This window comes from Xenorhabdus budapestensis (assembly GCF_017743015.1).
Taxonomy (GTDB): domain Bacteria; phylum Pseudomonadota; class Gammaproteobacteria; order Enterobacterales; family Enterobacteriaceae; genus Xenorhabdus; species Xenorhabdus budapestensis.
Genome location: NZ_CP072455.1, coordinates 758530 through 873872 on the forward strand (window position 1 = coordinate 758530; position 115343 = coordinate 873872).

Annotated in this window: 98 protein-coding genes, 4 pseudogenes and 1 other annotated feature (2 of these 103 only partly in view); of the genes and pseudogenes, 46 read left to right on the forward strand and 56 right to left on the reverse strand. The window is 41.7% G+C overall.

All coding sequences use genetic code 11. The annotated features are described in order from the left end of the window. Together carA and dapB are read right to left on the reverse strand one after the other, a co-directional pair. Positions 1-1044 carry the 5' portion of a glutamine-hydrolyzing carbamoyl-phosphate synthase small subunit gene (gene carA / locus HGO23_RS03285; protein ID WP_099135608.1) on the reverse strand. It extends 117 nt beyond the left edge of the window, so the window shows 1044 of its 1161 coding nt (coding positions 1-1044); the start codon lies at positions 1042-1044; the stop codon falls past the left edge of the window. A 438-nt stretch (positions 1045-1482) separates the two neighbouring features. Continuing rightward, positions 1483-2304: a 4-hydroxy-tetrahydrodipicolinate reductase gene (gene dapB, locus HGO23_RS03290; protein WP_209027960.1), complete on the reverse strand. Its 822-nt coding sequence runs from the start codon at positions 2302-2304 to the stop codon at positions 1483-1485. Positions 2305-2920: 616 nt separating this feature from the next. On the opposite strand from dapB, the gene HGO23_RS03295 reads away from it, so the two are divergent. The 4 genes from HGO23_RS03295 (at position 2921) to HGO23_RS03310 (ending at position 6273) form a co-directional block, all read left to right on the forward strand. Beyond that, the gene (locus HGO23_RS03295) at positions 2921-3763 is read left to right on the forward strand and encodes an AraC family transcriptional regulator (RefSeq protein WP_209027961.1); all 843 of its coding nucleotides are present in this window, start codon (positions 2921-2923) and stop codon (positions 3761-3763) included. 156 nt (positions 3764-3919) lie between these two features. Then, entirely contained in the window at positions 3920-4630 is a 711-nt protein-coding gene (locus HGO23_RS03300) for an AzlC family ABC transporter permease (protein ID WP_209027962.1), read from the forward strand. Continuing rightward, positions 4627-4938, forward strand: a complete 312-nt coding sequence (locus HGO23_RS03305) for an AzlD domain-containing protein (protein WP_038264588.1) — start codon at positions 4627-4629, stop codon at positions 4936-4938. The genes HGO23_RS03300 and HGO23_RS03305 overlap by 4 nt, the downstream gene beginning before the upstream one ends. 177 nt (positions 4939-5115) lie before the next feature. Beyond that, positions 5116-6273, forward strand: coding sequence for a hypothetical protein (locus HGO23_RS03310; protein WP_209027963.1), 1158 nt, complete (start codon positions 5116-5118; stop codon positions 6271-6273). Between the two features lie 180 nt (positions 6274-6453). On the opposite strand, the gene HGO23_RS03315 is transcribed toward HGO23_RS03310, so the two are convergent. Further along, a complete protein-coding gene (locus tag HGO23_RS03315) occupies positions 6454-7440 on the reverse strand; it encodes a LysR family transcriptional regulator (protein ID WP_209028685.1) in 987 nt (328 codons plus the stop codon). A 92-nt stretch (positions 7441-7532) separates the two neighbouring features. Here HGO23_RS03315 and HGO23_RS03320 point away from each other — a divergent pair, with 92 nt between their 5' ends. The 4 genes from HGO23_RS03320 to HGO23_RS03335 all read left to right on the forward strand — a co-directional run bounded on the left by HGO23_RS03320 (position 7533) and on the right by HGO23_RS03335 (position 10426). Continuing rightward, entirely contained in the window at positions 7533-8189 is a 657-nt protein-coding gene (locus HGO23_RS03320; protein ID WP_209027964.1) for an alanyl-tRNA editing protein, read from the forward strand. 66 nt (positions 8190-8255) lie between these two features. Continuing rightward, the gene (locus tag HGO23_RS03325; RefSeq protein WP_099135602.1) at positions 8256-8894 is read left to right on the forward strand and encodes a LysE family translocator; all 639 of its coding nucleotides are present in this window, start codon (positions 8256-8258) and stop codon (positions 8892-8894) included. Between the two features lie 150 nt (positions 8895-9044). Then, positions 9045-9650: a GNAT family N-acetyltransferase gene (locus HGO23_RS03330; RefSeq protein ID WP_099135601.1), complete on the forward strand. Its 606-nt coding sequence runs from the start codon at positions 9045-9047 to the stop codon at positions 9648-9650. Positions 9651-9757: 107 nt separating this feature from the next. Continuing rightward, positions 9758-10426 carry a GNAT family N-acetyltransferase gene (locus HGO23_RS03335; RefSeq protein WP_099135600.1) on the forward strand — a complete coding sequence of 223 codons (669 nt, stop codon included), beginning with the start codon at positions 9758-9760 and terminating at the stop codon, positions 10424-10426. A 122-nt stretch (positions 10427-10548) separates the two neighbouring features. Here HGO23_RS03335 and ispH read toward each other — a convergent pair whose 3' ends face one another. The 5 genes from ispH to ribF all read right to left on the reverse strand — a co-directional run bounded on the left by ispH (position 10549) and on the right by ribF (position 16432). Next, a complete protein-coding gene (ispH, locus tag HGO23_RS03340) occupies positions 10549-11502 on the reverse strand; it encodes a 4-hydroxy-3-methylbut-2-enyl diphosphate reductase (RefSeq protein ID WP_209027965.1) in 954 nt (317 codons plus the stop codon). Beyond that, the gene (fkpB, locus tag HGO23_RS03345) at positions 11483-11953 is read right to left on the reverse strand and encodes an FKBP-type peptidyl-prolyl cis-trans isomerase (protein WP_099135598.1); all 471 of its coding nucleotides are present in this window, start codon (positions 11951-11953) and stop codon (positions 11483-11485) included. Before fkpB ends, ispH begins: the two co-directional genes overlap by 20 nt. A gap of 126 nt (positions 11954-12079) precedes the next feature. Further along, complete coding sequence (lspA, locus tag HGO23_RS03350) at positions 12080-12619, reverse strand: signal peptidase II (RefSeq protein WP_099135597.1); 540 nt, start codon at positions 12617-12619, stop codon at positions 12080-12082. Beyond that, the gene (ileS, locus tag HGO23_RS03355) at positions 12619-15441 is read right to left on the reverse strand and encodes an isoleucine--tRNA ligase (protein ID WP_209027966.1); all 2823 of its coding nucleotides are present in this window, start codon (positions 15439-15441) and stop codon (positions 12619-12621) included. The genes lspA and ileS overlap by 1 nt, the downstream gene beginning before the upstream one ends. Positions 15442-15487: 46 nt before the next feature. Next, positions 15488-16432, reverse strand: coding sequence for a bifunctional riboflavin kinase/FAD synthetase (gene ribF, locus HGO23_RS03360; protein ID WP_209027967.1), 945 nt, complete (start codon positions 16430-16432; stop codon positions 15488-15490). A gap of 348 nt (positions 16433-16780) precedes the next feature. Between ribF and rpsT the strand changes: the two genes are divergently transcribed. Next, positions 16781-17041, forward strand: coding sequence for a 30S ribosomal protein S20 (gene rpsT / locus HGO23_RS03365; protein WP_038269713.1), 261 nt, complete (start codon positions 16781-16783; stop codon positions 17039-17041). Positions 17042-17156: 115 nt separating this feature from the next. On the opposite strand, the gene nhaR is transcribed toward rpsT, so the two are convergent. The 6 genes and pseudogenes from nhaR to HGO23_RS03395 all read right to left on the reverse strand — a co-directional run bounded on the left by nhaR (position 17157) and on the right by HGO23_RS03395 (position 22403). Further along, positions 17157-18077, reverse strand: a complete 921-nt coding sequence (gene nhaR / locus HGO23_RS03370) for a transcriptional activator NhaR (protein ID WP_099135594.1) — start codon at positions 18075-18077, stop codon at positions 17157-17159. Positions 18078-18277: 200 nt separating this feature from the next. Further along, positions 18278-19471 (reverse strand): Na+/H+ antiporter NhaA, encoded by a 1194-nt coding sequence (nhaA, locus tag HGO23_RS03375; RefSeq protein WP_209027968.1) that lies wholly within the window; start codon positions 19469-19471, stop codon positions 18278-18280. Between the two features lie 391 nt (positions 19472-19862). Beyond that, positions 19863-20417: pseudogene (locus HGO23_RS03380) on the reverse strand (LysE family translocator). 168 nt (positions 20418-20585) lie between these two features. After that, positions 20586-20987 (reverse strand): hypothetical protein, encoded by a 402-nt coding sequence (locus HGO23_RS03385; RefSeq protein WP_209027969.1) that lies wholly within the window; start codon positions 20985-20987, stop codon positions 20586-20588. Positions 20988-21047: 60 nt separating this feature from the next. Beyond that, positions 21048-22088, reverse strand: a pseudogene (locus HGO23_RS03390) (NAD(P)-binding domain-containing protein); the annotation flags it as partial. A gap of 15 nt (positions 22089-22103) precedes the next feature. Further along, a complete protein-coding gene (locus HGO23_RS03395; RefSeq protein ID WP_209027970.1) occupies positions 22104-22403 on the reverse strand; it encodes an NAD(P)-binding protein in 300 nt (99 codons plus the stop codon). Positions 22404-22713: 310 nt separating this feature from the next. On the opposite strand from HGO23_RS03395, the gene HGO23_RS03400 reads away from it, so the two are divergent. Beyond that, complete coding sequence (locus tag HGO23_RS03400) at positions 22714-22917, forward strand: EamA family transporter (RefSeq protein ID WP_280529527.1); 204 nt, start codon at positions 22714-22716, stop codon at positions 22915-22917. 55 nt (positions 22918-22972) lie between these two features. On the opposite strand, the gene HGO23_RS03405 is transcribed toward HGO23_RS03400, so the two are convergent. The 3 genes from HGO23_RS03405 to dnaK form a co-directional block, all read right to left on the reverse strand. Then, the gene (locus HGO23_RS03405; protein ID WP_099135591.1) at positions 22973-23791 is read right to left on the reverse strand and encodes a hypothetical protein; all 819 of its coding nucleotides are present in this window, start codon (positions 23789-23791) and stop codon (positions 22973-22975) included. Positions 23792-24033: 242 nt separating this feature from the next. Next, positions 24034-25167 carry a molecular chaperone DnaJ gene (gene dnaJ / locus HGO23_RS03410; protein ID WP_099135590.1) on the reverse strand — a complete coding sequence of 378 codons (1134 nt, stop codon included), beginning with the start codon at positions 25165-25167 and terminating at the stop codon, positions 24034-24036. 101 nt (positions 25168-25268) lie between these two features. Next, positions 25269-27182 (reverse strand): molecular chaperone DnaK, encoded by a 1914-nt coding sequence (dnaK, locus tag HGO23_RS03415; RefSeq protein WP_209027971.1) that lies wholly within the window; start codon positions 27180-27182, stop codon positions 25269-25271. A 343-nt stretch (positions 27183-27525) separates the two neighbouring features. Here dnaK and satP point away from each other — a divergent pair, with 343 nt between their 5' ends. From satP to HGO23_RS03430, 3 genes are read left to right on the forward strand one after another with little or no spacing between them, the layout of a single operon-like run. Further along, the gene (gene satP / locus HGO23_RS03420) at positions 27526-28095 is read left to right on the forward strand and encodes an acetate uptake transporter (protein WP_099135588.1); all 570 of its coding nucleotides are present in this window, start codon (positions 27526-27528) and stop codon (positions 28093-28095) included. Next, positions 28079-28270, forward strand: a complete 192-nt coding sequence (locus HGO23_RS03425; protein WP_209027972.1) for a hypothetical protein — start codon at positions 28079-28081, stop codon at positions 28268-28270. The genes satP and HGO23_RS03425 overlap by 17 nt, the downstream gene beginning before the upstream one ends. Continuing rightward, complete coding sequence (locus tag HGO23_RS03430) at positions 28267-28629, forward strand: hypothetical protein (RefSeq protein WP_099135587.1); 363 nt, start codon at positions 28267-28269, stop codon at positions 28627-28629. Before HGO23_RS03425 ends, HGO23_RS03430 begins: the two co-directional genes overlap by 4 nt. Before the next feature lie 182 nt (positions 28630-28811). On the opposite strand, the pseudogene HGO23_RS03435 reads toward HGO23_RS03430, so the two are convergent. Together HGO23_RS03435 and HGO23_RS03440 are read right to left on the reverse strand one after the other, a co-directional pair. Further along, positions 28812-29260 (reverse strand): annotated as a pseudogene (locus HGO23_RS03435) (DDE-type integrase/transposase/recombinase); the annotation flags it as partial. Between the two features lie 603 nt (positions 29261-29863). After that, positions 29864-31156 carry an MFS transporter gene (locus HGO23_RS03440; protein ID WP_209027973.1) on the reverse strand — a complete coding sequence of 431 codons (1293 nt, stop codon included), beginning with the start codon at positions 31154-31156 and terminating at the stop codon, positions 29864-29866. Positions 31157-31690: 534 nt separating this feature from the next. Here HGO23_RS03440 and HGO23_RS03445 point away from each other — a divergent pair. The 3 genes and pseudogenes from HGO23_RS03445 (at position 31691) to HGO23_RS03455 (ending at position 35345) form a co-directional block, all read left to right on the forward strand. Beyond that, entirely contained in the window at positions 31691-32164 is a 474-nt protein-coding gene (locus HGO23_RS03445) for an ArsR family transcriptional regulator (RefSeq protein WP_244967872.1), read from the forward strand. A 327-nt stretch (positions 32165-32491) separates the two neighbouring features. Continuing rightward, positions 32492-33886: pseudogene (locus tag HGO23_RS03450) on the forward strand (PTS transporter subunit EIIC); the annotation flags it as partial. 58 nt (positions 33887-33944) lie between these two features. Then, positions 33945-35345, forward strand: a complete 1401-nt coding sequence (locus tag HGO23_RS03455; RefSeq protein ID WP_209027975.1) for a glycoside hydrolase family 1 protein — start codon at positions 33945-33947, stop codon at positions 35343-35345. A gap of 131 nt (positions 35346-35476) precedes the next feature. On the opposite strand, the gene mog is transcribed toward HGO23_RS03455, so the two are convergent. Then, positions 35477-36052 (reverse strand): molybdopterin adenylyltransferase, encoded by a 576-nt coding sequence (gene mog, locus HGO23_RS03460; RefSeq protein WP_099135582.1) that lies wholly within the window; start codon positions 36050-36052, stop codon positions 35477-35479. Between the two features lie 104 nt (positions 36053-36156). Beyond that, positions 36157-37110: a transaldolase gene (gene tal, locus HGO23_RS03465; RefSeq protein WP_209027976.1), complete on the reverse strand. Its 954-nt coding sequence runs from the start codon at positions 37108-37110 to the stop codon at positions 36157-36159. A gap of 197 nt (positions 37111-37307) precedes the next feature. Here tal and yaaA point away from each other — a divergent pair, with 197 nt between their 5' ends. Further along, positions 37308-38084, forward strand: a complete 777-nt coding sequence (yaaA, locus tag HGO23_RS03470; RefSeq protein ID WP_209027977.1) for a peroxide stress protein YaaA — start codon at positions 37308-37310, stop codon at positions 38082-38084. Between the two features lie 43 nt (positions 38085-38127). On the opposite strand, the gene thrC is transcribed toward yaaA, so the two are convergent. Genes thrC through thrA form a run of 3 tightly spaced genes read right to left on the reverse strand, consistent with a single transcriptional unit; the run spans position 38128 to position 42814 of the window. Further along, positions 38128-39420, reverse strand: a complete 1293-nt coding sequence (gene thrC, locus HGO23_RS03475) for a threonine synthase (protein WP_099135579.1) — start codon at positions 39418-39420, stop codon at positions 38128-38130. 2 nt (positions 39421-39422) lie between these two features. Further along, positions 39423-40352 carry a homoserine kinase gene (gene thrB, locus HGO23_RS03480; protein ID WP_483409873.1) on the reverse strand — a complete coding sequence of 310 codons (930 nt, stop codon included), beginning with the start codon at positions 40350-40352 and terminating at the stop codon, positions 39423-39425. A 2-nt stretch (positions 40353-40354) separates the two neighbouring features. Next, the gene (gene thrA, locus HGO23_RS03485; RefSeq protein ID WP_209027979.1) at positions 40355-42814 is read right to left on the reverse strand and encodes a bifunctional aspartate kinase/homoserine dehydrogenase I; all 2460 of its coding nucleotides are present in this window, start codon (positions 42812-42814) and stop codon (positions 40355-40357) included. Between the two features lie 37 nt (positions 42815-42851). Beyond that, positions 42852-42968 (reverse strand) — a sequence feature (Thr leader region). A 717-nt stretch (positions 42969-43685) separates the two neighbouring features. Between thrA and arcA the strand changes: the two genes are divergently transcribed. Then, positions 43686-44402 (forward strand): two-component system response regulator ArcA, encoded by a 717-nt coding sequence (gene arcA, locus HGO23_RS03490; protein WP_099135576.1) that lies wholly within the window; start codon positions 43686-43688, stop codon positions 44400-44402. Between the two features lie 158 nt (positions 44403-44560). Here arcA and creA read toward each other — a convergent pair whose 3' ends face one another. Then, entirely contained in the window at positions 44561-45037 is a 477-nt protein-coding gene (gene creA / locus HGO23_RS03495; RefSeq protein WP_099135575.1) for a protein CreA, read from the reverse strand. 597 nt (positions 45038-45634) lie between these two features. Between creA and robA the strand changes: the two genes are divergently transcribed. Then, a complete protein-coding gene (robA, locus tag HGO23_RS03500; protein WP_209027980.1) occupies positions 45635-46516 on the forward strand; it encodes an MDR efflux pump AcrAB transcriptional activator RobA in 882 nt (293 codons plus the stop codon). On the opposite strand, the gene gpmB is transcribed toward robA, so the two are convergent. Beyond that, the gene (gene gpmB, locus HGO23_RS03505) at positions 46513-47160 is read right to left on the reverse strand and encodes a 2,3-diphosphoglycerate-dependent phosphoglycerate mutase GpmB (RefSeq protein ID WP_099135573.1); all 648 of its coding nucleotides are present in this window, start codon (positions 47158-47160) and stop codon (positions 46513-46515) included. The two genes, robA and gpmB, sit on opposite strands and share 4 nt — an antisense overlap. Positions 47161-47215: 55 nt before the next feature. Here gpmB and yjjX point away from each other — a divergent pair, with 55 nt between their 5' ends. Next, positions 47216-47749, forward strand: a complete 534-nt coding sequence (gene yjjX / locus HGO23_RS03510) for an inosine/xanthosine triphosphatase (RefSeq protein WP_209027981.1) — start codon at positions 47216-47218, stop codon at positions 47747-47749. 109 nt (positions 47750-47858) lie between these two features. Here the strand turns inward: yjjX and trpR are convergent, their stop codons facing one another. Both trpR and sltY read right to left on the reverse strand, forming a co-directional pair. Further along, a complete protein-coding gene (gene trpR / locus HGO23_RS03515; protein ID WP_086954245.1) occupies positions 47859-48179 on the reverse strand; it encodes a trp operon repressor in 321 nt (106 codons plus the stop codon). Positions 48180-48235: 56 nt separating this feature from the next. Next, positions 48236-50152: a murein transglycosylase gene (sltY, locus tag HGO23_RS03520; protein ID WP_209028688.1), complete on the reverse strand. Its 1917-nt coding sequence runs from the start codon at positions 50150-50152 to the stop codon at positions 48236-48238. 223 nt (positions 50153-50375) lie between these two features. Here sltY and ettA point away from each other — a divergent pair, with 223 nt between their 5' ends. Further along, complete coding sequence (gene ettA, locus HGO23_RS03525) at positions 50376-52043, forward strand: energy-dependent translational throttle protein EttA (RefSeq protein ID WP_099135571.1); 1668 nt, start codon at positions 50376-50378, stop codon at positions 52041-52043. 69 nt (positions 52044-52112) lie between these two features. On the opposite strand, the gene HGO23_RS03530 is transcribed toward ettA, so the two are convergent. The 4 genes from HGO23_RS03530 to serB form a co-directional block, all read right to left on the reverse strand. Further along, entirely contained in the window at positions 52113-52841 is a 729-nt protein-coding gene (locus HGO23_RS03530) for an ATP-binding cassette domain-containing protein (RefSeq protein ID WP_099135570.1), read from the reverse strand. Between the two features lie 751 nt (positions 52842-53592). Then, on the reverse strand, positions 53593-54819 hold the full coding sequence (nadR, locus tag HGO23_RS03535) for a multifunctional transcriptional regulator/nicotinamide-nucleotide adenylyltransferase/ribosylnicotinamide kinase NadR (protein ID WP_099135569.1): 1227 nt from the start codon (positions 54817-54819) through the stop codon (positions 53593-53595). A gap of 382 nt (positions 54820-55201) precedes the next feature. Beyond that, positions 55202-56590, reverse strand: a complete 1389-nt coding sequence (radA, locus tag HGO23_RS03540) for a DNA repair protein RadA (protein WP_209027982.1) — start codon at positions 56588-56590, stop codon at positions 55202-55204. Positions 56591-56635: 45 nt separating this feature from the next. After that, on the reverse strand, positions 56636-57613 hold the full coding sequence (gene serB, locus HGO23_RS03545) for a phosphoserine phosphatase (protein ID WP_209027983.1): 978 nt from the start codon (positions 57611-57613) through the stop codon (positions 56636-56638). Positions 57614-57730: 117 nt separating this feature from the next. On the opposite strand from serB, the gene HGO23_RS03550 reads away from it, so the two are divergent. Continuing rightward, positions 57731-58387, forward strand: coding sequence for a YtjB family periplasmic protein (locus tag HGO23_RS03550; RefSeq protein WP_209027984.1), 657 nt, complete (start codon positions 57731-57733; stop codon positions 58385-58387). A 635-nt stretch (positions 58388-59022) separates the two neighbouring features. Here the strand turns inward: HGO23_RS03550 and HGO23_RS03555 are convergent. The 4 genes from HGO23_RS03555 to metC form a co-directional block, all read right to left on the reverse strand. Beyond that, positions 59023-59382, reverse strand: a complete 360-nt coding sequence (locus tag HGO23_RS03555; RefSeq protein WP_244967873.1) for a putative signal transducing protein — start codon at positions 59380-59382, stop codon at positions 59023-59025. A 299-nt stretch (positions 59383-59681) separates the two neighbouring features. Further along, on the reverse strand, positions 59682-60527 hold the full coding sequence (gene dkgA, locus HGO23_RS03560) for a 2,5-didehydrogluconate reductase DkgA (RefSeq protein WP_099135563.1): 846 nt from the start codon (positions 60525-60527) through the stop codon (positions 59682-59684). A gap of 301 nt (positions 60528-60828) precedes the next feature. Next, on the reverse strand, positions 60829-61500 hold the full coding sequence (locus HGO23_RS03565; RefSeq protein WP_099135562.1) for a DedA family protein: 672 nt from the start codon (positions 61498-61500) through the stop codon (positions 60829-60831). 249 nt (positions 61501-61749) lie between these two features. Next, the gene (metC, locus tag HGO23_RS03570; protein ID WP_209027986.1) at positions 61750-62964 is read right to left on the reverse strand and encodes a cystathionine beta-lyase; all 1215 of its coding nucleotides are present in this window, start codon (positions 62962-62964) and stop codon (positions 61750-61752) included. 390 nt (positions 62965-63354) lie between these two features. On the opposite strand from metC, the gene exbB reads away from it, so the two are divergent. After that, entirely contained in the window at positions 63355-64386 is a 1032-nt protein-coding gene (gene exbB / locus HGO23_RS03575; protein WP_209027987.1) for a tonB-system energizer ExbB, read from the forward strand. Positions 64387-64392: 6 nt separating this feature from the next. Next, positions 64393-64818 carry a TonB system transport protein ExbD gene (exbD, locus tag HGO23_RS03580; protein WP_099135559.1) on the forward strand — a complete coding sequence of 142 codons (426 nt, stop codon included), beginning with the start codon at positions 64393-64395 and terminating at the stop codon, positions 64816-64818. A 93-nt stretch (positions 64819-64911) separates the two neighbouring features. Here exbD and HGO23_RS03585 read toward each other — a convergent pair whose 3' ends face one another. From HGO23_RS03585 to HGO23_RS03610, 6 genes are all read right to left on the reverse strand, one after another. Beyond that, the gene (locus HGO23_RS03585) at positions 64912-65298 is read right to left on the reverse strand and encodes a cytidine deaminase family protein (RefSeq protein ID WP_209027988.1); all 387 of its coding nucleotides are present in this window, start codon (positions 65296-65298) and stop codon (positions 64912-64914) included. Positions 65299-65335: 37 nt separating this feature from the next. Continuing rightward, positions 65336-65596, reverse strand: coding sequence for an HPr family phosphocarrier protein (locus tag HGO23_RS03590; RefSeq protein ID WP_099135558.1), 261 nt, complete (start codon positions 65594-65596; stop codon positions 65336-65338). A gap of 20 nt (positions 65597-65616) precedes the next feature. Beyond that, positions 65617-67056 carry a glycoside hydrolase family 1 protein gene (locus HGO23_RS03595; protein ID WP_209027989.1) on the reverse strand — a complete coding sequence of 480 codons (1440 nt, stop codon included), beginning with the start codon at positions 67054-67056 and terminating at the stop codon, positions 65617-65619. Further along, positions 67043-67405: a PTS lactose/cellobiose transporter subunit IIA gene (locus HGO23_RS03600; RefSeq protein WP_209027990.1), complete on the reverse strand. Its 363-nt coding sequence runs from the start codon at positions 67403-67405 to the stop codon at positions 67043-67045. The genes HGO23_RS03595 and HGO23_RS03600 overlap by 14 nt, the downstream gene beginning before the upstream one ends. Positions 67406-67440: 35 nt before the next feature. Further along, complete coding sequence (locus tag HGO23_RS03605; protein WP_209027991.1) at positions 67441-68676, reverse strand: PTS transporter subunit EIIC; 1236 nt, start codon at positions 68674-68676, stop codon at positions 67441-67443. Between the two features lie 72 nt (positions 68677-68748). Beyond that, on the reverse strand, positions 68749-69063 hold the full coding sequence (locus HGO23_RS03610; RefSeq protein ID WP_209027992.1) for a PTS sugar transporter subunit IIB: 315 nt from the start codon (positions 69061-69063) through the stop codon (positions 68749-68751). 182 nt (positions 69064-69245) lie between these two features. Between HGO23_RS03610 and HGO23_RS03615 the strand changes: the two genes are divergently transcribed. Then, entirely contained in the window at positions 69246-71147 is a 1902-nt protein-coding gene (locus HGO23_RS03615) for a BglG family transcription antiterminator (RefSeq protein ID WP_209027993.1), read from the forward strand. Between the two features lie 153 nt (positions 71148-71300). Here the strand turns inward: HGO23_RS03615 and HGO23_RS03620 are convergent, their stop codons facing one another. Then, entirely contained in the window at positions 71301-71939 is a 639-nt protein-coding gene (locus HGO23_RS03620) for a TetR/AcrR family transcriptional regulator (protein ID WP_209027994.1), read from the reverse strand. Between the two features lie 543 nt (positions 71940-72482). Here HGO23_RS03620 and HGO23_RS03625 point away from each other — a divergent pair. Continuing rightward, a complete protein-coding gene (locus tag HGO23_RS03625; protein ID WP_099135551.1) occupies positions 72483-73634 on the forward strand; it encodes a porin in 1152 nt (383 codons plus the stop codon). 153 nt (positions 73635-73787) lie between these two features. Here the strand turns inward: HGO23_RS03625 and rdgC are convergent, their stop codons facing one another. Further along, a complete protein-coding gene (gene rdgC, locus HGO23_RS03630; protein ID WP_209027995.1) occupies positions 73788-74699 on the reverse strand; it encodes a recombination-associated protein RdgC in 912 nt (303 codons plus the stop codon). A 278-nt stretch (positions 74700-74977) separates the two neighbouring features. On the opposite strand from rdgC, the gene mak reads away from it, so the two are divergent. The 6 genes from mak to HGO23_RS03660 all read left to right on the forward strand — a co-directional run bounded on the left by mak (position 74978) and on the right by HGO23_RS03660 (position 81755). Next, the gene (gene mak, locus HGO23_RS03635) at positions 74978-75886 is read left to right on the forward strand and encodes a fructokinase (protein WP_209027996.1); all 909 of its coding nucleotides are present in this window, start codon (positions 74978-74980) and stop codon (positions 75884-75886) included. A gap of 251 nt (positions 75887-76137) precedes the next feature. After that, the gene (locus HGO23_RS03640) at positions 76138-78093 is read left to right on the forward strand and encodes a bifunctional 2',3'-cyclic-nucleotide 2'-phosphodiesterase/3'-nucleotidase (protein WP_209028689.1); all 1956 of its coding nucleotides are present in this window, start codon (positions 76138-76140) and stop codon (positions 78091-78093) included. 355 nt (positions 78094-78448) lie between these two features. Then, on the forward strand, positions 78449-80083 hold the full coding sequence (locus HGO23_RS03645) for an ABC transporter substrate-binding protein (protein WP_244967874.1): 1635 nt from the start codon (positions 78449-78451) through the stop codon (positions 80081-80083). A gap of 125 nt (positions 80084-80208) precedes the next feature. Then, positions 80209-80523, forward strand: a complete 315-nt coding sequence (locus tag HGO23_RS03650) for a hypothetical protein (RefSeq protein WP_209027998.1) — start codon at positions 80209-80211, stop codon at positions 80521-80523. Positions 80524-80578: 55 nt separating this feature from the next. After that, positions 80579-80827: a peptide ABC transporter substrate-binding protein gene (locus HGO23_RS03655; protein WP_209027999.1), complete on the forward strand. Its 249-nt coding sequence runs from the start codon at positions 80579-80581 to the stop codon at positions 80825-80827. 181 nt (positions 80828-81008) lie between these two features. After that, positions 81009-81755 (forward strand): SDR family oxidoreductase, encoded by a 747-nt coding sequence (locus HGO23_RS03660; RefSeq protein ID WP_099135544.1) that lies wholly within the window; start codon positions 81009-81011, stop codon positions 81753-81755. Between the two features lie 104 nt (positions 81756-81859). Here HGO23_RS03660 and HGO23_RS03665 read toward each other — a convergent pair whose 3' ends face one another. The 6 genes from HGO23_RS03665 to HGO23_RS03690 form a co-directional block, all read right to left on the reverse strand. Beyond that, the gene (locus HGO23_RS03665) at positions 81860-82204 is read right to left on the reverse strand and encodes a SymE family type I addiction module toxin (RefSeq protein ID WP_099135543.1); all 345 of its coding nucleotides are present in this window, start codon (positions 82202-82204) and stop codon (positions 81860-81862) included. A 240-nt stretch (positions 82205-82444) separates the two neighbouring features. After that, positions 82445-83023: a TerD family protein gene (locus tag HGO23_RS03670; RefSeq protein WP_099135542.1), complete on the reverse strand. Its 579-nt coding sequence runs from the start codon at positions 83021-83023 to the stop codon at positions 82445-82447. Between the two features lie 97 nt (positions 83024-83120). Beyond that, complete coding sequence (locus HGO23_RS03675; protein WP_099135541.1) at positions 83121-84164, reverse strand: TerC/Alx family metal homeostasis membrane protein; 1044 nt, start codon at positions 84162-84164, stop codon at positions 83121-83123. Between the two features lie 27 nt (positions 84165-84191). Then, positions 84192-84647, reverse strand: coding sequence for a tellurite resistance TerB family protein (locus HGO23_RS03680; protein ID WP_099135540.1), 456 nt, complete (start codon positions 84645-84647; stop codon positions 84192-84194). A 61-nt stretch (positions 84648-84708) separates the two neighbouring features. Continuing rightward, on the reverse strand, positions 84709-85857 hold the full coding sequence (locus HGO23_RS03685) for a TerD family protein (protein ID WP_209028000.1): 1149 nt from the start codon (positions 85855-85857) through the stop codon (positions 84709-84711). Beyond that, positions 85857-86444, reverse strand: a complete 588-nt coding sequence (locus HGO23_RS03690; RefSeq protein ID WP_099135538.1) for a TerD family protein — start codon at positions 86442-86444, stop codon at positions 85857-85859. Before HGO23_RS03690 ends, HGO23_RS03685 begins: the two co-directional genes overlap by 1 nt. Positions 86445-86933: 489 nt before the next feature. On the opposite strand from HGO23_RS03690, the gene HGO23_RS03695 reads away from it, so the two are divergent. The 4 genes from HGO23_RS03695 to HGO23_RS03710 all read left to right on the forward strand — a co-directional run bounded on the left by HGO23_RS03695 (position 86934) and on the right by HGO23_RS03710 (position 90780). Then, positions 86934-88103, forward strand: a complete 1170-nt coding sequence (locus tag HGO23_RS03695) for a phosphoribosyltransferase domain-containing protein (RefSeq protein ID WP_209028001.1) — start codon at positions 86934-86936, stop codon at positions 88101-88103. Between the two features lie 36 nt (positions 88104-88139). Further along, the gene (locus tag HGO23_RS03700) at positions 88140-89219 is read left to right on the forward strand and encodes a cysteine protease StiP family protein (protein WP_099135536.1); all 1080 of its coding nucleotides are present in this window, start codon (positions 88140-88142) and stop codon (positions 89217-89219) included. 13 nt (positions 89220-89232) lie between these two features. Next, positions 89233-90186, forward strand: a complete 954-nt coding sequence (locus tag HGO23_RS03705) for an HpcH/HpaI aldolase/citrate lyase family protein (protein WP_099135535.1) — start codon at positions 89233-89235, stop codon at positions 90184-90186. Between the two features lie 90 nt (positions 90187-90276). Continuing rightward, positions 90277-90780: a hypothetical protein gene (locus HGO23_RS03710; protein WP_038268072.1), complete on the forward strand. Its 504-nt coding sequence runs from the start codon at positions 90277-90279 to the stop codon at positions 90778-90780. 46 nt (positions 90781-90826) lie between these two features. Here the strand turns inward: HGO23_RS03710 and HGO23_RS03715 are convergent, their stop codons facing one another. Beyond that, on the reverse strand, positions 90827-91321 hold the full coding sequence (locus tag HGO23_RS03715) for a TIGR00645 family protein (protein ID WP_099135534.1): 495 nt from the start codon (positions 91319-91321) through the stop codon (positions 90827-90829). A 381-nt stretch (positions 91322-91702) separates the two neighbouring features. Here HGO23_RS03715 and HGO23_RS03720 point away from each other — a divergent pair, with 381 nt between their 5' ends. Beyond that, positions 91703-94900: an autotransporter domain-containing protein gene (locus HGO23_RS03720; RefSeq protein WP_209028002.1), complete on the forward strand. Its 3198-nt coding sequence runs from the start codon at positions 91703-91705 to the stop codon at positions 94898-94900. Positions 94901-95007: 107 nt separating this feature from the next. Here the strand turns inward: HGO23_RS03720 and HGO23_RS03725 are convergent, their stop codons facing one another. Together HGO23_RS03725 and sbcD are read right to left on the reverse strand one after the other, a co-directional pair. Then, positions 95008-98733, reverse strand: coding sequence for an AAA family ATPase (locus tag HGO23_RS03725; protein WP_209028003.1), 3726 nt, complete (start codon positions 98731-98733; stop codon positions 95008-95010). 28 nt (positions 98734-98761) lie between these two features. Then, a complete protein-coding gene (gene sbcD / locus HGO23_RS03730; protein ID WP_209028004.1) occupies positions 98762-100033 on the reverse strand; it encodes an exonuclease subunit SbcD in 1272 nt (423 codons plus the stop codon). A 302-nt stretch (positions 100034-100335) separates the two neighbouring features. On the opposite strand from sbcD, the gene phoB reads away from it, so the two are divergent. The 4 genes from phoB to brnQ (HGO23_RS03750) all read left to right on the forward strand — a co-directional run bounded on the left by phoB (position 100336) and on the right by brnQ (HGO23_RS03750) (position 106328). Next, complete coding sequence (phoB, locus tag HGO23_RS03735; RefSeq protein ID WP_209028005.1) at positions 100336-101025, forward strand: phosphate regulon transcriptional regulator PhoB; 690 nt, start codon at positions 100336-100338, stop codon at positions 101023-101025. A 149-nt stretch (positions 101026-101174) separates the two neighbouring features. Continuing rightward, positions 101175-102596: a phosphate regulon sensor histidine kinase PhoR gene (phoR, locus tag HGO23_RS03740; protein ID WP_099135530.1), complete on the forward strand. Its 1422-nt coding sequence runs from the start codon at positions 101175-101177 to the stop codon at positions 102594-102596. Positions 102597-103076: 480 nt separating this feature from the next. After that, positions 103077-104411, forward strand: coding sequence for a branched-chain amino acid transport system II carrier protein (gene brnQ, locus HGO23_RS03745; RefSeq protein WP_099135651.1), 1335 nt, complete (start codon positions 103077-103079; stop codon positions 104409-104411). 576 nt (positions 104412-104987) lie between these two features. Then, positions 104988-106328 carry a branched-chain amino acid transport system II carrier protein gene (gene brnQ, locus HGO23_RS03750; protein WP_099135650.1) on the forward strand — a complete coding sequence of 447 codons (1341 nt, stop codon included), beginning with the start codon at positions 104988-104990 and terminating at the stop codon, positions 106326-106328. Between the two features lie 376 nt (positions 106329-106704). Here the strand turns inward: brnQ (HGO23_RS03750) and ggt are convergent, their stop codons facing one another. From ggt to HGO23_RS03765, 3 genes are all read right to left on the reverse strand, one after another. Continuing rightward, on the reverse strand, positions 106705-108468 hold the full coding sequence (gene ggt / locus HGO23_RS03755; protein WP_209028006.1) for a gamma-glutamyltransferase: 1764 nt from the start codon (positions 108466-108468) through the stop codon (positions 106705-106707). 322 nt (positions 108469-108790) lie between these two features. Further along, a complete protein-coding gene (locus tag HGO23_RS03760) occupies positions 108791-109393 on the reverse strand; it encodes a peroxiredoxin C (protein ID WP_038262893.1) in 603 nt (200 codons plus the stop codon). Positions 109394-109560: 167 nt separating this feature from the next. Further along, entirely contained in the window at positions 109561-110184 is a 624-nt protein-coding gene (locus HGO23_RS03765; protein ID WP_099135526.1) for an acyl carrier protein phosphodiesterase, read from the reverse strand. Positions 110185-110290: 106 nt separating this feature from the next. Between HGO23_RS03765 and queA the strand changes: the two genes are divergently transcribed. The 5 genes from queA to secF form a co-directional block, all read left to right on the forward strand. Further along, a complete protein-coding gene (gene queA / locus HGO23_RS03770; RefSeq protein ID WP_209028007.1) occupies positions 110291-111403 on the forward strand; it encodes a tRNA preQ1(34) S-adenosylmethionine ribosyltransferase-isomerase QueA in 1113 nt (370 codons plus the stop codon). Between the two features lie 90 nt (positions 111404-111493). Further along, on the forward strand, positions 111494-112618 hold the full coding sequence (gene tgt / locus HGO23_RS03775; protein WP_209028008.1) for a tRNA guanosine(34) transglycosylase Tgt: 1125 nt from the start codon (positions 111494-111496) through the stop codon (positions 112616-112618). A gap of 208 nt (positions 112619-112826) precedes the next feature. Beyond that, on the forward strand, positions 112827-113165 hold the full coding sequence (yajC, locus tag HGO23_RS03780) for a preprotein translocase subunit YajC (protein ID WP_047678376.1): 339 nt from the start codon (positions 112827-112829) through the stop codon (positions 113163-113165). A 28-nt stretch (positions 113166-113193) separates the two neighbouring features. Then, the gene (secD, locus tag HGO23_RS03785) at positions 113194-115041 is read left to right on the forward strand and encodes a protein translocase subunit SecD (protein ID WP_099135523.1); all 1848 of its coding nucleotides are present in this window, start codon (positions 113194-113196) and stop codon (positions 115039-115041) included. A 10-nt stretch (positions 115042-115051) separates the two neighbouring features. Then, positions 115052-115343: the 5' end (the start) of a protein translocase subunit SecF gene (secF, locus tag HGO23_RS03790; protein WP_209028009.1), read on the forward strand. 677 nt of this gene lie beyond the right edge of the window; only the first 292 of its 969 coding nucleotides appear in the window; its start codon is at positions 115052-115054; the stop codon falls past the right edge of the window.

A 115343-nucleotide genomic window follows, 5' to 3' on the forward strand; every position in this document is an offset into this window, starting at 1 on the left:
AAATGCAGGTTTGTCAGTACGGTGGATACCTTGCAGAGTACCATCAAAGAGTGATTTATGAGTCACACGCAGATTTGCAGGTAATGAGTTTTCATCAACGGCGAATCCGTGGTTTTGTGCGGTGATCATGACGACATTACGATCCAAATCCTTAACAGGGTGGTTGCCGCCGTGGTGACCAAACTTCATTTTTACGGTTTTTGCACCACTCGCCAATGCCAATAACTGATGGCCCAGGCAAATACCAAATACAGGGATCTCGGTGTTCAGGAAAGTTTTGATTGCTTCGATAGCATAATCACAAGGCTCTGGATCGCCGGGACCGTTGGACAGGAAAATGCCATCCGGTGCCATTTTCAGTACTTCGTCTGCTGAGGTTTTTGCTGGCACGACAGTAACGCGGCAGCCACGATCTACCAGCATACGCAGAATATTACGCTTAACGCCAAAATCATAAGCAACAATATGGTATGGCAGTTCTTGCTCTTTACGAGCTTTTGGTAATCCATCTGCCAGTGTCCAGCTTCCCTGTAACCACTGATAAGATTGTGTGGTAGTCACTTCTTGCGCCAAATCCATACCTTTTAAGCCAGGAAATGCTTTTGCTTTTTCAAGGGCAATTTGAGCATTTACCTCATCACCTGCAATGATACAACCGTTCTGTGCGCCTTTTTCCCGTAACAAGCGAGTCAGTTTACGAGTATCAATATCAGCAATGGCAACAATGTCATGACGTTTTAAGTAGTTAGACAGATTGTCTTCACTGCGATAGTTGCTGGTTATCAGAGGTAAGTCACGGATTATTAAGCCTTGGGCTTGAATAGCGGGAGATTCTTCATCAGCGGCATTGATGCCGACATTACCAATATGGGGATAGGTGAGAGTAACAATTTGACGGGAATAGGAAGGGTCGGTAAGTATTTCTTGATATCCGGTCATTGAGGTATTGAAGACCACTTCTCCAACAGCCACACCCTCAGCACCTATGGCGCGACCGTGAAATTGGGTTCCATCTTCCAGAACCAATATAGCTGACTTAATCAAAACGCCCTCCAGAATGAATAACAAATCGCACTCAATGCATATTAATTCAGAATTAATGCTTTAAATCAATGCCAATTATGATGTTTGTCAAAATTTTGGCAAATTGCGCGCATTCTAATGATGAGGGGGGGGCTTGTCTACAAAAAATGCCCTTTTTATTGTTTTTTTTGCGATACTCACTGCTATATCTTCGAAATTTACCTGAAAAACATAAGAAAAGTGCGAGCATATTCACGATTAATGTGAAATTAAATTTTAAAACAGAAAAAACAGTGTGATTTTTCGTATCTATGGGATAAAAGGTAGTAAAAAAGTGAGTTTAATGTAGAAAGTAAGGGTAAAAACAGTAATATATATATTTTTTTGTTTATTTGATCAAAATTACGCAATTAATAAATAATAATTGCGTAATTACAACTAGTTATATTATTAAAAATATCATAATTTATCTAGATTAAGGACATCTTTCATGTCATAAAGTCCACTGTTTTTATTGGTTATCCAGACAGATGCCTTAACAGCGCCATTTGCAAAAGTCATACGGCTTGAAGCCTTATGGCTGATTTCTATTCGTTCACCAATATCGGCAAAAATAGCGGTATGCTCTCCAACAATATCGCCAGCTCTTACCGTAGCAAAACCAATACTTTTGGGGTTCCGCTCACCTGTGTGGCCTTCCCGGGCATATACAGCACAAGTTTTCAGGTCACGACCCAGCGTATGTGCAATAGATTCTCCCATTGCCAGTGCTGTTCCTGATGGCGCGTCCACTTTATGGCGATGGTGGGCTTCAATGATTTCAATATCCGTGTACTCTCCCATCACTGTTGCTGCTTTTTCCAACAGCTTAAGGACAAGATTAACACCGACACTGAAATTTGCTGCAAAAACAATAGGAATTTCATTTGCAGCATCTTTGATTGCTTGCTTACCTGCATCATCAAATCCAGTTGTACCAATCACCATGGCTTTACGGTATTGGCGGCAAATTGGCAGATATGTCAGCGTTCCTTCTGGTTGGGTGAAATCGATCAGAACATCAAAGTCTTCAATGACAGCCTGGAGATCATCACGGATCGTAATACCGTTATGACCAATACTGGCCAATTCACCGGCATCTGCTCCCACTAATGAAGAGTCTGGGTGTTCTAATGCTGCACCAAGTGTAACGCCATCCAACTGCTGAATGGCCTGAATAAGATTGCGTCCCATGCGGCCACTGGCCCCTACGATAGCAATGCGAATATCTATGTCAGCCATAAGGCCCTCACTATAGTTGATATTGGTTTTAATTGAGGTGATAAAGCAAATTGTCTACAGCTTAACTGTCAATGGTTGGTTGCACCAGACTCAAAGGGAGATCATTAGGAAAACAGCGATCAGGAGAACAGTTATAACAAAATCTAAATCATAGATATAACATGATAGGGTATATGGGAATAACATATAGAAAGTAAATTAATACAACATTAATTATAACTGTTATTAAATATATTTATTCAAATTATTTTCGATAAAAAAATAAATATTCTGGTTACCTTAGTAACATTGCTATAGCAATTTTATACAAAAAAGAAAAAGGCTCGCTAAATCTGACCTGATTTGTTTTTTACAAAAAAGATTTATTGGCATAAGAACAATGAGTGGTCGGTGATACTTGAAAATGTCCATATTCTTTATACTCTATAGGTGAGATCTTAATTTTCTTCAGATTGGAAACAGAACATAGATAATTAAACAAGCAAATAGGAAAATAGTGATATACCCGTTGTCTTTCAAGTTGTAGTCTGAAATCTATGGGATATATAACTTAAAGATAAAAGAGTTCAATACCATAAAAAGATCAATTTTCATCAGAAACTTGGGTAACTATTTTATGTGGCAACAAGAAAATGTAAAAGAGAAAATTCAGTTCTTTCGTCTGGAAGAATTTAATGGCCTGGAGATGCTCAAAGCCAGTTACCGTAAGCAAGTATTTTCTCGTCATGTGCACGAGACCTTTTGTATAGGAGTAATAGAGGAGGGGGCTCAGCGCTTCTATCGTACTGGTGCGGAACATATTGCGCCTAAAGGTGATATTATTTTAGTCAATTCAGATGAAATTCATACCGGATCTGCTGCTGTTGCAACAGGTTGGTCATACCAAGCTATTTATCCTTCACCTGATTTATTACGTTCACTTTCACGCGACTTAAAATATGCAGATGGCAGTATACCGTGGTTTCCTTCTGCTGTGGTTCATGATCCTGGGTTATCTGAACAATTACGTCTGATGTTTAATTTATTGTCACAAAAAAGTAATACTTTATTCAAAGAAACTATGCTGCTTTCTTCGCTCTCTTGGTTAATGATGAATTACGGCAAAACACGCATTACTGCACAGAAACTTCCTTCTGCTGAAAAGCAGATCTTATTGGCTAAAGAATATATTGATGCACATGCAGAAACTGATATTTCTCTCAATCGGTTAGCAGAAATGGTACAGCTAAGTCCATGGCATTTTTTGCGGCAATTTAAGGAAATTTTCGGAGTAACTCCTCATGTATATTTAATTTTTGCCCGCTTACGTATGGCACGAAAATTGTTATTGGATGGACATTCTATACTAAATGTTGCTATTCGCTGTGGTTTTGCCGACCAAAGCCATTTTAACCGCCATTTTAAAAATGCATTAGGGATCACTCCCGGAATGTTTGTTCGTTCTCTACAAACAGCTTAAAAATGCTCTATTGCCTTATTGGGAAGGCTTCTAATACAGATTAGCAAGAAATTATTTCACCACAATTTTATTCAATACACTTGTATTACCCGCACGTAAGCTACCCATCAATGGCTCTTTTCTTGTATTGACGTAGATCTGTTTATGGAAAAAACAATGACTGAATTGCAACCAAAAACATCCTCCTGGCAAGGGTTTTGGTCTGGAATATATAACATGTTACCGCTCTGCCTTTCGGTTATCCCCTGGGGAATACTTGCTGGCTCCGTCGCCGTTCAATCAGGGTTAACTCTGGGGCAAAGTATAGGGATGTCTGCAATCTTATTCGCTGGCGCTGCACAATTAGTGACACTTGGTTTATTAGCATCGGGTGCCAGTATCTTTACTATTATTATTTCAGTGTTTTTTATCACAGCTCAGCATTTTCTCTATGGCTTAACTTTACGTGAATATGTTTCTTTATTAAAAGTTCGTTATCGACTACCAATCGGTTTCTTACTAACAGATGAATTGTTTGCTTTAAGTTGTGCTCAGAGAGATAAACAGATTTTAACTCCGGGCTATTTGATTGGTGCTGGATTATGTTTTTATGTATGCTGGAATCTTTTCAGTCTCCTGGGAATATTAATGGCTTCTTCTATTCCAGATTTAGATAAGTATCATCTGGATTTCTCAATTGTTGCTACCTTCATTACTATTGTTGTACCAATGATTAAAAAACTCAGTGTGTTCTTGGGCGTGATTTTTTCATTGTTTTTATCAATGATACTATCTTACCTTCGCGTTGAAGGTGCTATTATCATTGCTGGTGTTAGTGGTATGTTCTTTTCTGTCTTTATAGCCAGGTTAAATAAGGAGTCAATATGAGTTGGGCCTTGCTTTTTATTTTGGCTGGCATTGTATTATTTAATAGATATGTTTTTCTGGAACCTAAAGTCCCGGTAAAGCTTCCTAAAATAATAAATGAATCATTAAAATATTCTGCACCTTGTTTATTGATTGCAATATGTGGGCCAATTATTTTAATGGAGCATGGAGAGTTAAGAGAAGTTTCTAATAATCCTTATTTATGGGGGGCATTATTAACTACCGTTTTTGCTTTTTTTATCAGAAATATTGTAGTATGTGTTGTTATCAGTCTGGCTGCTTTTTATGTGTTATCTGCTATTTTATAGATACAAAGCGGGATTCTTTTTATATAATGTTAACTAATAGACAGATATAGATAACTTTGCACATTTATTGCGAATTTATTTATAGATTGTAATAGTTAAAATTTATGTTTTGATATTTCACTCTCTGTAATAAAAATAATTATATTAAAATTACTCTGTTAATCAATAGGAGGAATTATGAAAACAGGAATTGATCTTTATAAGGAATCTACCGCTATTCGAAATACATATAGGATATTACCTTTTCAAGGTGTATGGAGTTGGCTAACAGGAAAGGATATTCCCGGCAGGAAAGCATTATGGAAATCCAACTCAATTGAAATGATATGTTGGTCGATTAGTTGGGTTGTGGTTGGTACGCTACTTATCTATTTGTCACTAAATAGTAATATGTCATCAATTATCAAGTTTATTACCTATTTAGTCGGCGTACTATTTTCCACTTCCGGAGCCAGGTATATTGTTGCTACTATTATTCATCAAGGGGTACATGGAAATTTACTCTCAACAAAATCACGTAATAGAGTTATATGTGAAATTTTATCCACAATATTCATTACTCAACCTTACGATTCATACCGTCAGTTTCATATCTATGAGCATCATGGAAAGGATTTTTCAACAACAGAAGATAAAGACTTATCAGCAGTATACAAATTAGGGTTTACACCCGGAAAAACAAAGAAACAGCTCTATATTAACTTGTTTTTAACCCTATTTAGCCCTTATTTTCATCTTTCATACCTCTATGGTCGAATTAAATCAAATTTAATAGGTGTTCCTGTTTATCGATTTATCATGACCATTGTTTATTTTTTATTTTTTGGCTACTTTGCTTGGTGGATGGGAATGATGAATTTTGTATTTTCCATCATTATCCCTTATGTAATTGTGTACCAGATAGCATCGTTATTACAATTAATGACTGAGCATGTGTGGTTATTACGTCGTGAAAATGAGACTATTCTTCATAGCCATATCAAAAACTCTTTAGGACGCTTTTGTGGCTCACCTTGTCCTGAAAGTTTTTCTCTGAAATATTCTCTACAATGGATTATATGGGCTTTTAAACACTTGTTCTACCATTTACCTGTTCGAATGTTGGTAGTGCAGGGATCACTGATTTGTCACGATTGGCATCATCGGGTAAGTAATGTTAAAGAATGGTATGATTATACAAGATTGAGAGAAATTAATGCAGAAAAATTAGCTAAAGAGGGTAATTATGATTATACCGAATTTTGGGGATTTTATAATTGCTTGGATCATGTGTTAACTATACTCAGTAATGCCGAATCTATCAATGTTAATAATCTAAAATATAGACTTAATTAAAAATATTACTGAAAATAATATGAAACGATATTTTTATAGGGAATTACAATTCATAGTTTAACATGGAACTATTGATTTGTTATCAATGGCAATTAACTTATTCATTATTATAAACCCCTTGAATGTTACAGGAATGAGGTGAATTAAAATAATTAATTCACCTCTTTTACATTAACAAACTTATTCTCCTATCTCAGGCAATTCGTAATGAGTAGTATCATAAATCTTCTCTGCTCTTTTATTATCTGAGATATTTTCCTGACGGAGTCGTTCGGCCAGAAATTCTATAAATACACTAAGTTTTGGCGGTAAATGCCGTGTCGGTGGATAAAGTATCCATAATTCGCCAGTATAGTTGGCTTTAAAGTTCCAATCAGGCAGAACCTGAACCAGTCGTCCCTGTTGTAAAGCATGTTTAGCGGTAAAATAAGGTAAGCTGCCAATTCCGATATGTCTCAACACTGCATCAAGCCGAACTCCCGTATGATTGGCAGCGTAACGACCATGAATATTGACGGTAATAATTTTACTTCCCTGGTTGAATTTCCAACGCGAGTCTCCGGGTTCTTCCCCAAGATAGATGCAACTGTGATTTTTCAGATCGTGCGGATGTTGTGGTGTGCCATGTTCTGCAAGGTATTCAGGTGTTGCACATAACATATGCCAAATATTCAATAACCGTCTTCCCATCAGGCCCGGAGGAGGTTGATCTGTGATCCGTATTGCAAGATCAACCTCTTCATCTATCAAATCTACATAACGATCATCAAGTCGTAAATTCACATTGACTTTAGGATAGCGGGCAAGAAAAGCAGGTATATGGGGATGAACAACAAAACGGCCGACCGCTTTAGGGACACTGACCCGGACTATTCCCTGCGGTTCACGGTTAAAGTTTCCTGATACAGACATGATTGCCTGAGCAGAATTCATTATATCCAGACAATGTTCATAAACAGTTTGTCCGCTTTCACTTAAACGAAGTTTGCGTGTTGTTCTTTGCAATAGGCGGGTTCCGAGCGCTTTTTCCAGTCTGGCTACAGAACGACTAATAGCAGAAGGTGTTGCAGCAAGCTGACGTGCAGTTTCAGAGAAACTACCGGTTTCAACCACTTTGGCGAAAATAGCCATTTCCCGCATTAAATTTATCATGCTATTTATGCTTATAGGTCAAAAGTTATTTGAGTTTAGGATGGATTATCGCAATTGTATTTATTTAATACAATCAGGGAAATTTGTTTATATGAAGAATATCGAGTATGACTAAACGTCTTTATTTATCCAATTCTATCCTGAGTGGGGAAGTTGAAGTTTTAGATTGCTCTTTTTGTGGCAGCTCTTCCTGTAATGATGAACGTTATGCAATCCGATTAAACGTAACACCATTTCATCCTCAGGGAGGAGGGCAACCCAGTGATGTTGGCTGGTTGAATGATGTGGAAGTTGTTCACGTCGCATTTGAGAATGATGACATCATTCATTACACAAAACATCCTATCAATGCGGGAGTAGCTTTTGCGCGCGTTGACGAAAATTATCGTCAATTACACTCACAGTTACATTCAGCAGGTCATCTTATTGGTCATATTGTTGAAGGCTTGGGTTGGTATCCTGTCAGTGCACACCATTGGCCCGGAGAAAGTCGGGTTATTTTTAAACCCGGAATGCATGCCCAAGCTGTTTTTGTTGAAGCACTTCAAGAAAGTTGCGATCAACTTATCGCTGAAAATCTGTTTTGCCAGATTACTCTGCGTGATGATGGATTTCGGCAAGTCAGTTTTGGTGAACTTCCCCCTTACCCTTGTGGTGGAACACATGTGACATCATTAAAGCATATTCACAAAATTCAGATACAAGCCATTAAGGAAAAGAAAGGCAAGTTATCAGTGCAATATGACATAGTCATGTTAACGTAATGTATTGCGTCATAATAGATTCAACCCGTGATACTACTATAAATATAAACGCTTTTCGGAGTAAATATGCTTTCTGACTACTTGCATGAGTTTTGGGGACTTGCACTTATTCATTTTCTGGCTGTTGTCGCACCGGGGCCAGATTTTGCAGTAACATTACGACAGAGCATACGCTTTGGTCGTTGGATGGGAATTTGTACCGCTATTGGTATTGGTGCGGGAATATCAGTCCATGTTATTTATACATTGATTGGTATCGGAGCTTTAATACATTCAACACCTTGGCTGATGACAATAGCAAAAATGATTGGTGGTATATATATTTGTTACCTGGGGGTTCAATTTATTAGGAGTAAGCCGGAAAAAACGGATTTTATCCTCCCGAATGAGGCATTACCGCAACAACGAAACCTGCGACGGGCTTTTTCTACTGGTTTTATGACAAATGCTACCAATCCCAAAGCAACTCTATTTTTTCTGGCTGTCTTCACAACGATTGTGAGTGCAACTACGCCGTTATCTGTCCAGATTTTTTATGGTGTGTGGATGTGTATAGTAAATGCAGCGTGGTTTATTCTGGTTAGTTGTCTTTTTTCCAGCCCTACCGTTCGCTTACAGTTTGTCCGATTAGGGCATTGGTTCGAACGTGCAGTAGGCGTGGTTTTGATTGGTTTTGCTGTTCGTCTTTTATTTATTTCTGTGTAACAGAAATTGACTCAGTACAGTAACGGTGTATTATTACTTAATTCAAAGGTTTTTTTATTTTTGATATAGATGAGTTTTTATATCAGTCAGCATTGAAAACTATAAAATTATTTAATTATCCCAATTCTTTTATATCATAAGGAGGGTAATATGATATTCAGATCAAAATCTTTTTCAGGAATATGGCCAAGATCAGTTGATATCAGATGTTCTATAGTTATCAAGGAGGCTAGTCTATCAGAAGTATTTCACGCAACGGAAAAAATAAAGAAAGAAACTATGAATAATGAGTGGTTGTGCCCTAATTCTTCTGGTCAGCTTGATGAGGAGGAAATAAAATGGAATTCTAGATATAACCAAGCATTGGGAATATTTAAATTTTTCTATATTGATATTGGTATTCGCCTTAAATTAGAAGAAACTGATAAAAGAGTGTTGTTTTTTGTTGCTTATTTCAGAGGTGTTCCTGTCGGAGTTTTACAATTATTAATTACTGATGGGTTACCTAAAGTCGTTTTTTTGGCAACTCATTGTGGCATCCGAGGTTGTGGTGCTTTACTCATTGAATATGCAGTGAATAAATCACAACAATTAGGAATGGGAGGAAAGTTACAACTTTCTCCATATGAGGGAGCGAGAGCGGCATATATGGCAATGGGATTTACCGGGGCTGGGGAACACCTGGAATTATATCCTGCTGATAGAAATGATAAATGGAAATGGAATGAGGCAACGGGTCGTTATAGATTCTACTAAATATCAGTCTGGACACCTAATATATTGTAATATATTAGGATTTTTGTTAGAGAAAAGTCAGGTGAATTATTTACATCTTCCAAAATATAATGAGGGGAATTAATGTAATGTTCAGATCAAAATCTTTTAATATTAACAACCGTTCTGTAGGATTTGGTCCTTTAACCCGGTCTAAATCCTGTTCGGATATGTACACAACATTGGTTAATATGAAAACATTTATCACAATAAAGGAAGTCAGCCCAGAAGAAGCATTCTACGCAACGGAAAAGATGCTAACAGAAACTATGGCTGAGGATTGGTTTTATTTTGATTTTCTTAAGCTTGATAAGGAACAAGAAAGGTGGAAAATGAGGTATAATCAGGCGTTTAGTATACTTAATTGTCTCTCGACTAATGCAAAGCTTCAATCTATGAGAGATAAAACTGACGGTTCAAAAAAGTTTTTTGCTGTTGCTTATTTCAGAGGTATTCCTGTCGGTGCCTTACAATTATTAGTGCAAGATAATCATGAAAATGAGTTATCTGAAGTTTCTTTTTTGGCCACTCATTGCGGTATTCGAGGTTGTGGTGTTTTACTCATTGAATATGCAGTAAATAAATCACAACAATTAGGGATGGAAGGAAAGTTAAAACTTTCTCCATATGATGAGGCGAGGCAAGCATATATAAATATGGGGTTTATGAACATAAATGGGGGCATGGAATTACATCCCGCGGCAAGAAATGATAAATGGAAATGGAATAAGATAACAAGCCGTTATGAATGTTGTTAAATTTTTGGGGCAATACACTCATATTCGGCTTTTTGTTAGAAAGATGCCGAATAAATTAATTACATCTTCCAACAGAAAAGCCGAATTTAAGTTGAAGCAACCCTGAAATAGTTACTCCTAAGTCAGTGAACTTCTTTCACTTCAACTCGTAGCTCTTTTGGTACTTCGAACACAATGTTTTCTTCGCGACCATGTAGTTCATTAACCGTTTCTGCGCCAAGCATTTTCAAACGTCCAATAACTTGTTGCACTAAAATATCCGGTGCGGATGCACCCGCTGTCAGGCCAATAGAACTCACACCATCAACCCATTCCTCTTTGATATCATCGGCAGAATCAATCAAATAAGCAGATTTGCCCATACGTTGTGCCAGTTCAGCCAGACGGTTTGAGTTTGATGAGTTTTTGGAGCCAACGACTAAGACAATATCGGCATCCGCTGCCAAATCACGAACTGCTTCCTGACGATTGGTGGTGGCATAACAGATATCATCTTTACGTGGGCCGATAATATTCGGGAACCGGGCATTAAGTGCATCAATCACTTCTGAGGTATCATCCACAGAAAGCGTGGTTTGTGTCATAAAGCGGAGGTTATTTTCGTCTTTAACCTGCAATTTCCACACATCTTCCGGTGATTCCACCAGATACATACCGCCTTCAGGGTTATTGTACTGCCCCATCGTGCCTTCAACTTCCGGATGACCAGCATGCCCGATCAAAATCGCTTCATTGCCTTTACGACTTGCACGGGCGACTTCCATATGGACTTTTGTTACCAGTGGGCAGGTAGCATCAAACAGCATGGTTAAATTACGGGAACGAGCTTCGTTACGGATGGCCTGAGAAACACCATGTGCGGAGAAAATCAGAATTGCACCATCAGGGACTTCTGAAATTTCTTCAATGAAGATCGCACCCCGATTTCTGAGATCATCAACCACATAGCGGTTGTGTACTACTTCATGGCGAACGTAAATCGGTGCACCATATAATTCTAATGCGCGCTCTACAATGCTAATAGCGCGATCAACACCAGCACAAAAACCACGAGGGTTAGCCAGCAATATTTGCATGGTTTTCCTCCAACTGAGGGTCTATTTCCAACACTTCAATCTCAAAAATGACGTTTTGGTCAGCTAGTGGATGATTAAAATCAACAGTGATGGAACCTTTTGCAACTTCTTTGATAAATCCCGGCATTTCGCTACCATTCATAGCAGTAAATAGCATGATAGTGCCTACTTCGGGAATATCCGAATTGGAAAAATCACGTGGTGTGAAGTATTGCACTAGATCAGGATTATATTTGCCGAAAACAGTTTCTCCCGCCAGCGTGAATTGGTGTTTATCGCCAGCTTTCAAACCAATCAGTTGTTGTTCCAGTGGCTCAGAGAGGCTGCCATCACTTAAGCGGAATAATGCGGGCTTGCCCTGACTATAAGTCGAGTCTGCTGTTGAACCATCATCCAATTTTAATGTGAAGTGTAACAAAACTGCACTGTGCGCTTGCACCTGCATTGACATGTTGCTCAAACCTTTTAGTAAAAAAACGATTTAGTAAAAAACGATTTAATAAAAAACGCGTTAGTAATAAACAATTGCAAGTGGGGGAAACTATCAGCCCCGGTTATATTGACCGGGGCTGGTTTCTTATTGTTTTTTCGATGATTGCTGTTTAGATTCTGTTTGTTTTGGTGCAGTTTTTTTATCATCTGGACTGATAAAGCTCTCGATGATAATGAGTGCTGCCCCGATGCAAATGGCAGTGTCTGCAATATTAAAGGTAGGCCAGTGCCATGCTCCGACATAAAAATCGATAAAATCGACAACAAAGCCATGTACCAGCCGATCAAACAGATTTCCCAATGCTCCACCAATCACTAAAGCATAAGCAATGTTGCTTAGTTTCTGTTTGGCACTGGAGCGATACATCATTACCAGTAGTGTGATAGAGATGACAATCGCAATCAAGGCAAAAAACCAACGCTGCCAGCCACCTTTGTCAGCCAGAAAACTAAACGCAGCCCCAAGATTCTGGGCATAAGTCAGATTGAAGTATGGTATTAATGGTATGGATTCGTACAGTCTGAAGTTTTGCAATACTAACTGTTTACTGCCCAGATCCAAAATCAATACCACAGCAACTAACCAAAGCCAGCGAAGGCCAGTGGAACAAATGGGTTTCTTCATCAGGCAAATTTACGCTCTTCACCGTTACCGGCAACGTTAGTCACACAGCGGCCACAGAGTTCTGCATGTTCCGCTACCAATCCCAAGTCTTTAGCATAGTGCCAGCAACGTGGGCATTTTTCACCATCTGCTTTACGGAAGGCAATTTTCAGCCCCTTAAGTTCGCTCTGTTGTGCATCATCACACGCAGATGAGAAAGCAGCAACTTCGGTTTGTGAAGTTAGTAATACAAAACGTAACTCATCAGACAGTTTGTTGAGTTTTTCTGCCAGTACTTCATCAGCATAAAGTGTGACAGCCGCTTCCAGCGAACTACGGATATGTTTATCGGCACGAGCTTGTTCCAGTACTTTGTTCACTTCACTGCGAACTTGCAGCAATTCAGCCCAGAAAGTATCGTTCATATTTTCACTATCTGCCAGACCGAACAGACCATCGTACCACTCTTCGGTCAAGACGAACTGTGCACGCTTGCCAGGTAATTCCTTCCACACTTCATCAGCAGTGAAGGAAAGGATTGGCGCCATCCAGCGAACCAGTGCTTCTGCAATATGGAATAAGGCGCTCTGGCAGCTACGGCGGGCAATACTGTCGCGTTTTGCGGTGTACTGACGATCTTTAATGATGTCCAGATAGAATGAACCCATTTCTACGGAGCAGAACTGCATCAAGCGCTGAACAACGGAGTGGAAGTCGTATTCGTCGTAGTGCTTGAGGATATCAGCCTGTGCTGCCTGTGCACGACCTACCGCCCAGCGATCCAGCGTTACCATGTCTTCCGCTTTTACCATGTGCTGTTCAGGATCGAAACCGTTCAGGTTTGCCAGCAGGAAACGAGCAGTATTACGGATACGGCGGTAAGCATCAGCCGAGCGTTTCAGGATTTCATCAGAAACTGCAATTTCGCCGGAGTAATCTGTTGATGCCACCCAAAGACGTAGGATATCTGCCCCCAGTTTGTTCATCACATCTTGCGGGCTAATGGTGTTACCGATGGATTTGGACATTTTACGTCCTTGTTCATCAACGGTGAAACCGTGAGTCAGAACCTGACGGTAAGGTGCTTTACCTTTGATCGCTGTTGACAGCATCAGTGAGGACATAAACCAGCCCCGGTGCTGGTCAGAGCCTTCCAGATAAATGTTTGCGGAATGACCATTGAATTCTGGGCGAACATCGACAACAGAGGAGTGGGTGCTTCCTGAATCAAACCAGACATCCAGTGTATCCTGTGTCTTGATGTAATCTGCTGCTTCATCACCCAGCAGTTCTGATGCGTCAAGATCCCACCATGCCTGAATGCCATCTATTTCAACACGCTTGGCGACCTCTTCAATGAGTTCTGGTGTGCGAGGGTGCAGTTCTTGTGTCTCTTTGTGCAGGAACAGAGACATTGGTACGCCCCATGTGCGCTGGCGGGAAATACACCAGTCCGGACGGTTTTCTACCATGGATTCGATGCGCGCTTGTCCCCAACCCGGGATCCACTCAACGCCTTTGATCTCTTTCAGTGATTGTTCACGCAGGCCGTTCTGATCCATGCTGATAAACCATTGTGGTGTTGCACGGAAGATGATTGGATTTTTGTGACGCCAGCAGCAAGGATAGCTGTGCTGAATTTTTGACAGACTCAGTAACGCGCCTTTCTCTTTCAGTAACTCAACGATGACATCGTTCGCTTTGAAAACAAACAGGCCATCCAGAGAAGGATAGGTGCCGGAGATGTAACAGCCATTCGGCCCAACTGGGTTCGCGATTTCAAGGCCATATTTTAGGCTGATAGAGTAGTCGTCCGGGCCATGACCACCCGCAGTATGTACTGCACCAGTACCCGCATCAAGTGTAACGTGATCGCCCAGAATGGCAGGAGTATCAAAACCCATGAATGGATGGTTGAAACGCATCAGTTCCAGATCTGCACCTTTGCAGTCACCGATGACTTCCCATGCAGTGATGCCTGCACGCTGCATAACAGATTCAACCAATTCCGCTGCCAGAATCAGACATTTATTATTAACTTTGACCAATTGGTAAGTGATTTCTGCACCCAATGAGATCGCTCGGTTTGCTGGTAATGTCCACGGTGTGGTTGTCCAGATCACCAGAGAAACCGGCAGACCCTGTGGCTCCATACCAGATTTGGCAAACTTGGCATACACTGCATCTGTATCAACCGCTGTGAAACAGACGTCAATGGAAGGGGAGGTTTTGTCGTAATACTCAACTTCCGCCTCGGCAAGAGAAGAGCCACAATCAGTACACCAGTGAACAGGTTTAACACCTTTCAACAAATGGCCGTTGCTGATGATACGACCCAGTGCGCGAATGATGTCTGCTTCCGTTTTGAAGTCCATCGTCAGGTAAGGTTTATCCCAGTCACCCAGAACACCCAGACGTTTGAAACCCGCTTTTTGTGTTTCGACCTGGCTCATTGCATATTTGCGGCACTCAGCACGGAACTCAGCGGCGGAAAATTTTTCACCCGGCTTACCAATAAGCTGCTCAACCTTGAGCTCAATTGGCAAACCGTGGCAGTCCCAACCTGGAATATAAGGCGAATCGTAGCCTGATAACCCTTTGGATTTAACAACAATGTCTTTGAGAATTTTGTTGACTGAGTGACCAATATGAATATCGCCGTTTGCATACGGAGGGCCATCATGCAAAATGAAGGTTTTTTTACCTGATTTTGCTTTTCTGATAGCCTGATACAAACCTTCTTTATACCAACGTTTCAACATATCTGGTTCGCGCTTGGCTAAATCCCCGCGCATAGGGAACCCTGTTTCCGGTAAATTCAGGGTGTCTTTATAGTCACTCATTCTCGATTCTCAGTTCCAATTTTCCGCTATACCCTTTATATGGGTATCAGATATATGACTCGGATCGCTGCAAAAAGTATTCCCTCGCAGCAACCACATCATTTGCGATTTGCTGTTTAAGCGCATCAAGCGAAGCAAACCGCTGCTCATCACGCAATTTTTTGCGTAATACCACATTGATATGACGCCCATACAGATCCATTTGGGTATCAATCAAATGCACTTCAAGCTGCAGGCCCTGACCAGCAACGGTGGGGCGATTTCCGATGTTAGCTACACCCGGTAAAGGGTTATCGTCTAATCCATAAACTTCAACAGCATAAACGCCTTTTACAGGGGCAACCAGACGTTTTAAAGGTAAGTTCGCTGTAGGAAAGCCAATCGTGCGCCCCAGGCGGTTACCATGAACAACTCTGCCACTTATGCTGTAAGGATGCCCCAATAATATTTCGGCCAATGTTAGATCATCATTTTGCAACGATTGACGAATAGCGGTACTGCTGATCCGCAATCCACTGTCACAAAAGCTGTCTGTACTGGCAACATCAAAACCGTATTGTTTACCTGCCTGTTGTAAATAGTGAAAATCACCGAAGCGGTTTTTACCGAAACGGAAATCATCACCTACAGCCAGAAACTTAACACCCAGTTTTTCAACGAGCAACCGAGAAACAAAGGCTTCTGGGGAATTGGCTGCAAAGTGTCTGTCAAATTTCACACACAACAAATAATCAACGTCATACTGAGATAAATATTTTATTTTATCTCGTAGCCGTGTCAGGCGGGCTGGCGCTTTATCTGCGACAAAGACTTCCAGTGGTTGTGGTTCGAAAATCATAACCATTGTCGGTAATCCGAGCCGCCGCCCTTCTTGCTTCAAATGTTTCAATAAAGCCTGATGCCCTCGGTGGACACCATCAAAATTACCAATCGTCAGCACGCAACCATGGTGACGCGCCCGGATATTGTGTATACCGCGAATTAGCTCCATAGCTGGCTCAATACCGTGAAAATTGCCGGATTATACCTTGTACAACGCACAAGGTTAACCCACGATCACAAAGGGTTTTAATTAATAACCTGATTCATACAATAAAAATAGGTTAGATGCCCGAAAAATATTTAATTTATCGCATTTATCAGTGATTCATTGAGTTTTTTATTGTGAAAGACTGTATTACCTCTCAGTAAGCTGATAAAATCCTACCCCATCACAACGTAACCAGCGTCGCCATACAACGACGCTTATTTGCACAAATCCATTGACAAAAGAAGGCTGAACAGGCATATTCCTCGGCCTTTGAATTGTCCTCGATAGAATATATTTGGGAGTTGGACCTTGGCTAATATCAAATCAGCTAAGAAACGCGCCGTACAGTCTGAGAAACGCCGTCAGCACAATGCAAGCCGTCGTTCTATGGTGCGTACTTTTATTAAGAAAGTATACGCGGCTATCGCTACTGGTGATAAAGAAGCTGCACAGAAAGCATTCAATGATATGCAACCAATTGTTGATCGTCACGCCTGCAAGGGTTTGATCCACAAAAATAAAGCAGCACGTCATAAATCTGCTCTGGCAGCGCAAATTAAAGCAATGTAATTCTTTGTTTTAATTATGTTGAAAAACCGGCTTTTGCCGGTTTTTTTGTATACCCGTTGTCTTTAAAGTTGCAGCATAAAATCCATAGGGTATATCTGTTGATACGGATTCAGCGTTATTTTTCCGATCTGTTTTTTAACGGAACGTTGAATAAGTCTGAAAAATCTTTATTACACACGCGCTGAACTGCCGGATGTTGGATCATTCTTTCAGCAAAGATGACGTAATACTCTTCCTGCACTGAATCCAGTCTGCCTATCTCAGTAATATCACTGTCAGCAAAAGTATCATTAGCATAAAACGAAGGCGCAATAAAGATAGCATTATGATACATGCCAAATGCTTTCATCAGTGCTGCATCGTCGAATTCGCCTAATACCTCAACTTGCAGATTTTTATTACGTATCCATGTCAGTAGTTTCCTGCCCAGCATTGAACGGCGGCCAGGGATTAACAAACGGCGTTCTTCCAGACATTCAGGGAATGGTTTTTCCGGGATTGGGGCACGGCAGTAAAAACTAATGCTACATTCCCCTAATTTGACGGAAAACAAACCTTCCTGCTGGGTGGAGTCAACCGGGCAATCTGACAGGATCATATCCAGTTTATGCTGGCTGAGTTGCTCAAGCAGCATTTCATGAGTTGATTCAAAACAACGCAGGTGGATTTTCTCCTGTTCCACAATTGTGGTTTCCAAGACTTTGCTGACTAAACGTTTAGACAAGGCATCAGCAACACCTACATCAAACAATAGATTTGACTCTCTGCTATAGGTGACAATATCCAGCATTTCCTGACTGAGCATAAACATTTTATCAGCATAGCGAAAAATAAGTTGCCCCAGTTCTGATGGAACTAATCCTCTTCCCTGACGCTTAAACAGCTTTCCACCAAGGCGTTCTTCCAGAGCTTTAATCTGGCCGGTAATAGTCTGGGGTGTCAGGTATAGCGCTTCAGCAGCCCCAACAACAGAACCCTCTTTACACACGTGCCAAAAATAATAAAGGTGGTTAAAGTTTAAATGTGAAACCCGCATATATTTATCCTTTATGTATCACCTTACATCTGCATAACAGCCATGACCTTATATTTCAGGCCGCCAGATTATGGTGCTCTCCTGTCTTTCTCTAATATGAATATTAACGGCACAGCAGATGAGATGTTATGCCGCGAATATTAAAAGGATGAATTAATTTGGAATTGTTTCTGATTATGCGCCTAAATTAGTCCATTCGACTACATTTGGCTATGTTTTTTTCTTTGACCAATTTTCTTTGGTAAGAGCGCATTCAGTAGCCCATAACCAATGATGGCTGCCATAGTTGAACCAATCAATATCCCCAGACGCGAGTAGGTACTGAATGTGTCACTCAGACCTTCAAATGCCAGACCGGAAATAAAGATAGACATAGTAAAACCAATTCCACAAAGTACAGATACGGCAAAAATTTGCGGCAAACCAATTCCTGTCGGTAATTTGGCAATCCCCAGTTTTACTGAGAGCCAGCTAAATAAGAAAATACCCAGTGGCTTGCCAATAAACAGGCCAAGTACAACCCCCATGGGTAACAGCCCTGTCAGGCCGCTCAGCGTAACTCCCTGCAATGAAACTCCGGCATTGGCAAAAGCAAAGAGTGGCAGAATTAAATAAGCTACCCATGGATGTAAGCCATGCTCAAGTGCTTCGGAAGGAGAATGGCCTTTTTTACAACGCAGAGGGATCAAGGATCCGACAATAACTCCTGCCAGTGTGGCATGAACGCCGGATTTGAGGATACATACCCATAAAATTACGCCTACAGCCAGATAAGCCGATGTTTTAGCGATTCCCCGCCAGTTCATCCAAGCTAGAAGCCCTGTCATGGCAGCGGCTAATCCCAGTGCAACCATAGAAATACTTTTAGTATAGAATAAGGCAATAATGATGATAACGCCCAAGTCATCAATAATCGCCAAAGCGAGCAAAAACACTTTTAATGCTGTAGGAACACGTTTTCCTAGCAGAGCCATAACTCCAAGCGCAAATGCAATATCGGTGGCAGCAGGAATAGCCCAGCCCTGACGGGTGATTTCATCATTGCCATTAAAGAGTAAATAAACCAAAGCAGGGGCGAGCATACCACCAACGGCGGCAATGGCTGGGAAAATGGCCTTATCACGGCTAGCTAAAGAGCCTTCCATCAATTCCCGCTTAACTTCCAGGCCAACAATCAGGAAAAAGATGGCCATTAATCCATCATTTATCCATAGCAGGAATGGTTTATTGATTTCCAGAGCAGCAAATTGAACCGCAACTGGCAGGTTAAGAAATTGGTGATAAATACTCTGAAATGGCGTATTTGCCATTACCAGCGCAATAATGGCAGCAACAATGAGAAGGATCCCTCCTGCTGCCTCTAATTTCAAAAATTGGCGAATAATTGTAGTCATAGATTAGTAACCTATAAGATGAATTAGGTTGTAGATACTATGTTTGTAAACACGATGTTTATAAAATCTACAGTAGTAAATGTTGTTGTTATAAATAATATGGTCATAAATAATGCAGTAATGAGTAAATGCAGTTATGAATACTATGCTATTCATGACTTCGGAAAAAATCGATTATTTATGTTATATGTATCGATATATGCGAATACTTTCAATGTGAAATTAAAAATTTTTCAAGGATGAATGGATTGAAATCAGTGTTGATTGACTTGAAGAGTTTATGGAAGTGTCTTTAATGGTTTCATTTCGGCAGACTGCATCAAAAGATCAAAACGGAGAGTAACTATATTGATTTTTGCACAATCTTTTAGTCTGCCCAGATACAAGCCTATTAACGTAAAGCTTCTACAGCTAATACAATAGCGATTAAGATTATGAGCCCGCCTCCCACAAGATTAACCAGCTTCATTCTTTTTTCAGTAAAAGACGGACGGGAACTCACCGCATGTGCAGCCGCAACCCAAGCCGTGTCGATTATTAAACCTAAAACAATCGGTATCAGTGAAAAACTGAACAGGGATGAAATAGGGCTGTCTGTGCCTGTTGTTAAAAAACTCGGAACTATCGTACCGAACATAATCAATGCTTTTGGATTTGTTGCTCCTACAATGATCCCAAGTATCAGTGTTTGCCTATGTTTATTGGCACTGATATTTTCCCCAGTTTATAATGGCTTGGAAAAAAACAGATATTGAAAACCGATAGCGAGTAGGGCGGCGGAGCCCAGTAACCGAATAACCATCAAAGCCATACTGGATTGAATGAGTAAAGAGCCAATCCCGAAAGCAACAATCACAGCAACAAAATAGGTTCCTATTGCATTACCAATCACACCTCGTAATGCATTAGTTCGACCGACAGACACAGCTTGCCCGACAATAAACATAATACTTGGGCCAGGAACAGCTATCAGCACTGCACTGCACTGGTTAGCAAGAGCCCTAACAGACCATTAAGTACAGGAAAATTTGTGAGCATAATAAGGTAACCCTCGCGTTTTAGTGCAGTGACATGAATGTTGTTATTCCTGTTAAACATATCCGGTATAATGCAATCATGACCTCTTGGCAAGCAATGCCAGAGTTGGTTGCATACGTAATGCTTCGGCAACTTCCTCTTCACTCATCAGCGGATAACATTTCTCCACAAATTCATCAAGTACCGGTAATATGCTTCTTCGTTCTTCAAGGCCCTGAGCGCTGGCACAGGCGTTAAAAGCCACATTTTTGTATTGGTCAACGTTAGTTTCTTCATCCACATAATCATCAATATCCCAACGGCTAATCAGACTTTCCTGCATATGGAAAGAATCCACTTCTACCCCTTCGCGGAAAACATGAAATACGGGATGAATATAGGCACTTTGCGAAGGATCGAAATGATTGGCCGGTAACGTAAAATAATGTGTCGGAAGATCGCCATTACCATACCGATGGAACCCATATTCAAATACCACTTCAATACGATTTTCTTTATCTTGCCAACGTTCGTAGTTATATTCTCGTGGAAATGGTGGTCATACGCCTGCATATACGCTGCCTTTATCATCATTCTTCGTTTCAAAAGTAATGGTACTGCCTAAATAGCCGAAAAGCTCAAATAAGGACATCGTCGTGCTGACAAATTCAACCAGAAATTCAGGGAGCGCGGTTAATCCATCTGAGGGATTAGTCAGTGATATTTTGCATTCAAATATCGGTTTGATAGCCCTGCCGTGATATTTTTCAGCAATGATATGACCAAGTGCCTGAATATTTCCCCGAAAACCATGTACAAATCCGGAAGCAGCATCAGGATCATTGACTCGCATAGGCGCACCAATGAAATAGAGTCCCAGTATGTTTACTGATTCCCAACTTGATGTAAACAGGCAGAATTTATCTTTTTTATCAACTTCTGGCCGCACAGTCTTCTGATCGAAAATATCTGATAAGGTGTAGTTGAATCCGCAGCATACAATCACACCATCAATAATCCCTTTTCGTTTCATCCACCTCGGTGGTTCCCAATGGGGACAAGGCGTTTCATAACTAACTAATAACCGCCTTTTGTGTTTGCCACTGGTAATTCGGTTAATTTCGACAATTCGGTCACTGACAATATTGTTGTTCGATTTCAGTTGCATTAAATCGAAGACATCTGAGACCTGAGCACGTACATCATGTACGTTGTGTGTCTGCCGGGCAAACTGTGGTAATGATCTGGTGACAACACCGGTTTCGGCTGTGATATCGATAAGATGATGTGTGATTTCAAAAGCGGAGTTACCACGTCCAAGAACGACAACAATTTTATTCTTATAGCGCTCAGCAGCAGTATTTGGGTCAAAGTATTCATAAAAAGTACAAGTTTCGGCATTGAGTCCTTTAATATCAGGCACAATTGGTTTTGATGCACCGATGGCACAAAATATTCTGTCTGCTGAGATACGCAGAGAATCAGAAATTTCGATAATAAATTGTTCATTTTCTTTCATTATGCACCTAACACGCATATTGGTACGGATGCATTCTGAAAGCCCCCTTTTATCAGCGACATATTTCAGATACTCTTTATAGAGTTTTGCTGATGGTCAATGAGCTGATGTCCATTCTGTAAAACGAAGTTTTGGGTCACTTGCCACATCTTCAGCGTCAATAGTGCTAAGAGTATGCCAGTCATAACGCATCCGGTAAGTATGATTATCACCGGGGACATATTTTTTGTTGAGGGAGATCAATTCTCCGCATACAGGTAATCGATCCCATTGACCACCAACCGTTTCGTTTGCCTCAAGTAAGAGATATTCAATACCGCGTTTACTAAACTCAAGGGCCATATTGAGTCCTGCGGACCCTCCGCCAATAATGACATTAGGGTAATGATCTCGCATTATATTTATCTCCATTAATAATTTTAGGTGATATTGCTATATTTATATCTAAATATTATGAATCTCAGGTGATGATTTTTTTTGATATTAATGGGTGTTATAGGGAAATTTAATTTTTAATAAATTAGAAGGTTAGATCGTTAAATATATTATTATCAGCAATGGTGGCATACTAATAAAATTCAGCGATTCATTATTTATTAATATGATGATTATGTTATTCATTTAAGATGAAAAATTACCATCTGATTATTTTCACTCATGTTCCATAATTACTGCATTTATAAATATGTAAGAAGTTAATTATGCTTTGGTGATTTATTATTTTTTCTATGGTATTGCTATTTGGGCAATGAGCCATATTCCCATCGTGCTGGTTGCTGCATTGCGTGAAACCAGCATACTATTTGCGATATTGTTATCGGTTTTCATCTTACGGGAGCCGTTTAGTAAGATGCGATTGTTGGCTTGTGTTGTGATTCTTATTGGGATTGTTAGTACTAAATTAGGGTGATGGAGCTCCAAGTAATAAATAGAAACTTGGAGACTCCAATTCGTTTCAGGTAACTTCATTGGGTGGCATATTCAAATTTTGAATTACTGATTACAACCGTACCATCAGGTCTTATAATAGCCTGATCTGACACTGTTTTTGGACTATTACTCATCATATAAAATGTATTTTCATATAAAGGATTACCCGGATCTCCCTGTAACGGAAATTTTGATTTATATATTGAGGGAGTAGGTGCTTGCCCTAAAGACAAATACTTGCCATCGATTGCCCAGTCAAGCATTTTTCTTTGCCAATTAGCATCATAATTTTCAGATAAACAAACTATATTTGCCCATGGATCGCATATCCACGCCCCATCTGGGATCTTATTGTACACTTTGTACAGTGGATTTGTTTCTTTATATTGAGATTCTATGTTATAGGTATGTAGAGGATAATAGAGCATGACAAAACAGTGATCATACCTTGATAAAGGCGACGGATAAAGAATCTCAATATAAATAGATTGTATTTCTCCTGATGTATTTGCAGTAAAAGAATTTTTATATAAATTATATATATCACTCACCCTTTCTCTTGCTAAATATATAAATACAGTGTTAGCTAATTCATTGCAATTGCCAACCAATGAATTATCACATTCTTTTTCTTTCATTATACATTCGTATTTTTTATCTGCGGTCCGCAAAAGGTGTAATTTATTTTTTAATCCTATGAGTTTTTGCTCTCTAGAAAAGCAACTTTTTCTAGAATATCTTTCTGGCCGATCTCCTGATTGAAGTTCAACATTAAAATAAGAGATATTTGTAGTTTTACCCCGGAAAATATGGTGGGAATGTGTAATTGCTTGTTTTAATATATACGAAATCATTTTAATATCCTCATTGTTGCTGTATTATTTGTGTATGGATATTTTAAAATGATACTTTCTACTCTTTTTAAATAAAGTGCAATATTAATAGAATAACAGCATCTTTAATAATAATTGAGAAATAAAATAATTTAATTGATTAAAAAAACAAAAAATTAATAAATAAAAATATCCCCTGAACATCAATGAATTACAAGGATGATCAGGGGGAATTATTATTAGATATTTTGCAAAATATTAAATTACTTTGTCAAATCATCAAAAAATTTTTTTACACCATCAAGGAAGCTTTTGGAACGCGGGCTATTGGTTTCCCCACCTTTTTCGCCAAAAGATTCTCCCAGTTTACGCATCAGCTCTTTCTGTTCTTCGTTCAGTTTAACCGGTGTTTCTACAACAACACGGCACAACAAATCCCCCTGAATTCCACCACGGACAGATTTAACACCTTTGCCTTTCATGCGGAACAGTTTGCCAGTCTGAGTTTCCGCAGGGATTTTCAGGCTGACGCGTCCATCAAGGGTTGGAACTTCAATTTCGCCACCCAATGCCGCAGTTGCGAAGTTGATTGGAACTTCACAATAGAGATTGCTGCCATCACGTTCGAAGATATGGTGCGTTTTGACCTGAACCTGAACGTACAAATCTCCTGCTGGTGCACCGTGTTCACCTGCTTCACCTTCACCACTCAGGCGAATACGGTCACCGGTATCAACACCTGCCGGGATTTTAACGGACAGTGTTTTGTATTTCTCAACACGTCCGTGACCGTGGCACTTGTTGCAAGGCTCTTTGATGATTTTTCCACGACCATGACACTGAGGGCAAGGTTGCTGAACAGTAAAAAAGCCCTGGCGCATATGCACCTGACCAGCGCCATGACAGGTAGAGCAAGTTTCTGGGCTGGTGCCTGCTTTTGCACCACTGCCATGACAGCTTTCACAGGATTCTAACGTTGGGATGCGGATTTCTTTGGTCACACCACGGACAGCTTCTTCCAGCGTCAATTCCATACTGTAACGCAAATCAGAACCACGGCTTGGACGCTGTTGACGGCGGCCGCCACCGAAAATATCTCCGAAAACGTCACCAAAGATATCGCTAAAGTCAGCTCCACCAAAACCACCAGCGCCACCACCCATGCCGCCGTGTTCAAAGGCAGCATGACCATACTGGTCATAAGCAGCGCGTTTCTGTGAGTCGGTCAGGATCTCATACGCTTCTTTAATTTCTTTGAACTTACCCTCAGCGTCTTTATCCCCCTGATTACGGTCAGGGTGATATTTCATTGCCAGCCGCTTATAGGCTTTTTTTATTTCTTTTTCATCTGCTGTTTTGGATATACCCAAAACTTCGTAATAATCTTTTTTTGCCATTGTATTGTTTACCCCTAACACGCACAAACGGGCGTAGAGTTACCTCAACGCCCGTGCTAGTTAACAAGTAACAGGCGTCCTGTTACTTTGCCCGCTAAGGGCTATTGTTTTTTGTCCTTAACTTCTTCGAATTCAGCGTCTACAGCATCGTCATCTTTTTTCTCGTTGCCTGCGCCGGCATCAGCTGCACCTGCCTGAGCTTGCTGCTGTGCGATTTCCAGAAGTTTCTTAGAAGCTTCAACCAGAGCTTGGATCTTAGCTTCAATCTCAGCTTTGTCTTCGCTTTTCACCGCTGTTTCCAACTCAGAAACGGCTTTTTCGATTGCAGTCTTGTCATCAGCAGGCAGTTTGTCGCCAGCTTCTTCAACTTGCTTGCGAGTACCGTGGATCAGCTGATCAGCCTGGTTACGGATCTGAACCAGTTCTTCGAACTTACGGTCAGCTTCTGCGTTTGCTTCTGCATCGCGTACCATCTGCTGGATTTCTTCCTCGTTCAGGCCAGAAGAAGCTTTGATGGTGATGTTCTGCTCACGGCCGGAGTTTTTGTCTTTCGCAGAAACGTGCAGGATACCATCAGCATCGATGTCGAAAGTAACTTCGATCTGAGGTATACCACGAGGTGCTGGCTGAATACCATCCAGATTGAACTGACCCAGAGATTTGTTGTCGCTGGCACGCTTACGCTCACCTTGCAGCACATGGATAGTTACCGCAGACTGATTGTCTTCCGCAGTAGAGAACACCTGGCTGTGCTTGGTTGGGATAGTGGTGTTCTTCGAAATCAGCGAAGTCATCACACCACCCATGGTTTCGATACCCAGAGACAGTGGAGTTACGTCCAGCAGCAGAACGTCTTTCACGTCGCCTGCCAATACGCCGCCCTGAACTGCTGCACCCATTGCAACAGCTTCGTCTGGGTTAACGTCTTTACGTGGTTCTTTGCCGAAGAAGTCTGCAACAGCTTTCTGAACCATTGGCATACGAGTTTGACCACCAACCAGAATGACATCTTGAACGTCAGATACAGACAGGCCAGCGTCATTCAGTGCGACTTTCAGCGGCTCAATAGACCGTTTCACCAGATCTTCAACCAGAGATTCCAGTTTCGCACGAGTCACTTTAACGTTCATGTGTTTAGGACCAGTTGCATCTGCAGTGATGTATGGCAGGTTTACGTCAGTCTGCTGAGCGGAAGACAGCTCGATTTTCGCTTTTTCTGCGGCTTCTTTCAGGCGCTGCATGGCCAGTGGGTCGTTACGCAGATCGATGCCCTGATCTTTCTTGAACTCATCAACCAAATAGTTGATCAGGCGGCTATCGAAGTCTTCACCCCCCAAGTGAGTGTCACCGTTAGTTGCCAGAACTTCATAAGTTTTTTCGCCATCTACTTCGTCGATTTCGATGATAGAGATATCGAAAGTACCGCCACCCAGGTCATAAACTGCGATAGTACGGTTACCAATTTCTTTATCCAGACCATAAGCCAGAGCAGCAGCGGTTGGTTCGTTAATGATACGTTTAACTTCCAGACCTGCGATACGGCCAGCATCTTTAGTTGCCTGACGTTGTGCATCGTTGAAATAAGCAGGAACAGTGATAACTGCTTCTGTTACTGGCTCACCCAGATAGTCTTCTGCGGTTTTCTTCATTTTCTTCAGAACTTCAGCAGAAACCTGAGGAGGTGCCATTTTCTGGCCTTTTACTTCCAGCCATGCATCACCGTTGTCTGCGTTGGTGATTTTGTATGGCATGATAGCAACATCACGCTGAACTTCTTCGTCCTGAAAACGGCGACCAATCAGGCGTTTGATAGCAAACAGAGTATTTTGCGGGTTAGTAACAGCCTGACGTTTAGCTGGTTGACCAACCAGAGTTTCACCATCCTGAGTATATGCGATGATTGAAGGAGTGGTACGATCACCTTCGCTGTTTTCAAGCACACGAGTTGTTGCGCCGTCCATAATTGCTACACAAGAGTTGGTAGTTCCCAAGTCGATACCAATGATTTTACCCATCTAAACGCCTCCACAAAGAATTCATATATTCGGTCAAGTTACTAAGCTATATGAGGACGAATGTTTTCTTTTCAATGGCACGGTCAGCCAGAAATTCCTCATTTTATGTTTTCAGTTGTTACTGAAATGTCAGTAGTAACTGTAGTTGAGACTTAAATGGGGTCATTCATCTCATCATCAAGGGGCTGATTGAAAAAAAATTGAAATTTAATAAAAAAATTTTTTTGGGGTCATTGTGTAGTTGATGTCATCACATTATGATTCGCCACCTTTTATGGTTTTCTGGCGTGGGAATATGTCATGAGAACTTTTTTAGTGTTTTATTAATTTTTTTAGGGGACTTATGAGTTCTAATCAGTTGGCTAATCCAGGCCCATTGGGTTTGATGGGTTTTGGCATGACAACCATTTTGTTGAATTTGCATAACGCAGGTTTTTTCCCATTAGCATCTGCCATTTTAAGTATGGGAATTTTTTATGGTGGTTTGGCTCAGGTGCTGGCTGGCATCATTGAGTACAAAAAAGGGAATACGTTTGGCGCAACCGCGTTTACCTCTTACGGTATGTTCTGGCTCAGCCTGATTGGCTTGCTGTTCCTGCCAACAATGGGGTTGGCGGAAGCAACTAGCCATGAATTCCTTGGTGTTTATCTCGCTTTGTGGGGTATTTTCACCCTGTTCATGTTCTTTGGAACATTCAAAGCTAACCGCACTTTGCAGTTTATCTTCGGTAGCCTGACATTGCTGTTTGCATTGCTGGCGATTGGTAACATTACCGGCAATGCCAGCATTCTGACTTTTGCTGGTTATGAGGGTGTCATTTGTGGTGTCAGTGCTTTCTATCTGGCTATGGCCGAAGTTCTGAATGAACAGTATGGTCGTACTATTTTGCCAATTGGTGAAAGAAATCTATGATCCCCCTCGTTTTTGCAATACTGATTTTGATGAATTTGGGGCTTGCTTAAATCTATTCGGCGTCAATATGGGCAAGGATGCCCTCGCCTCAATGAGTTCCGCCCCTGATGAACTTGAAAAACACTGCGGCTTTAAGTTTATGGAAGGGCTGGGAAGACGAGATGGTTTGAAATGAGAAAAAAACAAAAAACATTATTCCTTTACGCTTTTATTTTAGTTGTAGGTTGCTCCTCAAAAAATAATATTAAAGATTTAACGAAATTATCGAATGATGAGTTGTGTATATATATGGGGGAAAATAACAAGGACGGCCCGTTAAGCTTAAAAATAATAGATGAAATAAAATCAAGAGAAAATATTTCATCAGAGAGATGTTATATGCTTGAACATAAAGCAATAGAGGGTAATGTTGATGGCGTTAGTATTGAGCCCTACGCCACACCGGAAATAATGGAAAGTGTCTATGATAAGAATAAAGGTCGTTATATTATAAAAAATACAGGACCAACCGTAGGGGCTAAAATTAAATTTTAGTTGTAGGGATAGCGCCTTTCAGGGGCATGTGGGGGTTCTAAGATTGGGGGTAAACCCAAAGCTTGGAAAATTTTGTAATTCAAGCTAATTTGGAACGTACAATGAAGTACCTAATTTTTGATTCAATGCAAACCCTGTTATCAATAATCCTTTATTTTGATTAATGGTCAAAACTGTTGTGGTCAATAAAAATTGGTCACTCGCTTAGCGCTTTCCCAAAATAATCGTTCTGATTCGTTGGGCATCAATCCATTGTTGTACCAATGGGGGCGAAGTTGGCTATAATAACCTGTTATATAATTCGTGATTGAGCGAAAGGCTTCTCTAAAATCCGGATATCCTGCTTCAGGGATCCATTCACTTTTTAAGCTCCTGAAGAAACGTTCCATTGGTTATCCCAGCAATTACTCCGGCGGCTCAGGTTTTGTTTGATGCCATAACGCCACAATAACCGTTTAAATGCCTTGCTGGTATTGTGGCTACCTTGAGCATGGTGAAACAGAACACCTTGTGGCTTCCCCCTTGATTCAAAAGCCATTTCTAATGCTTTCTTTGTCAACTCCGAGTCCGCTGAGAAAGACATCGCCCAGCCAATGGGTTTACGCGCAAACAGGTCAAGCACGACGGCCATTTCGTCCATTTAGATATTCTTGGCGTTGTATAGTTTTTTCCTTCCCATATTCGTACCTTGATTCTATTAAACTGATCTATAAACACAGCCGTAATCATATTCTTATATAATACATTGAATTATTAAATAAATAATAAATGTTCTGTTTTAAAAAGTGGTATCTGTTATTTAAAAAAGAATTTTCTTTTATCATTCAATATGAAAATATATTACGCAAAGATAGGCTTGGTGATCTTATCTGTACCCAACCATTAATAAAATCTTTATAGAAAAAATATCCAAATGCAGGGATTAGTCTATTTTATAGAATAAGATAATTATGAGCTGTCTCAAAGGCGATATTGCGATAACTGAGACGCTGCTCAAATCTGAGCCGCAGGACTTCAAGACAGATATTCATGGAGGTTCTTGCCTTTTACTCGCCATATCCGGCCTCTGGTGGTGAATATTTATCAGGGGAGTATGTATGAAGGAATGAAAAGGGCGTGTTCGGACGGAACGTAATCGTTGCTTGGAAGTGATTGTTATCAGCATCACAACCGTGGCAGATGAACATTCGGCTAAAAACGCCATCAATTGAGTAAGCGTAAATTTATTATTTTTTTAGTGCTTTGTCTTGCTATCTAATACTGTTCTTTTATCCAAATAAAGAGCCAAGAATATCCCTATGACAGACAACATCAGCATATAGTACGCTGGGGCTAGTGACGTATATTTCATTAATAGAGTAATCACAATCGGAGTTAATCCGCCAAAAATGGCATAGGCCAGATTATATGAAAATGAAATGCCACTGAACCGGATTTCAGGTGGATAGCTCTGAACCATAACGAAAGGCACCGCCCCTGCTACACCAACAGAGAAACCTGCCATAGCATATGCACTGAAGAGTCTGATAGGTTCATCACTGATATTGTGGTAGAAAAACCATGTTGTGGCAGCCAACAGCAAGCTACCAGCCAGTAACACTTTGCTGGCACCCCATTTATCGCATAAATGCCCGGCTAATATACAGCCAATAAAAAGTACAATAATTGCCAGACTATTGGCTTTCAGCGTCATTGACGGTTCCAGATGGAAAACGGTCTGCATATAGCTTGGTGTCATCAAGATAACAACCACAATGCCTGCCGAAAGAAGCCATGTCAGCAACATGGAAACAGTGATTGCACGTTTATGATTTAGGATCACAGACTTTAGGGGCAGTTCTTCCGCTAATGCTTTACGTGCCTGCATTTCCTTAAATATCGGAGTTTCATGTAACCAACGGCGCAGGTACATAGCGAACAGGCCAAAAATTCCACCAAGAAAGAAAGGGATACGCCATGCCCAGTCTAAAACTTCTTGTTTGGTATAAACCGAAGTAATTGCTGTTGCTATCAAAGAACCAAGCAAAATGCCGAGGGTCAGCCCTGCGGTGAGCATCCCACAGGCAAAGCCGATATATTTGTGGGGAACATGTTCCGCTACAAATACCCATGCTCCGGGGACTTCACCTCCAATTGCTGCTCCCTGCATAATCCGCATCAGTAATAATAGTAATGGGGCAGTGATACCGATAGTGTCGTAAATTGGCAACAATCCGATACTTAGAGTCGGTAAGGCCATTAGCAGAATGCTGAGGGAGAACATTTTTTTGCGTCCAATTAGATCACCGAAATGTGCCATGATGATCCCACCTAAAGGCCGGGCCAGATATCCGGCAGCAAAAATACCAAATGTTTGCAGTTGCCGGAGCCATTCAGGGATGTCAGCTGGGAAAAAAAGCTCACCAAGCACGATGGCAAAAAAGACGAAGATAATGAAATCGTAAAACTCTAAAGCACCACCTAAGGAAGCTAAAAATAGAGTCTTATAATCCTGTTTGTTTAATGAACGATTTTGATGTTGTGACATAAAGTACCGACTTATAGTTATAAAATAGGATTTTCATGAAGTAAGAGTTATGACTCTATCAGATCTTAATAAATGAGAAATAAAAATTTATTCAATATTAAAAAATATCTACTCTGTAATTTTTGTAATGGAATTCAAGTATGAAAAACTGCGAGATACAATTCTACCGAAAGGCATGCCATATTTTTTGTGATGTATTTAAGAATTTTATCAGAAAAAATTCACCTGTAAATTTCCCTTTAGCCAAATGTATAAAGATAATATCTATTACTACGTTGAATTATTGTTATATTGATTAATCGAATAATTTATTAGGGTGATTTATGGTATTTTATACTTTGACAAGTAATAGGCGTAAAATCTGGTTTATAAATATTGATTCAATCCCTATAAATTATAATACTGTAGTGCAATTTATATATAAATGTTAATCCAGTAAAGATTAGTATATATTTTAGAGTTAATGTTTCATGGGTAATTCTATCGGAGCTTTCCGGTCTGTCCATTGCCAATACTTCCCAGCATCTTCAACATTTGAAACGTGCGGGTCTGCTTCGATCCCGTAAAGTCGGCAAAAATGTGTTTTATCGTCTGGGGGAAGGGCCGATCATGGATATTATCACAGCCATCCAGAGATATGCTGAATTTAATCGGGCAGAAATGCGCAGATTAATTGGTGATACGAATAATCAGGAAGCAATTTCATGGGATGAATTGTTAGAGAGAATCAAAGAAAAAAGCACATTCTTGCTGGATGTCAGACCCAAAGAGGAGTTTGAGCAAGGTCATTTACCCAATGCTATCAATATCCCTGTTGATGAACTGGAAAACAGGTTGGATGAGCTGCCTTCCCGTCAGGACATTATCGCCTATTGCCGTGGGCCTTATTGTGTTCTTTCTGCCAATGCCCTTGAACTATTGCGTGCTAAAGGTATTCATGCCAGCCGTTTTAAAAAAGGCTTTTCAGGCTGGACAGAGGCTGGGATGGGTATCGAAGTTGGATCTTAGCCTGATCAATATTATCGGTTAATAAGTCAATTATAATAGAGCTTCGCGATCACAGTCACACTTCTATTATTCGGAATTTGAGTGATAACTAAAAGCAACTAATATCAGAAAGTGAATTATTACTGCTTTTAATGGTAACAGGAAGTATACCTGTTGTCGTTCAAGTTGCAGTTTTTGTCGGCTGCGTAACTTGAAAATCTTTAGGATATGACACCTGACAATAATTCCCCGCATGGTATGCAAGGGAGGATTGTCAGTTTTTTTGCCTGAATAAAATTCACCGTTTTGCATTTTCCGGTCTATCTAAGGAAAAAATGGGGAAATAGTATGAAGTACCAACTACTGGCCCAGGAAATTATTGCGGGTGTCGGTGGGCAAGAGAATATTGTCAGTCTTGTCCATTGTGCAACCCGGCTACGATTTAAACTGCGGGATAGTGCAGTTACTGATATTGGTAGGTTAAAAGCTCAGTCAGATGTTATGACAGTTGTTGAAAGTGGGGGACAATTTCAGGTAGTCATCGGTAATGACGTGAGTGATGTTTATCAGGCAATTCAACAAGTGTTAGCTCCTCCTGATAAGATAGAAGCTGCATCAGATTTAGCTAATAAGAAAGACGGCCTTTTTAACCACTTCATTGATATAATTTCCAGTATTTTCACCCCATTTTTGGGTGTTATGGCGGCGGCTGGTATTTTAAAAGGATTGCTTGCGGTTACTGTTACTCTGGAATGGATGTCTCCCGACAGTGGGACTTATCATGTTTGGTATGCTGCCAGCGATTCTCTGTTTTACTTTTTCCCATTGGTGCTTGGTTATACAGCAGGTAAAAAGTTCGGTGGTAATCCCTTTATTTCGATGGGGATTGGTGGTGCATTAGTTCATCCCATGATCATCTCTGCCTTTAAAGCATCGACGGTAGCTGGTGGTACAACTGAGTATTTTATGGGAATTCCACTCTCCTTCCTGAACTATAGTTCTTCAGTGATCCCTATTATTCTGGCCTCTTGGGCAAGCAGCAAGGTTGAAAAAGCATTAGATGCTCATCTATCTGCTGCAATCAAGAATTTTACTACTCCCCTTGCCTGCTTCATGTTGATTGCTCCTCTTACATTTCTTGTTATTGGACCAACGGCGACTTGGTTAAGCCAGTTGCTGGCTCAAGGTTATCAGATTGCTTATGGATTCGCTCCGGTACTGGCGGGGATGATTACGGGGGGAGTATGGCAAATTTGTGTCATTTTTGGTCTCCATTGGGGATTGATTCCTATTATCATCAATAACTTAACTATTGTTGGCCACGATACGTTAATGCCTTTGATACTCCCCGCAGTGATAGGGCAAACAGGAGCGGCCTTTGGTGTGTTCCTGCGTACCCGCGATGCTAAATTGAAAATGTTATCTGGTTCGGCTGTAACCACCGGGATATTTGGTATTACTGAGCCTGCGGTTTATGGTGTGACCCTACCTTATCGACGCCCATTTATTTTTGGCTGTGTTGCTGGAGCAATTGGCGGTTCAGTGGTTGGTTATTACCAAAGTGCTGCCTATTCACTGGGGCTGGTTAATATTCTTACCTTTACTCAGCTTATTCCACCAACGGGTATCAATAATACGGTGTGGGGCGCGATTATTGGTACTGCGCTGGCTTTTGTCATTTCAACTTTATTGACATGGTTGTTTGGGCTTCCTGCCTCAACCAAGCTCTCCACAAAAGAAAATAAGGGTGAAAGGTGCCCCTGACATCATTATTCATCACGTGCCCAAAGAGGAGATCCGCATGAAACAGTTTCCAAAACATTTTCTATGGGGTGGTGCAGTTGCTGCCAATCAGGTTGAAGGGGCTTATTTAACCGATGGAAAAGGGCTTTCAACATCCGATGTTCAACCGCAGGGTATTATGGGACCTGTCACTGAGCGAGAGAGTGATAACACACAGTATCTTAAAGATATTGCTATCGATTTTTATCATTGTTATCCCGAAGATATCGCACTGTTTGCTGAAATGGGTTTTACCTGTTTGCGTACGTCCATTGCATGGAGCCGGATTTTTCCTCAAGGCGACGAAACGCAGCCTAACGAAGCAGGGCTGGCATTCTATGACAAATTATTCGATGAAATGGCGAAATATGGGATTACGCCATTGATCACGTTGTCCCACTATGAAATGCCGTGGGCACTGGTCAAAAAATACGGTGGATGGGGCAATCGCAGGCTGATCGATTTTTTTGAGTACTATGCCCGCACGGTTTTCACTCGTTATCGGAAAAAAGTGAAGTTGTGGCTGACGTTCAACGAAATCAATATGTCACTGCATGAACCACTAACAGGAGTCGGATTACCTAAAAGCAGCACACAATCAGAGATCTACCAGGCCATCCACCACCAATTAGTAGCCAGTGCCCGTGTGGTGAAACTGTGCCATCAGATTATACCTGATGCCAAAATTGGCAATATGTTATTGGGTGATCTGATGTATCCATTGACGTGTAAACCGGATGATGTACTAGCAACTCTCCAGCAAAATCAGAAATGGCTGTTTTTCGGTGACGTACAGTGTCGTGGTGCTTATCCCGGCTATATATTGCGCTATTTCCGCGAAAATGGCATTGAGGTGACGATAACTGAACAAGATAAGCAGGAAATGAAAAATACGGTTGATTTCATCTCATTCAGTTATTACATGAGTGGTTGTGCGTCAAGGGATGAATCTGAATACCAGAAAAAACAGGGTAATATCCTGAATATGATCCCGAACCCGCATCTATCCAGTTCAGAGTGGGGGTGGCAGATAGATCCGGTCGGTTTGCGTACCTTACTCAATTTATTGTGGGATCGTTATCAGAAGCCACTGTTTATTGTTGAGAATGGCTTGGGAGCCAAAGATACCGTGGAAGCTGATGGCAGTATTCAGGATGATTATCGCATTCATTATCTTAATGACCATCTTGTGCAGGTTAGGGAAGCAATTGAAGATGGGGTGGAGATTATGGGATATACCAGCTGGGGGCCGATTGATCTAGTCAGTGCCTCAAAAGGCGAGATTTCCAAGCGGTACGGGTACATCTATGTTGACCAGAATGAACAGGGAACAGGAACACTGGAACGACGCCGTAAGAAAAGCTTCTATTGGTACAAGCAGGTTATTGAAACTCATGGTGGCAGTCTGAATTTGAATTGAGTTAGTGCGTAAAGTTGGTTTCTTTTCTCAAAGGTTCTGGTTTTATTCAGAACCTTTTTAATATGTGCTTTCTGTCTAATCACTGAATACTGATAGCCGTAAATCAGCCACTGAACACAGGAAACCAGGGGTTAACGGCGGGCACTTTTAGGTCTGAAAGCGGCCACAACGGTTTCATCAGTTTCGATATAAGGGCCATCCAACAGTTGAATACAATAGGGCACACTAGCAAAAATCCCCGGAACTAAAACCTTGCCGCTGTCATCTTTCAACCCTTCCAGCGTTTCTGCAATGGCTTTTGGTTGTCCAGGCAGGTTAAGGATCAACGCTTGGTTGCGGATCACACCAACCTGACGAGACAAAATCGCGGTTGGCACAAATTGCAGACTGATTTGACGCATCTGCTCGCCAAATCCGGGCATTTCACGATCAGCAACAGCCAATGTTGCATCTGGTGTCACATCACGACGGGTAGGGCCGGTTCCCCCGGTAGTCAGTACCAGATGGCAGCCCAATTCATCGACTAGTTCACACAGGGTCTGCTCAATCAGGATTTGCTCATCGGGGATCAATCGGGCTTCGATACTGAAAGGCGTGGTTACCGCTTTCCCTAGCCATTCTTCCAATGCAGGCAGGCCCTTATCCTGATAAATACCGCTTGAAGCACGATCAGAAACAGATACGAGGCCAATGCGCAATACATCCATACGAACCTCAATTAACAGTAAAAAATAAAAACAGCAAAAAATAGTGAAAAAGGCGACACTATTATGTCGCCTTTATAGAAGAAAAAATAGCGTACTGTTCAGGATTACAGCAGGTCAGCGATCATGCTCTCAAGTTTAGTCTGATCAATAGCGAACTTACGGATACCTTCTGCCAGTTTCTCGGTTGCCATCGCATCCTGATGGTGTTCCCAGTAGAATTCAGCTTCAGTCATTGGCGCTGGACGAGGTTTAACTTCGCCCTCATAGCCCAGTTTACGTTCAACTTTGCCTTCTGTTTCAGATAGCTCTTTCAGCAAAGCAGGAGAAATAGTCAGGCGGTCACAACCAGCCAGTTCCAGAATTTCACCGGAATTACGGAAGCTTGCTCCCATAACAACCGTGTTGTAACCATGTTCTTTGTAGTACTGGTAAATTTCAGAAACAGAAATGACACCCGGATCTTCGTGTGGCGCGAACTCTTTCTTATCGCCATTCGCTTTGTACCAATCAAGGATACGGCCAACAAATGGGGAGATCAGGTAAACCCCTGCTTCTGCACAGGCGCGTGCTTGTGCAAAAGAGAACAGCAGAGTCAGGTTACAGTTGATACCTTCTTTTTCCAGTTGCTCCGCAGCACGGATACCCTGCCAGGTGGAAGCCAGTTTGATTAGGATGCGGTCATTGCTGATACCCGCTTCGTTGTACAGTTTGATCAGACGTTTTGCTTTCGCGACACTGGCTTCAGTGTCATAAGAGAGACGGGCATCAACTTCAGTGGAAATACGGCCAGGGATCAGTTTCAGAATTTCCAGACCGATGTTAACCGCCAATTTGTCGCCGGCATCAATAATTTGTTGCTCACGGGAGTCGCTCTGACGACGTGCCCATTCAATGGCTTCGTCAATCAGTTGGCGGTATTCAGGGATCTGTGCAGCATTCAAAATCAGGGAAGGGTTAGTTGTTGCATCTTGCGGCTGGTACAATTTCATTGCCGCGATATCCCCCGTATCTGCTACTACTGTTGTCAGCTTACGCAGGGAAGTCAGTTTATCGGTCATGGTTAATATCTCATCATTATACGTAAAATCTTTGGCACGGTTGCCTCACCATTTCGTGATAATAACATGGTCAAGTGCAGCTCGTCAGGTCAGAAAATTCTATCGCTGTTATCCCCCTTTTTCAGGTTAATTTTGCTAAATTGAAGTGGAAGAGCCTCGATTATTGAGAAAACCATTCAGAAACTCGGAACAGAATCATGCTTATTACTATTTCACCAGCCAAAACGCTCGATTATGAAAGCCTGCTTGCAACAGAAAAGTATAGTCAACCTGCCTTGTTGGAGGAGTCAAAACAGTTAATCGATATCTGCCGCACATTAACACCTGCACAAATCAGTAGCCTGATGGGGATCAGTGATAAACTGGCGGGATTAAACGCAGCCCGTTTTGGTGAGTGGAAACCCGATTTCACACCGGAAAATGCTCGTCAGGCTCTCCTTGCTTTCAAAGGGGATGTCTATACCGGTATGCAGGCAGAAACATTCTCAGATGCTGATTTTGATTTTGCCCAAACTCATTTGAGAATTTTATCTGGATTATATGGGGTTTTGCGCCCTCTCGATCTGATGCAGCCTTATCGTTTGGAAATGGGTATCAAACTGGAAAATCCCCGTGGTAAAGATTTGTATAAATTCTGGGGAGATCGTATTACGGAAAATCTGAATACTGCACTGGAGCAACAAGGTGATGATGTTCTGATTAATTTAGCTTCTGATGAGTATTTCAAATCAGTAAATACCAAAAAGCTGTCAGCCAACATTATCAAGCCGGTTTTTCTGGATGAAAAAAATGGTAAATACAAAGTTATTAGCTTCTATGCCAAGAAAGCCCGTGGATTGATGAGCCGCTTTATTATTCAAAACCAACTGACCAATCCAGCACGGTTGGTGGAGTTTAATCTGGAAGGATATGCTTTTGATGAATCTCTTTCCAAAAGCAATGAACTGGTGTTTAAACGCCCTGAACAGCATTGATAAAGGTCACTCCACAAATCATTGTGGAGTGACAAATGCCACGTTATTTCGGTGCTCTTTCCATCAGAAATTCACGTAAGGTGGCGAAATCAGCAGGCAGGACGTGAGATAACAATGCCATATCTGCACGTTCTGCTAGTTCTTGTGGTAACGGCAATGGCTGGCCGAGGATAGCTTCCACACTTTCTTTGAATTTGGCTGGATGAGCCGTTCCCAAAAACAGTCCGTACTCACCTTCCTGCAATTGATCCCGTAATACCCGGTAAGCAACGGCAGCGTGAGGTTCAGAAATATAGCCTTTGGCAGCTAATTCCTGAATTGTGCTTTGAGTGATATTGTCATCCACAACGCCATTGCCCAGTTCACTGAGTGACCAGCCTTTGCGACGGAAAAGTTCTTCAATACGCGGCCAGTTATTTGGCTGACTGACATCCATCGCATTGGAGAGAGTGGCAACGGTCTGGTTTGGTTGCCATGTGCCTTCTGCCAGATAACGGGGAACGGTGTCGTTAACATTGGTTGCTGCGATAAAACGTTTTACCGGCAATCCCATCGATTTTGCCAGTAAACCTGCGGTCAGGTTGCCGAAGTTGCCGCTAGGCACAGAAATTACCAACTGTTCGCGTTTTTTTGCTGGGATCTGTGCAACGGCTTCAAAGTAATAGCAAATTTGTGCCAGTAGGCGACTGATATTAATTGAGTTCGCAGAGTTGAGGTGCAAAGCTTTTTTCAGTTCTTCATCATCAAAAGATTGTTTAACCAGCGCCTGACAAACATCAAAATCGCCTTGAACAGCGACAGTGTGAATATTGCCACCCAATGTGCAGAACAGTTTTTCCTGTAATGGGCTGATTTTTCCTTCTGGATAGAGGATCACCACCTGTACGTTATCTAAGCCATAAAAGGCATGAGCAACAGCCGCTCCGGTATCGCCGGAAGTTGCAGTCAAAATAGTGACTGGTTGTTCTCCTGCAATTTGTGCAAGGATCTGAGCCATAAAACGGCCGCCAAAGTCTTTGAAAGCCAGTGTCGGGCCGTGATAAAGCTCCAGTGAAACGATGTCATCTTCGATAGTTGATACGGGAGCAGGAAAAGTAAAAGCATTTTTAACGCGTTCAGCTAGTTGTTCAGTGGGAATTTCATCACCAATAAACGCAGAAAGAATACGCTGGCTGCGGCTGACAAAATCCAGTTTTAATAATTCCTCAATTTCGGCACGACTGAATTCAGGTAAATCCTGCGGGAAGAACAATCCTTGCTGTTTCCCCAATCCTTGTTTAACTGCCTGTGAAAAACTGCCCTGCTCGTGATTGTCTTTTAAGTTATATAATTTCATTGTTACCCTACCTGTCGTGCGCCTGCGAGATCCAGACGGCAAATATGAACAAAACCTTCGTCATTCTGTACGTAATGTTGTTGCAGCCATTGGGCAACTTGTTTCGCTATCGCCATCTCATTACAAATCGCAAATAATGTCGGACCGGAGCCAGAGATGCTACATGCCAGGGCACCTAGTTTTTTTACTCCATCACGTGAGTTGGCAAAACCGGGTAAAAGCTGTGTGCGATAAGGTTCGGCAATAACATCTTTCATCAATTTTGCCGCTAAATCAGATTGTTGGGTGTAGCAGGCGTGAATAAATCCTGCAAAATAACGGCCATGGTTAATGATATCGTTGCGGGAATAGTGAACAGGCAAAATTGCGCGTGCTTCTGATGTCGAAACCTTGATGCCGGGGTATGCCATCACCCACAACCAATCATCAAAAGCGGGAATTGACTGACAAACGCTATCTTCCTGAGCCAGGATTAATTGCAGCCCACCTAAATAACACGGTGCAACATTGTCATAATGTACACCACCGGAAATTCGTCCTTCTAATTCCCCCATCATGTCCAGTAATTGGCAGCGCCCAAAAGGACGACTTGCATACTCATTTAATGCCACTAATGCGGCAACTACTGAGCAGGCACTGGAACCTAATCCAGAGCCAATCGGCATGTTTTTTTCCAGTGTCATGGCAACAGGGAGTTCTTTACCCAGTCGCTGGCAAAAGAGCTGCCAACATTGGTAGACAATATTATGTTTGGGATTTTCAGGTAGTTTGCCGATAAATTTCCCTTCATTACTTAAAGTAAAACTTTCTGCTGCACTGACAGAGACACAATCCCCGAGCAGTGAACCATCAACAGGAGAAACCGCTGCGCCAAGCACATCAAACCCAACTCCAACGTTACCGATAGAGGCAGGAGCATAAACCCTGACCACCATTAAACCCCCAATTTCCATGACAGAGTGCGTAATATATCAGCAAAAACGCCTGCTGCCGTTACATCATTCCCTGCACCGTAGCCACGTAGCACCAATGGGATTGGTTGATAATAACGGGTATAAAAAGCCAGGGCGTTTTCGCCATTTTTGACTTTATAAAGTGGATTATTGCCATCGACTGCGGCAATTTTCACCATACAACGGCCTTGTTCAATAATGCCAACATAGCGCAACACTTTTTCTTGCTCTGTGGCATCTGCAACCCGACGATTAAATTCCAGATCCAGTTGTGGTAAACGTTGCAGGAAATCGCTGATATTACCACCGGCATCAAATGATGCCGGTAAAACGGGCTCGACGTGAATATCTTCCAACTCCAGTTCATAGCCAGATTCACGGGCCAGAATTAATAGTTTACGCGCAACATCCATACCTGAGAGATCGTCTCGTGGATCGGGTTCCGTAAAGCCTTTTTCTTTTGCCAGCAACGTTGCTTGCGAAAGTGTCATACCTTCATCCAACATACCGAAAATATAAGACAGAGAGCCTGACAGGATACCGTTGAACTGAACTAACTCATCCCCGGCATTCAGCAGATTCTGTAAGTTTTCGATGACAGGCAATCCCGCGCCTACGTTGGTGTCATACAGGAACTTGCGCTTCGACTTTTCAGCAGCCTGACGGATTTCACGGTAGTAGGCCATTGAAAGTGTATTGGCTTTTTTATTCGGTGTGACAACGTTGAAGCCATCGCTCAGGAAGCTGGCATATTGTTCGGCGATGGATTGATTTGATGTACAGTCCACAATCACTGGGTTCAGGAGATGATACTCTTTTTCGAGGCGGATCAACCGGCTCAGGCTGAAAGGCTCACTGGCTTCTGATAGAGCCTGTTGCCAGTTATCTAAACTGATGCCCTGCATATCTGTTAGCATAGCCCGCGAGTTGGCAATACCGCATACGCGGAGATCAATATGTTTTTGTTTCAGCCATGATTGTTGGCGGCGGATTTGCTCAATCAATGCGCTGCCCACACCACCCACACCGACAACAAACACTTCAACCATTTGAGCAGTATTAAACAGCATTTGGTGACAGAGACGAACCGCTGTTGTCGCAGCATCATTGTCAATGACTGCGGAGATGGAGCGTTCCGATGAACCTTGAGCAAGGGCGATGATGTTAATATTGGCACGGGTCAATGCTGAGAAGAAACGGGCAGAGATGCCACGTTGTGTACGCATTCCATCACCAACCACAGAAATGATGGCGAGGTTATCTATCACATCAATGGGATCAAGCACTCCATCTTTCAATTCCAGATAAAATTCTTCTGTCAGTGCTTTTTGTGCTCTGTTCAACTCTTTTTGCGGTACACAGAAACTGATGCTGTATTCCGATGAAGACTGTGTAATCAGTACAACAGAAATGCCTGAGCGGGACATAACGGCAAATACTCTTGCTGCCATGCCGACCATACCTTTCATGCCGGGGCCTGAAACGTTGATCATTGCCATATGGTTCAGGTTAGTGATGCCCTTGATAAGCATACTTTCGTCTTTTTGCCCTTCACCAATGAATGTTCCTGCCGCATTAGGGTTGGCAGTATTTTTAATCAGGCAAGGGATTTGGAATTGAGCGATAGGCGCAATAGTACGGGGATGAAGAACTTTGGCTCCAAAATAGGAAAGTTCCATCGCTTCCTGATAGGACAGGCTTTTCAATAGACGGGCATCAGAGACAGACCGGGGGTCACAGGTATAAACACCATCTACGTCAGTCCAGATTTCACAGCAATCCGCACGTAAGCATGCTGCCAGCACTGCGGCCGAATAATCGGAACCATTACGCCCAAGAACAACCAATTCACCATTATCATTACCGGCAGTGAAGCCTGCCATCAGAATAATATGGTCAGCAGGAATGTTCAGTGCTGCAATACGCTTGGTGGATTCGTGGATATCAACAGTGGATTCGAGATAGTGCCCGTGAGCAAGAAGGCTTTTAACTGGATCGATAACAAATACTTGATGTCCGCGAGCCTGTAGTACAGCGGATATAACAGCAATGGATAATTTTTCACCACAGCAAATCAGGGCTGCATTAATGCTGTCTGGGCACTGCCTTAATAGAGAAATACCATGCAGGGTTTGTTTTAGATTAGCAAGCTCACGCTCCATAACACCTTTCAGATGTTCATAATCGAAATTTGGCTGATGTTCTTTTAATCCCGATAGCAAATCAGTAAAGATTTGGGTGGTATCGCTCATATTGGAAACAATGTCTTGTCCTGCAACCGTTTTGGTTATCATCGCTACCAAATGGTTTGTAATTTTTGCGGGTGCAGAAAGAACCAGGGCGACTTGCCCAAGGGATAGTTCACTTTCAGCGATATCAGCCACACTCAGTACGCGCTGGTAGTTTGCGACTGAAGTGCCCCCAAATTTTAGTACTCGCATTGGTATTTCTCTCCTGACTTTTTGTTAAAAAAAACGTCAAAAAAAAGCCCGTATCTTGTGGGATACGGGCTTTTTACTATTTTATTTGTACGCGTCAGCCCGCACCGTAATTTGTGGTTCCGGTGGTAATCGTAGCGATTGTTTTAGCAGTAACTGTGTTTGCAGTGATTGCAGTGATTGCAGTGATTGTATTTTTCGGGTTGATGTAGCGCATGGTTTCCTGTCTGTCTTTTTATTCTGTTCGCCCTCTATTGGTTAAAGGAAACTGTGGTTGAAGTCAAATGATTTTTAAAATCATCAAGGAAAAAGCATCATTTTCTGTGCTGTAATCATTCAAAATATGATTCGATAACTGAGCCATTATCTGGTTTTGAATATTTTTATTAGTATTTAATTTTATAAAAAAACATATTTTGTAATTATTTCGTCTTTATGATAAAACGCGTTAATTTTAACATTTAAGTGTTGGGTTGATCTCTCTAAGCATTAGAGGCAACATAGCAAGCTGTTAACATGAAATTTTCAAATAAATAACAAAATAGTTAATTTTAAATTAACAATTACAAATAATGTTGACGTGCTACAATTGATTTTGATATGTATCAACAAAAGTTGGTTTTTTTAGAGGGTAAATGCATTACTAGCTGTTATATTGCTGTTAATAGACTAATATAGCCCCTGCTGAGATGGGTTTTCCGGGTATGTACCCTCAGAGAGAAGCAACAAATGCTTTTAGCGTAAAACATATCAACAACATTTTTTAGACATGAGCTGCGTTTTCTGTGATCCAGAGCGAGAATAGTTTTTTCTATTAATAATAGTAGTTTATGTCATACAGGTTCTGTTTTTTTAGCGATTTTAGGTAGCAACCATGCAAACCCCGCATATTTTGATTGTTGAAGACGAAATTGTCACACGCAATACTCTGAAGAGTATTTTTGAAGCCGAAGGGTATGTTGTTTATGAAGCCAATGATGGCTCAGAAATGCACAATATTTTGTCAGACAACGATATCAACTTAGTGATTATGGATATCAATCTGCCAGGCAAAAATGGGCTGCTTCTTGCCCGTGAATTACGTGAGCAGGCAAATGTCGCCCTGATGTTCTTAACTGGGCGTGATAATGAGGTGGATAAGATACTTGGGCTTGAAATTGGTGCTGATGACTACATCACCAAGCCTTTCAACCCGCGGGAGTTAACTATTCGTGCGCGGAACCTGCTTTCCCGTACTATGAATCTGAGCCATTCTGGTGAAGAACGTCGTCAAGTTGAAAGTTATAAGTTCAATGGTTGGGAATTGGATATCAATAGCCGTTCTCTGGTAAACCCAATGGGAGATCACTATAAGCTGCCACGCAGTGAATTTCGTGCGATGCTCCACTTCTGCGAGAATCCGGGAAAAATTCAGACTCGTGCAGAGCTGTTGAAAAAAATGACCGGTCGTGAACTGAAGCCACATGATCGTACTGTTGATGTCACCATTCGTCGTATTCGTAAACATTTCGAATCGACACCGGATACCCCAGAAATTATTGCCACCATTCATGGTGAAGGCTATCGTTTCTGTGGCGACTTGGAAGATTAATCAATTCGTTCCCGTTATTTATTGTTTTTTGATTTATTATATTTTTAATTTATTTTTTTATAAAAATATAATATCAATAAAAAAGCCCTGAATACTTAAGGAAGTTCAGGGCTTTTTAATAACTATTCTTTTTTTAGGCTGCGGTTTCGTTGGTTGTTCTACTCTTTCCACGGCATAATCGGTACGGCGCTGATGGCATTTTTAGGTGAACCATCAATGACTTTGTCGGAATAGGTTAAGTAGATCAGTGTATTACGTTTTGGATCGTAGAAACGGACAACCTGAAGTTTTTTAAATACCAGAGATGTTCTTTTCTGGAAAACGACTTGTCCTTTCTTCGGTGATTTAAGGATCTTATCTGCCAGTTCGATAGGCCCAACCTGCTGGCAGGAGATCGCTGCATCAGAAGTATCTTCTGCTAATCCTAAACCGCCTTTAATTCCACCCGTTTTAGCTCTGCTTAAATAGCAAGTTACATTTTTAACGTCGGGATCATCAAAGGCCTCTATCACTATTTTGTTATCTGGCCCAAAAAATTTGAACACGGTATCAACAGATCCGATTTCTTCGGCGTGCAGGATCACCGGAAAACAGAGTAGGGCAACAGCAATCACTATTTTCTTAATTGTTACCATATTTAGTCCACTTTAATTAAATAAACACGGTGAAAATATCTATCATTGACATATAATGCGAATCAATGGCTTTTGCAAAGGCATTTTCAAAGTTAATGTATCTATAAAGAAAAACATGGCATTATAGCTGAATATACATTCAAAACGAGTAAAGAGTGGGTTTTAAATCTGCTTTTACGGATGCCCATACTTTCTCAAAGATGTGCAAAACAGCTTTCTTTATAGAAAATGTCATGGTGTATAACTGTTGTTTATCACCCATCAATATAAATTGATAGAGGCAAATTATTTAATAATTTTTCCAACCATCATTGGTAATGGGATCCTAAAGGTAAGCTTGACAAATGATCAGATTTACCATTAGCTTATTCCAAGATTTGTCTTGTTTAATTTGATGTTAGGTTTTATCTGTTGTGATCGTATCACAATATTCTGCTTTATTATGTCAGGAAGAATGTTTGTCAATTTAGGAATTGCAATGAAAATAACTGCTGAGGGTAGTTACTGTTTAACATTTTCATTCTGAAAATTTTTAAAACATTTAGTTATCTTAAGGTTGTACGGTTTTCTTTTTGTCTTGATGAATTAGGGAGATGTATGGATCAAACCAACATCATTCGAGATCTGCTGCATTGGTTGGATAATAATCTGGATCGTCCACTATCCCTTGATAATGTTGCAGCAAAATCAGGTTATTCCAAGTGGCACTTACAGCGCATGTTTAAAGATGTTACGGGACAGGCTATTGGTTCCTACATTCGTGCCAGGCGGTTGTCCAAGGCTGCCATTGCATTGCGCGTAACCGGTCGCCCCATTCTGGACATCGCTCTGCAATATCGTTTTGATTCTCAACAAACTTTTACCAGAGCTTTCAAAAAACAATTTAACCGGACACCGGCTTCTTATCGTCGAAGTGAAGAGTGGTGTGCTACCGGGATTTGTCCTCCGATTATGTTGGATAACAAACCGTTACCTGAACATAAGTTTGTGACGTTGGAAGATAAGTTACTTATCGGTACTGAGCATACCTGCTCCTATACACTGGAACAATGGTCGAAAGCCTGTACAGAGATGCGCAATAACTTTTGGGTTTTCTATCTGCAACATGCTGAAATTTTACCTCCTAAATTGTATGGATTATATCATTCCACTATCAGTACGGATCATGAAGATGAACAGACGGTTTTTTATACCACTGCAATAGATCCGGAATATGCGACTTTTGATACCAAAGATAGTCAGCCGGTTGTTTTGCCCGGAGGGGAGTACATTTCATTCAGTTATTTTGGTAAAGAAGATCAGCTCGATGAGTTTCTCTTCAATATCTATACTGTTTGTTTACCCCGACTGAATATCACTCGCAGGAAAGGATACGATGTTGAGCGATACTATCTTACTAATCTTGAAAGGAAGAAATTGGAGGATGAGTCTCAAAGCCATGTTGTGGAGTTTGAGTACCTCATCCCAATTCAGTGTTAGCCTTGTAGTTCATCTAATGCGGGCATATTGAGATGTGTGATATCGCCCGCAGTTTCAACAATCCAACCAGAAGCCAGCCATGGGCTATCTTGATAATCCACCCTTGAGATAGAGCAGTTCCTCAGCCGCAGGCGACGTTCAGAGTTGGCTGGTAATCCCAAAATAGAAAAAATCAGACTGACTAATGCCATGCCATGACTCACCAGCAGAGGGCGACTTCCAGTTGGCAGGTCAAGACAGCTTTCCAGTGCTGCACGCATACGACTGCATACCTCATTCATTGATTCACCTTCTGGTATCCGTCCGTTTGGTGTTCCATCAACAAGACTTTTGCGCCAGGACTCTTCTTCTTGTGTCAGGGAACTCAGCTCACGGTTTTCCAGAATGCCCATGTTTATTTCCCGCAAGCGCGGTTCTAATATCACCTCACAGCCACAGGCTTTTGCAATAATTTCTGCGGTTTCGCGTGTCCGACCAAGGTCACTAGTGATAACATGTGTAATGCTCTCTGACTGTACTCTTTGTGCTACCAAGAGTGCCTGACGCCGCCCAATTTCAGTCAATGGGCTGTCAGATTGCCCTTGAATACGATGAGCCACGTTCCATTCTGTTTCGCCATGACGAACAAGATATACCTGTAACATAGTTATTTTCCGTTATACTGCATCATGAAATAGTTCAAAGGATTACTTATTTATTATGTATCATGTTATTGCTGCAACAACTAACCCTGCGAAAATAAAAGCGATTAGCCTTGCATTTGATGATGTTTTTGGCCCGGGAACATTCCGTATAGAAGATGTCAATGTAGACAGTAGTGTCCCTCAACAGCCAATTGGTAATACCGAAACTCGTACTGGTGCTCGTCATCGGGTTATGGCTGCTCGTCAGGTTAGGCCGGAAGCTGATTTTTGGGTCGGTGTTGAAGCCGGAATCGAAGATGACATGACTTTTGCCTGGATGGTTATTGAGTATAAGCAAATCCGGGGTGAATCGCGTTCTGCCAGTCTGATGCTGCCTGAAAAGGTACTGGAAGGCATTCGTGAAGGACGTGAGCTTGGTCACGAAATGGCTTATCTGACCGGCGTTGATAACATCAAACAGAAAGGTGGAGCAATTGGTTTTTTCACCAATGGCATCTTGACTCGCACTAGTGTTTACCATCAGGCACTGATACTGGCTCTCGTTCCTATCCATCATGAAATTTATAAAGAGTTGAACAATCAATCTTAATGACAATAGCATAACTGCTGGAGGCCATAATGATATGGCCTCTGTTATTGATTATTTAACTGCCACGGCCAAAACAGATATTGTCAGAACAGCTATTATCACAACTGATTTACTTCAATAACTGCGTCTCCAACCACTCTTTGACGTGGGCTGGCGCCGATTTCAAGCTATTTGAGCCACGAGTGATTGTTGCAATCCCAACACTAAGTTCGTTTTTGAGTTCACGTTGACTCATTTGCCCACGCATCAACTCTTGAATAATTCGAACTCTGGTTGATAATGCCGTGCGTTCATCGGGTGTCAATAATAACTGTAAAATTTGATGTTGCAAATTTTGTTCAAATGCCGTTTGTAATAACTCGACAAAAGCAAGCCAGTCATCGCCATCTTCTGGGGAAAGTGCTGGGTCAATCAAATGATTTTGTGTCATAATCTATAGCCATACTATTTAACTAGTACAAAATCATATCACAATTGGATTTGAAATTAGTAACGTCTTTGCCATTCAGCATCAGTCAACACATTAGATAGTTTGCCCATAAAATTATGGTAGAACACATCATAAGCCAGCACATTTTTGACATAAGAGCGTGTTTCAGAAAAAGGGATGCTTTCAATAAAAGCGATAGCATCAATGTTTCCCGCACTATTGGTTAACCAACGTTCGACATTTCTGGGGCCTGCGTTATAGGCAGCACTGGCGAGAATACGGTTATTACCAAGACTTTGGTAAATCGATTCCAGATATGCGGTTCCAATTTTGATATTCATGGTCGGGTTCATTAATTGGTTGCTGCTGACATAGCCATCAATTTTTTGGCTCTTTGCTGTATGTTCTGCCGTTTTGGGCATCAGTTGCATTAATCCGCTCGCTCCTTTTGAAGATCGCGCTTGTGGGTCCCATGCGCTTTCCTGTCGCGCAATAGCCATTGCATAACTTTGTGAAATACTTTTATCTGAAGTGAAATGAGCAAATTCGTTTTGCCATGCTAAAGGAAAACGTTCTTCAAGATGATCCCACATCTTGCCGACGATCGTCGCCTGAACACTCAGCGCAGGCCAATTCTGTTCAAAAGCATAACGAGCCAGTTGTTCTTGCTTAGTGCTGTTTCGTGAAGAAACTAAATTGATCCATTCTGAGCGGGCCAGATCATCCATATGCCAATACATTAATTCACGGATCCGCTTAATCTGTGGTAACTTCGCAATGGAACTATCAGGTCTTTCTGACTTATTGATAACCAGAGGATAGGGCATATGTAATTTCTGCGCTGCTACCATGGGGTAGAAACCACGATGCTCCATCAACTTACGTAATATGGCGTCCCCTTCCTTTTTCTTATCTGTATTCAACAGGACAATCGCACGCCAATATTGCCATTCATCTTTTTGCAGGATATTTTTAGGTAACAAGCTTAACCATTCCGCCAGCCCTTTTTCATCGGCATTCTGTAGCGCCAAACGAGCACGGCGTTCAATCAGGGCGCTGGAGTGTGAGCCTCGTATTGTACTATCCCGCCATTTTGCTTGCTCTGGAGTAATATCACCCATTAATTGCCATGCCACGATGTCTTTTAATCTCTGTCTTTCCTGGTCATTCATTTTTTGTGCCCGTGCAATGGAGGAGAGACTGAGTCTGGCTTGCTCAGCATCTTTACGGGCAAAATGAGAAAAAGCATTGATGATCATAGAACGGGTGAAATCAGTCGGTCTTATTGTCCTGGCAAAGTGTTCAACAGACGTTGGATCACTTTGCAATTTCAGTAAATGAGTTCTCAAGCTGCGATAATTCAAGGGCAGGCGCTTGATAAGATAACTCGCGAGGGTTGTATTATTCCCCTCTACTGCTAACTTGATACGCTGCAATATTAAATTTACGGATAAATGCCCGGAGCGTTCCCAGACATTCAACAAATTATCGCAATCATCGGGTAATGAGTTGTCACGTAACCAAATTTCCTTAGCGCCTTTCCAGGCGGTTTTCTGATTTCCTACTACCCACTTAGCAAAGTAATAATTACAACGTGCTGCCATGGTATTGGGTGCATTAGGACTGAATGCCAGAATACCATACCAATCTCCGTCATTTGCCAGAGAGCTGATATATCGGGATGACAGGGAATGAGTGGGTGGCAGGGTCGGGTGAGCAGTAATGAAGTGACGAACTTGTTGGGGAGAAATAATTTTCAGGTTATGAACTAATTGACGATACTCAAGGTAAGGATACAGAGGGTAATCCTTTAATGTTGGCATCAACCGATCAACTTCTGCCATATTTTTCGCATCCCATGCGAATTTTATTGCCTGATAGCGCTCTCGTTGAGCTTCCAGAGAGTCAGCATGCGCCATTCCAACAATAGAAGCCAGACTAACAGTCATTATAAAATGCTGCCATTTACTTATAGTCACATACTCCTCCAGAAGATTGACCGATAGTGAACGAAATATAAATTGTTTTAATTATAATAATATTGATGTGATTTATCACAACGATGAACGTAATTGACCATAATGCTAAACAGGTAGCAACACGATCAGCTAAATTTAGGGTAAAATACCCTATCCAAGCCCCACAAGCGTAAACAAATATTAAATATTTCCTTAATTATCAAAAAGGTACATTACTTTGGCTCAATATGTTTATAGTATGCACCGGGTTGGAAAAATTGTTCCCCCGAAAAGGCATATTCTGAAAAATATTTCCTTGAGTTTTTTCCCTGGAGCAAAAATCGGTGTTCTTGGCCTGAATGGTGCTGGTAAATCGACCTTACTGCGTATCATGGCAGGGATCGATAAAGATATTGAGGGGGAAGCGCGTCCACAACCGGGCATCAAAATTGGCTATTTGCCGCAAGAGCCTAAACTCAATCCTGAACATACCGTTCGTGAAGCGGTGGAAGAAGCAGTCAGCGAAGTTAAAAATGCACTGACACGCCTTGATGAAGTTTATGCCGCTTATGCTGATCCAGATGCGGATTTTGACAAACTGGCTAAAGAACAAGGCGAACTGGAAGCGATTATCCAGTCTCATGACGGTCATAATCTGGATAACCAACTTGAACGAGCGGCTGACGCTCTGCGTTTGCCAGCATGGGATGCTAAAATTGAGCACCTGTCCGGGGGGGAACGTCGCCGCGTTGCGATTTGCCGCCTGTTGCTGGAAAAACCGGATATGCTGTTGCTTGACGAACCGACCAACCACCTTGATGCTGAATCTGTAGCATGGCTGGAGCGCTTCCTGCACGATTATGAAGGTACAGTCGTTGCTATTACCCACGACCGTTACTTCCTCGATAACGTTGCGGGCTGGATCTTGGAGCTTGACCGTGGCGAAGGTATTCCATGGGAAGGTAACTATTCTTCGTGGCTGGAGCAGAAAGATGCTCGTCTGGCACAAGAAGCCGCAACAGAAGCTGCCCGTCGTAAATCCATTGAGAAAGAATTGGAATGGGTTCGCCAGAATCCGAAAGGGCGTCAGGCCAAAGGTAAGGCTCGTCTGGCTCGCTTTGAAGAACTCAATAACGTTGAGTACCAAAAGCGTAACGAAACCAGTGAGTTGTTCATTCCGCCTGGGCCAAGGATGGGGGACAAGGTACTGGAAGTGAGTAACTTGACTAAATCTTATGGTGATCGAGTTCTGATTGATAACCTGAGTTTTTCTCTACCAAAAGGTGCTATTGTCGGGATTATCGGCCCGAACGGTGCGGGTAAATCAACCCTGTTCCGTATGTTGTCTGGTCAGGAACAACCGGATTCCGGCTCAATCACTTTGGGTGAGACTGTGAAATTGGCTTCCGTTGATCAGTTCCGCGATAACATGGATGACAAGAAGACGGTATGGGAAGAAGTGTCCGGCGGGCAGGATATTATGCGCATCGGTAGCTTTGAGATCCCAAGCCGTGCCTATGTAGGCCGCTTTAACTTTAAAGGCGTGGATCAAGGGAAGAGCGTTGGTGAATTGTCCGGTGGTGAGCGTGGCCGTTTGCATCTGGCGAAACTTCTGCAAGTGGGCGGTAATATGTTGTTGCTGGACGAACCAACCAATGACCTGGATATCGAAACTCTGCGCGCACTGGAAAATGCTCTGTTGGAATTCCCAGGTTGTGCGATGGTTATTTCTCATGATCGTTGGTTCCTTGACCGTATCGCAACACACATCATTGATTATCAAGATGAAGGTAAGGTGAGTTTCTTTGAAGGAAACTTCAGCGAATACGAAGACTACAAGAAGCGGACACTGGGCGCTGAAGCGTTGGAGCCTCATCGCATTAAGTATAAGAAAATCAGTAAATAAGATTTAATTAGTTAAGATAAGAAACGGCCTGATATCAGGCCGTTTTCGTTCTTTTAAGGAAACACACAGTTATGACACCATAACTCTTTGCTCTTGTAAGGATTCATAAGTCTTAATGACTTTACCTCTTTCTAGAGTAATCATACTATCAGCGTACTGAATCAGGCGTTTATCTTGAGAGGAGATCACTACTGTGCCTTTCTGCTCATGTGCGATAAATTTAAAGATATCAACAAACATCTTTAATTCCTGATGGTTTAAGTGACTAGTTGGTTCATCTGCAAATAGATACTCAGGTCTTCTTACGAGTGCTTTTGCCATAGCAGCTCGTTGTCTTTCGTTTTCAGAAAGCTCTCCTGGATAGTAACGGCTCTTGTCACTTAATTTCACAATATCTAACGACTTCTGTGCAATTCTTACTGCTTGCTCTTGGGAAAGAGATAATCCGTAAGAGTTGGATAATAACAAGTTATCTAACAGCGTAAGCTCACTGGATAAATTAAAACCCTGAAAAATAAACCCACTATTTTTCGAATGAAACTGACCTAATTCGGAATCACTCATTAGTTTTAGTTTGTTATTATTGATTAATACATCTCCTTGATCTGGTTGTAACATACCCGAAGCAATCGATAACAATATGCTGTTGGTTGATGTCTTCGGCCCTGTTATCAAAGTAATTTCACCTGGTATAATAGAAAATGTGATGTCTGAAATCATTTCATAATTAACTGTATTATCAGTTAGACCATATGAAATATTGATAACTTCAATCGATTTAAATTGATTTAAGTTCATATTCTCAACACAATTAGGTTAAAAAGTTAAAGCTTTTTCCTTAAATATGTTATCTAAATTTATTGGCGGCTTATTAATATCAATAAGACATTGTAAGAATTTAAATAGTTCACGCATGAAATATCTCGACAATACTAAACTTATGTCAATTATTATTTACAATTATTATATAATAAATGAGATATTTCTTAGTCTTAGAGTCAAATGTTAATGATATCCGCTATTACTGAGAAGAAGATAACATAAATAAAAAGGTATAAATTATTCTGTTTTTATTCCAATTTTATAATAAGGAAAAAAGTCATTTTACTCATGTCAAAAGGCTAATATTTTTTACATCACCTCCATCCTTAATAAAAATCACACGGAAATTATGTGGTTTTTGTTGATAATAAATGAATTTTATATAGATAAATCAATAGGTCCGTTAATTAAATGACTTATTTCTCGACAATTCAAGCCTAAACAGTAAAACCTAAGCATCAAAAAATATTATTATCACAATTTATTTTGTTACTGATGAAAAAATAACACAATGAAATATTTAATTATAGAGTGTTTTAGAATAAAACATGAAATAACAAAAATTACTATAGAAAATAAATCATCTTAATTAATCATTATAATAGTAACCATTCAGGCTATTAGTATATATACCCTAATCTTTCAAGTTGCCGCCTGGTTATTTGCGCTTATTTATCTGCTTTATTTACCATTGCGGCTACTTGAAATCTATTGATATAAAAATGCGTTATGCCATTAACATTTCCTGAACAAGTTCAACACAGCGAAGAAAACGCTGATCATAATCAGGTGAGTTAACACATACATAATCAATGTTATTTTTTTTCAATAAGCTTTTAAGCAATTGCTGAAACTCTTTACGCTCTTGTTCATTGCCCAGACTTCTCAGTCCATCCGCCACCCAGGGAGTGTTATTTTCTAAGAGAATGACCAGATCAAATCGATATTCATCAATCATTGCCTGAACAAAGGGATGTTCTTTCCCTTCGTAGCGTTTGCAAAATGCCTGTGTTGTGACAAAGTCAGTATCAATAAAGGCGACTTTGTTGGCATATTTTACTGAAAAGTCAATGTATTGTGCGTGACCTAAAGCTATTTTATCGTAATCGGAGTATTGTAGAGCCATCTCATCTCCCCCTAAATGGGAAAATACATACTCACGCCCATACTCCCACGCGCTCGTCGTGTTAAACATATTCGCCAGTTTGTTTACCAACGTAGATTTCCCACTTGATTCACCACCAAGGATAGCGACAGTACGCACAAAAAACGGCTTCACTTCTGTCGGAATATATTCCCAATAGTGGAAAGGAGCCTGTCGTATCTGACTTCCACTGATATTCATGAATGAGCGTTGTGGGTCGATAAGGATAGTTTCAATGCCAAAATGCGCTTTATAGCGTGAGACATCCTGTGCTTCGCTGGAATAGATATAGTCAGGATTGATGCCTTTTGTGACCATGAACCGTTTCGTACTTTGGCTCCAGGCTTCCCAACCGTGTGGATAGGGCTCCATACCTTGTTCATCAAAAGCATGGATGTGGATATTTTTTTGATATTTAAACGTTTGTAACAGCCATCTCAGACGGTCACTGACAGTAGGCTGTTGAGACATTGAACTATTGATAAACAGCTCCCGATCCCGTAATTCGTCATAACAGAGAATGACGTGCAATTCATCGACTTGGCTGGATGCTCGTTGGATCAAATAAATATGTCCAGTATGTAACGGGTAAAATTTACCAAACACGACACCGATAGTTTTCTTTTCCATAGGGTACGCCAATCCTAAATGTTGATGAAGAGATGCTAATTTCTGTGCGCTCGGACTTTTTATCTTGCCGTTAATAAGTTGGCTTAAGTAGCCTTTTGTCATACCACTTGCATCAGCGACTTGCTGTAGTGTGTGATTCGCCTGTTTGATTGCCTCTTTTAAATAGTCAAACTGTCCCATATACATCCCCTTTGTTTAGTATACTAAACAAAATAACATGCTCACTGTGAAAGGTAAAAACAAAATTTGTTGGTCATTGGGTTATTAGAAGTAAATACTACAATGTTAAATATTGATGGAAGTTAAAATTTAATAGTTACCATTATTGATAGAATAAAATTAGTAATAATTAAACTTTTAGCTAAATCGCGGAATTAAGTAAATAGACGGTTATTAAATTAAATGAAAATGATATCGCCTGTTTCCTCATATGAGTGAGAGCAGGCGATAACATAAAAAGTGATACTTCAGATAATTAAAGTGTATGAAATATATAATCGCCTTGCCGTTTGCTAATCAAGGTACTAACCACAATATAACATCCACGATGTATCATTCATGATTAATCGTCCAGTTCATCAAGAACAGATAAAGCATCTGTCAGTTTTTTGACCCCAAAGGTTTTCATTCCCGGTAATGCTTTTTTCGGCATATTAGCATAAGGCACAATTGCCCGTTTAAAACCGTGTTTGGCAGCTTCTGAAATACGCTCCTGACCGCTGGGCACAGGGCGAATTTCCCCGGCCAGCCCAACCTCACCGAATACCACTAAATCACGGGGCAAAGGACGATCACGAAAGCTGGAAACCAAAGAGAGCAGTAATGCAAGGTCAGCGCTGGTTTCAGTGACTTTTACCCCACCGACCACATTAACGAAGACATCCTGATCCGCCATTTGCAAACCACCATGCTTGTGTAATATCGCCAACAGAATTGCCAGACGATTTTGCTCAAGCCCCACGGCTACCCGACGAGGATTCGACATCATGGAGTGATCAACCAAAGCCTGAATTTCCACCAGTAAGGGACGAGTGCCTTCCCAGACAATCATAACGGAGCTGCCTGAGGTGATCTCATCACCACGGCTCAAGAAGATGGCGGAGGGATTATTCACTTCCCGCAATCCCTGTTCGGTCATAGCGAATACCCCCAATTCATTGACTGCACCGAAACGGTTTTTATGACTGCGGAGAGTACGGAAACGAGAATCGGCTTCACCATCCAACATCACTGAACAGTCTATACAGTGTTCCAACACTTTCGGGCCAGCCAGAGAACCATCTTTTGTCACATGGCCAACCATGATGATCACAACACCGCGGGTTTTAGCAAATCGAGTCAGGTAAGCCGCCGTTTCCCTGACTTGTGCCACACTGCCGGGTGAAGATTGGATATCTGCCATGTGCATAACTTGAATAGAATCAATAACCATTAGTTTAGGTTGTTCCTGTTCGGCAATCAGACAAATCTGTTCAATGCTTGTTTCAGACAACATGTTCAGTTTATCCGTCGGCAATCCTAGCCGATGGGCCCTCATTGCCACTTGCTGCAACGATTCTTCACCCGTTACATATAAGGTTTTCATCTGCTCAGATAGTTGACACATGGTTTGCAGTAATAGGGTACTTTTGCCTGCGCCCGGGTTACCACCTATCAAAATAGCACTCCCGGGTACGACTCCACCGCCGAGTACACGGTCAAACTCTTTAAACCCGGTGGAAAAACGAGGTAGCTCTTCCAAACTGATTTCGGAAAGTTTTTGTACTTTACTGACTCCGGCATCTCCCGCATAACCGCTGAAACGATCATTGCGAGAAGAAGATGAAGTTGCGGCCAAACGCACTTCTGTAATGGTATTCCATGCCTGACATGCAGTGCATTGCCCCTGCCAGCGGGGATAATCCGCCCCACATTCGTTACAGACGAACGCCCGTTTTGCTGCTTTTGCCACTGTATACTCCCTGATATGACTGCTCTGGACAGCTAGAAAATGACTTTAACGCTCTTCGTGTTTTAAGCCGCCGCTCAAAATACACAAAACACCCATCAAATCCGCATGACGAATACCCACCTTAGCGTGTGTATATACTTTCGGTTTCGCATGATAGGCAATTCCCAGCCCTGCCTTGCGGATCATTTTCAAATCGTTGGCACCATCCCCGATTGCCACAGTTTGGCTGAGTGGAATATTCAACTCTTTTGCCAGCCGTAGCAACGTGGTTGCTTTATATTTTGCGTCAACAATTGGCCCTTTGATTTTGCCTGTCAATTTGCCATTTTTTATTTCGAGCTGATTGGCAACTGCGGCAAAAAGGCGTAATTGTTGGCGAAGATTATCGGCAAAGAAGGTAAAGCCTCCAGATGCAATGGCGACATGCCAGTCCAGAGATTGTAGTTTGCGGACAAGGCTGGTCAAACCCGGCATGAGAGGAAGTGTATCCATGACTTGCTGTAATATAGCGGCATCAGCGCCAGCCAGTTGGGCAACTCGCTGGTGTAAGCTTTCTGAGAAATCTAATTCTCCCTGCATTGCCCGTTCTGTAATCTCAGCGACTTTGTCACCAACACCAGCCAGTCGTGCGATTTCATCAATACATTCAATCTGAATGGCGGTTGAGTCCATATCCATGACTAACAACCCTGGCGAACGTAAGCGAGGGATTTGTCCCAATGGAACAACATCCAGATGACATTCATCTGCTAATCGTTTTATGCGTGGAGAAAGACTTCCCGCGATGCGAACAACTTGATAGTCATCAATGCGCCATGAAGAAACGACAACAATGGCGGCTCCCAGACGATGCTGAAAATCACTGATGCGTTGTTTATCCAAATTGCGACCATATAGTAACCAACCACTGTCTCCAGCTCGGTAATCCAGTGGCATAACTTCATCCCCACTGAGGGATAACGGTAATCCCGGCCATTTATGGATTTCATCGGGTAAGTAACGATAGGCCAGATTGTTAGACATGAATATCGGCTCCTGTAATTCCATGTAATTTTGGCAGGTAAAAAATACTTTTCAAACTATCCTATCACTACTGTATCTGGCAACATGGAATGTTACGAGTTTGGGGGTGAGATAATTATGAGTAAAGCAAAACTGAAATTTCGACTGCACAAGACGGCAATTATTTTAATATGTATAGCACTGTTGGTATTGCTGATGCAGGGTGTTTCTTATTTTAGCCGTTCACAGCAACAAGCCCATATAGATCAGTTTGAAGATTTAGCCAAGACGCTGGCAAAACAGGTTGCATTCAGTCTGTCTGATTATATGGATAATGGCAGCAAAGATCTTAATAATAAGAAGATTATGGACAATCTGAATTATCTGACCAATAAAAGCCGCATCCTGGATGCCAGCGTTTATCTGGAAAATGGAACACAGGTTGCACGAAGTGGTGAACTTGTCTCTGTTCGTGAGCGGTTATCTTTGGATGGTAAAAAAGCAGGCAGCTATTTTAACCAACAAATTGTTGTGCCCATACCGGGTAAAAATAAACCCAAAGGTTTTCTCCGTTTGACGCTGGATACCCACAGATTAGCAACAGAAGCCAAGCAAGTAGATAACACGACTAATTTGCTCAGGGTTATGCTGCTGTTAGCGTTGGCGATTGGATTTATTCTTGCTCATAACTTACTACAGCTTGCTCCCAGCCGTTGGCAGCAATCACCTTATTTACTGACAGCTAATACCAAATCATCGGATGAAGAAGACAAAGTAGATAATTCCACCCGTTAAACCGGGTTGGTTACCAAAACAGAAAATAATTCGGGGTGAAGGGGATAGTGCTCCCTGATCAAAATGACCCAGGGTGGCACTGTTTTTAGTGATCATCATAAAAATCCTTATCATCATAATACAGCTTGAAGCAGATGGAATAGATCAGACAATGTAATAGTGCTGCTGCAATGGAGCCATAAAAAATGATGGAATGATGTGGAGGTTCCGAATGAACAAGCGGAGGATGCCCAAAACGGAAAACATACATATGAAAAGAGATAGCTAATATCGTTAGTATAATTCCGAAAACATTGTAGTGGACATGAGTTGATAAGAGGAACCGTCTTACTATAAAGAAAAAAGGGATCAACATTAATAGAGAAATTATTATGTAAGTCATTATCATTTACCCTGATGCTATTTTAAATTTCACCATGAAAATATTTATGACGATTATCACTATAAATAACATTTTCTCTGAACAGTTTATTTTTCTGTTATTTAAAGCAATAAAACAAGAGTAGATCGTAGTTTGTATATAAATAGTAAACATAGTTATTATTTATATTTCTTATAAGTTTGATTGGTTTTTTAATTATTGATGTAGCAGAGGGTTATACAGGGCTATTTTGTATTTAACTCTTTTTTGATAATTAGTAATTAAATTGTAATGGTAATGCAATACCAATTATCAAAAATAATAATATAACCAAAAAGGAATTTACTAATACAGAAAGTGGACGTTTTGATGATGTTAAAACAGGAGTTTCAAGGTCAGGTTTTTTTTCATCTAATAAATATTTGTTATCGTCAATCTTGGAAAGTATTTCTTCAGCACGTTTCCGGTCAGAACGATGTACCAGTAGCTTTACCCCTCCAAATGCATGGGAATACATATAATTATTCCATACTACGCCTTCATCGATTATTCTTGCACGGATACCCTCAGATAACATTCTGCCAAGGATAATATTAGCCTCTATAGGTGACATGAAATTAGCTAAGAACTGCATATGTCCTCTTTGCGGAGATATGTTCCACATAAGCACCTCTCAATCATATGGTTTATCAATTAGATACATTATCAATTAAATAACCAAATCTACTGAGTATAGTTAAAGTATAATTTAATATCTAAACACTAACTTATACAAATAGATTTTAAACCGTAGTTTAATAAACGAAAACCTATCACAGAAAGTCATTAATTAAAAACTTTTTATTTAAACTGCCTGAACTCTGTAGAGAGCAGAATTCAGGCATGATTTTTCAGTTTATTGAGATGGATTATCATTAAGATTTGATATGAGTACTATCCTAAATTGAGCACAGTCAGATTATAAGTATCGGGATTGGGGCCGAGACGTTTACCTATATCCAACCCAGCCATGGTAGCCAGATCTTCTTTCTCTAATTTGAAATCAAAAACGGCAAAATTTTCTTTAATACGGTGAGGTGTTACTGATTTGGGAATAGCAATCATGCCAGAGTCAAGATGCCAGCGAATAACAATTTGAGCCGGTGTTTTTTCATATTTAGCAGCCAGACTTTCAACTATTGGGTGATTAAAAACGCCTTTTCCACCACGAGACAATGGGCTCCAGGATTCAGTTGTAATATGGTGGGTGGCATTCCATGAATGAAGTTGTCGCTGTTGCATCAGTGGATGCAGTTCGATTTGATTGATTACAGGTGCGACACCTGTTTCTGATATTAATTTCTGTAAATGTTCAATGTGAAAATTACATACACCAATACTGCGCACCAGTCCCGATTCTTTCAATTCAATGAATTGTTTCCATGTTTCAACATACTTATCTTGCTGGGGCACGGGCCAGTGAATCAGGAACAGATCGACGTAATCCAGTTTTAGCTGATCCAGACTTTCTTGCAATGCAATTTGTGCATCCTGATGGCGATCGTTCCACAGTTTGGTTGTGATAAAAATCTCTTCCCGTGGAATATTGCTTTCTTGTAATGCTTTCCCTACGCCTTTTTCATTGTGATAAATTGCCGCAGTGTCAATAGAACGATAGCCTACTTCCAATGCGGTGTGGATAGCGTTAACAACTTGCTCATTACTCGCTTGCCAAACCCCAAGCCCTAATTGTGGCATGAGGTTCCCATCAACGAGTTTAATTATTGTCTGCTGACCCATTCTTACCTCCTTCAGATTTGGCATATCAGATGGACACTTCGTAAATTAGCTTACTGGCAGCAAGCATAATGTTCTGGTGTTCACCTAACATGCTATCGCTTGTCTATATCGGTTTATTGCAGTAACAGAGTCCACTCGATTCAAGGTTACTTAACTTTTCTGTCAAAATTTGGTCAGAATTCAAATCATTGACAATCATGATACCTGTCGGAGCGGACTCTAATGATTTAACTTTTGGATTGAGAAGTTAATAACCAGAGAAAAAAAAGGGTTTTGAAATAGCGGTGAATAACCAATATATTCATTTACGTTTTCTTGATGATGCTTTTTTGTGACGCCAATACATCAATAGAGATGCGGTAAGACCGCTGATCAACAGAATGACAGGCAAGATCATCAAAATATTCATGACCAAATCCTGATGTGCTTTGACAAAAGGGATTTGATTCAAGATATAGCCAAAACTCACGATTATGATGACCCATAAGAAGCCACTTAACCAATTAAAAAATTGAAAGCGTTTATTATTCAGTCCAGAAATACCTGCAAAAGTTGGCAGGAGAGTACGGACAAAGGCGAGAAAACGCCCGATGAGCAACGCCGCCAGGCCATGTTTGGTAAATAAAATATTGGCACGTTGGCGGTACTGTAGAGGAAGTTGAGCCAACCAGTTCTTGACGATCCGGGTATGGCCTAACCAACGTCCTTGCAAATAACCTAACCAACATCCGAGGCTTGCTGCAATAGTCAGTAAAATGATGGTTGGAAAGAACCCCATAACACCTTTAGCGATTAACGCACCAGCAAGAACCAGAAGAGTATCTCCGGGCAAAAATGCGGCGGGTAACAAACCGTTTTCTAACACCAGCGTGACGAAGATAACACCATAAATAATCCAGATGACATCGGGATTGGCGAGTTGGGTAAAATCATGCTGCCAAAGTGCATGCACGATCCCGCTTAACGTTTCCATTATTTATCCTGTAATTTCTGCACGATACCTTTACATAACCGTTTTTGAACAACAGCAAAAAGTATCAAATAAGTACATGTGTCCCAGTGTACCGCAAAATTGTGGTAGAGGAGTTGATTTGATCTGGCATGAAGAGAATCAATTGAAGATAAGGAGAGAAAACAGTGGCCATCTGTAGTGGAAAGATAGCCATTCAGGGGGACGATCGTTATGTATCAAGTTATTTATGCTAACGCCAAGTAATTTATGTTAACGCATAGCAATGCGGGTAAAAGCGGCATCCAAGTCAGCAATCAGATCCTGGAGATTTTCGAGTCCGATATGTACACGGATTAACGTTCTTTCTTTTTTGGGGAAATGGTAATGTTTGGGGAAATGATAGTGGCGTAAAGTCGCGAGTGATTCAGGTGAGATACCCAAAATTAACGATTCAAATCCTCCCCAAGAAAACGCCATTTTAAAATGTTGTAAATTATCAAAATAATCAGAAAATTGAGTGGAAGTCAGGTTAATATTCAGGAGGAAAGAGAACAGCCCGCTGGAGCCAGTGAAGTCACGTTGAAAGTAGTGATGTCCGGGACAAGAAGGTAGCGCGGGGTGATAAACCTCAGCGACTTCAGGCCGTTGGGATAGCCACTTAGCAATTTCAAGGCTGCTTTCTTCATGTTGTTTTAAGCGGACAGCCAGCGTATGTAATCCACGGGTTGCGAAATAAACCGTATCGGGGTCGGCAATTTGTCCCATCAAATAAGAATTTTCCCGCAATTGATCCCAACAGCGCTTATTGGCGACAGCCGTACCCAGCATGCCATCCGAATGGCCGATGATATATTTTGTGGCGGATTGAATAGAAATATCGACGCCAAAATCCAATGCTTTGAAGAGAATACCGGCAGCCCATGTATTATCGATCATAATGACAATTTCAGGATTAATCTGCCGGGCAGCCTGCACGATAGCAGGGACATCCTGAACCTCCATCGTGAGGGAGCCGGGGGATTCTAGAAAGATGACCTTTGTATTTGGTTGAATGAGTGTGGCAATCTCTTTTCCGATCATTGGGTCAAAGTAATCGGTGGAAATATTCAGCTTTTTGAGAACGTGATTACAAAACTCTTGCGTCGGCTCATAGGCTGTACCTGCTACTAAAATATGATCCCCTGTCTCTACAAATGACAGAATGCTGTTGGTAATAGCGGCTGTACCGGATGGATACAGTGCACACCCCACGCCACCTTCCAGTTCTGCCATTGCTTCCTGAAAAGCAAAATGCGTCAATGTGCCACGACGTCCATAGAATAGTTCACCGTTAGCACGATGTTTTATGGCATGCCTCAGATCTTCAACAGTTTCGAAAATGACGGATGAAGTTCGTTGGATAATGGGATTGACAGCATTAAGCGTGAATTTGTGCTTTCTTCCGATATCAACCAGTTTGGTCTCCAGTTTCTTTTCTTCTGCCATATGATTTCCCCCTCAATTAACGTTGATTACTCAAATAATCATTGCAAGTTAAAAGATCTGTCACGTTTTTTACAAAGGGATTCTTGCAACGTGACGAAAATTCAAGGTGATTGGTGATAGTGAAAAAAGATGGTTGTAGTGAAATCGCCCCTTTTCATTACCACTTTTTTATTAAATAGTAATGATAATTACTATCAAATCGCTCAATGTCTGATATCATTTGGAATGGACTTTTCCCTCACGTGATGAAAAGCATGAAATAGGGTTAAACGGAACCTTATCAGGTGGAAAAGCGAGCTATGGCTCAGGATATATTAGGATTAGCAAGATGAGTATACGCGATTCATTGCTAAGTAACAGAATCTATAAAAAAGAGAGTAAGGCTAACTGATGCGTAATTTGACAGCTTCTATTCTATTGGCCCTCGGGTTAACAGGTTCAGCTTGGGCTAATACCGTACCAGCTAATACCGTACCAACAACAGCGGCTGCTGCGCCAGAAAATCAGGCGGCCACTCAGGTAGCGGCTCCGGCAACATCGATATCTTCTGCGGCTCCGCAAGCAGGAGCGGCGAAAGCAGATACACAGCAAGTCGAAGCTCAGAAAATGGATGCGTCAGTGACAGCTGAACAGCAAACAGTAACTACCGAGGTCACTGAAATAACAGAAACAGGCGCAGCGGAATCAACGGCTGTGGAAGGATCTGAAAACTTGTCCAGTGGTTTTGCAACGGATCTTTCTGTTTGGGGTATGTATCAGAATGCGGATGTCGTGGTAAAAAGCGTCATGGTAGGTTTGGTGATTGCTTCTGTTATTACATGGGCACTTTTCTTCTCCAAAGGAAGCGAGTTATTAATGGCTCGTCGCCGTTTACGCAGAGAGCAACTGGCATTGGCTGACGCTGCTAATCTGGATGCAGCCGTGAAAATTGCCACTGATTTCGGTAAGAATAGTATCAGCCGCCTGTTATTGAACGAAGCACAGTCTGAACGCAACTTATCTGCTGAAAGCACTGACAAAGATGGAACCAAAGAGCGTATCTCATTCCGCATGGAGCGCGCTGTTGCGGCAATCAGCCGTTATATGGGGCGTGGAAACGGTTATCTGGCGACTATTGGTGCTATTTCACCGTTTGTCGGCCTGTTTGGTACTGTCTGGGGGATCATGAACAGCTTCATTGGTATCGCGCATTCACAAACCACTAACCTGGCGGTTGTTGCTCCGGGTATTGCAGAAGCACTCTTGGCGACAGCATTGGGTTTGGTAGCTGCAATTCCGGCGGTAGTTATCTATAACGTTTTTGCTCGTGTGATTTCATCATACCGTGGACAAGTAGGTGATATGGCGGCACAGGCAATGCTGTTGCTTGGTCGTGATCTTGATTTGGCTGACAGAAAAACTGAAAAAGCAGAAGCAAGGTAATCAATTATGGCAATACGTCTTAATGAGAATTTGGACGATAACGGTGAATTACACGAGATTAACGTCACTCCATTTATTGATGTGATGTTGGTACTGTTGATCATCTTCATGGTGGCAGCACCACTGGCAACAGTTGATATCAAAGTCGATTTACCGGCATCGTCAGCCAAACCACAACCCCGACCAGAGAAACCGGTCTTTCTGACGGTAAAAGCAAATCATCAGCTATATGTTGGTGATCAGCTGGTCGAGCGTGACACGCTGTCTTCGGTACTGGATCAAACAACCCAATCCAATAAAGAAACCACGATTTTCTTCCAGGCGGATAAAACCGTGGATTATGAAACATTAATGAGCGTGATGGATTCTCTGCGTAAGGCTGGCTATCTGAAAGTTGGTCTGGTCGGAATGGAAGCGGTAGAGGCTAAATAACGTTATCAGTGGTTAATTTATCTGAATAATAGAAACTGCCCGAATAATCAAATCGGACAGTTTCTATTGGACACAAAATAATAATAAAACACTCTACACGTTTTTCCAATCAAACGGCAGTAACTCACCAAGTGATAAAACCAACTCTTTGTTAACTTTCACTTCGGCATGGATATTTTCTCTATTGATCTGACTGATAAACTCCCGACATCGACCACAAGGAGGAATAATATCCCTATATTTATTAACCGCGATAACTTTCATTATCCGGTTTTCTCTATGTTTTATCATATCTGCAATGGCACCATGCTCTGCACAAAATCCCATTGAACAGGCGGTGTCAATATTAATACCGGTATAAATATGCCCTGATTTACACTGAATAACCGCAGCTACATGACCATATTTAATATATTTATTTAATTGTATCGGGGAAATAAGTTGATGTGCAATATTTTCCATTTCATCAAAAGAGATCATAAGATACTCCCAATAGGCAACCTATAAGATATAGAACTTACTCTTTAATATTACGAATAAGATCCACAACTGATTGTGCCATTTCCTCTTCATTTTCTCCTTCAACCCGAATAGTGACTTCCATGCCATTTTTTATTCCCATTGACATAATTTTGAACATGCTTTTTAAATTGGCACTTTTATCTCCCCTGATAATTTCTATCGTGCCATTGTAAGTTTTGGCTAAATTACAAAGTTGGGCAGAAGGCCGGGTATGCAGCCCCGAAGGGGCTGTGACTATTACGGAATATTCGATCATAAATTTACCTAAAAAGAAAATCAGGATTCAGTTAATGAACCACCACGTGTCTGAATAACTTTCTGATACCAATAAAACGAATCTTTCTTATAACGGTTGAGGTCTTTTAGATCGTCGTCAGTGCGATTGACATAAACGAAGCCATACCGTTTTTTGTAACCATTGCTGGTGGAAAGAAGGTCAATAAAACTCCACGGATTATAAGAGAGAACCACAACACCTGAATCCATCGCTTGTTTAATGGCCTGAAGGTGTTTTGCCAGATAATCAATGCGGTAACTGTCATGAATGGTGTCATCAGATTCCAGTACATCATCAGCACCGAAACCATTTTCCGTGATCATCAACGGCTTCTGATAACGGGTATATAAATCGCGTAATAAATATTCAAGCCCAAGCGGGTCAATCGCCCAATCCCAGTCTGTGGTATCAAGTTGGGGGTTTTTATGGATCTGATAGTAATCAGGTTGAATCTCATAGCCGTCAATTTGCCCTTTGATACCTGTTGGATTAAAACCATCCATTCGTCTCTGAGCATTTGTCGGCGCTGCTGCGGCAGCATGGCTGCAATAATAATTGAGTGCCAGAAAATCAGAATAGCCTTCTCTGATTAATTCCATATCACCGTCTTCGATATTGGGAGCCAGCCCATGATTTTTCAGGTAAATCAACGCGGATTGATTATATTGTCCTTTCAGATAAATATCGGTGAAATAGTAATTACGTAGATCATTAGCATTTTGGGCAGCCAAATTATCTTCCGGTTTGCTGGTTAACGGGTAAATAGCGGAATATCCCAATGCTGCACCGACTTGACCATCAGGCACCCATTGATGAACTAACTTACAGGCAATCGCATGAGCCAGATTCATATGGTGATTTATCTGATACTTAATCTGCTCATTGTGGAGATATTGCTCAGGGATAAAGCACTTTTTTGTCCAGAATTGCATAATAATGCTTTGCTCATTGATCGTCAGCCAATATTTGACTTTCCCGCCATATTCTCTGATGACAAATTCAGCATAATAGGCAAAATCATTCACACTTTGTCTATCGATCCAACCATGATATTTTTCCACCAATACCATAGGCATATCATAATGATAAAGTGTCGGGATTGGCATAATACCGTTTTCCAAGAGTTCATCGATAAGATTGTGGTAAAACTGCACACCTTTATCATTAGGCTTACCGATCCCATCAGGGAAAATGCGCGACCATGCGATGGAGAAACGATAGGCTTTCAACCCCATCTCTTTCATTAATACAACATCTTCTTTATAGCGATGATAATGGTCACTGGTAATATGAGTATCAGCTAATCCGGGTTTATTATTGAGAATATCTTGCTGTGATAATTTCTTGCCATATTCTTCCGCTGCTCCTTCAACCTGATAGGCACTGGTTGCAGCTCCCCAAAGAAAGTTTTCAGGAAACAGAGTATTATTTTTCGTCATGCTGTTTTTCCTCTTTACTATTACTCGTAATGTGAAGATGTTTATATAAACTAATAATTTCTTCTCTCAAAATTAACTCACTGCGTATTGTCATTAATGTATCCTGAGCATGAATAAATAGTAGGCTTAAATTAAAGTTATCTCCCTGAGTTTCTTTCTGAATAACTTCAGTCTGTGTCTGATGGGCAGATAACATCATTTTGCGTGCTTTTTCCATATATAAGCGGGCATTTTCAAAATCACCATCCCGGGCATATTTCATGGCTTTTTCACTTTTTTCTCTGGCATTACCTGCATCGAGAATTATTTCCATGGAAATAGGAACTAAAATATTTGCCTCACTGTTCATTGTTATTTTCCTTGTACTGGAGTTGGATATATAACTTATGCTGCATTGGTGCTCTCTTCCTCAATACGTTTTTTCTCATACACCTTAAGGAAGGGATACCAGGTAATCAGGAACACAGCCATTAGTACGACGTAACAGATGATAGCCCGCCAGTCTTCCGTAATCATGACGCTGGAGAACGGAGCTGGTATTTGACCGACTTGAATCATTTTGGCGGGAATATTCAGCCAGTCTGAGCGCATGAATACCCAGACGATAATGGGGCTGGTGATTGCGTTAATCCACATGGGAAGCATTAACAGTGGGTTGAGGACAATCGGTGTACCAAACACCAGCGGTTCGTTGATATTGAAGAAAGAAGGCCCGATGCAGATATAGCCCGTGGCTTTAAGCTCTCTGGATTTAGAAAACAGCATTAAAAGATTTAATGCGAGAGTGGCACCAGTTCCTCCCATCGTAATCAAAGCTGCTGTATACATGGTTTCATAGGTCACAATATTGGTAGGGGGCTGCCCTGCTGCCACCAGAGTTATATTGGCACTGATACCAAGCATAAAGATAGGCATTTGCAGGCCGGTAAATGTCCAGACTGAAATTCCCATCGACATTGCAATAGCCGGGATTAATGCCATAAGTATGAATCCCGGCAATGTTTGCCCGAATGCAGCAATAGGAGAAAAGAGAGAAAGTAGCCGGGAGAAGACATCAACTTCAAAGGTGAATACCAATAATGTTCCTGTCCCGATGGAAATCAGAATCGGGATAATGGCATGTATCCAGCCGACAACAAAATCAGGCAGGGAGCTTTCTTTCAGGAAACCTATTTTGGTATATAGGTGAAACAGATAGGAAACAAACAGGCCGGTGGCAATACCCAATAAAATTCCTGCGGGGCCGAATCGTTCAAAACTGACAATCATGTTGCCGTCAGAAAATTCTGGTTTGATGAACATCATATAGACGCAGATGGAAGTCAGCCCGGCAATTAGGGTATAGCGAAAATGATGAAGTTTCTCCATCATCTGATTAGCTATCATAAACGCGGTAATTAAACCGAGCATGCCAAAAGAGTATTCGGCGATCCGGCCAAGATTGGGTAAAAAAGGGAGGTAAGAACGAAATACGTTATAAAAAAATATAAGTGATCCTGCTAAAATAAAAGGAATATTTTTCTGCATAGAGCCAGAAATAGCGGCTACCCATGGCCGCTTAGTAAAATTTTGCATCGCCGGTGCAAATGAGTCAGATAACCACGACATAAATGCTTTCATTTCGCATCTCTCTTTATTATTGTCTTTATCTATTCTGAGTAAGTACAATCCCTGGTGTTGTAAAAAGTAAAATTAATGATTCAAAGTACTTATGGCTAATTCCAGTAATGCTTCTCCGTCTAATTTTCCATAAATATTTTGTGGTACAACAAGGACAGGAATATTGTAAATATCAGCATGTTTTTGGAACTCATCTTTTTGCGAAGCATAGTGAGGGCCAAGAAATAGGATATCGATAACTGAAAAATATTCTGCAACCTCGCTTTCACTTCTGGCTTCGACGGTAACTGATACACCTTTTTGTTTGGCGGCATTCCTGGTTTTTGTTGCTAACATTCCACTGGAAATACCTGCCCCACAACACAACATAATAAAAATATTTTTCATATTAATTCCTTATTATTTTGCTGCTAATTGATTTTTGTTTTTTGACCTATAAACTACTATCTTGAATTTTGATTTTATATTCAATTATGTGTTTTCACTTTAAAAGGGCAAATTTCTATTTTTTTAAATTGATTATCCCGGTAAGTTTAAGGTGTTATTTGTTCATTTAACAGGGGGTTGTAATGCTAAGGCCTAAGCAGAAAGAATTATTGGATTATTTACTGAATAAAAATACCCCGACTCTGGCAATAAAATTATCTCAGGTCTTAAACGTCTCCATTAGAACGATAAAAAATTATGTAGCAGAAATTAATGAATCCTATGGCGAGAAAATTATTCTCTCTGGTCGCTCAGGATATTATTTTTCACCTGATATAAATATAAAATTACTTCAACAACCCAGTGGTTTGCCAAAGACTTATCAGGAAAGGGTAAGTTTTTTGATTAAGTCCATCCTGTTATTTAAGAAAAGCAATAATATTTATGATCTCAGTGCTGATTTGTATATCAGTGACTCAACGTTAAAATCATTGATATATAAAATGAATAGTTCATTTGAACAATTTAATGTCAGATTTTTATGCAAGAATAACCATATTGAAATTTGGGGGGCAGAACAAAAATTAAGAGAGTTGGTTTATCATATAATTATCGAACAAACAGACTATTGTTTCAGTGAGTTAAAAACATTGGAAACAATATTTGGTACTCAACAGGTAGAAATGGTATCCGATCTTATTAAGGAGATATTTTATAAATGGGGCTATTCTGTTTATGATCTCTCTTATGCCAATCTTGTCTTACATTTTTTAATACTGATAAATCGGATAAAGCATGACAAATATTTAGATACTCCGCTAACTTTTGTTGGAAACAATAAATTACACACTATAACTGATGAGTTATGTGATAATTTGCAACATAAATTTGATGTTTCAATATCAGAGAATGAAAGAAATGCTTGTTATACTTTGTTGAAAATCAACGTCAATTCTAATCATACTAAAGGTAGTGAATCAATTGATTTGGTGGATGAGGGTTTATACCAATTTACAAAACAAGTTACTGAATTTGTAAAGGAACATTACCTGATTGATTTTGGAACAGATGATTTTATCTCATTATTTTCTCTGCATATATCAGGGCTGAAAATACGGTTGGAACATAATATTTATACCAAGAATCCCATGTTGGAAGTAATAAAAAAGGAATGTCGCACAATATTTGATATCGCTGTTTTTATCTCTTTACAATTAAATGAATTTTTAGGTAAAAAACTGAATGAAGATGAGATTTCTTTTATTGCCCTGCATGTTGGTGCTGAATTTGAACGGCAAAAAAGTCATGATAATAAAGTGCGGGCAGTGCTTTTATGCCCCGGCTACCGAGGAATTGAAAATAAAATCTATCATCAATTATTGTGTGATTTTGGTAATGAAATAAGTGTGATTAAGAGGATTTCGCAGCCTTCTGAATTGGAAAACCTGGAGTTCGAATTATTGATTACGACAATAAATCTTCCTGCCAGCCATAATTATGAAACAGTGTGTATTTCTCCTTTCCAATTACGGAATAAGCGCACGCAGTTGATTGGCAAAATTGATATTGCTAATGCCAATCGGAAGAAGAAGACGCTACAACGTAATTTTGATCTATTTTTTGAGCAAGGTCTTTTTTGGTTTGAACCCGGCTTTCAATACAGAGATGAACTTATTGATGATCTTTGTCAGACAATGTTTGCCAAAGGTTATGTTGAGTCTGATTTTTTCAGATATGTTTATCAGCGTGAAAGTGCTTCCTCAACGGCCTTTGGTATTCTGGCATTACCCCATTCAGTAAAAATGGATGCAATAAAAACGGGTGTTGCTGTTGTTATCAGCCCAAAAGGGATACGTTGGGGGAAAGATGAACGTGTGCATGTTATTTTTTTAATCGCGATAAACAGGATAGACAGGGTATGTTTTGCAGAGTGTTATGATGCGTTATTAGATGTCTTTAGCCATGATAAGATTATTAATCAACTGCATAAAATAACTTGTTTTGAACGCTTTCGGGAAATGTTGGTCAGAGCAAATAAATCTTAAGTTATATACCCAATAGATTTCAAGCTACAACTTGAAAAATGAAGGGTATAGATAATAATGTTTAAAATCTGGTTGTTGATTATAAAATAGAAATAAGGCGCTGAGTGGTTATCATGAACTCAACGCCTTCTTTATTGCTGTGAGAATAAATTCTTATTTCTCAATTAATCCAGATTTAAGTAAATTTATTATTGCAGTAATGCGATGGGAAATATCAGTTTCTGGTAAAGGTGGTGTTTGCCCCAGCACCATTTGTCTGAGCGGCTCTGCAATCACCATAGAGATAGCTAATTCACTGAATGTTTCATAATTAAATTCTTTTAATAATCCTTGTTTATATTGCTGTTCTAGCCAATTTGCTAAGATAATTTTGTTTTTTTCAATACCGCCTTGTTGATATTTTTCCAGGAAGGTATCCCGATGAGGAAAGTCAGACTGTAATAATTTAAATAATCCGACTGCATCTTTAGATAAGGATTTTTCAGCGATTTCCGCCAAATACTTACCTAATGAAATTATCACTTGTTGGTGATTGTTAGCATTCTTAGTCAGGGAAAGTACAGTATTATCTGTCCAGCTTAGTACAACTTGCTCAATCAAATCTTCTCTATTTTTAACGAAACGATAGAGTGTCTTTTTGGCGATTTTTGCTTTTTGGGCAATGACATCCATGGTAGTTGTGCTATAGCCCTGATTTAACAGAAGGCAAAGAGTAATATCATGGATTTTTTCACGTATTTCTTGTTCAGGAATTGACGGGCGACCTCGTGGGCGTGGGTGATTTTCTGCCATTTTAGCACCTTATAAGTTGTCGATATTTAATGTACCGCATTGGCTGTATTCCATATAAAAGCAAAAAAAGTTTACTTGAAATAAATGGAAATTTATCAATTTCCATCAGATACAGAACTTACAGTCAATTGTCAATATTTACAATAAATGATTGTCACGTGATCTACAGTAATTAGCAGTGAAAAATGCTGCTCAGAACACTTCGATTATTTTTCATCAAGCCCCTTATTACTTATAACTTACTGTTTTTAATAACTAATAATCATAATTGATGTTGTTCTATTATTGAAAATATGTTCACTATGTGATCTTCTTCACGGGATAGCACTTTTGGTTAAATTTTGTTAGAAAAATGTTAATTTTGATCTTAGTATCGCTATTGTTTGTTGCGGAATTAACCATAAAGTAACAAAGAGGCAAGGGTTGCTAAATGTTAATCCGCCTAACTATTTCTTAGGAAATTTTTTTGAATTAATTGTTTCTTAGAAAATGTATTTCCTGGCGGGGGCAAAGGTAATAACAACACTAGTGAGGACCATAATAATGACAAAACACAACGTAATAGCAATGGCAATTCCGGTTTTCCTTATTGCTGGGACTGCAAATGCAGCCGAAATTTATAATAAGGATGGTAATAAAATTGATTTATATGGAAAGGCTGAAGCCCAATACCACTTTGCTAAATCAAAAAGCAAAGAAGCGGGTGATAACTCCAGCGGCCGTATCGGTGTGAGAGGGATAACCCAACTTACAGACACAATTTCAGGATTCGGGCGCTGGGAATTCAATCTGGGTGCCAACAGAACTGAACTTGAAAGCAGTACATTCGCAAGAACACGTCTGGCTTATGTCGGCCTTAAACTGGGGAACTATGGCACCCTGGATTATGGTCGTAACTTCGGCGTGGTTTATGATGCTAATACGTTTACAGATATGCTTCCTGTATTTGGTGGCGATAGCATAGCGGCAACTGATAATTTCATGATGGGACGTTCGACAGGGTTATTAACTTATCGTAATACTGACTTTTTTGGTTTGGTGAATGGGTGGAATTTTGCCCTGCAATATCAGGCCAAAAATGATAGTAGTACCAAAAATACCCGTAATGATGTCATGCGACAAAATGGCGATGGTTTTGGTCTTTCCAGCTCTTATAATTTTGGCAATGGTGTGACTGTTGCAGCTTCTTATGGTAATTCTAATCGTACTCAAGCACAAAAACAGGGCATGGAATCAGCTAAAGTATTGGCGAAAGGGAATAAAGCTGAAGCCTGGTTGGTATCAGCCAAGTACGATAGAAATAATATCTATCTGGCAGCGATGTATGGTCAGGCTCGTAATTTGACCCGATTCGGCAGCTCTGTAGATAACCATGTGATGTTTGCCAATAAAACGGAAAACATTGAGTTAACTGCCCAATATCTGTTTGATTTTGGTTTGCGTCCGTCTATTGGTTATGTCTATTCCAGAGGTAAAGACTTAGGCAATGATTTGGGCGAGAACAATTTATTGAGAACCAAAGGGGCTGAAGATCTGGTGAAGTACATCTCTATCGGAGCATCTTATAATTTCAACAAAAATATGGGTACTTATGCTGAATACAAGATTAATTTGCTGAAAAATAATGACTTTACTAAAACAGCTAAGATTAAAACAGATAATATAATGGGTGTTGGTTTAGTATACCGTTTCTAATTGTGTGAAGTAATAGTTTGTATGAAGAGTAATAATTGTCACAGTAACAGCCTCAATGGAAATACTATTGAGGCTGTATCCTTTTTATATCCTGTCTATATCAAGCCATAGTGTTGTTAGTTGCTTTTTGAAATCTATTGGATGGATAAGAAATTATCTTTCTGCCTCACCACCCAGCGCATCAATGGTATGTTTTATCAGCGTACTTAATTCACCAGTCATCAGCGTGAAATCAGCATCGAAGCGTTGAGCAACATTTTCACGATCAATATCATCATTTTGCTCACGCAATGTTTCACTGAATTTAATGCGCTTGTAAGAACCATCATCTGACAACATGAATTGGATACGCTCTTCCCAGTCCAGTGCCAGTTTGGTGACATATTTCCCAGATTCAATGTGTGCCGCTATTTCGTCAGACACCAACTCCTGTTTCTTACAGCGAATAACCCCGCCTTCTTCCAGAATGGCTTTTAATTCAGCTTCATCCATCAGAGTATAACCGGCAGGTAAATTACCCGAACGTACCCACTCAGTTAATGTCAGCTCAATGGGATCTTTGAAAGTCAAGGGAACAACAGGCAATGAGCCAAGTGTTTTTCTTAATAAAGCCAGATTATCTTCGGCACGTTTGGCACTGGCTGAATCAACAATAATCAGATTGTTAACGGTATCTATCCAGATATAAGTCTGGCTGAAACGGCTGAATGCTCTCGGTAATAAAGTATGGATCACTTCATCTTTCAGTGAATCTTTCTCGGTTTTTTTCAGTTTCCGATGCTGCTCTCCTTCCAGACGGGCGATTTTGGTTTGTAGTTCCTGTTTAATGACCGGAGAAGGCAGCATTTTTTCTTCCTTGCGCGCACAAATCAGGATCTGATTACCGGTAGCATGAGTGAATGCTTCACCATGAGCACCCATTGGCGGAACCCAACCTGTTTTCATCATGTCCTGACTGCCGCATGGGGTGAATGCCAATGGGCTTAATTGTTTTTCCAGTTCATCCGCAGAAAGTGAAATTTCTCGGTTTAAACGGTAAATCATTAAATTTTTGAACCATAACATGTGGTTACCCCATATTTGTGCATTGTGATAAACGTCATATGAAACGTTATTTGAAAAACATAGCTGCGCATGATAACGAATCATGCGGCGAAGCCCTAGAACTTCATCTATTTCCTTCTTGGAATTTCATGCATTATCTAAAACGTCCATTTCCTAAAACAAAGTGACGTTATAATTCTTGATTGTTAATGCTGCTCAGGCAATGATCTTACGACAACACGATTCAGTTAGCCTGAAAAAATTCAGCTAACGGTAAACCACAGAGAAAAAGGTAAGCTATGCGTATAGGTATTGATCTTGGTGGAACCAAGATTGAAGTGATCGCATTGGGTGATCAGGGTGAAGAACTGTTTCGGAAACGGGTGGATACTCCCCGCAATGACTATCAACAAACACTGGCTGCCATTGCCGGTTTGATAGCGGATGCGGAACAGGCAACCGGGCAGAGAGGCACAATAGGAATTGGCATTCCGGGAGCGATTTCACCTTTTACCGGAAAAGTGAAAAATGCTAATTCGGTCTGGCTGAATGGTCAGGTTTTGGACAAAGACATTTCTGCTTTCCTGGGGCGTGAAGTACGGGTTGCCAATGACGCAAACTGTCTGGCTGTCTCGGAAGCGACTGATGGTGCAGCAGCAGGTATGCCAATGGTGTTTGCCGTTATTATCGGGACTGGCTGTGGCTCAGGTCTGGCATTTGATGGCAAGGTACATGCAGGTGGTAATGGTCTGGCTGGAGAATGGGGGCATAACCCATTACCGTGGATGGATGACGAAGATCGGGCATATCAGGAAGAGGTTCGTTGTTTCTGCGGTAAACCAGGCTGTACCGAAATGTTCGTATCGGGAACCGGTTTTATGAAGGATTATTTCCGCTTGAGTGGCGTGCACAAAAAAGGTCATGAAATTATGGAGGCTGTAGCTCAGGGAGATAAAATTGCGGAACTGGCCATCCAGCGCTACGAAAAGCGTCTGGCACGAGCGTTAGCTCAGGTCGTTAACTTACTTGATCCTGATGTCATTGTGCTGGGTGGTGGTATGAGTAATGTTGATCGCCTTTATCAGACCTTGCCGGGTTTAGTGAGTGAGTGGGTCTTTGGTGGCGAGTGTGCAACGCCAATTAGAAAAGCACTGCATGGTGATTCCAGCGGAGTGCGTGGGGCGGCGTGGTTGTGGCCTAATAAATAACTATACCCTTCATTTATACCCTTCATTTTTCGAGTAAAAATGAAGGGTATATCTATTTGACATAAAATTCCTGATTTTGTGAGCGAATCCTGTTTCTATGTTATGGGTAATACCATAAATAAAAGAACAATCAGTACAATAGCATACGTCTGTTGATTGAAGCGGCATATGATGATGTCCGCAGAGACAATCCGGTTTATAGAGATAAGAAACAAACCATTCTGGAAACTCTATCTATAGAAGGGGATAACATGTTGAAGCGTGGCTTGAAAATTTCAACGTTGGCGATGTTGGTGGCATTTAATGTCAATGCGGCAACCGTTGATTTACGGGTTATGGAAACATCAGATGTTCACAGCAACCTGATTGATTTCGATTACTTTAAGGATAAACCGACTGAGCAGTTTGGTCTGGTTCGTACTGCGAGTTTAATTAAAGCAGCCAAAGCTGAAGCTACCAACGCAATTCTGGTTGATAATGGTGACCTGATCCAGGGAAGCCCGATGGCAGATTACATAGTGGCAAAAGGACTCAAACAAGGTGAAGTTCATCCGGTCCACCAACTGATGAACACCATGGGTTATACCATAGGTAATTTCGGTAACCATGAATTTAACTTTGGTCTGGATTATCTGAAACAGGCGATAGCAGGGGCTAAATTCCCTTACATTAACGCCAATATTATGGATGCCAAGACCGACAAAAACTACTTCACACCTTATATTATTGTTGATACCCCCGTTAAAGATCGTGAAGGCAAAGAGCACACAATTAAGATCGGTTATATCGGTTTTGTTCCAACACAGATCAGTATTTGGGATAAGGCCAATCTGGATGGCAAAGTCGTTGTCAACGATATCACTGAGACAGCAAAAAAATTTGTACCTGAAATGAAGAAAGCGGGAGCTGACCTCATTATTGCTATTCCGCATTCTGGTTTCTCTCAAGAGCCTTATAAAGCGATGGCAGAAAACTCTGTTTATTATTTGAGTGAAGTTCCCGGCATTAATGCCATTATGTTCGGTCATGCGCACGGGGTTTTCCCAAGCGAGGAATACAACGGTATTAGAGGTGTTGATGTTGCTAATGGCACAGTCAATGGCATTCCTGCCGTGATGCCGGGCCAATGGGGAGACCATTTGGGGATTGTTGATATGGTTATCAACAACGACAGCGGTGAATGGAAAGTGGAATCTGCTAAAGCTGAAGCGCGTCCTATCTATGATAAAACGCATAAGAAAGCATTGGTTGAACGTGACAACAAACTGGCAGCGATTATTGAAGAAGCCAATCAGGGAACCCGTGATTTCGTTGGCAAGTTCATTGGGAAAGCCTCTGCCAATATGTACAGTTATCTTGCTCTGATCCAGAGTGATCCAACGGTTCAGATCGTTAACGATGCCCAGGTTGATTATACCAAGCGTTTTATTCAGGGTGATCCTGATCTGGCAGATCTGCCAGTTCTGGGGGCTGCTGCACCATTCAAGGTAGGTGGACGTAAAAATGCACCGGCTGATTTTGTGGAAGTAGAGAAAGGTGACCTGACATTCCGTAACGCGGCTGATTTGTATCTCTACCCGAACACGTTGGTTGTGGTGAAAGCGAGTGGTGCTGATGTTGTGGAGTGGCTGGAATGTTCAGCTGGCATGTATAACCAGATAGATCCTAACTCCACCAAACCACAAGAGTTATTGAACTGGAAGAGTTTCCGAACTTATAATTTCGATACCATCAGCGGTGTCAATTATAAGGTGGATCTGACTCAGCCAGCGAAATACGACACAGATTGCCAATTGATCAACAGAAGTGCGAACCGTATTAAGGACGTTACTTACCAGGGTAAACCTATCGATCCAACAGCGACATTCCTGATCGCCACTAATAACTACCGTGGTTATGGTGGTAAATTTGCAGGAACAGGTGAAGGCCATATTGCATTTGCTTCACCGGATGAAAATCGCTCCATTTTGGCTGCCTACATTTCCAGAATGACTAAAGAGAAAGGTGTGGTATCAACACAGGCGGAAAATAACTGGTCATTCCTGCCAATCAAGACAGATAAAAAACTGGATGTCCGCTTTGAAACCTCTCCATCAGAAAAGGCCGTGAAGTTTATTAAAGAACACGCGCAATATCCGGTGAAATACCTGAAAAATGATGAGGTTGGGTTTGCAATTTATCAAATTGATCTGACTGATAAAAAATAAACCTTAACTGTATTGATGCCTGCTCAACGGAGCAGGCATTATCATTGACTGCTGATACCTTGCAACGAATATCTGGCGACAGGGGGGAAGTAATTTCTCTGTATTTAGAGAGGGTACTGATCCGGTTTACAGTGTTCCTGATGTGGATGCGGTTGTGAAATATTTTGCAGAGAAGTCGCCAATCCCCGGGAGCATAGATAACTATGTGACCGGGGTGAACGAGCGCAGCCAACAAAGCTGCAACTTGAAAGACGATGGGTATAAGAGTAATGTTTTTAAGGCAATAATAGTAGAGGTAGTAATAATAAATGTAATAGTGAAATTAATAATAAAAATAAATATGGGGAGCACTGATATGCAAAAAATAATGGCAAAGCTAATAAAAAACAAAATTGCCAGAGTATTAACCTGTTCTGTAAGTCTTATATTAGGAAGTGCTACTTACTCTTACGCTGCTGTAGTCCCTGTTGGTACACAATTAGCTGAAAAGCAAGAAATCACCCGCAATAATTTTTCCGAGCCCGGCTCTTTAGATCCCCATAAGTCCGAAGGTAGTAGTGAATTTGATATTTTACAGGATTTTTTTGAACCATTGGTTACCATTGATAAAAATAGTAACACTATCCCTGCGTTGGCTGAGCATTGGGAAACTAAAGATAATAAAACGTGGGTTTTCCATTTAAGAAAAGGAATAAAGTGGTCAGATGGTTCGCCAGTGACTGCACATGATGTGGTTTTTACCTGGCGGCGGCTGGTAACTCCCGACACTCTTTCCCCTTATGGCAGCTATCTCGTTCAGGCCAAAGTTATCAATGCACACGATGTATTATCCGGTAAGAAAAAACCTGAAGAGCTCGGTATTAAAGCACTGGACGATGCCACAATAGAAGTTTCTCTGGAAAGACCAAAAGCGGGTTTTTTGCAAATGCTGGAGCATCCAGTTATGTCTACGCTCAGTGAAAAGGTTGTCAAAAAATATGGTAATAAATGGACGAAGCCGGAATTTTTTGTCAGTAATGGGCCTTTTAAGCTTTCTGAATGGATTGTAAATGAAAAAATTGTTGGTGTCAGAAACCCTCATTATTGGGATGACAAGAATACCGTAATTAATAAAGTCACTTATTTGCCGATATCAGACTATAAAGCCGATCTTAATCGTTACTTGGCAGGAGAAATTGATATTTCAAACGGAGGCCCAACAGATTTCTTTCCGACACTGAAAAAGCAATTGGGTGATCAATTTCATATTACTCCCATAATGAGTGTTTATTATTATCTTTTTAATATCCGAAAACCACCGTTTAACGATATCCGGGTCAGGCAAGCGCTGACTTTAGCGCTGGATAGGGATGTTATTGCTGACAGGGTAATGGGACAAGGCCAAAAGCCCGCTTATTATGTGGTGTTTCCGGGCAGCGGAGGAATTAATTTAAAACGCCCTGATTATGCGTCATGGACGCAAGAAAAACGTATTGCAAAAGCTAAAGCATTGCTGAATGAAGCGGGTTTCAATGAGAATAATCCGCTTAAATTTAAGCTGTTATACAACACGTCAGATGGACATAAAAGAATCGCTATTGCCGCCAGTTCGATGTGGAAAAAAAATCTCGGTGTTGAAGCCGTCTTAGAAAATCAGGAAAGTAAATCACAGGTTGAGTCCATGTATCAGGGTAACTTCGAAGTTTCCAGATATGCCTGGCAGGCAGATTATGATAGTCCAGTTACCTTCTTAGAGATTTTCATGACAGGAAACACTAACAATATAACAAAGTATAATAATCCAGAATTTGATAAATTGGTGTTAAAGGCGGATGAGACTGACGATAAGGATATTTATCAACAAGCAATTGATATTCTTACTCACGATTCACCAGCCATCCCAGTTTATGATTATGTCCGTATTAAATTAATTAAACCTTATGTTGGCGGCGTTTATATCAGCCCATTAGGGCGTATTCTGACAAAAGATCTTTATATTATTAAACACTGATTTTTAATAATAACAGCCTGTTTCTGACAGGCTGTTATTAAATGAAAGATTTAATTAAAAACAGTAATTATGAAGAGAATTAAAATGTGAAAAATTAAATAACTATCATGATGGAGTAACCAAACATGCAGAAAATAATATCCAGAATAATAAAAAATAAAACATCTAAAGTATTATCCTGCTCGATAGGAATTATACTGAGTAGTGTCAGTTTGGCTCAGGCTGCCGTTGTCCCGTCCGGTACAGAGTTGGCAGAGAAACAGGAAATTGTGCGCAATAATGGTTCATTTCCGGCTTCTCTGGATGTGCATAAAGTAGAAAGTAATACTGAATTAGATATTATCCATGATTTTTTTGATGGTTTGGTCTATACCGACAGACAAGGCAATATCGAACCAAGATTAGCTGAAAGCTGGGGAACCGATGATAATAAAACATGAGTTTTCTATTTAAGAAAAGGAGGTAAATGGTCTGATGGTACACTGATTACTGTCTATGATTTTGTATTTAAAAAATACATTCTTATATGAGAACAGTGAATATGATGTATTGATTAAAAAAGCGAGTGAGACTAACGGTAACTCATATCAGCAAAAAGGATTAGATCTTATTACCAAAGATTCTCCCGTTATTCCCGTTTATTATTATGTCAGTGCAAAAATGGTGAAGCCTTATGTGGGCGGTTTTTATGTTAACCCGTTGGGATATGTATCCACTAAAGACCTTTATGTTATTGAGCATTAAAGAATAAAAAAATTATCCTCGATAGGATTCAAGCTTCATCTGATGAAGTTGCAGCTTTTACACCCCAGTCACATAGTTATCTATGCTTCCGGGGGTACGTTCCCTTGCCGCCGCGATGCAACTCGAAATCTATTGGGTATAAAGGGAATCACATCAGAAAAATAAAAAGGAAGATCGCATTATGCAGCAAATCACAATTATTACGGGCGGTTCCCGTGGCATTGGTAAAGCGACAGCCCTGTGTCTGGCAAAGAGAGGTCATCATATTTGTATTGGTTATCGTACTCGTGAAAACAGTGCACATGAAGTTGTGGAGATGATCCGAAACCTGGGGCAGTCGGCAATCTCTGTTCAGGTGGATGTAACAGATGAAAAACAGATAGTGGCCTTGTTCCAAAGGGCAGAAGAGGAACTGGGTTATATATCCGGGCTGGTAAATAATGCCGGTATTTTAAAGCCTCAGGCCACCATTGAGCAGTTAACAGCGGAACGATTGAATGACATATTTGCCACCAATGTAACAGGGTATTTTCTTTGTGCCCGTGAAGCTGTCAAAAGAATGGCCTTTCGTCATGGAGGCAAAGGGGGAGCAATTGTGAATGTTTCATCGGCGGCTGCAAGGTTGGGTTCCCCTTATGAATATATTGATTATGCTGCATCAAAAGGTGCTGTTGATACATTGACGATCGGATTATCTCAAGAAGTTGCAGCGCAGGGGATCAGGGTGAATACAGTTCGTCCCGGCTTTATCTATACAGAAATGCATACAGATGGAGGTGAGCCGGATAGGGTCGAGCGCATTAAAGATTCCCTACCGATGAAAAGAGGAGGGCAGCCAGAAGAAATTGCAGAAGCCATTGCGTGGCTATTGTCTGATGAAGCATCGTATGTAACAGGCAATTTCATGGACCTGGCGGGTGGAAAGTAGGTTTTTTCGGCAGCTTAAAATTAAATAGTCAACCGGAAAAGAGTGGATAATCTTTCCGGTTGATATCTCCAAGAGATTTTTGACAAAAGATTGTGAGTTGTTGCTCAGGCTAACAGTTCTGCTAACTTGGGCTTAAGAATAATTTTCCCGGATGTTATCTCAATATTAATTGGTTGCTCTATCAACTGACTGTCAGTTAGCCAATCACCTGCAATATAGAGTTCACCATTTTCACGAATATTATCTATTCCCTGCTCTGGATTGTTTTCAATTTCATTGATCAGGCTGGCAAGATCAGTCTGAGGAGCAAGTAGAGAGATGATTATGCCATCTGAACATTGGTAGATATGGAATAATGAATCAGCAATGAATCCAGCCTCGTTGAGGTCGCTGCCATGCAGGATTAATTCAGGGATATCATTATGGCGAAATAAAACATGAAGACTCATCTGACGTTCCTTGTGTTATTTGGATATGTGGAGATACTTTAGCAGCACTTTATGTTCTGAGAAAATCATGTTGTGAGAAAACGTTAACTCCATTCGATAAGTTAAAACCCTGCCGGTATTATCAGGCAGGGTTTTTAATTACGGTGTTATTTAATCACGATATAGTAATTAATTCACGATATTAATGGCTTTGTATTGAAGGTCGTTACCTGAAAGACCTTAGATTGAGCCAGACTAGGATCAGGCTGCGTTAATGCCATACTGAGCACAAACAGAAGCCAGACCACCAGCATAACCCTGACCAACCGCACGGAATTTCCATTCGCCATTGTGACGATACAGTTCACCGAACAGCATAGCCGTTTCAGTAGAAGCATCTTCAGTCAGATCATAGCGAGCAACTTCAACTTGCGTATCATCATTAACCAGACGAATGAAAGCCCCTGAAACTTGGCCGAAGCTCTGACTGCGTGTTTGTGCGTCATGGATAGTGACAACAAAGACGACTTTGTCTACGTCAGCAGGGATCTGATCCAGTTTAATTTTCAATGATTCATCATCACCATCCCCTTCACCAGTACGGTTGTCGCCAGTGTGCATAATGGAGCCGTCAGCAGATTTCAGGTTGTTGTAGAAAATGAAATCGGTATCACTGCGTACTTTGCCGTTTGCTGCCAGCAGGAATGCAGAAGCATCAAGGTCAAAAGCCTGTCCATCAGTTGCGCGGGCATCCCAGCCGAGACCGATCAGAACATTTTTCATCGTTGGAGCTTCTTTGCTCAGAGAAACGTTACCGCCTTTAGAAAGAGATACACCCATTATTATTTCCTCACTTATTAAATAGTTATTTATTCCCGTTGTCTTTCAAGTTGCCGCTTCGTTGGCTGCACCTTGAAATCTATAGGGTATACAGGATTTAGCTTGCTTTTTCTTTCTGGGGAAACAGAAGGCTGGCAATAATACCAGCAGCCAGAACCCCAAGCACCACAAACAGGCTGGTTGTTGCCGAAATGGAATAACCGTGGTGGAACATATGTTCAGATGCGTTAAGCCCTAATTTAATAGCAATAAAGAACAGCAGGACAATCACGGCCTTTTCCAAGTGCACCAGATACTTTTTCAACGCTTCCAGTACAAAGTAGAGTGTACGCAGGCCTAAGATAGCAAACATCATGGCGCTGTAAACGATTAAAGGCTCGCGGCTGACCGCGATAATCGCAGGTACAGAGTCAAAAGCAAACATGACATCGGACAGTTCAACAACTGCCAGGCACAGCAACAGTGGGGTGGCATAAAATGCTGCTTTGCCAGCACGTCCTGTTTTTTTTCGATCAATAGCCACATCTGCATTTTCCGGTTTGGTCAGTTCCTCTTTGACTTCTTTCTGGCTGAGTATGAAAGCATGACCACGCAGTTTCGGCCAGATTGGGAAGAAGCGCTTCACCAAGCGGTAGGCAAGATGTTGAGAGTAGTCTTCGATTTCATCATCATTGTCACCACTTTTCAGCATCATCACTGCCGTCCAGCCGACCACAACAGCAAAGACCATTTCAACCCAGGGCCCCAGCATCAGCAGGCTTGTCCCGATGGCAACAAAAATACCACGGAAGACAATGGCCCCGATAATGCCCCAGTAAAGAACGCGGTGACGATAACGATCCGGGACCGCAAACCAAGAGAAAATTGCCATGATGACAAACAGGTTATCGACAGAAAGTACTTTTTCCAGCGCATAGCCTGTAATGAACAGACTTGCTACTTCAGCACCGTGATGGACAAACAGGAAGCCGGCGAAAATAAAAGCAATGGCGACCCAGAAAACAGACCAGAGTGCGGCACTGCGCAACGAAATTGGCTTGTCATGACGATGCATAAAGAGGTCGATAAAGAGCGCACCAACCGACAGAAGGATAAATACAGCAACGGTTTCTATCGGAAAACCAATGTGCGTGGATACCATGAAGTAAGCCTCTTAAATTAACTGCGATTACAGTTCAAAATCTGCTGGAGCAAAGCCTAAAGCTGCGCATATTTCCCTGGCAGCATTTTTTTCATCGTTATCAAAGTCACCATCACTCTTGGCAACGGCAATACCGACGCGTAAAGCAAGTTGTGCTGCTTCTGGCTGCTGTTTCAACGCCATAATATATTTCATGGCTTCACCTTTGCCGATATCAGCATCAAATTCGTAGCTACTGACCAGTTTATTGAAGAATTCGATAATCTCAGTGGTATCGAACACTTTTAGTTCGGGGGAGTTTTTGATAAATCCCACCATTTTTTGTTTCTCTTCAGAACTGACACCATTGCTTGCCATCGCAATGTGCGCGCATACCGCTACAGTGCCTTCCATGAATTTTCTGTTTTTGAAACGGCCAACTTGATTGGCCAATTCTTCGCGACCAGCAGTGAGAGCTGACTTAATTTTGTTTAAAAAGGACATAAATTCCTCCAATTATGTAATAACCGATTTATATAACAGCGCCTACATCACAGCAGAAGCCTCATTTACTGCCTGATGTCCAGCGAAAACCCCATCCGAAGGCACTGTCCATTTCTTTGTGCCCACTGAAGTACTGGTTGATACGTTCTACTTTGATGGCGCCATTTTCATTAACAAGACGGGCAACGGCACACATATTTTTGCGGTTGTGGCCTTCCGTCAGACGCGTTTCGATCGGAGGTTGCCCATTGACATAAATTGTGACAATACCGTCAGTGTCGTTCCAGTTAGGTACACCTTCGTAGATAAAGGCGTAGATCAGAACTTCACTGATATTCCTCCATTCAAGACCATTGATGTGGAGCCATTCACCGTCTTTGACATTACCCGTACGATCATCCCCTTGTAGCTGTACGTAGGGATCGTGATGGTAAGAGCCAAAGCTTTCTCCTAATGCTTGTATAACTCCACGTGTACCATCACGGAGCCGGACGAATGCACCGAGATCCAAATCCACGCCGTTGTTGGTGTTAAAGATGTTCTGGAACATTCCCCGATTAGCAGGGGCAGCGCCCTGATTCCAGTTCAGATTGATGCGGATCTCACCGTAGTTATCACGTTTATTCAGGCTGATAGCAGGTTTTTCTTTGGTAAGAGAAACCTTGCTCAGATTAACGCTATTAGGAGCAGTCGTTGGTGTTGATGTTGGCGCCTCATCAATAATATCGACACCAAAATGCTCAGCTAAGGGCTTGAGACCACCATTAAATCCTTGGGCAATAAAGCGGAATTTCCACTCGCCGTTGCGGCGATAAAGTTCGCCCAGAATCAAGGCGGCTTCTGAACGACCCTGAACCTCAACATGCCCCTGTAAGATCATGCTTCCGTTCAGTTCTACCTGAATAGAGAGATTGTGCAGGTTGGAGATGGTTTGATTGCCGTCGCAAGTCGCAGTAAATGCCACTTTCTGAACCTCTTGCCGCAGAGCCGGCAGGTTAACAGAAAATGCAGTATTGGTATTGCCGCCGGATAGACGAATGGTGTTATCGTCATTATTTGGCTGACCATAAAATACCATGTCCGGATCCCCCTGAACTTTCCCGTTAGCATAAAGACGGAAAGCGGAGACATCGACTGATGATCCGGAAAGTACCCTTATGGTCAGTGTCTGGTTAGAGACGGAGGCATTTCCTCCCGGAGTCAGGTTCATTAGCGCACCACCGTTTCAACGATTTGTGGATACATATCTTCAATGGTACGCCCACGGCAAGCAACACCATGTGCGGTGAAATCCCACTGACCACTGTTACGGCACAGAGAAGAGATAATAATGCCAGTATGAACGCCTTGTTCGTTTAACTGATAGCGTGCCAGCTCTTTCCCGTTTTGATCAACAACACGACAGAAAGCGTTCTCAACATCATTAAAGGTTTGACCACGAAAGCTATTAACGGTAAAGGCAAGATATTCAACATCGGCAGGCAGCTTGATCAAATCGACGCTGATGACTTCATCATCTCCGTCACCTTCGCCAGTCAGGTTGTCGCCGCTGTGTTTTACAGAACCACATTCTGAATTCAGTTGACCAAACCAGACAACATCAATGGTATTACCAGACTTATCAAGCAGGATGCAGCTTGCATCCAGATCAATTTCATTATTGTCTCCGCCAAATAAGCGTGACAAGAAACCTTTTTTTGGGGCTACAGGATCCCATCCCAGACCAAAATCAATTTTAGCCAGTGAAGTGCTCTGTTTACTGAGAGAGACTGACTGATTTTTACTTAATGAAACCATTAATAACACCTCTTATTTATCGGTGAATTGTTTTTATCGTGAATTATTTTTTATCGTAAATCGTTATCATTGAATTGCGATAATTTCACTTATGGAAAAAATCATAATATGACCAGAGTGATGGCTAAAATCCTGTCATATTATGATCCCCACAAATTGCATATTTCCTTTAACTGCATGATAGAGAACAATCTGGCTTCGCTTTTTATGATTTCTTTTCCATGATAAAAAGTCAAACAAAATTTGCTCATAAAAAATCATATTATGATTGACATAAGCTGAATCTCGGCTCTAGACTGCGCTGCATATTTCACCGAATGTAGACTGGAAAACGAGTGTATCCATTGTGACTAACGGCAATTTAGCAATAGGCACTTTTTGAGTAACAAGATTTGATTTATGAAAGGGAAATTTGTTTTATGAAAACATCACGACTGTTACCGCTCCACTTCCTGAAATGGCTGAAATTTTTTTAAAAGGCTTCTCTGTATGACAGCATGTAATCATCTTCAGCGTTACCAATCTCAGGTTAATAACAGCCAGTTCTATAAGAAACAGTTAAATAGTGGAACTTTGACTGTAATGGCTGAACGTGGTGTAACGTCTTTGGAAACATTGTTTGATATTGCTGAACGCCGTAATCCTAAAAGAGCATTCTTATTTGTCAGCAAAGTATTGGGCCGCCATATTCCCGTCAGCCCATCTATTATGCGGGCTGTTTACCGGCAGTTGTCAGAACAGTTTCCGATTAATTTGCCTGGCCCTGTGCTCTATATCGGCATGGCAGAAACGGCGGTTGGATTGGCCGCTGGCGTTTTTCAGGAGACGCAGCAAAAAGTGGCCTCTCCGGTATTTCTGACATCAACGCGCCATCCGGTAGAAGGTGATTTGTTGTGTGAATTTAAAGAGGATCATAGCCATGCAACGGATCATCTGATTTACTGGCCGAAAGAAAATCATCTGCGTCAACGGGTAAGCAGTGCCCGTACTCTTGTTCTGATCGATGATGAAGCGACTACCGGTAATACCTTTCTTAATCTGTTCGAGGCATTGCGTCATGCCGGGCTGGATCAAATTGAACATATCATCACAGTGACACTGACGGATTGGAGTGGTCAAAGCATCATAAGACGCTGTCCGCTTCTTGTCTCTACTGTTTCTTTGATTGAAGGAAATTGGCGGTGGGAGGCGGATAGTTCTGCTCCTGTTCCTGTCATGCCTCAAGTCAATGTCACAGCGCGGGGAAAGGTTGATATTATCGGTACTCAGAATTGGGGACGTCTGGGACTAGATGATATTCAGTATGATCTTGGTACTAATATTCAGGCCAAAGCCGGTGAGAAAGTGCTGGTACTCGGTTCCAGTGAGTTTGTCTGGCAACCATTTTTGCTGGCGGAACGGCTTGAACAGGAAGGTGCATTGGTGAAGTTTGGCTCGACAACCCGTTCTCCTATCTCTTGCGGGCATGCAATTCAGTCTGTTATGGCATTTACGGATAATTACGGATTAGGGATACCGAATTTCCTCTATAACGTTGCGCACCAGCAATTCGATCGCATACTGCTTTGTCTTGAAACACCGAAAACCTCGGTTGATCCAGCGTTAATCGCGCAATTATCTCTTGTCGCTCCTGCTGTAGAAATTGTGACCTATGATTAAGCCGGTTTTTAATACAACTATCGGAACTATAAATAAATGAATGGCTTTCCTCCTTTTTCTGGTTCTTATGCTGCCGATGATATTCAGTTTTTGCTAAAACCCATTCAGATTGAAATGACATCGGTTGAGGTTAAAGAGCAGTTAATTCAATCTGGTACTCGCCATTATTCCGATATGTTGAGTCAGGAACCAGTGCCAACCTCTTATCATCTAGATCTGTTCGATAAAGCGTTGCAACTGGGAGCAGCCAGACTGGCGACGGAAGTTGTAATGCTTGCCAAGTCTCTGATATCACGCTTTGGTGATACACCGATTGTGCTGGCGAGTTTGGTCAGGGCGGGAGTGCCTTTAGGCGTCATGCTGCATCAGGCTTTGCGGAAGATGGGAAAACGTTCTTACCACTATGGGATCAGTATCATACGGGATCGTGGCATTGACAACGTAGCGCTGTCATATATAGAGCAGCAGCATGGTACGGAGGGTCTGGTATTTGTAGATGGCTGGACAGGCAAGGGCGCAATCACGACAGAATTATCTCGCTCGTTGGTGGGACGAGCTGGCTATTCAGGGATTCCTCGTTTGGTGGTGCTGGCTGATCCTTGTGGATGTTCATGGCTGGCAGCCAGTGATGATGATTGGTTAATTCCTTTCGGCATCATGGGGGCTCCCGTATCAGGGCTGATATCGCGTTCAATTTGGCGTGAAGAAGGATTGCACGGCTGTGTGAAATGTGGTCATCTGAGTGAGTTTGAATGCAGTAGGTTGTTAGTTGATACTGTCGCGGAATACCGTGATCGCTTAGATTTGACGACCGTACCAGCAGCGGATTGGCAACCGCAGGAAAAAACGGCTTTGCTGCAATTGAGTAAAACCGTAATTTCAACTCTTGCTGACATGTATAAGATCGATAATATTAACCGTATCAAACTCGGAATTGCAGAAGCAACCCGCGCGGTTTTGCGGCGTGTGCCAGAACAGGTACTTGTTCGATCAGTGGATAATCCTGATATCGCTTTGCTGATTTATTTAGCGCAGCAGAAAAATGTTGCTATTACAGAAGTGGGCGATCTGATAGGCCAATATCGCGCGGTAACGATTATTAAAAAAGTAGTATGAAAAAGGTAGTCTGATGAAATCGATCCCTTCTGCAAATCAGCTTGGTGCAACGCTGTATGTACCAGCGACTCGTCGGAATATTACTGAAATTATGCTGCGCAATAAAGTTGTGGGGCTGCGCTCTTTGGTGATCTGTCTGGAGGATTCAGTTACTGAACAGGATATCCCCCATGCTATCAAAAATCTCGTGTTTGTATTACAGACACTGGCAGAGGCAAAGAATTCTGTTGCCGATATTAAACATCCTCCTCCTTTGATTTTTATCCGTCCACGCAATGAATCAATGGGACGATATCTGGTCGATACTGTTGATCTTAGCGCTGTCGCTGGTTTGGTTTTGCCTAAATTTACGCAGGAGTCATTATCTGAGTGGTGGGAGATCGTCGCTGCAACCCATCTTGGGATCATGCCGACATTGGAAACTGAAGATGTTTTTGATGTGCAACAAATGAATCGGCTCGCCGATAAGCTTAAATCTCACCCTTGCTATGAGCGTATTATTGCCTTACGTATTGGTGGTAACGATCTGATGAACCTGATTTCTATGCGGCGCTCGCGTGACCTTACTTTATATGATGGCCCGATGGGGTATGTGATCAAAATGCTGGTAGCTGTTTTTGGCTCGCGGGGTTTTTATTTGACTGCACCAGTTTGTGAGCATATTGATAATCTGGCGTTACTTGAGAAAGAGCTGGCACTGGATATAGCTCATGGCCTTGTTGGGAAAACGGCCATTCATCCTGGGCAAATAGAACATATTCATCGGGCCTTGATGGTGAACACTCGTGATTACGATGATGCCTTACAGATTCTCAATTCAAATCAGGCGGTATTCAAATTCCAGGGGGCAATGTGTGAACCTGCTACGCACTGGCGTTGGGCAGTGAATATTCTGGAACGAGCGAAATATCATGGCATCTGTTCGAGAGCTGGTGGAGAAAACTATGGAACTTTTAACCTGTTTTAATATTGATTTACCAGAATGAAAAGCTATGCTGGCTGTTGTGTTTATAGTTGATATTAGGAATTAGTATTCCTGACCCGGTAATTGAAAACGATGTTACTTAGCCCTAAACAACTTAGAAATTTTAAATTAACTTTGCTGCTTTCGCATGAAAAGCCTGTCAGTAAGGTGAAGGTGATCGAGGCACTCAGTTGTTCTGAACCGACACTGACTCGCACCTTAAGAGAATTGAGGGATCACTATTGTGCTGACATCCGGTTTAGCAAAATGGGAAATACTTACCAATTAGTTGATAAGGGGATGTTAACCAGAAAAGAAGTACGCAGAATTGAAGAACTGCTTGCTCAGCATAACAACTTTAAATCTAAGGAGGCTACCAGTCATGTCTACCTTGATAAGGAGAAAAAAAGATCGATTTCTCTGTCGTTGAGGATGTCTGTTATCAGAAAAATAGATGGGCTGTCCAATAGGCTCGGAGCGACCAGAAGTGAAACGGTTGAAATGGTTGTAGACAGGTTTATTGAGGAATTACAGAAAGAAACAGCCCGTAGCAATTCATCACGAAAAAAAGTGGTTTCCCGTAATGCCAGCAAATGATATCAGGCTGGCATCAGGGGAGAGACATGCTGGATAGAATTCCTTGCTAATGATGGTGGCGTGTAAGTTTATCCAGATATCCCATTACAAAGGCTGATATCACAAAAGTGAGGTGGATAATGACATACCACATCAATTTATTGTCTGGAACATTGCGGGCATCCATAAAGATACGCAGTAAATGAATTGATGAGATGGCAACAATAGAAGCCGCAACCTTATTTTTGAGTGAAGTCGCGTCCATTTTTCCCAACCAGTTCAACTTTTCCTTGTTTTCCTCAATATCCAGTGTGGAAACAAAGTTTTCGTAGCCAGAAAACATGACCATTACCAACAACCCACCAACCAGTGCCATGTCAATCAGAGAAAGTAGGGTCAGGATAAGTTCTGATTCAGCAACCGAAAAGATATGTGGCAGGATGTGAATGATTTCCTGAAAGAATTTTATAGCCAGAGCAAACAGGGCCAGTGATAAACCAAAATAAACTGGTGCCAGTAGCCAGCGAGAGGCATACATAGCGTTTTCTATAAATCGTTCCATGGTGTTTTGAATATGTTGCAAAAGGAGCAGTATTATAGATCAAGATTGTGTGAGCTATGAAATACATCTCATTGTTTGTTCCTCCTTTATTGGGAGTTATCTCTGCCAGTAGCGGGAGATCTCCTTTCTCATTTAGAAGAAAAAACTTCCCCACCATAAATGTTATTCATTAGTACACCCTATTAAATAAAGTTACATAAATGAATATTAATTGTTAATTAATTGTGCAATTCTGCGTGTGTCATTATTGATTTATGTGGGATTTATTGGAAGAGAAAAATATCGCAGCGTTATTTGCGTCAATCCCTTTGAGTTCGTTACAGAGTTTTTTTGCGGTATGGCAATGACATTTTGGCAAATCAACAATGGACAGTGATTGAAATGAATAAGCAAAATACAGGTCTATTTAAGAACACCCCATCCGAAATTAATCTATTCAAAACTAATTTATTCAAAACGAAACCATGTGCACTTTGCTATGCCGTTGCTTGTTGTCTTGCGGCGGGCAGCGTCGGAGCATATGCAGAAAATTATATTGAAGCTGGTAAGTTGGGCAATCCTGCCAGTTGGCACTCTGGTGAATTCCTTGCAGAGTGGGGGCTTGGTGCGACTCACGCAGATGAAGCATATGCAAAAGGCTATACCGGTAAAGGGATCAAACTAGGAATATTTGATCAGGCTGTTTACGCTAAGCATCCTGAGTTTATGGGAAAAGATAAGGTGATTAACCTTTACACCTTCGGAATACGTGAGTATACCGATCCCTATATTGCGGTGAAGAAAGGCGATCCCTTTTCTTATGATGGTACACCAAGTCAGCAACTGGGAGGCAAATTGGGAAATCACGGTACTCATGTTGCTGGTATTGCTGCCGGTAGCCGTGATGGCGGAAAAATGCATGGTGTGGCCTATAATGCACAGATCATTAGTGCTGAAAATGGCGATCCCGGCCCTGAGGATGGCATTATTTTAGGTAATGACGGCGGTGTATATCAGGCTGGCTGGGATGCATTGATAGCAAGTGGGGCTCGTATTATCAATAACAGTTGGGGCATTGGTATTGATAAAAAGCTTGAAGATGCGGGGAAGGATCCCAAAGGGTCACATTTTCATCTGGAATATGCCCAGAAACAGTTCGATCAAATCAAACCGATATTAGGAACAAAACCAGGTGGTGCGTATCAGGGCGCAATTGATGCCGGGAGTAGTGGTATTGTGACCATTTTTGCTGCGGGTAACAGCGGTAACTATAATGAGCCGGATGCCATAGCGGGTCTGGCCTGGTTTGTACCGGATATTGCGCCAAACTGGTTGACGGTTGCCAGTGTGCAGAAGGATGCTAATAGCAGCAATAAAATTCCCTATAGTATCAGTGTTTTTTCGTCCCGCTGTGGTTATACGGCCAGTTTGTGTGTCAGTGCACCCGGAAGTTATATATATAGCTCAGTGATAAATGGAACAAGTGTGGATACGCTAAAAACCGATTACGAGAAATTCAGTGGTACTTCAATGGCAGCCCCTCATGCTGCCGGTGGTATTGCTATTCTGATGGAGCGTTTCCCGTACATGAGCGGTGCCCAGGTTTCTTCCGTGCTCCGCACTACTGCTACTGATATGGGCAAGCCAGGCATTGATGAGATTTATGGTTGGGGAATGATTAATCTCGGTAAAGCAATAAATGGCCCTGGCATGTTTTATACGGCAGAGGATATTCCAACTACTTTTCGTATTCCTGATCCAGAGGGTGTTGTTTATGGAGATGGACAGTTTGTCGCTGATATTCCCGGTGTTGGTGTTGTTCTCGACAGAGGCAAACCGACCGAACGTGTTTGTGAAGGCAGACAGTGTGAATTTGATATCTGGAGTAATGATATCAGTGGTCACGGTGGGTTAACCAAACAGGGTAATGGTACGTTACTTCTCACTGGTAAGCATACTTATTCTGGCCCGACATTAGTTAAACAGGGGGTATTGGGGATCAGCGATTCACTGACTTCCTCAGTCCTGGTAAAAGACAGCGGTGTATTCGGTGGTTATGGCACTATCGGTTCCCTTGTGGTTCAGCGTGGAGGAACGGTCAGTCCGGGCTATTCTGTTGGTAAACTCAGTGTTTCCCGTGAAGTTACCTTTGAATCTGGCTCTCGTTATGCTGTTGAAATCACATCTGATGGACGCAATGACAGCATCCATGCAGGGGATAAGGTACAAATCAACGGAGGTAAGGTAGAAATCGCTCTTCTGAACAGTAATAACCTGCTTTCCCGCGATAATCTTGCTGACGATAAAGCGTATAGCCTGACAGGTCAGCAGTATAATATTCTCAGTACAGAAAAGGACATCAGCGGGCGTTTTGATAAAGTTGGTTCGCACTATCTCTTTTTGAACACTAACTTGTCATATCAACCCAGTAAAGTGATGCTCAATATAGCACGTAATAATACCGCTTTTGCCGATGTAGCACTGACGCAGAATGAACGCTCTGTGGCTGGTGCTGTTGATTCCCTCGGTGCTGGTAATCCGGTTTACGAGAGTATTTTGCCTTCCACTTCTGCCGATCAGGTTCGACATGCTTTCAAACAACTTGATGGACAGATCCATGCGGATATAACTTCTGCATTGGTTAATGAAAGCCGTTACTTGCGTGATACCCTGAATGCCCGATTGAGGCAGGCTGAAGGCCGTTCGCTATCGTCCGGTATTTATGCGGAGCATAATAACGCAGATGGTAATTACGGATATAGCAATCACGGAGAGAATAAGGGCGCTTGGGTTCGGTTGCTTGGGGCATGGGGCCATGGTTCCGGTACGCTTAATGCTACTGGTTATCAGTCTTCCACTTACGGAATACTACTCGGAACTGACGGTTCGATTGATAATTATAGTCATTTTGGTATCGCCACTGGTTATACCCGTACTTCTCTTGACGGTGGCTACCGTACCAGTGCTGACAGTAATAATTATCACATCGCTCTTTATGGTGATCGTCGCTTTGGTGATCTGACACTGAGTACCGGAGGTGGATACACCTGGCATCGTATCGATACCAATCGCCCTGTTAATTATGGCTATCAGTACGATCGCGGAGAAGCGAAATATGGTGGCCGTACGGCACAGTTATTTGTTGAAGCTGCGTACAATCTGCCTATAGCTCCGGTAAATCTGGAACCGTTTATGAATCTTTCTTATGTCGGTTTCCGTAATAATGGTATTAACGAAAATGGGGGACCGGCGGTGCTTCAGGCCGATAAACAGCATACAGAAGCAACACTTTCCACACTTGGATTACGTGCTAACCATGATTGGCAGACCAAGTGGGGGGCTACTGTTGCCCTGCATGGTGAGTTAGGTTGGCAACACCAGTATGGTGAGCGTGAGCGCGCGGTGAGTTCAGCGTTTCGTGGAAGTAACAAAACTTTCATTACCCACAGTGTTCCGGTTTCGCGTGATGGACTTGTATTGAAGGCTAATGCTGAAATGACAGCAGGCAAGAATGTGTCATTTATGCTTGGTTATAGTGGATTGTTATCTTCTGCTCATCAGGACAATAGTGTTAATGCGGGTTTTGTCTGGCGCTTCTGACGATGGGTGTATAACTAATATCCAGAGAAATTATCAATGTTGCGCCGTAAAATCCGTCTTTGGACGGGTTTTACGGCAATCAAATACTTCCTCATAGTCTTGTTATATCAACTCCTGTTATGGCAATGAATGCTGAATTCCGGCGATAACTTACTGACCCCTAATCCATTCATTTTTTCTACTTTGATCTGCACAGGTATCCGCTCTTTCATCGCTTCAACATGGCTGATAACACCGATGGTTTTTCCTGTCGCATTCAGGTGATCAAGTGCATCCAGAGCGATATCAAGGGTTTCTGAATCCAGAGTACCAAAGCCTTCATCAAGGAACAGGGATTCTATCTGAGTTTTGTTGCTGACCAGATCAGACAGAGCTAATGCCAGCGCCAGACTAACGAGGAAACTTTCACCACCTGAGAGGGTTTTGGTATCTCGAATTGCATCGGCTTGCCAGGTATCGATGATCTGTAACTCTAATCCACCATCATCTTTGCTTTGTCGTTTGCGCTGTAGATAGTAGCGGCCGTGTAATTTTTCTAACCGAATATTTGCCAGATAGACTAAATGATCCAATGTTAGTCCTTGAGCAAAACGCCGGAACTTGGCACCATCAGCGGAGCCGAGTAAGTTATTGAGATAACTCCAGTCATCGTAGTTTTGTTGTGAAAGGGCAATTTGTGCCAGTAGTTCTTGCTGCTGATGCCGACGACTGGCATCGCTGTTGAGCCGGTTTTTTACTGCGCCTTGGAGCTGATTATTTTGTTTCAGTTCATCGGCAATATTAGCCAAGAGTTCGGTTACTTGTGGCGGTTCGTGTTGTTCCAGCAGTAACGGCGATTTTTCTCTATGCCGTTGTAATATAACTTCTGATTCATGATATCGTGTTTTAGCTTGCAGGCTCTGTTTGGTAAGTTGTTCTTGTAATTGTTGCAGAGCTTCTCGCTGTTCAGGCACCAGCAAAGCTTGCTCAAAAGTAGTTTGATGAGAAAAACCTTGTTGTTGCAACCCTTGCCGGAAAGCGTTGGATGCTAATGTACACTCGGTTTCGGCAGTGTGACAGCTTCGTTCAATTTGACTGGCTGCACCCGTTAATTGATTCATTTTATTCTGTAACTGCTGCAAAGCTGTCGTCGCTTGTTTATAGGCGGTATCCAATTCATTCGTCTTTTGCTGTAATTCCTGACGGACGGTACTGATGGATTGCTCACCAAAAAATTGATAACGCTCTTGTTGTGTTTGTTGCAATAGCAGTTTTTGTTGTTGTTGCTGTTCACTCAGTGCTTGCAGTTTATTGGTCAGCTTATCTTTTTGCTTTTCCAGTTCATTGAGTTTACTTTGCAGAGCTGCCTGCTCCTGTTGTAATTGTTGCCATCTTTCTCGCGAAGCATGATAGTTTTTTAATTCGTTATCACGTAACTGTAGCCAGTTCTCAACCTCCTGCGGTTCCGGTAGTACAAATGGCGTATCATATAATTCGAAGGTTAGCTGCTCTGTTGTGGCTGTGTATTCCGCTTCTATCTGGCGCAACTCTTCTGTATTTTCAGTTAATTGTCTCTGATAAGTCTCTTGCTTGACCTTTTCCAGGGCGATCTCTTGCTCGTAAGATTTGTACTGTTCACGATGATTCGATAGTGATTTTTCCGCAGCCTGATACTGTTTTTCAGCTTGTAATAGTGCTTCGTACTGTTTTTGGTGTTGTCGGTAAGCCGCTTTCCGTTGACTAATAAAGTGACCTACAGACTCTGTCTCTGCTGATAATTCATCTACTGTAAATTCAGAGGATTGTAGCTGTTGGCAATGGTGCAGCCATTGTTTATTCATCTCTGCTAGTTGAGATATGAGGTGTGTAATGGATTGCTGTAATTGCTCACTGCGTTCTTGCTGAAACTGCTGTTTTTGCTGTAAAGCGGAGCGTTCTCCTTGTAGCTGTTCTATTTTCTGGCTCAGAACTTTCAAGCGCTCTTCTGATTTTGGCAGGGCGATATTTTGGTATTCGGTGATCAAAGGGTGATGCGTTGCCCCACAAAGCGGGCAGGCTTCTCCTTCCTTCAATTGGTTGCGTTCTTGTTCCAGGCTGATGATCCGCTGTTCCAGACGAATACGTTCAGCTAAATCCTGATGGTGTTGCTGCGTTTCTGTTAATTGCAGTTCGAGAGCGGTTATCTGAGTTGGTAAAGGTTCCAGTAATGCCTGAGTTTGTGTGAGTTGTGCCTGATTATCTGAAATCGTTGCCTGTAATTGTTGGATCTGGGGCTGCAAAATCTCCAGTTGATTTTGTGAACTGAGTTGTGATTGGTAATCTGATAACTGTTTTTGTAACTGTTCCAATGGATGAATTGCCTGCAAGCTACTCAGTTCTTTTTCGGCAAGGATAAGTTCATTCTGTAATGGCTGGTTTTGTGTAGATTGTTGTACCAGCGTCGTATTTAAGACACTCAGGTGCTCATTTGTACAGGTTAGTTCAGTGGTAATTTGCTGGTTTTTTTGTCTGAGCCTGGTTATCTGGATCTGTTTTTCTTTCTGGCGAGAAAAGAGTTGTTTCCATTCAGGCAGTTTACTCTCCAGCTTACGGAAATAAGGGTGTTCTTCGTAGTATGTTTCCAGCGTTTTTTGTTCTTTATTCAGTGTGATGTACTGAGTTTTCGTCACTTGATATTGAGACAATATTTCTGTCAGTTCACGATTATATGCAGTAACTTCTTTCTCCTGAGTGAGCAAGTCTTTCGATTGAATTTCGATCTTATGATCAAGTGGCATAATGTGCTCAGAAATCAGTTTTTCCTGCCGCATATGATGCTGTATATGCTCTTTTTGGGTATTTTCCAGCTCAATCTGCTTTTGTTGGGCTGGTTGTAATAAAGAACATTGTTGTTCAATCTCATATGTTATTTTTCTGTGTTGTTCATCAAGCCGTTGCTTTTCATTAAATGCTCGATTTTGTGTATCCCACAATGGACGAAGTTTTTCGGCAGGTTCACTGGCAGCCAGTTGTTGTAATTGGGGGTGGGCATCTTGAATAGCTTGCTCAGCCTGCTGAAAAAGCAATTTGTTGTTAGTTAATGCTTGTTCTAATTCATTTTGTTGTACGAGCCAATGTTCGGTTGCCTGTAAGTCTTTAAGCTGCTGGTTGAGCTGAGTTTCTGCTGCGATAAGCTGTTGTTGCTGATTTTGGTATTCTTCTATCTGTGCCGGAGTTAATAATTCGATTGAAGAAGCTCTAGCTTGTTGAATATTTAATTCAGATTGGGCTTCTTTATGGCGTTGGTAAATTTCCTGCGACAAGATACCGTAAATTTCTGTACCGGTCAGTTCTTCCAGTAAATCGGCACGGTCTTTATCATCTGCATTTAAGAATGCAGCAAAATCACCTTGTGACAGGAGGATAGATTTAGTAAAGCGTTTGAAATCAAGACCAGTTATTTCAGCAATTTTCTCTTTTTTATCCGGTATTTTGTCAGCCAAAATCTTGCCTGTTTTTTTGTCTGCTAATTCTCCTTTCGGGGGCTGGAGTTTGCCTTCAGCTTGATTGCGGGCACGACGCTGGCTCCAGAAGGCACGATAAGCAACCCCTTTAACTTCGAACTCAACTTCTGACAGACATTCGGCTGTATGGCGGGTCATTAATTCATTCTGATTGGCTGAAATGGTGTTGAGCCGTGGGGTTTCGTGATATAAGGCGAGGCAGATAGCATCCAACAGGCTAGTTTTTCCTGCACCTGTCGGGCCGGTAATAGCAAATAATCCGTTGCTGGCAAAAGGCTCTGCTGTGAAATCAATTTTCCATTCACCCTGTAAGGAATTAATATTTTTTAGCCGTAAGCTAAGAATTTTCATGCTATTGCATCCTACTATTTTCTCTGAACTATTGTTTTTGAGCTGCTGTTTCTGAGCTATTGTTTTTGAGCGGCTGTTCTTGGGTATGTTGCTGAGCAATATCGTCCAGTGTTTGCCTGAACAGGGTAGTCAGGCGTTGTTTCTGCAGTTGATCGTCAATTTCAGCCAATGCCAGTCGTCTTTCGAAAACTTCGTATACACTCAATTCGGTAAGTATCTCTTTGTTTTTTTCCGATAATGATATTTGTCGTGTAGTTTTACTACGCCGTAGCAGGATGATTTCGACAGGCAGATCGACAGCCATAGACTGAATGCGTTTCTGGATGTCATGCAGGTAATCTTGAGTTGCAACTTCAATATCCAGCCAAACAGGACGTTCTCCCTGATAGTCACTGAAAGTTTGTAATTGTTCCTCGATTTGTTGCAAATTCCCCCGAATTAATTGCATTGGTTGATAAGCAGGAATGGGCAACAGGGTGACACTATTGAACTTATCCTCCTTAAATTCAACCAAACAAACACTTTTCTCTTGCCCGACTTCATCGAAACTTAAGGGGATTGGTGAGCCGCTGTAACGGATATGCTCAGCTTGATTGATCAGTTGTGGACGATGAATATGCCCCAGAGCAATATAGTCAGCAGGAGGAAAGGCCTGAGCAGGGAAGGCATCCAGTGTGCCAATATAAATATCCCGGACAGAATCTGTCGTAGAAGCCCCGACAGTGGTCAGATGCCCGGTTGCGATAATCGGCAGAGGGTGACCGAGCTGTTCCCGTAATAGACAAGCCTGTTGATAGAGCTGGTGGTAGTGTTCCGTAATAGCATCTTGTAGTGCCTGCTGTTTTTGCATGGCTGATTGCCCTGCTTGACTTATCATGATATCCCGTGGGCGCAGGTAAGGAATGGCGCAGAGAATGGCACCGGGTTGACCATTTTTGTTATTCAGTAACTTAATTTGTTGCTGGATATCCGTTTCTGCACAAGCAATGACGGTGGTGTTCAGGTAAGAAAATAGGGTCTTTGATTCATTGAGTGTGGCGACAGAATCATGATTTCCGCCAAGAATAACGAGCTGACAGCCAGTGGGTTGTAAGTCCACGACAAACCTATTGTATAACTCACGGGCGTAGCTGGGTGGAGAGCCCGTATCAAAAACATCTCCGGCAATAATCAGGGCATCAACCTGATATTCATTTATTTGCCCAATAAGCCACTGTAAGAAGTGTTGATGCTCTGCGGCACGATTTTTGGTAAAGAAATATTGCCCAAGATGCCAGTCTGACGTATGAATGATTCGCATGTTTTTTTACTCTGTTTTTCTTATCTTGCTTTTTTGCTCTGATTTATGTGTTGTTTCAGCTTTCCGCTTATTAATTATAATGAGTGCTCAAGGGATGTCGTGTGTAATTACGATTTCATTCGCAGGTTTTCGAGCAGCTTCGCAACAACAATGAAATATGACAGCTATGTAATAAATTCCCTGCAATGTTGATTACAGTTTTATGATGAAGACAGAAGGTGTTTCATAAAACTGTAATAAAATTGACTCACAATGAATTATTGTGAGTTTTGCTGACTTCAATAATATTGGCAGGATTAACCATGGTTAGACGTATTTTGGTTGTTGAAGATGAAGCCCCAATTCGTGAAATGGTGTGCTTTGTGCTGGAGCAAAACGGGTATGAACCTGTTGAAGCAGAAGATTATGATACAGCTATCGGGTGTCTGTCAGAGCCTTACCCTGATTTAGTATTATTAGACTGGATGCTGCCTGGTGGCTCAGGAATACAAGTTATTAAACAGATGAAGCGCAGCAGTAATACCAAAGATATTCCTGTCGTAATGGTGACTGCGCGGGGAGAAGAAGAAGATCGGGTTCGTGGGCTTGATGTTGGTGCTGACGATTACATCACTAAGCCATTTTCTCCGAAAGAATTGATTGCTCGTATTAAAGCTGTGTTGCGTCGTATGTCTCCCATGACAGCGGAAGATATTATCAATATGGATGGGTTAATGCTGGATTCCGTATCCCACCGAGTTTCCAGTCAGGGGCAGGATATGGATATGGGGCCAACGGAATTCAAACTTCTTCACTTTTTCATGACACATCCTGAACGTGTCTATAGCCGTGAACAGTTACTCAACTATGTATGGGGAGCTAATGTTTACGTGGAAGATCGTACTGTTGATGTGCATATCCGTCGATTACGTAAGGTGCTTGAAATCGGTGGACACGATAAAATGGTACAGACTGTGCGTGGTACAGGTTATCGTTTCTCCACCCGTTATTAATCTGTCTGGTTTTTATCGATAGGTTTTATGTGGACAGGTTTGTTGAACACTACTTAGTGAATAAAACCAGATGAACAAAATCAGCTAAACAAAGCTAAGTAAACCAAATAATTATGATGAACATTTAATTTCATGCCGGAGAGAATCACGTGCTGGAGCGGTTATCCTGGAAGCAGTTAGTACTGGGTCTGTTTATTTTTTGTCTGCCTGCAATTATTTTGTCTTTCTTTATTGGCCATCTGGCGTGGTTGCTGGTGGTGGCATTATTGCTGGCACTGGTATGGCATGGTTACAATTTACTGAAATTATCTGACTGGCTCTGGTTGGATCGCAGTATGTTACCTCCTTCAGGTCGTGGAGGGTGGGAACCCATATTTTACGGCATTTATCAGTTGCAGCAACGTAACCGTAAGCGTCGTCGGGAGTTGGCATTACTGATAAAACGGTTCCGTAGCGGGGCGGAATCATTACCGGATGCTCTGGTGATGATGACAGTGGAAGGTAATATTTTCTGGTGTAATCGCTTAGCTCAACATTTATTAGGATTCCGCTGGCCTGAGGATAATGGGCAGTCTATTTTTAATTTGCTTCGCTATCCTGATTTTAGTCGCTATATGGTTGCGGGCGATTTTACTTACCCTCTTTCCATTGAATTAAATAATAGTCATCTGATGGAATTTCAGTTAATGCCATATGCAGAAGGGCTACTATTGATGATCGCCCGTGATATTACACAAAAGCGGCGATTGGAAAATTTCCGCCGCGATTTTTTTGCCAATGCCAGTCATGAGTTGAGAACACCATTAACAGTACTGCAAGGCTATCTGGAAATGATGCAGGATCAGGAATTGGGTAGAGAAGCAAACCAGAAAGCGATCAGGACAATGCAGGAACAGATCCGAAGAATGGATGGTCTGGTTACACAACTATTGCATCTCTCCAGAATTGAAATCGGATCGCAGGTGGATATGCATGATGTTGTTGATGTGCCTGCTATGTTGGTTTTATTGCAGCAGGAAGTGCTGACACTGGCAGATAAACGGTATGATATTGCGTTTGATGTCGATGAAAAACTACGGGTTTTCGGGAATGAAGAACAACTGAGAAGTGCAATGTCGAACCTCGTTTACAATGCTATTAACCACACAGTGGAAGGTACTCGTATTGTAGTTAGTTGGTCTAGATCCTCTCAGGGAGCATTGTTCAAAGTCGAAGATAATGGTCAAGGGATCAGCCAAGAGCATTTACCGCGCCTGACTGAGCGTTTTTATCGGGTTAATCGTGCTCGTTCACGACAAACAGGTGGAAGCGGGTTGGGGTTGGCGATCGTGAAACATGCTTTGCATCATTACAATACACATCTCGATATTTCAAGCACTGTAGGGAAAGGTTCTACATTTAGTTTTTTGTTGCCTCAGCCGCTTGTTGTCTCCGATATATACCCAATGGATTTCAAGTTGCATCGCGGCGGCAAGGGAGCGACAAATTCGTCGGGAACGAATTTGTCCAGCCAAAGGCTGGCCTCCGGTGAGAGGCAGGAGCCTCTCATTAATCCCCGGGAGCATAGATAACCGTATGTTTATAAAAACGGTGACCGGGGTGGATGAGTGCAGCTAACAAAGAGGCAACTTGAAAGGCGAAGGATATAGGTAAACTGATTAAAAAAATCATAAGGTTAATGTAATTTAATGGTAATAATACGGGCAAAAAAATGATTTATTAATCAATGTGAATAAAAAAGTGCAAATCATATAGTGTGTATTCAATGATAGATGATAATAATCACTAGTTTTAAAAATTAGTTTAAGATATTACTCTGCTTTTTGGTTTGTTGCTTGCCTTTTGGCGTTATAAAAGTTTTACTTGGGGGTAGTTGTTGGCGATTCTAGCTGTTCTTTCCACTACCATTCTGTGTCTTGCGAGTATCAGGGAACAGATACTTATCACTGACTGTTAAATCAGGATCCTGTTTCGCCAGTGAAAATTCAAGTATTTGCAATAGTTACTATTGCATGTGCAATTCTTTCAGTAACAATAAGTTAACAATCATTATGACATACCGTTTATCATCTAAGGATATTTGGGCATTAGGCTTTATGACTTTTGCTCTGTTCGTTGGTGCGGGAAATATCATTTTTCCACCTATGGTTGGCTTGCAGGCGGGTGAGCATGTTTGGGTCGCTGCCGCTGGCTTTTTGCTTACTGCTGTAGGTTTACCTGTCATTACCGTTATTGCTTTGGCGAAAGTAGGGGGTGGAATTGAAGCTCTGAGTTCCCCTATCGGTAAAACAGCGGGTTTAATACTGGCGACTGTCTGCTATCTGGCTGTTGGCCCGCTGTTTGCAACACCAAGAACTGCAACCGTTTCTTTTGAAGTGGGTATCGCTCCGTTAGTAGGCTCCGGAGAACTTCCACTTTTCATTTACAGCATAATCTATTTTTTACTGGTGGTTCTGGTTTCACTTTATCCGGGTAAATTACTGGATAGCGTCGGACATGTGTTGGCACCAATCAAAATACTGGCATTAGTCATTCTGGGAGTTGCAGCTGTGTTATGGCCAGCGGGCCATTCTATTCCTGCTATTGAGACTTATCAGGAAATACCGTTTTCAAATGGTTTTGTGAACGGGTATTTAACTATGGATACCCTTGGCGCAATGGTATTCGGCATTGTTATTGTTAATGCTGCACGTTCCAGAGGGGTGGAATCTTCTTCATTGTTGACCCGCTATACCATGTGGGCTGGTTTGATTGCAGGGCTTTGTCTGGCTCTGGTTTACCTTTCTTTGTTCAAATTGGGGGAAGGCAGCGGCATATTAGTACCAAAAGCTGATAATGGTGCAACTATCCTGCATGCTTATGTTCAGAGTGTTTTTGGTAACTATGGAAGCTTCTTCCTTGCGGTATTGATCTTCATAGCTTGTATGGTAACTGCAATAGGCTTGACCTGCGCTTGTGCTGAGTTCTTCAGCCGTTATCTGCCGCTCTCTTATCGCACACTGGTTCTGAGCCTGGGATTGTTCTCCATGCTGGTTTCCAATTTGGGTCTGAGTCATCTGATTACTTTTTCAATTCCGGTGCTCACGGCAATTTATCCGCCTTGTATTGTACTGATATTGTTGAGTTTTACGATCCGTTGGTGGAATAACTTCACCCGTATTCTGGCTCCCGCTATGCTGGTCAGCCTGATGTTTGGGGTTTTGGATGCCATTAAATCATCTGAGTATTTATCACATTTACTGCCTAAATGGGCAACTCATCTGCCGTTGGCAAATCAAGGGCTGGCATGGTTAATACCGACTCTGTTGTCAGTGGTAGTATTTGCTATTTATGATCGCATTGCGGGAGAAGGCAAACTTCCAAAGCATGAAATCCAGCAGGGATAATGCTGATTACTATTCATTAATTCTTCTGTAAGAAAAACAATTCGGGCGGCATAAATCAATGCCGCCCTGATGCCTGTTGGCCCTGCCTTTCCTATAAAATAATAACAATATCTATCAAGAAATATAAAACTAAACTCCACTAGATTATACCTAATAAATTTGTTGCTGATAAATTCAATAATTATTAGAAGATGTTTGGTTGGTAAATTCAGGGTTATTGATAAAAATGAACAGAAAAATGCAAATCATATATTATTCATTCAATTATAGATAATAATAATCACTATTTTTAAAAATTAGTTTAGGATATTATTCTGCTTTTTGGTTTGCCACTTGTCTTTTGGCGATATAAAAGCTTTACTTATGGTCAGTTATTGGCGATTCTAGTTGTTACTATCATTTTGTATCTTACGGGTATCATTGAATATAAAACGCACCCCGCATTAAAGTAAGAATTTAGTCTCACCAATGAAAATTTCAGTATTTGCGATAGTTACTCTATTTATAGATGTAACAAAATGTATAGCATTTACTATTTCATATTTAATCTTTAACAATAATTTATTATTAATCACTATGGCATATCATTTATCATCTAAAGATATTTTGGCATTAGGTTTTATGACCTTTGCCCTGTTTGTTGGAGCGGGAAATATTATTTTTCCGCCTATGGTTGGTTTGCAGGCGGGTGAGAATGTTTGGATTGCTGCTGCTGGTTTCTTGATTACTGCTGTAGGCCTACCAGTCATTACCGTTATTGCTCTGGCGAAAGCAGGGGGCGGAATTGAAACACTGAGTTCTCCTATCGGTAAAACGGCGGGTTTAATACTGGCGACAGTCTGCTATCTGGCTGTAGGTCCACTGTTTGCAACACCGAGAACTGCAACTGTTTCTTTTGAAGTAGGTATTGCGCCGCTGACAGGAGACGGTAAGCTTCCGCTTTTTATTTATAGTGTCGTCTATTTCCTACTGGTAATCGTCATTGCACTTTATCCGGGGAGATTACTGGATAATATCGGACGTATACTGGCACCTGCTAAAATGTTGGCGTTGGCTATTCTGGGTATTGCGACATTATTGTGGCCTGCCGGTAGCCCTATTCCTGCCTCTAATACTTATCAGGAAATCCCATTCTCAAATGGTTTTGTAAATGGTTATTTAACCATGGATACACTGGGAGCAATGGTATTCGGCATTGTTATCGTTAATGCTGCGCGTTCCAGAGGAGTGAAGTCTTCTGTATTGTTGACCCGTTATGCCATGTATGCGGGTTTGATTGCAGGGCTTTGTCTGACTCTGGTTTACCTCTCTTTGTTCAAATTGGGGGAGGTGAGTGGAACGTTAATACCAACAGCTAAAAACGGTGCAGCGATCCTGCATGTTTACGTTCAGAATACTTTTGGTAATTATGGGAGCTTCTTACTGGCGGTATTGATTTTCCTTGCCTGTATAGGAACAGCAGTCGGTTTAACTTGCGCTTGTGCTGAGTTTTTCAGCCGTTATCTGCCGCTCTCTTATCGTACTCTGGTTCTGAGCCTGGGATTGTTCTCCATGCTGGTTTCCAATTTGGGTTTGAGTCATCTGATTGCGTTTTCAATTCCGGTGCTTACGGCAATTTATCCGCCTTGTATTACACTGATATTATTGAGTTTTACCAATCGTTGGTGGAATAACTTCACCCGTATTCTGGCTCCCGCTATGCTGGTTAGTTTGGTATTTGGGATCCTGGATGCGGTTAAAGCGTCTGAGTATTTGGTTCACTTATTCCCAACATGGGCAGAATATTTGCCATTGGCAGAGCAAGGGTTGGCATGGTTAATGCCGACTCTGTTGTCTGTCATTGTATTTGCTATTTACGATCGCATCGTAGGTTCAACAAAAATCCCAAAGCATGAAGTTCAGCAGGAGCAGCTTTGACAGTCGATAAGCTCATAAATTAGTCTAACCTAACTGACTAGACTAATAAAAAATATGCTTAAAGTGTGTACATTAAGAGGTGATGTTATGGAAAAAGTTAACATCTACGATGCGAAAATCAACCTGTCCAGAATTGTTTAGAAAGTTGCTCGTACTGAAGAACCAGTGGTGATCGCCAAGATACTAGTGATAGCAAGCTGATAGATTTTGTCGGTGATTACATTACTGTAATTCCTAACAGATAGCCAAAATGGGGATGGGTAATTTGGCTATTTAAATTGGTTGCAATCCGATTGAAGTTCATTCGTTATTTCAGGGGCTTGCATTGCCCCTAAAATAAATTATTGTTTAGCTGTTCTTATTTAGTTGCTAATAATTAGTAGCCAGTAGCTGCGCCAGCAGGTCGTCGTACATCATTGGCACCATAGATATATCCTTCACGAACTTTGCCTGAGACGGCAGAGTCATTGCCTGATGAATTGACTGGAGAAACGCCGGCAGCGCCCGGTAAACCTATCATGATTAATTCAGTCGCGCCCCATGGAGTCTGCTCTACCATTTTGTACCCCATTTTTTCCAGTAAATTTAAGGTGTCTTTCGAAAGGCCACGCTGTTCATAATAGACTTCATCTGGTAGCCATTGATGATGAATGCGCGGGTTGTTAACTGCTTCTTGTGGAGGCATACCAAATTCGATGATATTCAAGGCAGCCTGTAAGGTGATAGAGATAATCCTTGAACCACCCGGAGAGCCTAAGACCAGAAAAATTTTATTATCTTTGGTTACGAGTGTCGGGCTCATGGATGATAGTGGGCGCTTACCGGGGGCAATGGAGTTGGTTGCTCCTTGAACCAATCCATACATATTCTTTTCCCCAACCTTAGTGGTGAAGTCATCCATTTCATCGTTCAGGAAAAAGCCAGTACCCGGTGCGATGACAACGGCACCAAAGCGCCCATTAATGGTATAGGTTGTTGATACTGCGTTACCACCTTTATCTACAACAGAATAGTGGGTTGTTTCTGGTTTTTCGTGTGGGCCAATACCCGGCTGAACTTGTTTTGACGTGGTTGCTTTGTTTGGCTGGATCTCTTTTCTGATAGATTCTGCATAGCTTTTACTTAATAAACGATCAAGCGGGTTTTTGATAAACGCAGGATCACCAAGGTAAGTATTTCTGTCTATGTAAGCGTGACGCATAGCTTCCGTCAATGTATGGATATAGGCGGCAGAGTTGAATCCCATGGATTTGAGATCATAACCTTCAACAATATTCAGTATTTCGCACAGTGTGACGCCACCGGAGCTGGGAGGAGGAGAAGAGATGAATTTATATCCGCGATAGCTACAGGTGACTGGTGTGGTTTCGGTGATAGTGTAATTGGCAAAATCAGTCGCTGTAATGATCCCTCCAGATTTCTTTGAAGTTTCCTCAATGATTTGTGGAATTTTACCGTGATAAAAGGCATCTGGCCCTTGTTTGGCAATCATCTCCAGCGTGTTGGCTAAATCAGTCTGAACTAGTTTGTCTCCTGGCTGGAAAGGTGTTCCATCTTTGCGCAGGAAGATGCGGGCAGTTTCTGGATCTTGAGTAAAGCGTTTGACAGTGGTGTCCATAATATCTGTATCACCACGGGTCAGGATATAACCTTCACGTGCCAGCTTGATTGCTGGTGCCATGACTTGCTCGCGGGTTAACGTACCGTATTTTTGCAGTGCGGTATCCAGCCCCATAACTGTGCCGGGCACACCGATGGCTTTATAACCATACAAGCTGGCACCTTTGATAACATTACCCTTTTTATCTAGATACATATCGGCACTGGCAGCCGCTGGTGCGGTTTCACGGAAATTAATGAATGTATCTGTACCATCTGCCAGATGGATGGTCATAAAACCCCCTCCACCAATATTCCCGCAGCAGGGATTCACCACAGCTTCTGCATAGCCCACGGCAACCGCAGCATCAATAGCATTACCTCCCATCTTGAGGATATCAACACCAACTTGTGATGCCAGATGTTGTGCACTGACTACCATGCCTTGTTTGGCTTCAACAGCAAGTTCGGTAGCAGCATAAAGAGTAGAGGATACGAATAACGAGACAGCAATGAGAGGGATTTTCCATGTCTTGGACATTTTTTGCTCCTTATCTTCGGGTTGTTGAGTAAAAGCGCCAAAAGATTATAAGGTTTTTGTTAATTATTTGTGATATTACCTTATAGAAAGCTCAGGATTTTGGGAAGGTGAATTTTTGGGCGCCTGTCAATAATTTGAAAAATTCAAATAATGAAAACTAACTATACCCAATGGATTTCAAGTTGCGTCGCGGCGGCAAGGGAGCAACTTGAAAGACGAAAGGTATATAGAAAAGCACATAGAAAAACCAGCCGATAATACGGCTGGTTTGAAAGATCCATTAACAATGTGATTCTATTAAAGGATTGAATACTGACGGAGATTACAGTTTGTCAGCATTTTTGGTCAGGTATTTAGCTACGCCTTCTGGGGAAGCGCCCATACCTTCTTGACCTTTAGCCCACTGTGCAGGGCAGACTTCGCCGTGCTCTTCGTGGAATTGCAGTGCATCAACCATACGTAGCATTTCGTCAATGTTACGGCCCAGTGGCAGATCGTTAACAACCTGATGACGAACAACACCATTTTTATCGATCAGGAAAGAACCACGTAAAGCGACGCCAGCTTCTGGGTGCTCAATACCGTATGCTTTCATGATGTCACGTTTGATGTCAGCAACCATTGGGTATTTGACTTCACCGATGCCGCCTTCGTTGATTGGGGTCTTGCGCCATGCGTTGTGAACGAATTCAGAGTCGAAAGAAACACCGATAACTTCAAAGCCGCGTTTTTGGAATTCTTCATAACGGTGATCGAAAGCAATCAGCTCTGAAGGACAAACGAAAGTGAAGTCCATTGGCCAGAAGAAGATAACGGCTGGACGACCATTCAGATGTTTTTTCAGGTTGAAGTTATTAACGATCTCACCATTACCGAGAACCGCAGCAGCTGTAAAGTCAGGGGCTTGGCGGGTTACTAAAACCATAATTGACTCCTGTGATTTTAAAAGATTCTACCCTTAGGTATTTGTGGAAACGGGTTACAGCATAAGGAATTAGGTTATAGCAATAAAGGATAAAATACCAATTGATATAATAGGTTTTACCTATTGATAATCTATTTTTAATGCCTTTTCGTCTACATAAGATAAAGCTATTTGGCAAAAGTGCAAGGTTCTGGAGAAATTTCCTGTTCCAGTAAACGTTTGTCTGCGGCTAAAACCATCATTTGAGGGTAAAACTGCCAGAATAGTGCTTCAAAATCAGAGTAATGATTTTCAATATCTTGGTACGATCCCGCCAATGCTGATAATCTCGGTCGTCTTCTTGCCATACTTTGCAGGACATTAGCAATACATGTCAGATCAGCATAACGGATCAACAAATTTTGTGACCAGAGATATTGGTTTAATTCCTGAAATTTTTCAGGAGTGGAACCGAGATGAGGTTTTATCTGGTGGTGGGCAAGGTGAACAAATTCCGGCAAAGAGTAATTTTTTTCAAGTTTATCCCAGTATCGAGATAGAAAATGATCCCAGATGATATCAAGGGTTATAGGTGCCACACGCCGATATTCACTACGGAATAATGTCCCGGCTTCAATGACCAAAGGATGGTTATCTGTCAGGCTGTCTATTCTGCGGTGCAGACGAATACCCGATACAATATCGGCGCTGAATAAGCCTTCTGGGGAACCACGGACGAAATCTGCCATTAAATTACCCAGTAAGGAGCTTTCGGATAATGCTGCCAAATGCAAGTGTGCGAGAAAATTCATGGGGAAGAGTATAGCGTAAATAGTTAAACTAATATGCTTCTTTCTTGCACCATTGTCTGTGCAGCACTAGACTAGTCCGCCTGTTTTTTTGAATGATACAGATAAAATGCGTGTCGCTGATTTTACATTTGAACTGCCAGAAGAGCTGATTGCTCACTATCCCCAACCACAGCGCAGTGGCTGCCGTTTGCTCTCCCTTGATGGGGAAACAGGCGAGCTGGCACACGGCATTTTTACTGATGTGCTGGATAAACTGGAAACGGGGGATTTGCTGGTTTTCAACAATACCCGAGTTATTCCTGCCCGTCTGTTTGGTCGTAAGGCAACAGGTGGCAAATTGGAAGTTTTAGTAGAAAGGATGCTGGATAATAAGCGAGTACTTGCTCACGTTCGTGCATCTAAAGCACCAAAAGAAGGCACAGAGTTGATCCTTGGCGAGGATAAAGCGCTTGGTGAGAATATCCTTGGTGCAAATAACGGCATCAAAGCAACAATGTTGGTACGCCACGATGCTTTATTTGAAATTCGTTTTGATGACGAACGGGACGTATTGACCATTTTAGATGAAATCGGTCATATGCCGTTACCGCCTTACATTGCTCGTCCTGATGAAGAGGCAGATCGGGAATTATATCAAACAGTATACAATGAACGTCCGGGAGCGGTTGCTGCACCAACCGCTGGGTTGCACTTTGATGAGCCACTTTTGGCTGCTTTGCGTGAAAAAGGCGTAGAAATGGCTTTTGTCACTCTGCATGTGGGGGCAGGAACTTTTCAGCCTGTACGTGTAGAGACAATCGAAGATCACGTTATGCACGCTGAATATGTAGAAGTACCGCAGAATGTTGTTGATGCTGTACTGGCGTGCAAAGCGCGTGGCAATAAAGTGGTGGCAGTGGGAACAACGTCAGTCCGTTCGTTGGAAAGTGCAGCTCGTGCTTGTCAGGATGGTCTTATTGCTCCATTTTTCGATGATACCCAAATCTTTATCTACCCAGGATTTGAATATCAGGTTGTTGATGCACTGATTACTAATTTCCATTTGCCGGAATCTACATTAATCATGCTGGTTTCTGCATTTGCGGGTTATAAAAATACCATGGGTGCTTACAAAGCAGCGGTAGCTGAGAAATATCGTTTCTTTAGTTATGGTGATGCGATGTTTATTAATCGTAATTCTCTGGCTGCAAAAGAACTATGGCTTCAAAAGAAACAGTAGCAAAAGAAAAAATTTCGTCACTCCAGTTCCGCTGGCTTGAACAATTTTTAAACATCACATCGGACTGTTTTTCTGATGTCTGGAGGTTAAGTGAAATTTGAGTTACAAAAGACGGACGGGCATGCCCGCCGTGGTCGCCTGATTTTTGATCGCGGTGTAGTGGAAACACCAGCGTTTATGCCTGTGGGAACTTACGGCACAGTTAAAGGCATGACACCGGAAGAGGTTAAAGAGACAGGAGCTCAAATCCTGTTAGGAAATACCTTTCATTTATGGTTACGTCCTGGTCAGGAAATCATGAAACTGCATGGCGATCTGCATGATTTTATGCAGTGGCAAGGCCCGATCCTGACTGATTCTGGCGGTTTTCAGGTCTTTAGTCTTGGGGCAATGTGTAAAATCAAGGAAGAAGGCGTTCATTTCCGCAATCCTATCAATGGAACGCCCGTTTTCCTTAGCCCGGAAAAATCGATGGAAATCCAATATGATCTGGGTTCCGATATCGTCATGATTTTTGATGAATGTACGCCATACCCTGCGGATTGGGATTATGCCAAACGCTCTATGGAAATGTCATTGCGCTGGGCAGCACGCAGCCGTCAGCGTTTTGATGAACTGGGCAATAAAAATGCACTGTTTGGTATCATTCAGGGCAGTGTTTATGAAGACTTGCGTGATGTATCTGTCAAAGGGTTGGTGGAAATTGGCTTTGACGGTTACGCTGTGGGTGGTTTGGCTGTAGGTGAGCCAAAAGAAGATATGCATCGCATTTTAGAACACGTTTGCCCGCAAATTCCACAAGATAAGCCACGCTATTTGATGGGAGTTGGTAAACCAGAAGATTTGGTTGAAGGTGTTCGTCGCGGTATCGATATGTTTGACTGCGTTATGCCAACTCGTAATGCCCGGAATGGTCATCTTTTTGTGACAGAAGGTGTGATCAAGATCCGCAATGCGAAACATAAAGAAGATACATCTCCGTTAGATGAGCATTGTGACTGCTATACTTGCCGAAATTATAGCCGTGCGTATCTGCATCATCTTGATCGCTGTAACGAAATTCTTGGTGCAAGGCTGAATACAATACATAATTTAAGGTATTATCAGCGCCTGATGGCCGGAATTCGTAAAGCCATTGAAGAGGACAAACTGGAACAGTTTGTTGAAGAGTTTTATCAGCGGATCGGTAAACCGGTTCCACCGTTAAATGTATAATTTGGCGTGACTAACCAGCCTCAATGTGTGTAGCATATTGGGCTGGTTTTTGATCGGGCCATTATCGATTTTCGATGGCAAATTTTTCGAGAACTATTTTTTCGCAAACCATTTTTCGGAAACCACTTTTTGAAACTTGTTTTTGAAAACTATTTTTTAAAATACATGCTTCGCAAATGATGTTTTCGATAACAATGAGGGATATTTGATGAGTTTTTTTATTTCTGAAGCTGCGGCAGCTGCTGGTGCGCCAGCGCAAGCTCAGGGAAACCCATATTCTCTGATTATCATGCTGGTTGTTTTCGGTTTGATTTTCTATTTCATGATTCTGCGTCCGCAACAAAAACGCACCAAAGAACATAAAAAACTGATGGATTCCATCTCCAAAGGAGATGAAGTACTGACTTCTGGTGGTTTGGTTGGTCGTGTCTCTAAAGTGTCTGAAACTGGCTACATCGTAATTGCCCTGAATGACACCACAGAAATAACTGTCAAACGTGATTTCGTCGCTGCCATTTTGCCGAAAGGTACAATGAAGGCTATTTAATTTTCCGATTTTCCCGAAGGGAACTGCCGTGTTGAACCGTTATCCTTTGTGGAAGTATCTGATGCTGATCGCTGCGATCCTCATCGGTCTGCTTTACGCACTTCCCAACCTTTATGGTGAGGATCCGGCTGTGCAAATCACTGGCGCGCGAGGTATCGCCGCCAGTGAAAAAACGCTGGACCAAGTCCGTAATGTTTTAGATAAAGAACAGATCAAGAGCAAGTCCATTGCACTGGAAAATGGGGCAATTCTTGCTCGTTTCAATAGCCAGGATATTCAGCTCCGTGCTCGTGAAGCTTTAGTTTCTGCATTGGGTGAACAGTATGTTGTGGCATTAAATCTTGCGCCTGCGACCCCAATCTGGCTAAACAAAATTGGCGCTGAGCCGATGAAGTTGGGCTTAGACTTGCGCGGAGGGGTGCACTTCCTGATGGAAGTGGATATGGACACTGCCATGAGCAAACTTCAGGAACAGAACATTGATAGTCTGCGTTCTGAACTGCGCGACCAAGGTATTGCTTATTCCACTATCCGTAAGGCTGAAAATTACGGTGTAGAAATTCGTTTCCGTGATAATGATGCTCGCTCTAAAGCAGAAAGTTATCTTGCATCCCGCCACCGCGACTTGGTGTTTTCGACAGGCGCTAACAGTACCCTGAAAGCGGTTATGAGTGATGAACGTTTGCGTGAAGCTCGCTCCTATGCTGTACAGCAGAACATCACTATCCTGCGTAACCGTGTTAACCAACTGGGTGTTGCCGAACCTTTGGTGCAACGTCAAGGTGCTGACCGTATTGTTGTTGAACTACCAGGTATTCAGGATACTGCCCGTGCGAAGGAAATCCTTGGGGCAACTGCGACGCTGGAATTCCGTTTGGTAAATACTAACGTTGACCAAAGCGCTGTTGCATCAGGCCGTATTCCGGGTGATTCAGAACTGAAATATACCCGTGATGGTAGCCCTGCTGTGCTGTATAAGCGTGTTATCCTGACCGGTGATCATATTACCGATTCAACATCGGGTACTGATGAGAACGGGTATCCTCAGGTTAATATCTCACTGGACAGTGTCGGTGGTACTGCGATGTCTAACTTCACCAAAGATAACCTACAGAAGCCTATGGCAACGCTGTTTGTGGAGTATAAAGACAGCGGTAAGAAAGACGCTAACGGCCGAGCGATTCTGGCTAAGCACGAAGAAGTTATCAACATCGCGACTATTCAGTCCCGTTTGGGTAACAATTTCCGTATTACCGGGATTAATAACCCGAATGAAGCACGCCAATTGGCATTATTGCTGCGTGCAGGTGCTCTGATTGCACCAATCCAGATTGTGGAAGAACGCACAATTGGGCCAACTCTTGGTATGCAGAATATTGAACAGGGTCTTGAAGCTTGTTTATGGGGATTGATTTCTTCTGTACTGTTCATGGTGATTTACTATCGTAAATTTGGCTTGATAGCGAGTAGTGCGCTGTTGGCAAACCTGGTATTGATCGTCGGTATTATGTCCTTGTTACCGGGGGCGACACTGACGATGCCGGGTATTGCGGGTGTCGTATTGACTTTGGCTGTTGCGGTGGATGCGAACGTCTTGATAAACGAACGTATCAAAGAAGAGCTGCGTAACGGGCGTAGTATACAGCAGGCTATTCATGAAGGTTATAAAGGTGCATTTTCCAGTATTATCGATGCCAACCTGACGACGCTGATTACCGCTGTTATCTTGTATGCAGTGGGAACAGGCTCTATCAAAGGCTTTGCGATCACAACCAGTATCGGTGTAGCGACATCAATGTTCACTGCCATTGTAGGAACACGCGCAATCGTGAACCTGTTGTATGGTGGTAAGCGTATCAATAAGTTGTCAATTTAAGGAGCACGTTGTGGCACAGGATTACTCTGTTGAACAATTAAACTATGGGCGTAAAGTCATCGACTTTATGCGCTGGGACAACGTCGCCTTTACTGTTTCGTTTCTGCTGTTGATCGCTTCCATCGTCATGATAGCAACTCGCGGGTTTAACTGGGGGCTTGATTTTACCGGTGGTACGGTAATTGAGATTAACCTGAGTAAACCGGCTGATCTGGATAAGATGCGTGAGAGCCTGACGAAAAATGGTTTTGCAGATCCACTTTTGCAAAACTTTGGCAGCAGCCGTGACGTAATGGTTCGTA

What these genes read in the sequence shown, in the direction of transcription:
- dapB (WP_209027960.1), bottom strand. Translation starts at nt 2,304, where the DNA reads ATGGCTGACATAGATATTCGCATTGCTATCGTAGGGGCCAGTGGCCGC.
- HGO23_RS03295 (WP_209027961.1), top strand. Translation starts at nt 2,921, where the DNA reads ATGTGGCAACAAGAAAATGTAAAAGAGAAAATTCAGTTCTTTCGTCTG.
- HGO23_RS03300 (WP_209027962.1), top strand. Translation starts at nt 3,920, where the DNA reads ATGACTGAATTGCAACCAAAAACATCCTCCTGGCAAGGGTTTTGGTCT.
- HGO23_RS03305 (WP_038264588.1), top strand. Translation starts at nt 4,627, where the DNA reads ATGAGTTGGGCCTTGCTTTTTATTTTGGCTGGCATTGTATTATTTAAT.
- HGO23_RS03310 (WP_209027963.1), top strand. Translation starts at nt 5,116, where the DNA reads ATGAAAACAGGAATTGATCTTTATAAGGAATCTACCGCTATTCGAAAT.
- HGO23_RS03320 (WP_209027964.1), top strand. Translation starts at nt 7,533, where the DNA reads ATGACTAAACGTCTTTATTTATCCAATTCTATCCTGAGTGGGGAAGTT.
- HGO23_RS03325 (WP_099135602.1), top strand. Translation starts at nt 8,256, where the DNA reads ATGCTTTCTGACTACTTGCATGAGTTTTGGGGACTTGCACTTATTCAT.
- HGO23_RS03330 (WP_099135601.1), top strand. Translation starts at nt 9,045, where the DNA reads ATGATATTCAGATCAAAATCTTTTTCAGGAATATGGCCAAGATCAGTT.
- HGO23_RS03335 (WP_099135600.1), top strand. Translation starts at nt 9,758, where the DNA reads ATGTTCAGATCAAAATCTTTTAATATTAACAACCGTTCTGTAGGATTT.
- ispH (WP_209027965.1), bottom strand. Translation starts at nt 11,502, where the DNA reads ATGCAAATATTGCTGGCTAACCCTCGTGGTTTTTGTGCTGGTGTTGAT.
- fkpB (WP_099135598.1), bottom strand. Translation starts at nt 11,953, where the DNA reads ATGTCAATGCAGGTGCAAGCGCACAGTGCAGTTTTGTTACACTTCACA.
- lspA (WP_099135597.1), bottom strand. Translation starts at nt 12,619, where the DNA reads ATGAAGAAACCCATTTGTTCCACTGGCCTTCGCTGGCTTTGGTTAGTT.
- ileS (WP_209027966.1), bottom strand. Translation starts at nt 15,441, where the DNA reads ATGAGTGACTATAAAGACACCCTGAATTTACCGGAAACAGGGTTCCCT.
- ribF (WP_209027967.1), bottom strand. Translation starts at nt 16,432, where the DNA reads ATGGAGCTAATTCGCGGTATACACAATATCCGGGCGCGTCACCATGGT.
- nhaR (WP_099135594.1), bottom strand. Translation starts at nt 18,077, where the DNA reads ATGCGGGTTTCACATTTAAACTTTAACCACCTTTATTATTTTTGGCAC.
- nhaA (WP_209027968.1), bottom strand. Translation starts at nt 19,471, where the DNA reads ATGACTACAATTATTCGCCAATTTTTGAAATTAGAGGCAGCAGGAGGG.
- HGO23_RS03395 (WP_209027970.1), bottom strand. Translation starts at nt 22,403, where the DNA reads ATGCGAGATCATTACCCTAATGTCATTATTGGCGGAGGGTCCGCAGGA.
- HGO23_RS03405 (WP_099135591.1), bottom strand. Translation starts at nt 23,791, where the DNA reads ATGATTTCGTATATATTAAAACAAGCAATTACACATTCCCACCATATT.
- dnaJ (WP_099135590.1), bottom strand. Translation starts at nt 25,167, where the DNA reads ATGGCAAAAAAAGATTATTACGAAGTTTTGGGTATATCCAAAACAGCA.
- dnaK (WP_209027971.1), bottom strand. Translation starts at nt 27,182, where the DNA reads ATGGGTAAAATCATTGGTATCGACTTGGGAACTACCAACTCTTGTGTA.
- satP (WP_099135588.1), top strand. Translation starts at nt 27,526, where the DNA reads ATGAGTTCTAATCAGTTGGCTAATCCAGGCCCATTGGGTTTGATGGGT.
- HGO23_RS03430 (WP_099135587.1), top strand. Translation starts at nt 28,267, where the DNA reads ATGAGAAAAAAACAAAAAACATTATTCCTTTACGCTTTTATTTTAGTT.
- HGO23_RS03440 (WP_209027973.1), bottom strand. Translation starts at nt 31,156, where the DNA reads ATGTCACAACATCAAAATCGTTCATTAAACAAACAGGATTATAAGACT.
- HGO23_RS03455 (WP_209027975.1), top strand. Translation starts at nt 33,945, where the DNA reads ATGAAACAGTTTCCAAAACATTTTCTATGGGGTGGTGCAGTTGCTGCC.
- mog (WP_099135582.1), bottom strand. Translation starts at nt 36,052, where the DNA reads ATGGATGTATTGCGCATTGGCCTCGTATCTGTTTCTGATCGTGCTTCA.
- tal (WP_209027976.1), bottom strand. Translation starts at nt 37,110, where the DNA reads ATGACCGATAAACTGACTTCCCTGCGTAAGCTGACAACAGTAGTAGCA.
- yaaA (WP_209027977.1), top strand. Translation starts at nt 37,308, where the DNA reads ATGCTTATTACTATTTCACCAGCCAAAACGCTCGATTATGAAAGCCTG.
- thrC (WP_099135579.1), bottom strand. Translation starts at nt 39,420, where the DNA reads ATGAAATTATATAACTTAAAAGACAATCACGAGCAGGGCAGTTTTTCA.
- thrA (WP_209027979.1), bottom strand. Translation starts at nt 42,814, where the DNA reads ATGCGAGTACTAAAATTTGGGGGCACTTCAGTCGCAAACTACCAGCGC.
- arcA (WP_099135576.1), top strand. Translation starts at nt 43,686, where the DNA reads ATGCAAACCCCGCATATTTTGATTGTTGAAGACGAAATTGTCACACGC.
- creA (WP_099135575.1), bottom strand. Translation starts at nt 45,037, where the DNA reads ATGGTAACAATTAAGAAAATAGTGATTGCTGTTGCCCTACTCTGTTTT.
- robA (WP_209027980.1), top strand. Translation starts at nt 45,635, where the DNA reads ATGGATCAAACCAACATCATTCGAGATCTGCTGCATTGGTTGGATAAT.
- gpmB (WP_099135573.1), bottom strand. Translation starts at nt 47,160, where the DNA reads ATGTTACAGGTATATCTTGTTCGTCATGGCGAAACAGAATGGAACGTG.
- yjjX (WP_209027981.1), top strand. Translation starts at nt 47,216, where the DNA reads ATGTATCATGTTATTGCTGCAACAACTAACCCTGCGAAAATAAAAGCG.
- trpR (WP_086954245.1), bottom strand. Translation starts at nt 48,179, where the DNA reads ATGACACAAAATCATTTGATTGACCCAGCACTTTCCCCAGAAGATGGC.
- HGO23_RS03530 (WP_099135570.1), bottom strand. Translation starts at nt 52,841, where the DNA reads ATGAACTTAAATCAATTTAAATCGATTGAAGTTATCAATATTTCATAT.
- nadR (WP_099135569.1), bottom strand. Translation starts at nt 54,819, where the DNA reads ATGGGACAGTTTGACTATTTAAAAGAGGCAATCAAACAGGCGAATCAC.
- serB (WP_209027983.1), bottom strand. Translation starts at nt 57,613, where the DNA reads ATGTCTAACAATCTGGCCTATCGTTACTTACCCGATGAAATCCATAAA.
- HGO23_RS03550 (WP_209027984.1), top strand. Translation starts at nt 57,731, where the DNA reads ATGAGTAAAGCAAAACTGAAATTTCGACTGCACAAGACGGCAATTATT.
- HGO23_RS03555 (WP_244967873.1), bottom strand. Translation starts at nt 59,382, where the DNA reads ATGCAGTTCTTAGCTAATTTCATGTCACCTATAGAGGCTAATATTATC.
- dkgA (WP_099135563.1), bottom strand. Translation starts at nt 60,527, where the DNA reads ATGGGTCAGCAGACAATAATTAAACTCGTTGATGGGAACCTCATGCCA.
- HGO23_RS03565 (WP_099135562.1), bottom strand. Translation starts at nt 61,500, where the DNA reads ATGGAAACGTTAAGCGGGATCGTGCATGCACTTTGGCAGCATGATTTT.
- metC (WP_209027986.1), bottom strand. Translation starts at nt 62,964, where the DNA reads ATGGCAGAAGAAAAGAAACTGGAGACCAAACTGGTTGATATCGGAAGA.
- exbB (WP_209027987.1), top strand. Translation starts at nt 63,355, where the DNA reads ATGCGTAATTTGACAGCTTCTATTCTATTGGCCCTCGGGTTAACAGGT.
- exbD (WP_099135559.1), top strand. Translation starts at nt 64,393, where the DNA reads ATGGCAATACGTCTTAATGAGAATTTGGACGATAACGGTGAATTACAC.
- HGO23_RS03585 (WP_209027988.1), bottom strand. Translation starts at nt 65,298, where the DNA reads ATGATCTCTTTTGATGAAATGGAAAATATTGCACATCAACTTATTTCC.
- HGO23_RS03590 (WP_099135558.1), bottom strand. Translation starts at nt 65,596, where the DNA reads ATGATCGAATATTCCGTAATAGTCACAGCCCCTTCGGGGCTGCATACC.
- HGO23_RS03595 (WP_209027989.1), bottom strand. Translation starts at nt 67,056, where the DNA reads ATGACGAAAAATAATACTCTGTTTCCTGAAAACTTTCTTTGGGGAGCT.
- HGO23_RS03600 (WP_209027990.1), bottom strand. Translation starts at nt 67,405, where the DNA reads ATGAACAGTGAGGCAAATATTTTAGTTCCTATTTCCATGGAAATAATT.
- HGO23_RS03605 (WP_209027991.1), bottom strand. Translation starts at nt 68,676, where the DNA reads ATGAAAGCATTTATGTCGTGGTTATCTGACTCATTTGCACCGGCGATG.
- HGO23_RS03610 (WP_209027992.1), bottom strand. Translation starts at nt 69,063, where the DNA reads ATGAAAAATATTTTTATTATGTTGTGTTGTGGGGCAGGTATTTCCAGT.
- HGO23_RS03615 (WP_209027993.1), top strand. Translation starts at nt 69,246, where the DNA reads ATGCTAAGGCCTAAGCAGAAAGAATTATTGGATTATTTACTGAATAAA.
- HGO23_RS03620 (WP_209027994.1), bottom strand. Translation starts at nt 71,939, where the DNA reads ATGGCAGAAAATCACCCACGCCCACGAGGTCGCCCGTCAATTCCTGAA.
- HGO23_RS03625 (WP_099135551.1), top strand. Translation starts at nt 72,483, where the DNA reads ATGACAAAACACAACGTAATAGCAATGGCAATTCCGGTTTTCCTTATT.
- rdgC (WP_209027995.1), bottom strand. Translation starts at nt 74,699, where the DNA reads ATGTTATGGTTCAAAAATTTAATGATTTACCGTTTAAACCGAGAAATT.
- mak (WP_209027996.1), top strand. Translation starts at nt 74,978, where the DNA reads ATGCGTATAGGTATTGATCTTGGTGGAACCAAGATTGAAGTGATCGCA.
- HGO23_RS03640 (WP_209028689.1), top strand. Translation starts at nt 76,138, where the DNA reads ATGTTGAAGCGTGGCTTGAAAATTTCAACGTTGGCGATGTTGGTGGCA.
- HGO23_RS03645 (WP_244967874.1), top strand. Translation starts at nt 78,449, where the DNA reads ATGCAAAAAATAATGGCAAAGCTAATAAAAAACAAAATTGCCAGAGTA.
- HGO23_RS03650 (WP_209027998.1), top strand. Translation starts at nt 80,209, where the DNA reads ATGCAGAAAATAATATCCAGAATAATAAAAAATAAAACATCTAAAGTA.
- HGO23_RS03655 (WP_209027999.1), top strand. Translation starts at nt 80,579, where the DNA reads ATGATTTTGTATTTAAAAAATACATTCTTATATGAGAACAGTGAATAT.
- HGO23_RS03660 (WP_099135544.1), top strand. Translation starts at nt 81,009, where the DNA reads ATGCAGCAAATCACAATTATTACGGGCGGTTCCCGTGGCATTGGTAAA.
- HGO23_RS03665 (WP_099135543.1), bottom strand. Translation starts at nt 82,204, where the DNA reads ATGAGTCTTCATGTTTTATTTCGCCATAATGATATCCCTGAATTAATC.
- HGO23_RS03670 (WP_099135542.1), bottom strand. Translation starts at nt 83,023, where the DNA reads ATGGGTGTATCTCTTTCTAAAGGCGGTAACGTTTCTCTGAGCAAAGAA.
- HGO23_RS03675 (WP_099135541.1), bottom strand. Translation starts at nt 84,164, where the DNA reads ATGGTATCCACGCACATTGGTTTTCCGATAGAAACCGTTGCTGTATTT.
- HGO23_RS03680 (WP_099135540.1), bottom strand. Translation starts at nt 84,647, where the DNA reads ATGTCCTTTTTAAACAAAATTAAGTCAGCTCTCACTGCTGGTCGCGAA.
- HGO23_RS03685 (WP_209028000.1), bottom strand. Translation starts at nt 85,857, where the DNA reads ATGAACCTGACTCCGGGAGGAAATGCCTCCGTCTCTAACCAGACACTG.
- HGO23_RS03690 (WP_099135538.1), bottom strand. Translation starts at nt 86,444, where the DNA reads ATGGTTTCATTAAGTAAAAATCAGTCAGTCTCTCTCAGTAAACAGAGC.
- HGO23_RS03695 (WP_209028001.1), top strand. Translation starts at nt 86,934, where the DNA reads ATGACAGCATGTAATCATCTTCAGCGTTACCAATCTCAGGTTAATAAC.
- HGO23_RS03700 (WP_099135536.1), top strand. Translation starts at nt 88,140, where the DNA reads ATGAATGGCTTTCCTCCTTTTTCTGGTTCTTATGCTGCCGATGATATT.
- HGO23_RS03705 (WP_099135535.1), top strand. Translation starts at nt 89,233, where the DNA reads ATGAAATCGATCCCTTCTGCAAATCAGCTTGGTGCAACGCTGTATGTA.
- HGO23_RS03710 (WP_038268072.1), top strand. Translation starts at nt 90,277, where the DNA reads ATGTTACTTAGCCCTAAACAACTTAGAAATTTTAAATTAACTTTGCTG.
- HGO23_RS03715 (WP_099135534.1), bottom strand. Translation starts at nt 91,321, where the DNA reads ATGGAACGATTTATAGAAAACGCTATGTATGCCTCTCGCTGGCTACTG.
- HGO23_RS03720 (WP_209028002.1), top strand. Translation starts at nt 91,703, where the DNA reads ATGAATAAGCAAAATACAGGTCTATTTAAGAACACCCCATCCGAAATT.
- HGO23_RS03725 (WP_209028003.1), bottom strand. Translation starts at nt 98,733, where the DNA reads ATGAAAATTCTTAGCTTACGGCTAAAAAATATTAATTCCTTACAGGGT.
- sbcD (WP_209028004.1), bottom strand. Translation starts at nt 100,033, where the DNA reads ATGCGAATCATTCATACGTCAGACTGGCATCTTGGGCAATATTTCTTT.
- phoB (WP_209028005.1), top strand. Translation starts at nt 100,336, where the DNA reads ATGGTTAGACGTATTTTGGTTGTTGAAGATGAAGCCCCAATTCGTGAA.
- brnQ (WP_099135651.1), top strand. Translation starts at nt 103,077, where the DNA reads ATGACATACCGTTTATCATCTAAGGATATTTGGGCATTAGGCTTTATG.
- brnQ (WP_099135650.1), top strand. Translation starts at nt 104,988, where the DNA reads ATGGCATATCATTTATCATCTAAAGATATTTTGGCATTAGGTTTTATG.
- ggt (WP_209028006.1), bottom strand. Translation starts at nt 108,468, where the DNA reads ATGTCCAAGACATGGAAAATCCCTCTCATTGCTGTCTCGTTATTCGTA.
- HGO23_RS03760 (WP_038262893.1), bottom strand. Translation starts at nt 109,393, where the DNA reads ATGGTTTTAGTAACCCGCCAAGCCCCTGACTTTACAGCTGCTGCGGTT.
- HGO23_RS03765 (WP_099135526.1), bottom strand. Translation starts at nt 110,184, where the DNA reads ATGAATTTTCTCGCACACTTGCATTTGGCAGCATTATCCGAAAGCTCC.
- queA (WP_209028007.1), top strand. Translation starts at nt 110,291, where the DNA reads ATGCGTGTCGCTGATTTTACATTTGAACTGCCAGAAGAGCTGATTGCT.
- yajC (WP_047678376.1), top strand. Translation starts at nt 112,827, where the DNA reads ATGAGTTTTTTTATTTCTGAAGCTGCGGCAGCTGCTGGTGCGCCAGCG.